Below are 115343 nucleotides of genomic sequence, written 5' to 3' on the forward strand. Positions count from 1 at the left end.
CACGGCGGCGCAGCCTATGATTCCAGCGTCGAAAACACCGCCTACGCCATGCGCGCCGATCAGATGCGCGATGAAAAGCAGCGTATCGGCGAAGCCATTGCCGCTCAGATTCCCGATCACGCCTCGCTGTTCATCAATATCGGTACCACCACCGAATCCATCGCTCGGGCGCTGCTCAACCACAACCACCTGAAGATCATCACCAACAACCTGCACGTCGCTTCGATGCTCAGCGCCAAGGACGACTTCGACGTTTTGCTGACCGGTGGCAACGTGCGGCGTGACGGTGGCGTGGTGGGTCAGGCGAGTGTCGACTTCATTAATCAGTTCAAGGTCGACTTCGCCCTGGTCGGCATCAGCGGCATCGATGAAGACGGCAGTTTGCTGGACTTCGATTATCAGGAAGTGCGGGTGTCCCAGGCGATCATTGCCAATGCCCGACAGGTAATCCTCGCAGCGGACTCCAGCAAATTCGGGCGCAATGCCATGATTCGCCTGGGGCCGATCAGCCTGATCGATTGCCTGGTCACCGATCAGCAGCCCTCGCCAGCCTTGGCGCAGTTGTTGAGCCAGCACAAGATTCGGTTGGAGGTCGTGTAAGCACATCGGCCCCCCTGTGGCGAGGGGGCTTGCCCCGTTGGGCCGCGAAGCGGCCCCAAAACCATTCACCGCCAATCCCTCAGTTAAACATCGCAACCCGCTCTGCGACTGCTGCGCAGTCGAACGGGGGCAAGCCCCCTCGCCACAAAACCGCGTCTAAATGTTCGTAAATTTTCCTTTAACCGCCCTTCGATCAGTATTTTCAATCGAAGTTGACTGGCTGCGGGCGTCTTTATGGGCTAATATTTTCGCAAATGAACATTAATGTTCGAATTCCAATATAGAAAATCAAAAGCCCGAGGCCAGCCGATGCCCACTTCTACCTTGCCTACGCCCCCTCTCGCCGAGGTCTACGATATCGCCGTCATCGGTGGTGGGATCAATGGCGTGGGGATCGCAGCGGATGCCGCCGGTCGCGGTCTTTCGGTATTCCTTTGCGAAAAGGATGACTTGGCCAGCCACACCTCGTCCGCCAGCAGCAAGCTGATCCACGGCGGCCTGCGCTACCTCGAACATTACGAATTCCGCCTGGTGCGCGAAGCCCTCGCCGAACGCGAAGTGCTGCTGGCCAAGGCACCCCACATCGTCAAACAGATGCGCTTCGTGCTGCCGCACCGCCCGCACCTGCGCCCGGCCTGGATGATCCGCGCCGGCCTGTTCCTTTATGATCACCTCGGCAAACGGGAAAAACTCGAAGGCTCGAAAAGCCTGAAGTTTGGCCCGGACAGCCCGCTGAAAAGCGAAATCACCAAAGGCTTCGAATATTCCGATTGCTGGGTCGATGACGCACGCCTGGTCGTACTGAACGCCATGGCCGCCCGCGAGAAAGGCGCTCACGTTCATACCCAAACCCGTTGCGTCAGCGCCCGTCGCACCAAAGGCCTGTGGCACCTGCACCTGGAACGCGCCGATGGCAGCCTGTTTTCGATCCGCGCCAAAGCGCTGGTGAACGCGGCCGGCCCATGGGTTGCCAAGTTCATCCGTGACGACCTGAAGATGGAGTCGCCGTACGGCATCCGTCTGATCCAGGGCAGCCACCTGATCGTGCCGAAGCTGTATGAAGGCGAACACGCGCACATTCTGCAAAACGAAGATCAGCGCATCGTGTTCACCATTCCGTACCTGAATCACTTCACCCTGATCGGCACCACCGACCGCGAATACACCGGCGACCCGGCGAAAGTAGCGATCACTGAAAGCGAAACTGATTACCTGCTGAAAGTGGTCAACGCCCACTTCAAGAAGCAAATCAGCCGCGACGATATCCTGCACAGCTATTCCGGCGTTCGTCCGCTTTGCAACGACGAATCCGACAACCCGTCGGCCGTCACCCGCGACTACACCCTGGCATTGTCGGGCAGTGGCGAAGAGGCGCCGCTGCTATCGGTGTTCGGCGGCAAACTGACGACTTACCGCAAACTCGCCGAGTCGGCGCTGGCGCAACTGGCCCCGTACTTCACGCACATCAAGCCAAGCTGGACCGCCAGCGCCACCCTGCCTGGCGGCGAAGACATGACCACGCCGCAGGCCTTGAGCTCGCGGATCCGCGACCGATTCGATTGGGTGCCCACCGAGATCGCCCGTCGTTGGGCCACCACTTACGGCAGCCGCACCTGGCGCATGCTCGAAGGTGTGGAAAGCCTCAGTGATCTGGGCGAACACATCGGCGGTGGTCTCTACACCCGCGAAGTCGATTACCTGTGCAGCGAAGAATGGGCGACCACCGCCCACGACATTCTGTGGCGCCGCAGCAAGCTTGGGCTGTTCACCACCCCGGCGGAACAGCAAAAGCTCAAGGATTACCTGAACAAGGTCGAACAGAACCGCAGCAAGATCCAAGCGGCCTGATCGGGAAGCCGGTTGAGCCCAAGCCCCTGAATCGAAAGGTTCAGGGGCTTTTTGCATTCTAGAGAACACCATTGATCAACTGTGGGAGCGGGCTTGCTCGCGAAGACTGACTAACATTCAACATATCCGTCGGCTGATAGACCGCTTTCGCGAGCAAGCCCGCTCCCACAGGGTACGTGCAAGTCATGGAATTGCATTCGGTTTTCCGAACGCGACTTGCCAGTCGATTCGGTAAACCGGATCTCCCGATAGAAAACTCAACGCCATAAATATTTAATAACGTTATAAATCAACAACTTGATCTATATCGCCTGGCCTGGCACGAGTCATGCTCTACACTCTTGGACGAATGCCTGTTGTGCCAACACTTCAGGAGCCGTCAGGCATTCGAAGCACCAAAATGCCGATGAACTGGCTCCATAAAAAAAACAATGTCGAGGAAAATTTGATGCGCATCGTTCCCCATATCCTGGGCGCAGCCATTGCTGCCGCTCTGATTAGCACTCCAGTTTTCGCTGCCGAACTCACCGGCACACTGAAGAAGATCAAAGAGTCCGGCACCATCACCCTCGGGCATCGTGACGCTTCCATTCCGTTTTCCTACATCGCGGACGCTTCCGGCAAACCGGTTGGCTACTCCCACGATATCCAGCTGAAAGTCGTTGAAGCCCTGAAAAAAGATCTGGACTTGCCAAACCTGCAGGTCAAATACAACCTGGTGACCTCGCAAACCCGTATTCCGCTGGTACAGAACGGCACCGTGGACCTCGAGTGCGGCTCCACCACCAACAACGTCGAACGCCAGCAGCAAGTTGACTTCTCCGTCGGCATCTTCGAAATCGGCACCAAGCTGCTGTCCAAGAAAGATTCCCCGTACAAAGACTTCGCCGACCTCAAAGGCAAGAACGTCGTGACCACCGCGGGCACCACGTCCGAGCGCATCCTCAAGTCGATGAACGCCGACAAGCAGATGGGCATGAACGTGATCTCCGCCAAAGACCATGGCGAGTCCTTCCAGATGCTGGAAACCGGTCGTGCCGTGGCTTTCATGATGGACGACGCCTTGCTGGCCGGTGAAATGGCCAAGGCCAAGAAACCGACCGATTGGGCCGTGACCGGGACTGCGCAGTCCAACGAAATTTACGGCTGCATGGTTCGCAAGGGCGACGCACCGTTCAAGAAAGCTGTCGACGACGCCATCACCGCGACCTACAAGTCCGGCGAGATCAACAAGATCTACGAAAAATGGTTCATGCAGCCAATTCCGCCAAAAGGCCTGAACCTGATGTTCCCGATGAGCGAAGAGCTCAAGGCCCTGATCGCCAATCCGACCGACAAAGCGGCTGACGAAAAGAAATCCTGATTTCTGACTAACCTTATTTCCTGAGAGGGCCTGCGCCCTTTCAGGGATTTGTCACTCCCTGCTGGCATTTTTGGAAACACTCGAACCGGTGGTTGTCGAGCCGCTCGTGTGTGCCTGACGTCATGGTCGGGCGGGAACGGAGATTCCCCAGGCGGGCATTTGTAAATCGAACGAATCCGAGGGGAGACCCTAATGAATTACAACTGGGACTGGGGCGTGTTCTTCAAGTCCACCGGCGTGGGCAGCGAGATTTATTTCGACTGGTACCTCTCCGGTTTGGGCTGGACCATTGCCATCGCCGTCGCAGCCTGGATCATCGCGCTGCTACTGGGCTCGATTCTGGGCGTCATGCGCACGGTGCCTAACCGCATCGTATCGGGCATCGCGACCTGCTACGTCGAACTCTTCCGTAACGTGCCGCTGCTGGTTCAGCTGTTCATCTGGTACTTCCTGGTACCCGACCTGCTGCCTGCGGACATCCAGGAGTGGTACAAGCAAGATCTCAACCCGACCACCTCGGCCTTCCTCAGCGTCGTCGTGTGCCTGGGCCTGTTCACCACCGCTCGGGTTTGCGAACAAGTGCGCACCGGTATCCAGGCGCTGCCTCGCGGCCAGGAATCCGCTGCCCGTGCCATGGGTTTCAAGCTGCCACAGATCTACTGGAATGTGCTGCTGCCCCAGGCTTACCGCATCATCATTCCGCCGCTTACCTCGGAATTCCTGAACGTATTCAAGAACTCCTCCGTGGCCTCGCTGATCGGCCTGATGGAGCTGCTCGCGCAGACCAAACAGACCGCCGAGTTCTCCGCCAACCTGTTCGAAGCTTTCACCCTGGCCACGTTGATCTACTTCACGCTGAACATGGGCCTGATGCTGGTGATGCGCGCGGTCGAGAAGAAAGTCGCCGTACCGGGCCTGATCTCCGTAGGGGGTAAATGATGGAATTCGACTTCACGGGCATCATTCCGTCCCTGCCGGGTTTGTGGAACGGCATGGTCATGACCCTCAAACTGATGGCTCTGGGCGTCGTCGGCGGGATCATCCTCGGCACGATCCTGGCACTGATGCGCCTGTCCCACAGCAAACTGCTGTCGAACATCGCCGGCGCCTACGTTAACTACTTCCGTTCGATTCCATTGCTGCTGGTCATCACCTGGTTCTACCTGGCGGTGCCGTTCGTACTACGCTGGATCACCGGCGAAGATACTCCGATCGGCGCGTTCGCCTCGTGCATCGTAGCCTTCATGATGTTCGAAGCGGCGTACTTCTGCGAAATCGTCCGGGCCGGCGTGCAGTCGATTCCCAAGGGCCAGATGGCTGCTGCCCAGGCCATGGGCATGACTTACAGCCAGATGATGCGTTTGATCATCCTGCCGCAAGCGTTCCGCAAGATGACCCCGCTGTTGCTGCAACAGAGCATCATCCTGTTTCAGGACACCTCGCTGGTTTACGCGGTGGGTCTGGTGGACTTCCTCAATGCCTCGCGCGCCAGTGGCGACATCATCGGCCGCTCCAATGAGTTCCTGATCTTCGCCGGTTTCACATACTTCATCATCAGCTTTGCCGCCTCGCAGCTGGTCAAGCGTCTGCAAAAAAGGTTTGCCGTATGATCTCTATCAAGAATGTCAACAAGTGGTATGGCGACTTCCAGGTACTGACTGACTGCAGCACCGAGGTCAAAAAAGGCGAAGTGATCGTGGTGTGCGGGCCATCCGGTTCCGGCAAATCCACCCTGATCAAATGCGTCAACGCGCTGGAACCGTTCCAGAAAGGCGACGTGATCGTCGATGGCACGTCCATCGCCGACCCGAAAACCAACCTGCCGAAACTGCGTTCGCGCGTCGGCATGGTGTTCCAGCATTTCGAACTGTTCCCGCACCTGAGCATCATGGATAACCTGACCATCGCGCAAATCAAGGTGCTGGGCCGCAGCAAGGAAGAAGCCAGCAAAAAAGCCCTGCAATTGCTTGAGCGCGTCGGCCTCACCGCCCACGCCAAAAAGCACCCGGGCCAGCTTTCTGGTGGTCAGCAACAGCGTGTGGCGATTGCCCGTGCGCTGGCGATGGACCCGATCGTCATGCTGTTCGACGAACCGACCTCGGCGCTGGACCCGGAAATGGTCAACGAAGTACTCGACGTGATGGTGCAACTGGCCCACGAAGGCATGACCATGATGTGCGTGACCCACGAAATGGGCTTCGCCCGAAAGGTAGCGGACCGGGTGATTTTCATGGACCAGGGCAAGATCATCGAAGACTGCAAGAAAGAAGAGTTCTTCGGCGACATCAACGCCCGTGCCGAGCGTACACAGCACTTCCTCGCGAAAATTTTGCAGCACTAAGCATCGGACGCCGCTCCCCCTGTGGGAGCGGGCTTGTGTGGTGAGGGGGCTTGTCGGAACGCCGCATCGCCCCGTTAGGTCGCGAAGCGGCCCCGGCATTTCGAAGTCAAACCGCATGCAACGGGTTTACGACTGCTTCGCAGCCGAACGGGGGCAAGCCCCCTCGCCACAGAGCCAACTCCCACAAGGATCTGTGGGTATATGGATATTTGTGTTGTGGTTGACCCAAGGCATCTGTGATGAAATGCGACTCCACTCTCTATCGCGCCGCGCCGCCATCACTCGCCGTGAAACCCCGTTTGATTCGCCATCTGTTCCTGCCGCCGCTGGTCATCGCCCTGATGATCGGATTGGGTTACATCGGCTTCTGGGTCAGTGAACACTACGGAATTCGCGGCCTCAGCGAGAATGGCCAGCGTCAGCTGGAACTGCACGCCCGCGCCGTCGAGAGCGAGATCAGCAAGTACACCTACCTGCCCAGCCTGCTGGAACTCGAATCCAGTGTTTCCAAGCTGCTGGCCGACACGTCACCGGAACACCGGCAGACGGTCAACGAATACCTTGAAGGCCTGAACCGGCGCAGCCGCAGTCGGGCCATTTATGTGATGGACACCACCGGTCGCGTACTGGCCACCAGCAACTGGCGCGATGTCGACAGTTATCTGGGTGAAGACCTGTCCTTCCGCGCCTATTTCCAGAATGCCGTGCGCGGTCAGCCGGGGCGTTTCTACGGCATCGGCAGCACCAGCGGCGAACCCGGCTATTACCTGGCGCATGGTCTGGAAGAGCACGGCAAGATCATCGGCGTCGCCGTGGTCAAGGTTCGCCTCGAAGCCATGGAAGAACGCTGGCAGCGTGCGCGCCTGGAAGCCTTCGTCAGCGACGAGAACGGCATCATCATTCTCTCCAGCGATCCGGCGCGGCGGCTTAAATCGGTTGTGCCATTGAGCGAGGAAACCAAGGAAAAACTGGCCCGTAGCCTGCAGTACTACTGGTTTCCACTGAACGAACTGCAACCGCTGGCGCGGGAGAAACTGGCCGAAGGCGAGGAAAAACTGACCTTCCCCGCCAACAGCGAATTGATGTCCGATGAAGAGAACATCAGCTACCTCTCGCAAACCCGGCCGCTGAGCGACACACCATGGAATTTCACCCTCCTCACCCCCCTGCAGGATTTGCGGCGTGAAGCGATCAATCAGGGGATTCTGGTGGCGGTGGCGTTTGCCCTGGTGGCGTTTCTGCTGATCGCCTGGAACGAACGGCGCAAGGTGATCGCCACCCGCCTCGCTGCGCGGGAAGCCTTGCAGGAAGCCAACAATCAACTGGAGCGTCGGATTACCGAACGCACCACTGACCTGCGCGCCAGTAACGAACGGCTCAAGGGTCAGATCCGCGAACGGCGGCAGGCGGAAGAGACGTTGCGCCGTGCCCAGGATGAACTGGTCCAGGCCGGTAAACTGGCGGCCATCGGTCAGATGTCCACCAGCATCGCTCACGAATTGAACCAGCCGCTGGCAGCCTTGCGGACCTTGTCCGGCAATACCGTGCGCTTTTTGGAACGCGGTCAGCTGGATGTGGCCAGCACCAACCTCAAGACCATCAATGAGCTGATCGACCGCATGGGCCGGATCACCGCGAGCCTGCGCTCCTTCGCCCGGCGCGGTGATGACAAGGGCCAGGCCAGCTTTGGCAAAGCCGTAGACGCCGCCCTGCAATTGCTGGGCAGTCGGATGGAAAGCGCGCACCTGCAATTGCACCGCGACTTCAAAGACGTGCAGGTGCAGATCGACCAGACCCGGCTGGAGCAGATTCTGGTCAACCTGATCGGCAACGCGCTCGACGCCATGCAGTCGCAGCCTCAACCGGCATTGTGGCTCGAAGGCGAGGAATTCGACGGCAAGTATCGTCTGCGGGTGCGCGACAACGGTCACGGCATCGATGCCGAAGCGCGCAAGCATCTGTTCGAACCGTTCTTCACCACCAAACCCGGCGAACAAGGCCTGGGCCTCGGCCTGACGCTTTCAGCCAGCCTGGCCGCCGCCACCGGCGGGCATCTGGGTGTCGAACACCCGGCCAGCGGTGGTACCACCTTCGTCCTCAGTTTACCGTTGGTAAGCCCCACTCCCGCCGAGCCAATATGAACAACGACCTTAGTGTGCTGATCGTCGAAGACGACCCCCATGTCCTGCTCGGTTGCCAACAGGCGCTGACCCTGGAAGACATTCCCTGCGTGGGCGTCGGCAGCGCCGAAGAAGCGCTGGAGCGAGTCGGCGACAACTTCGCCGGCATCGTCATCAGCGACATCCGCCTGCCGGGCATCGATGGCCTGGAACTGCTGACCCGGCTCAAGGCCCGTGATCGCAGCCTGCCAGTGGTGCTGATTACCGGTCACGGCGACATCTCCATGGCTGTCGGCGCGATGCAGAAAGGCGCCTACGATTTCATGGAGAAACCCTTCTCCCCGGAACGTCTGGTGGACGTAGCCCGCCGCGCGCTGGAGCAACGCAGCCTGGCGCGGGAAGTGTCGTCGTTACGTCGACAACTGTTCGAGCGGGATTCGCTCGAAGGCCGGATCATCGGACGCTCGCCGGCCATGCAAAACCTGCGGGAATTGATCGCCAACGTCGCTGATACCTCGGCCAACGTGCTGATCGAAGGCGAGACCGGTACCGGTAAAGAACTGGTTGCGCGCTGCCTGCACGACTTCAGCCGTCGGCACACCAAACAGTTCGTCGCGCTGAACTGCGGTGGCCTGCCGGAGAACCTGTTCGAAAGTGAAATCTTCGGCCACGAGGCCAACGCCTTCACCGGGGCCGGCAAGCGGCGGATCGGCAAGATCGAACACGCCGACGGCGGCACGCTGTTCCTCGATGAAGTGGAAAGCATGCCGCTACCGTTGCAGATCAAACTGCTGCGGGTGTTGCAGGAACGCACCCTCGAACGCCTAGGCTCGAACCAGAGCGTGGCGGTGGATTGCCGGGTGATCGCCGCGACCAAGTCCGATCTGGATCAATCGAGCAAGGCCGGCGAGTTTCGCAGCGATCTGTATTACCGCCTGAACGTGGTGACCCTGGAGCTGCCGCCGCTGCGCGAACGCCGCGAAGACATCCTGCAATTGTTCGAACACTTTTTGCAGCAGTCATCCCTGCGCTTCGACCGTGCGGTGCCGGAACTGGATAACCAGACCCTGTCGACCCTGATGAGCCACGACTGGCCGGGCAACGTGCGCGAACTGCGTAACGTCGCCGAGCGTTTCGCATTGGGCCTGCCGGCCTTCAAAAAATCCGGTACCAATGGCAGCAATCAGGGCCTGGCCTTCGCCGAAGCGGTGGAAGCCTTCGAGCGCAACTTGCTCAGCGACGCCTTGCAGCGCAGCGGCGGCAACCTGACCCAGGCCAGCCAGGAACTGGGGATGGCCAAGACCACGCTGTTCGACAAAGTGAAGAAATACGGGCTGAGTCACTGATGGACCTGATTTTCAAAGCAACCCTGGGCGCGGCAGTGGTTGTGATTCTGGCCATGCTGGCCAAGACCAAAAACTATTACATCGCAGGCCTGGTGCCGCTGTTTCCGACCTTTGCGCTGATCGCCCATTACATCGTCGGCAAGGGGCGTTCGCTGGATGATCTGAAGACCACTATCGTGTTTGGCATGTGGTCGATCATTCCGTACTTCGTCTATCTGGCGACCCTGTATGTGATGGTCGACCGGATGCGGCTGGAGGCTTCGTTGGCGGTGGCTGCGGTGGCATGGTTGATGGCGGCGACGGTGTTGGTGACGGTGTGGATGCGCTTTCAATCCTGAACACAATTCCCTGTGGGAGCGAGCCTGCTCGCGATGACGGTGTGTCAGGTCACATCAATACTGACTGTGCCGCCATCATCGCGAGCAGGCTCGCTCCCACAGGGTCGCATTACTGCCCGTAAACCTTCTGCAACTGCGCTTGTGTCAACGCATCCTCAAACGGCACCGGCACCGATTTCACCGCCCCGTAGAGGTTGCGATAACGCCAATAGTTACCGTTGTTGGCCAGTTGATAACCACGCTCGACCACTCGCTGGCCATCAAGGATATAGCGCAAGGTTTCCTGGGCGGCCGCTGGCGGTGTCGGCTGCATCAGGTCGGTGGACAGAACGCGCATCGACTCGTCGACACACTCGTCGAGCACGGCCGTGACCTTTGCCAAATCGAGGCCGCCGTCATCGATGCACTGCTTGCCACAGCGCCGAATCGGCTGGCTGACGACTTCGATCCGCATGCGATACAGCGCCGAACCGGCAATGTCCTGGACTTGCACCTGATTGACCAGCACGAAACTGCCGCGATCGGGGGTAAGCATCAGTTTGGGTTCAATCACCAAGCGCGCGGTGACCTGCCCTTCTCCTTGCTTGAACCCGGCCACTTGCGAAGCCTGTTGATAGCGCTTTTGCAGACGCTCCTGCAACGCAACGCCAGCGAGCAAGTCGGCCATCGGTCGCGCCTCGTTGAGCGCGGTTTTTTCCGCATCGCGCTGCAAGCTGCCGCTGCCCATCTGGGTGTTGATCAGGCTGGCGACCAGCAAACCGGCAAGCCCGGCAGTGTTGCCCGAGCTCGCCACCAGATTATGACTCGACGATGCAGCCTTCAAGGCCGCTTGGGAGTCAATCACGGTGCTCGCACCCACAAAGGATTGCGGCAACTGCACATCGACCTTAAGCCCGTGGGTCTGGACATAAGGCAAGGCACTCTGGTCCTTGAAACCGGCCTCAGGGGCCGGTTTTTGCGCACACCCCGGCAGCATCAGCAGGGCCAGCGCACCAGCCACTATAGGCAGACGCTTCATTGCGCGAACGGGGTGATCATTTGCTGACGGCTATTGTCCACAGCCTGATAGAACGCGTTAGACAGGTTGGTGTAGGTCGGCTCGTCCCACTCGCCCTGGGCGGCTTGTGTCGCGACAAAGGGTTTGAACCATAGCAGTTTGTTGTCTGCCAGATCGATCACCATGCCCTGCCCGCCCACCTGCGCCATCGGCACGCTGGTCGGCACGATGCTGTAGTAGCTGCGGGTAGCGCCGGTGGCGTAGACATTCACCAGCAGCAGACGATCGACGCCGTAGGTGGCCTTGACCGGCGTCATGTCACGGGTCATGTAGCCTTCGCGGAAACTGGTTTCCTTATAAACCTTCAGGTCGACCGGCTCGTTGATCCGCTTGGCTTTGTAACCCTTGGCCTGCAGCTTGGCGACAAGGACATCCGGCAAGGTGTTGAGGTCACCCACTTGCCATTTTTCGACGCTGTCACTGAGATTGTTGTTAACGCCCTTGTTGATGGCGTAATCGAGAAGCCCCTGATTGCCGGTCAACGCCAGCACCGGTTCCGGCACCACAGTCATCGCCACGCCGATAGTCGGCTCTTTGGTATCCCAGAATTGGTGGTCCAGCGGTACTGGAGGTTGCACGTGAGCACAGCCAGTGAGGGTCAGGCAGGCGAGCAACATCAGTGCTGCCCAGGTGCGTAGAGCGTGAAGATTCATGGATCAAGTCCCTATGATTATTAGTGATGCTGCCTATGTCGGCAGCATCGGCAAAAACCATAGTGGCACATTGATATATTTTCGACCAGCAATCGCTAGTTGACCGTACCGCCCTTGGCTTCACTCATGATCTGGCGAATCGCACCGACAAACGTCTCCACCGGCTGCCCGCCACTGACGGCGTACTGCCCGTTGAACACCACCGTCGGCACTGAACTCACGCCGCGCGTTAGCCACAACTGTTCTTCCTCGCGAACCTCTTTGGCGAATTCATCGGACGCCAGGATCGCCTCGGCTCGCTGCCGATTCAGCCCCACGCTTTCGGCGATCTGCGCCAATTGCCCGTGATCGGACGGATTACCGCCCTCGGTGAAATACGCCTTGAACAGTGCGTCTTTCAGGTTGAACTGCAACCCTTTCAGCCCCGCCCAATGCAGCAAGCGATGAGCATCGAAAGTGTTGTAGATACGGCTGTTGCCGTCCGTGCGAAAGGCAAACCCGACCTCGGCGCCACGCGCGCGGATCATTTCGCGATTCTTCTGCGATTGCTCAGGCGTCGAGCCGTATTTTTCGCTGATGTGTTCGGTGATGTTCTGGCCTTCGGGGCCCATCTTCGGGTTCAGTTCGAACGGCTGGAAACGGATCTCGGCCTGCACTTCGTCGCCGAGCATATCCAGGGCACGGGTCAGGCCGTACAGGCCGACGACGCACCAGGGGCAGGACACGTCGCTGACGAAATCTATTTTCAAGGGGGTACTCATCACACACCTCGCAGGCTTGGGTCGCGCCGGAAAGTTTGAACGATACACCTGACAGTCCGAAGTGGCAGCCATTCCACTATTCCACCTGTGGGAGCGGGCTTGCTCGCGAAGGCGTCGTGTCAGTCGATATCTGCTTTGACTGAAGCACCGCATTCGCGAGCAAGCCCGCTCCCACAGGTTTTGGGGTGTTTGGGAGGGCGTGTTTAGTTCCGTTTAGCGTTACTTCCTGAAAGCTACAGCGCCTTGCGACGACGTTTCCCCGTACGAAACCCCAAGCTCCAAAAAGCTCAACGAAGCCGCCGACCGCGCCCTCGATTACTACCTCAAACCGGTCATTCCCAAAGACACCCCACGCAAACCCAGCACCCTTTACTCCGTCGCCCCCGAAGCCGATAACGAAACCCTGCTGGTCAGCGCCTGCGAATCGCTGGCGGCGGCGAGCGTGATGTTGAGTGATTTCGCGGGGCTGCTGAATGGCTCGCAGCGCAACACCGTGCTTGGCATTCAGAACTCGGTCATGCTGGGTGAACTGGCGGTGAACCGGATGCTTGATAACTTCGTTCCAACGTAATTGGCGACCTACTGACCAATGAGGTTCCACTGACACAGAAGATCAAATGTGGGAGCGGGCTTGCTCGCGAAGGCGGTGTGTCAGTCGACATCTGCTTTGACTGATACACCGCCTTCGCGAGCAAGCCCGCTCCCACAGTTTGGATCTGGGGTTACAGAAGATTGCGTTCGGCCACTGGATCGATCTGTGCCCAATGCGAAGTATCCTCGCGATGGGCCTGCAAATACGGCAACACTGCCGCCAACAACGGCGCCTTGAACGCCTCTTGAAAACGATGAGCCAGACCCGGAATCAACTTCAACTGACTGCCGCGAATGTGCGCCGCCAAGTGCACGCCATGCATCACCGGCAACAACGGATCGGCGGTACCGTGCACCACCAGCGTCGGCACCCTCAGTTGGTTGAGCAGCGCCACGCGGCTCCGTTCGGCGAGGATTGCCATGATCTGGCGCTTCACGCCCTCCGGGTTGAACGCCCGGTCATAGGATTGCGCCGCTTGCTGCAACAATGCCTGCCGGTCATCGCTCACCGTCGGGCTGCCCAGCGCCGCGAGCAAATCGGCCTGTTGCTCCAGCGCCACTTCGCGATTCGGTGCACCGCGTCGCGCGAGTAACTGCACCAGCGCCGCACTCGGTGCCGGCAAACCTTCGGCACCCGAGCTGGTCATCAACAACGTCAGGCTCTCGATACGCTGCGGTGCCATCGCCGCCATATGTTGGGCGATCATCCCGCCCATGCTGGCGCCCAGTACGTGGAATTGCTTGACGTGCAAGGCATCCATCAGTCCAAAGGCATCATCGGCCATGTCGGTCAGGGTGTACGGCGCCGATACCGGCAAACCGAGTTTGTAGCGCAGCACTTCGAACGTCAGGTTGGCGTCGACAGGCGTCTGCCGCCAAGTCGAGAGGCCTACATCGCGATTGTCATAGCGGATCACCCGAAACCCCTGCTGACACAGCGCAATCACCACCTCGTCCGGCCAGTGAATCAATTGCCCGCCCAGGCCCATCACCAACAACAATGCCGGGTCTGAGGCACGGCCAATGCTCTGGTACGCCAGGCTCACCTGTTCCAGATCGACCCGCTCGGTCGGAACATTGACATCGCACCGCGAAGCCGCCAGGGACGACAGGCTGAACAATAAAGCGGCCAGAAAAGTGGCCGCCGATAAAAATAAAGCACGCATGAAAAACACCGAAACGCAGAACTCCAGTAGAGCGCGAGTCTGATGAAGTTTGTTCAAGCGCGCTGCCACAGTTACGTGACAGTTTGATGAAGATTGCCGAGCGGTACGGCCGAGCGCGTTCGACCGTCGGTCATCGCTATAAAAATGGGGCGTAGCGTGGACGTAACCAGGCGGTTGATAAACGCACAACCCTATAACTATGTACCACCTGCCCCCCTCACAACTGACCTCTAATGGCCCCGATGCCGGAACACCCGGCCCTCTTGCCCTTTGGAGACCAGTCGCCATGTCCGACGCCACCAAGCCCATACAGGCCGATTTCGGCTTTTCCCACCTGCTTACACCCAGCCCCGATCAGAACCTGTTACTGACAGCTTCGGAACGCTGGCGCGACTGTCACCGACAATGGCTCGAACTCATGGAGCAAAGCCCGCAGGCACGCGCCTCGATTACGCGTTTGCTCAAAGACCATTGGGATCTGGATGGCAACCGGGTCGGTCTGGGCTTCTTCGCCGCCGGCAACCGGCCGGAACATTTTGTCAGCCTGACCCACGCCTGCGCCTTTGTGCTGCAACAGCCTGCGATCGAGGTTTCACTCGACGCACGTTGCGCGGTGACCGGTCTTGCACGGGAACACCGCCTCTTCGGCAAGCCCCCTTCCGAATTGCTCGAACAGCTGAAAAACCTGAACCCGGAGCGCCTGCTCAATCATGACTGGGAACGTTGGTGGAATGGCCGGGCGCCCGGGACGGCGGTATCGCGCAGAGCGCTGGCCATCCAGCTGTATCGCCAGCACTTCGAAGCCTCCAGCCAAGTGGCCCATGCCCAGCGCACTTTGACGGCCGAACAGATGAAGTCCCTGCTGACGCTGATCGATGCCCCCAGCGACAGTACGCTTGTCGACGCCCCTCCCATGACGATCAAGCAACTGGCGCTCAGGTTCGCTGACAGTCGCCGTGTCGAGTTGCCCGGGGTTCTGCTCATCAGCACCGAACCACCGGCCGCGCAATTGCTGTACTTGCCAGAGCAGCAACCGGCATGGAGGCACTTTCGGCACCGTCATGAGGTGGAAAACTGGCTGACCACACACCCGCACAATACTGTCGGAATGCCTCCGCTCGACGGCATCAGTCTCGAATACACCCGCATCGTAACCACACCGCTGGCAGTCGCCGCCGAGCAGCTGATTGCACGTGTATCGGTCGACTGGATGAACAGTATTCGTCAGGGCAACGGCAGTGATATCGCCGAGCACGGCGCCACCGCGCTGGACGCCGCTGACCGACTGGATCGGCAACGCCGGCAAGAAGCTGTTTTTGCCGAGCCTGCCGAATTGCCGGCGGATATCATCAGCGAGGAAGAGACCGGCGACAGCGTTCCGCAGTTCGGCTTGCTCACCCCCGACATTGCGCTGGACACCCGCCAGAGTGCCTTGGCGTATCACTGCGCAGCGCTCGAAACCCTGCTTGGCAAAGACTTCGCGGGTGGTCTGAATGACTCGCGCCTGCAGAACCTGAAAAAACACCTCGACGCCCTGGCGGCAGCAGAACAAGCCAGCCAAACCGCCGCCTCCGCATTGCTGGACACCCGCAACGCGCTGAAGATGCTGGAACTGCGCCATGCATCGAATCCGCATTACACCGCGCTGTATCAGGCACGGCTAGCGGGGTTGCGCAGCGAGGCAGAGATTCAACTGACCCTGAACCAGCTCAGCCCTGAAGAACACCGCTGGGTTCAAGCGCTTCTCGATGCTCCCACTGCGCCGCGCAATGCAGATGTCGCGGTGGCGCGGCTGACTTTGTCGACCACTGAAGGCGACGGCGGCACTCAAAGCGAGGAGCTGGACGGCGTGCTGTTGATCACGCCCCCATCCGTGCTGCGCGGTGTCGCGCGCCACAGTTTGTTGCTGTACTGGCCCGGCCGGTTCGGTGGCTTGCAGCGTTTCGCCTCTCGGCGAGCACTGGAACAAGCACTGTTCAAACTGAGCGCCAACGACGATGTATTGGCCTTGCACCTGAGCGAGTTGAGCGGCGACCCGTTCGAATATGCCCTGCAAAATCAGCTTTACCGCTGTGTACAGCAGGCGACACGACTGATTGCCGACACCCCCGTACCGGCCAAAACCCAGCAACGTACCGTGGCGCTGGAAAAACTGCGCGAACACACCCTCCCCCGTCTGACAGTGCCGATGCCCGCCGCGCGGGAACTGGCCTTCGCGCAACTCCTCGAGCAAAACCACAGTAGCGTCCTGGCTAAAGCACTGCCGCAGTGGCTCGGCACGCTGTCCGATGCTCGGCGCTCGCAGTTCAAGCATCTGTTCAAGACGTACATTGCGGCGATGAAACGCTCCCATGAATTACTCGAGCGGGATCTGCCGCCCCGGGATGATTTCAGCAAAAAACGCATCGACGCTCGCCTGCGTAAGGACTTCGCCCTCAAGCAAAACTTTGAGGTGATGCTGGATCTGCCCGATTCAACCACCTGGCAGAAGGTCGTAACCGATGGCGCCGCGCCGGGAACGCCGCAAAAAAATGTGCTGATAGCCAGTAAAAACCGCAGCAAGCTGTCCCTCGCCGATCTGGCCCAAACCAATATCGATCAGGAATTATGGTGGCGACTGTCGCTCATGCAGGTCGAGATTTCTACGGATGACGAGGCAGAACGCCAGAAGCTGAAAACCGGCATCACACAACCCTATCTGCGCAAACTGATCACCGAGATGGATCTGGCCGGACATTACGAGACACAGATCCGCCACGCTTTTCTGGGCGCCCCCACCGCTTCGGCCTTCGACCTTGAATATCGCCGTGAAAGCCTGACCGAGCCATGGCGCCAGATGCTGAAACTGCAAGGCGAGTTTGCCCTGTTGCAACAACAGATCGACGCCCATGGACGGCAAGTGCTGAATATCGCGATTGACGCCCATACCTCACAAGCCTTTGCTGCCCAAAGCACGCGTATCGTGCTGCTGCCAGCCCATCTGACAGTGGGCGGTGAAGACACGCCGCATCAGGGCCCGAGCACTTTGTCTGGGGTCACCTTCATCGAGGAACAGGTCAGTGGCCTGACGCTGCTCTACCTGCCGGACAGCCCGGACGGTATCCACCTGCGCCAATACGACACCCTTGAGCAGGCACGCCAAAGCCTGTTCAACCTGTGCCTGCACAACAGCATGGTCAACTATTTGGCCGGGCGTGCCTTGCAAGGCGACTTCGCCCTTCACGTCAGTCGGATCAATGAGGCATTGCTGCGAAACTTCAATGCGCTGATCGGCGTCGGCATGGCGTGGCCGGCCACCACGTCGCTGGCGGCGCATCTGCTCAATGTGCATATGGGGCGTTTACTGGAAGCCCATCGAAGTACCTCACGCTCCAATGACGCCTTGTACCTGGAGCATTGCGCACTGAAGTCCGGCGCGATGTTCAACTATCTGAAAATGGCCCTGGGCATGGTGCCATTCGTCGGCTCGGCCATTGCCTTGTATGACGCTTGGGGCAGCGCCAATCTGGCGGTCGCTGCTTTCTTGCGTGGCGATGTCGGTCATGGTCTGGCCGAAGTGGAGGCGGTGTTGTTGTCGTTGATCGACGCTGCCATGGATGTGCTTCCGGGTGCCAACGCGGCTCCGGGTGCTGCCCGTGCAATAACGCGCCATCGTCAGTTACGCACAGTGGCCAGAAAGGCCGGTGCCTTGCAGATGCCCTCGCGTCAACAGGCCCGTCGCGTCCGTGATTACTTCTACGGCTACGAATACGAACACGAAATTTCTCTGGCTGATCTGCGACCTGCTACACACGGCATCTATCGCAATGTCTATCGGCATGCCGAGGGCGACTTCATGATCAGCCAGGGGCGTATCTACCGGATCGAGCTGAGCGATGCTCCTCGTGGCTGGCGCTTGCACGGCACTCGGGCCCGCGCCTATAAACAGCCGATCGCCCTTGATGAGACCGGCAACTGGAACACCCACTATGCGGTGTACGGCACATTGATGGAGGGCGGTGGCGTGGGCGGCGGTGCGGTGCTCGGGCATCTGGCCGACGGCATGGATCCGCTCTGGCCAGCGGTCATCAGGCGTTGGCTGCCCCGCTGGTGGGCTGATCGGACTGCGCGTCGTCTGGGGACATTGAAACACACCATCGACGCGAGTACCCGGCAGCTCACGACGCAGTCCAAAAAAACTAAAATCGACCTCATGGAATACTATGAAGCCGGCACGGAACAACGCATAAAACTGCAACCTTCCGTCGACGCTGCCTGTGCCAAAGACATCGAAATCGCCCAGAACCAATACGCCGATCTGGAAGAACTGCGCAGTTTTGGCGAGCGACGACAAGCCCGGGAGATTGCGGAGGTTAAAAACAAATGCGCCTTTTTAGTGGTTGATCGCACCCTGTGCCGGATCGACCTGGCCAATCAGCGACTACAAGGCTGCCTCGACCGGATCGATGAATTCAATGAACTTTCCAACACCACACCCGCGAGCGATATCCGCAAACACCTGGACTTGATGACGCAACGCACGGCGGTCCGTAAAGCTTTTCTTCAGGACCTGGAATACGCTTACACCGCGACCGAACAGGCCAACCTGTGGAATGGTCGAATCACCCTTAAAAACCAAAAACTGGAAATGGCCGATGATCTGGCGAAGGTAAACAAGGCGTTCAGCGGGACAAGCTACCGTTACCTGAAAGCAGCACACAGCCTCGAAATCATTACCCGATACGACGCCGTCCACGACCAGTCCTGGTTGTATTTTCATGTGCAGTTGAAAAACGCCAGGATCAAAGTGGATCGTGCCATGGTCACCCAGAACAACCTTCCGACCGTGCACGCCAACGTGACACAACGCCACAGAGTGCTGAAAGACTGTCTGGAGACTTACTCCAAATTCCGCCGCGACCTGAATGCCTGGGTACTGGGCTATCCGCAACACCTGGATAAGGAGCAAGTCACCCGGTTTCTGGATAACCTGGCGAATCTCGAGACATCTGCTCAAAAAGTCTTGGGTAACCGCGCCTCCACCTCACCGAATGAAGTCGCATCCGGTAAAAAGTTTTTTGAGACCGAAGACAACCAGTTACTGATCGGCGTCGAAAAAACCGATGCGGTGACTCAGCAGAAGCGGTTCACCATCGAGGGGGTCGATGGACACACGGAAACCTGGCTGCCGCGCTCAAGCGGCAAATATCACCTCAGCGAGCAATCTGTCGCCGTACAACGTCCGCAGCAGACAGATGTTCGGCCGTTACTGGCGGAGTCCCGAACACGGCTTGCTGCCATAGAAAACTACCAGAGCAAGGTCAAAGGATATGCCGATCAGGGCATGCTGCCGGTCGACCTTGAGCACATGATGAACAGCGAAGCTGACGAACTCATCATGCGGGCGCGGGACATCGAAGGACTGTCACCCACCGATCCGATCATCGTGCAATTGAAGGAGAAGGCGCGGGATCTTGCGCGTGCGGGACGCACCCTGCGCATCGAACAGTCCATGAACAGCAAAACCCCCACCGAGGGTTATCTGGACTACCTGCTGGAGCAACGGGTGGTGGACATTCGCAAGGAAGGCGCATTGCGCGATATCGGCAAGCGCCCGGACGGTCGACGGGATTTTCTGCAGGAGTATGAAGTTCGCGATTTGACCCGACAGCCGCCGCAACCGCTGTGGTATGCGCACTTTCATTACACCTCGGCGAAATCACCGTTCAACGAGTTCGTCAAAGGTCATCTGAAATTGCCTGAACAACGCAACCTGGGCCTGCAATGGCAACAGGCTCAAGCCAACAGCGGCGCTCAGGTGGAGTCAATCTGGCGGGGCGACATCGGCAAACCGCTGGCGCTCAAACATTTTCCACAGCTGTGAAGAACGACAACGGAGCGCCCGAAGCGCTCCGTTGCCAGCCAATAACTGGAGATGTCAGGCCAGCTGACTGCGATGAGGATTACCGAGTGGTCAGACATGACCTCAAGCCAGCCGCTGGTCAGAAAACCGTTTGCACCTGTTATTTCTGACAGTAGCACCTTTATGGTTTTTCCCGCTCAATGGGTCTGACGCGCAGTTACCGCACCGGTTCGCGCGCCCTCACGTGAATCGGAGAACGCCATGACTGCCTTTTTCATTTACCCCCCAGAGCAACTCGCGGTCCTGAAGCAAGAAAGCCCGCAACACCGGGTCGACTTGTTTGCCGAGGTCAGGTCGGGTGGCCTGTTCACGGAGAATGGAATACTCAGACTATTCCCCATTCTGATTCCCGGCTGGCATGTGGTTGACTATCCTGCGGCATCGCACGGGATCAATGCCGACAAGACCGCAAATCCTGGGCCGGGATGGTGGGCACTGATCCCTTCCTATTTATTGATGGAGGAAGGCGACACAATTAACCTGTACATGGGTAAGCGACTGGAACCCGGTCAGCTTCCAGACCCGGCAGATCAAGGCACATTGATCAAGACTACGATCGTCCCGCAAAACCACAACAACGAAGATATCTTCAGTTTCATTCATGAACGCTTTATCGAAAGACCGGGTATCCATCTGATGTGGTACACCATCGAGCGCACCAGTGGGAATCTGGAACGTTCGGATGAGATAACCGTGTGGTTCAAGACGACTTACCCGGACAGCCTTGATCCGACCGGAAAATCCGATGAACGCGTTACTTTGCGGGCGCCAGTGTTTCCGGCCATTATCGATGAGGCGATGGTAGAGGCTGGTGTTGATGTCGTTATTCCCGCTTGGCTAATCATGACCGTCGGTGACGTTATTACCCTCTGGTTTGGCAATCAAATCATCGAATACATCCTCAAGAGTGAAGAGGTCGGTCGGGACATCGTGATATTTGTGGCGTCTGCCATCCTCAAGTTGATCGGTCCCGCTGACCCGTTGTTGGCGAAATACCAGATCCGTGACCAAGTACACAACAGCAGCCTTACGTCCAAAACAGGTGAAGGAAAACTGGTTCCGGATGTCACCTACCTTGAAGCACCTTCAGTTCCTGGCTCAGTCAACAATGTGATCAAAATCGACGATCTCAATGGCGAACCCATGAAAGTTGAAGTCTTCGTGGAGCGTGCCGACGCCATCGCTGGAGACAAGGTGGTATTGACCCTTTACGACTCCACCACCGGACTCACTCAGTCCTATGGTCCGATGGATTACCAAAGAGGCATCGTCACGTTCGAGGTGCCTTACGAAACAGTGAAGGCTCTGGCGATAATCAAACTCGACTACGAACGCATAAGAGTATCGGCGGGCATAGAGGAACGAACCCCGTCCTACTCCTGTTTTCTGGAGCTGATCGGCGAAAAGTACCGCGCTCCCGCCCCCACTGCCCCGCAAGCTCACGGAGCAGTCTTATCGTCAGACTTGCCAGAAACCGTTGTCTACGCCGGGCCGGGAATTGAAGGTTTGGTGGTCGGTGACAAGGTGAGACTGACCTGCTTGAGTACAAGCGCCGGCGGCACCACTCGCCTGCAAACCTACGAACGGTTTGTCACCTCGTCAATGGAGATTCCAGGGGTAGGGATCGTGGTGCCATTCGATTGGGAAACCACACATCTTGATACCTTTCAGAACGGTTCGGCCAAGCTGTCCTATACGGTCACCGGCATCGGACATGCCACAGTCCTGGAATCCTACGTCAGTTGGCTGCGCATCGCTCAAGTGACACATACCCTGGGCGTCGTCGATGTCGGCAAGGATGAAAACGGGGTACTCGATCCGAAAGACACTCCCTACGGCACTCCGGCCATTTGCCCGGCGACGGCCCACACGCGGATTGGCCATGAAGCGGAGATCCAGGTCCGAAGAGACGACGGCACCCTCGTATTTATGGACTCATTGTCGGTTACCGCAGACAACGTCGGCAAAGACCTTGAATTTCGGTTCTCGCTGGAACTCATCAAGTCACTGTTCAATCTAGTGATCCGTGTGTACTGGTTTATCAAACGCCCCGGGGAACTGCCGCTGACAGCACCCGAACTGGTGTTGCGAATCGGATCCAAGGCGTTGGTACTGCCGCCACCCAAGCTAGTGCAGGCTTCGCCTGGCAATATCATCAACCCGCAGAACACTCAGAAAAATGCCACGGTTGAAGTCAGCTATACCGGAATGGACCCCAGCCATCGCGTCACCCTCTTCGTCATAGGGCGCGAGGGTTTTGGCAGCCCAATCCTTGCGACACTTCAAGGAAGCGCCAGTGGATTGTTGTTCTTCACGCTGCTTCTTACCGCAATACCCGCCAATATGCGGACATTCATGTCCTTTCGGTATGTCGTGACTCAGGAAGGGATACATGACCAAAGCTCCCCGGTCACCAAGTATGAAGTCACCTCCATTCCCGCTCCCGAAATCAACTACCCGCGCATGAGCATTGCCGAGGCACCGGATCACAAGGTGCTCAATCTCAACAAGTTCACAGGTGACGCTCACTGGACGCTGATCCCTTGGCTGTTCATTGCCGTTGGGACCCTAATGCGCGTAGCCCTGAGCGGCCAGAAACAGGACGGCAGCGAGTACGTGATCATGCTGTTCGACGGCGTCATCAACGCCAATCATGTCAACGCTGGACTAAGCGGTGTCATCGACCGGGCGCAACTCAAACAGTACAAGGACGGTACGCAAGTGTTCGGTTTGTCGGTGGCCAACTTCAGCGACAGGGGTGGTGCCGATACGTTCTTCCCCATGCGGGAACTGACGATCAAAACCGAAATGCCGGCCAAGCCGGTGATAACCCAACTGATCGATGAAGCCCCCCCTATTCTTGGTCAGGTCGTCAACGGCGGCAGCACCGACGATACAAGGCCGCGGTTAATTGGCACAGGTACGCCGGGCAGCAAAGTCATCCTGAAAAAGAACAGCGTTACTCTGGTCACCCTCACAGTTGACCCCAACGGTATCTGGAATGAGAAAGTGAATCTGGGCTTGGGCAAACACACGCTGACCGCCACAGTCGAAGGCAGCAATCCGGCAGAGGTCTCCGCCCCGTGGGTGGTGACAGTGATTCAGGACTATGTTCACTTCACCGGTTTTGAGCATGATACCAACGGATGGGCCATAGGCGAGGCGGGCCGACTATCCGGGCGGGTCCTCCAAAATATGTACGTGGTCAATACTACGCACCCAGGCAATCACGCCGGTGAGTTGCTGTTAAAACACCATCCTTTGATCAAAGGCGCGAGATATCACTTTTCCTGTTACGTGTATAACTTTGCGATCAACAGTTACGACACAGATCCGAAGCTACGCTTACGAGTGGACGCCAACCTGGATATTGGTCCTATTCCAGTGCCTAAGAGAACATGGAAGCTGATAGAGGGTAGCTTTGTCGCCGTCACAAGTGGCATGACGATCTTCAGAATCTTCAACCTTGAAAATCAGAACATCGGCAACGATTTCTACCTCGACCATCTGCAAGTCAAACAGATCGGCAACGGTACACAGGCATGAACCATTCGGGCTCACAAGAGTTATGCCGCACAAAACAAAACCGCCTCTGATGCCAGAGGCGGTTTGTTTGCCAGTTCTCCAATCAAGCCCGTTGACTGCGCAACTGCCGCGCCGCCGCCACCATGTTGACCAACGCCGCCTCAGTCTCCGGCCAGGCACGGGTCTTCAACCCGCAATCGGGATTGACCCACAACCGCTCGGCCGGAATTCGCTTCACCGCTTTGCTCATCAACTTCACCATCTCGGCGGTGTCTGGCACCCGTGGCGAGTGGATGTCATAGACGCCCGGGCCGATGTCGTTCGGGTAGTCAAACGCCTCGAAGGCTTCCAGCAGTTCCATGTCCGAGCGCGAGGTTTCGATGGTGATCACGTCGGCATCCATGGCGGCGATGGACTGGATCACGTCGTTGAATTCGCTGTAGCACATGTGGGTGTGGATCTGGGTTTCGTCGCGCACGCCCGATGCACTCAGACGGAAGGCTTCCACCGCCCAGTCGAGGTATTCCTGCCATTGCGCCCGGCGTAGCGGCAGCCCTTCACGGAACGCGGCTTCGTCGATCTGGACGATTTTGATGCCGGCGTTTTCCAGGTCCACCACTTCATCGCGCAAGGCCAGGGCCAGTTGCTGCGCCTGAATTTTGCGCGAGACGTCTTCGCGCGGGAACGACCACATCAGCATGGTCACGGGACCGGTGAGCATGCCTTTCATGACCTTGTCGGTCAGGCTCTGGGCATAGGAGATCCAGTCGACCGTCATCGGCTTCGGACGGCTCAGGTCGCCATAAATTATCGCCGGTTTGACGCAGCGCGAACCGTAGCTCTGGACCCAGCCGAATCGGGTGAACAAGTAGCCGTCCAGTTGTTCGGCGAAGTACTCGACCATGTCGTTGCGCTCGGCTTCACCGTGTACCAATACGTCCAGGCCCAGGCGTTCCTGGATTTGCACGGCGTGGCGGATTTCGCTGTGCATGGCATCGGTGTAATCGTTGGCCGACAGCTTGCCTTGCTTGAAGGCCTGGCGCGCCAGACGGATCGAACCCGTCTGCGGAAACGAGCCAATGGTGGTGGTCGGGAACGCCGGCAGTTTCAACCGTGCCTGTTGTTGTTCGATGCGTTTGGCAAACGGCGAGTGACGTTGGCTGTCCGCTGCGCCGATGGCGTTGATTCGGGCTTGAACATCCTCTTTGTGGATACGCGAAGATTGGGCGCGACTGGCCGCAATGGCGCGGCTTTCGGCCAGGGCGGTTTGTACTTTGGGCGCTTGCGGGTCGTTGAGGGCATCACGCAGCACGGCGATTTCACCGCACTTCTGCACGGCAAACGCCAGCCAGCTTTTCAGTTCCGGATCGAGTTTGTCTTCACGATCCAGGTCCACCGGGCTGTGCAGCAGCGAGCAGGAACTGCTGACCCACAAGTTATCGCCAAAACGCTCCTGAGCCGGCTGCAGTTGCGCGAGGACTTGCTCCAGCTCGCAGCGCCAGACGTTGCGGCCGTTAACCAGACCTACCGAGAGAATCTTGTAGGTCGGCAGGCGATCCAGCACTTGGCCAAGTTGATCCGGCGCGCGCACCGCGTCGATGTGCAAGCCTTGCACTGGCAGGCTGACAGCCAGGCCAAGGTTGTCTTCCAGGCCACTGAAGTAGGTCGCCACGAGTTTTTTCAGCGGCGAGTATTGGAGGATGTGATAAGCGCGCTCGAAGGCATTTTTCCAGGCCTGTGGCAGGTCGAGGGTCAGGATCGGTTCGTCGATCTGCACCCACTCCACGCCTTGGGCAGCAAGGCGACCGAGGATTTCGCCATAGATCGGCAGCAGGCGCTCCAGCAGGTCGAGTTTGTCGAAGCCATCACCCTTCGCCTTGCCCAGCCACAGGTAAGTCAACGGGCCGATGATCACCGGTTTGACGTTGTGGCCAAGGGCCTTGGCTTCTTCGACTTCGTCGAACAGCTGTTCCCAGCTCAGTTTGAACTGTTGATCAGCGCTGAACTCCGGGACCAGGTAGTGGTAGTTGGTGTCGAACCACTTGGTCAGTTCTTGAGCATATTGCGCCTTGCCATGATCACCGCCGCAGCAAGCCGCGCTAGCGCCACGGGCCATGGCGAACAAGGTGTCGAGTGTCGGCAGGCCACGGGAATCCTTGGCACTGTCGAAACGCTCGGGGATGACACCGAAGGTCAGGGAGTGAGTCAGCACCTGGTCGTACCAGGCGAAGTCGCCCACGGGCAGCAGGTCGATGCCAGCGTCTTTTTGCAATTGCCAGTGGGTGGCACGCAATTGATGGCCGACGCTTTTCAATGCGTCCTGATCGAGGTCACCCTTCCAGTAGGATTCGAGGGCTTTTTTCAGTTCGCGGTCGGCGCCGATGCGCGGAAAACCGAGTGTGTGGGCCAAGGCCATGGTAAGAGTTCTCTCTATAAAGGACGCTATAAAACATGGTGCTATTGTCGACAGCCCACCCAGCATGAGACAAACTCAACCTTTTCGTGTTGATCACAAGTTTTCCTCATGGAGCCCCCGGTGCTTGAAATCCGTCACCTGAAAACCCTGCACGCCCTGCGCGACGCCGATAGCCTGGTGGATGCGGCCGACCGCTTGCACCTGACCCAGTCGGCACTGTCCCACCAGTTCAAGGAGCTGGAAGAGCGAATGGGCATGCAGCTGTTCGTGCGCAAGACCAAACCGGTGCGTTTCACCAGTGCCGGCTTGCGCCTGCTGCAACTGGCCGACGCCACCCTGCCATTGCTGCGCGGCGCCGAGCGTGACATTGCGCGGCTGGCCGGCGGCACTGCGGGGCGTTTACACATGGCGATCGAGTGCCACAGTTGCTTTCAGTGGCTGATGCCGACCATCGACCAGTTCCGCGATGCCTGGCCGGAAGTCGAGCTGGACCTGGCCTCGGGCTTCTCCTTCGCCCCGCTGCCGGCGCTGGCCCGGGGCGACCTGGACCTGGTGGTGACCTCCGACCCGCTGGAACTGGTCGGGATCACTTACGTGCCGTTGTTCACCTACGAAGCCATGCTTGCAGTGGCTAATCAGCATCGTTTGGCGAGCAAACCGTACATCGTGCCCGAAGATTTGCTCACGGAAACCTTGATCACCTACCCGGTGGAGCGTGATCGGCTGGACATCTTCACCCGCTTCCTCGAACCGGCTGACATCGAACCAGCCCAGGTCCGCACCTCGGAACTGACGGTGATGATGATGCAACTGGTGGCCAGCGGTCGCGGTGTCTGCGGCATGCCTCATTGGGCGCTGCATGAATACAGCTCACGGGGTTATGTGAAGGCTAAACGGCTGGGGGAAAAAGGCTTGTTCGCGACGCTCTACGCAGGGATTCGCGCCGACATGCTTGATGCTCCATACATGCGCGACTTTTTGCTGACGGCCAAGGACACGTCGTTTTCGACGCTGGATGGGGTTAGTGCTGTTCGCTGAAACCCTGTCGATTCTGATCAAAGTTGAAGGGTGATTGTTCAGGCCTCATCGCGGGCAAGCCCGCTCCCACAAATATCTACTTTGACCAGAAAATTTGTGAACGACATCGATTACTGTGGGAGCGGGCTTGCCCGCGAAAGCGGTGTGTCAGCCGACATCAATGCTCGATTTGAAACCGTCTTCGCGGGCAAGCCTCGCTCCTACAAGGGATCGGGGTGGTTTTAGAGTTCGCGCCACATATGGATCTTGTCGAAATAGTCTTCGCCGACCCGCACTGCTAGCGGCTCAAGCCCGAACTGCACGAAGCCGCAACGCTGATACAGCTTGAAGGCGGCTTCATTACCGGCGGTGACGGTCAACTGGATCAGCCTCAGGCCCTGATGGGTCTGCGCTTCAGCCAACGCGGCCTGAACCAATCGATAGCCGAGTCCTCGCTGGCGAACCGCACCCGAAACGTACATGCCAAACAGCGTCGCCTTGTGCCTGGCCTTTTCCCGAGGTTCGAACGCCAGGCCGACGATGCCCGCCAACTTGCCCTCCTCGAACGCACCAAGTACCCGGTCCAGCTTGCTGGTCAGGCGCGATTCCCACCAACTCAGCGGCATCACCGCGCGCTCGCGCACGCTGGAAGTAAACGCCTGAGGATGCAAGTCATAGGCCTCAAGCATCAGCGCCCGATAATCCAGGGCATGACTGGCATCAAGCCGTTGAATCCACATCTTCAGGCCGCTCGCCGTTGCTCAAGCATCAAGCGCACCGCCAACCCGGACAGCACGAAGCCCATGAAGTAACGTTGCATCGCCAGCCAGTTCGGGTTGTTGACGAACCAAGACGCGATGCCCGCGGCAAACAGCGCGATCAGCAGGTTGACGCTGAAGCTCACGCTGATCTGGGTCAGGCCGAGGATGATGCTCTGGGTAAACACCGAACCGTGCTCAGGGGTAATGAACTGCGGAAACACCGACAGGTAAAACACCGCGATCTTCGGGTTCAGCGCGCTGGTGAGAAAGCCCATGGTGATCAACTTGCGCGACGAATCCGCCGGCAACTGCTGCGCCTCGAACGGCGAGCGCGCACCGGGCTTGACCGCCTGCCAGGCCAGCCACAGCAAGTACAGCGCGCCGGCCCACTTCAACACTTCATAAGCCATCGGCACTGCCACGAACACCGCGGTCAAACCCGCGGCGGCCGCGAACAGGTGCACTAAAAACCCCGCGACCACGCCGAGCAACGAAGTCACCCCGGCCTTGCGGCCCTGGCAGATTGAACGAGAGATCAGGTAGATCATGTTTGGCCCGGGCGTGAGCACCATCAACAGCGCCGCGGCGGCGAAAATCAGCAAGTCTTGAAGCGGGATCATGGGCATCCTCCGTCCTTGGACGATCAGGCAGTTTCGATCAGTGAGGCTCGATAAAACGGCAAGATCAGGTCCCGTGTCAATGGCGCCAGCGTGACATCGCCGTCGGTGGCCGGATCGATCCAGCGCACCTCTTCGATCTCCGCCGCTGGGGAAACGTGCGAATCGATGATCAGTTGATAGAGTTCGGCCTGTACGACATAACCCGGCTCATTGGCGGCCGGTGCCGAGAATTGCCCCAGGTAGGCAGCGTGCGCCGGATCGATGACCAACCCCAGTTCCTCTTCCAGCTCACGGGCGAGGGCATGGACCGGTTGCTCATGGGCCTCGATCTTGCCCCCCGGCTGCATGAACGCCTGGGTGCCGCGCTTGCGCACCAGCAGGGTGCGACCGTCGGGGCCGATCAGCAGGGCAGCGGCAATGCGGATGAGGCGGGGCGAAGCAGCGGATGAATGCGTCATGAATCAGGATTGGCCTTGGGTAAAAGCAGCAAGGATCACATGCATGCCGGTTCTTCGTCACGCCGAAAAAGCATTTGCCTAGCGCCAAACTGTGGGAGCGGGCTTGCTCGCGAAAGCGGTGTATCAGCCAACATTAATGTTGAATATAAAACCGTCTTCGCGAGCAAGCCCGCTCCCACATTGGATCTGTGCAAAGGCCAGGAAGCTCAACTCGTCTCGAGAAGCGCGCCCTCCACCTCCTCCGGTACTTTCACGAAAATGCTGTACTTGGCACTTTCCATCGCCTCGAAAGCGATCAACTTCTCCACCAGCGGCCCATTCAACACCTTGCCGGCATTGAGCAGCAGCATGCCATTGTCGGCATTGAGATTGCGCGCCAGGATCATGCCCGCCACCAGATCCCGGGTGGTCAGTACCTTGACCGTCGGATCGGCCAGCGTCACGTCGCTCAGATAAGCCGCGCAGACCTGAATGAAATCCTCCACCAGTTCCGGGTCGTAGAGGCGACCGGCGTACTGGCGGATATACACCAGGGCTTCATCGCTGTTCATCTGTCGTTCAAGGATCAACCCGCGCTGCAACTCGATGAAATCCACCGCCAGTTTCAGCAACCGCGAACCGAACGGAATCGCTGCGCCCTTGAGCCGATCAGGAAAACCGCTGCCGTCCCAACGCTCCTGGTGATGCAGGATCAGCCGAGCGGCATCCTTCATGGGGTCGAGCGTCATCAGCAGCGACTCACTCTGCTTTGGATAACCCCGATAGCGCTCGCGGTCATTGTGATGCAGCAAATCCGAAGGCGTGCTCATCATGCTGTCGGTCCAGCTCAATTTACCGATGTTGTAGAGCGCCGCTGCCATGGTCAGGTCACGACTGGTGCCTTCGTCCAGGCCATGGAGTTTGCAGTACACCCGCACCAGTTCGATGATCTGCCGGTTGGTCTGTTTGGCGGGCGGCAGGCGCAGGTTGGCCAGCAACGAAAACACTTCGGTGCCAGTGACATAGCTGCGTTTGAGTTCTTCATAGGCCAGGTCCAGCATGTCGGCGGTCTGTTGCAGCTCGCTGGTGCGGGCCGCGACGTGTTTTTCCAGTGTGGCGTTAAGCTGCTTCAGTTTCTCGTTCTGATCCCACGCCTCCTGCACCAGACGCAAGCGTTCACGCTCGGAATGCTGATAGGCAAGTGATTGTCGCAGGGTCAGCAGCATTTCCTCATCGTGCCAGGGTTTGCTGATGTAACGATGAATCTGCCCTTCATTGATGGCTTTGATAATGGCCGACGGATCGGCATAACCGGTCAGCATGATCCGGGTAGTGTCGGGGTAATGCTGATGGATGTACGCCAGCAGTGTAGCGCCGTCCATATTGGGCATCCGCGCGTCACTCATCACCAGATCGATCGGCTGCTGCGCCATGATCTCCAGAGCCTGGGCACCGCTGGTGGCCAGCAGCACCTCGTAGGGTTGGCCGCGCAACAGGCGGCGCAGGCTGTTGAGAATCGACTCCTCATCGTCGACCAGCAATAACTTGGGTTTATAGGTCATAGTCGTGGGGAGTTGCTCTTCCATGGCATTACCTCAAGAAATCGTGTGTCTTTAATGTCGCGCGCGGGGCGAACGTCCTGACGTTCCCGAGCCTGACCTACAGGCTAGATGATTTTCAGCCCGACCCCGGAAATGATTCGTTTCAGTCAACCGGGCGAAGTGCCGGCCTGGCGACTATGCTCAGATCACTCGGATCCAGAACGATACTCGCTCCATCCAGCGATCAGGGAAGGGATACCCTCTATGAGCTCATTGCACCAACCTGCTGTCAGTACAGGCGCATGTCAGTGAATACGCTACTTGCGCGCATTAATCGTCGGATTCTCATTGTCGATGACACCGCGTCGATCCATGAGGATTTCGCCAAGATTCTCAGCCCGCCATCGATCGAAGACGACAGCCTGATCAGCGCCGAAAACGCCCTGTTCGGTACCACGGCGTCGGTATCGTTGCAAAGTTTCGTCATCGATTCCGCGTTTCAGGGCCGCGAAGCGCTGGACAAGGTCGAGAGCGCGCTGGCGAATGACTCGCCCTACGCGATGGCCTTCATCGACATGCGCATGCCGCCGGGCTGGGACGGCCTGGAAACCATCGAACGTTTGTGGCAAGTCGATCCCAAGTTGCAGGTGGCGCTCTGCACCGCGTATTCCGACTATTCCTGGGAAGACATCGCCGAGCGTCTGGAACTGGGCGATCGCCTGCTTATCCTGAAAAAGCCTTTCGATGCCATCGAAATTCGCCAGATGGCCAGCGCATTGACCGCCAAGTGGCAAATGACCGAAGACGCGGCGCTGAAAATGTCCTTGCTGGAGCTCGCGGTCGAAGAGCGTACCCGGGAGCTGTCCGACGCCAACATCATCGTGCAGAACAGCCCGACCATTCTGTATCGGCTGCGGGGCGAACCGTCGTTTCCGTTGATGTACATCTCCCACAACATCACCAAATACGGCCATATCGCGGCGGCCCTGGTGGCTTCGTCCAACTGGGCGCAGGAGCTGATCCATCCCGACGATCAATCGAAAGTCGATACGGCCATGGCCCGGGTGCTGGACCGCCATGCGGCAGGCGCTTCCATCGAATTCCGGATGCGCACCGGCGACGGTGACTGGCGCTGGGTCGAAAACCGCTATATCCCGGTGCGCGACGATGAAGGCCGCTTGCTGGAAGTCGAAGGCATCATCATCGACGTCACCGAACGCAAACTGGCCGAGGAAAAAATCGCCCTGCTGGCCCGTACCGACGGGCTGACCGGGCTGGCCAACCGCGCGACGCTGATCGAGCGATTGCACCAGGCATTCGCCGCCGCCCGGCGCGGGGCCACACCGTTCGCCATGTTTTACCTGGACCTGGATCACTTCAAACGCATCAACGACACCCTGGGCCACCCAGTGGGTGACCTGCTGTTGCAGGAGGTCGCCAGGCGCATCAAAAACTGCGTGCGCGAAAACGACGTGGTTGCCCGCCTGGGCGGCGATGAGTTCGCGATACTGCAACTGGATGTCGGCGATCCGACCCAATCAGCGGCCCTGGCCGCCAAGGTCCGCGATGCACTGGTGCTGCCCTACTCTCTGGCCGGCAATGATGTACGAGTCTCGGTCAGCATCGGCATCAGCAGCTACGCCCCGGTCAGCCTCAGCGCCGACAGCCTGTTGACCCAGGCCGACATGGCGCTGTATCGCTCCAAGGAAAAGGGCCGCAACCAGTACCACTTTCATTCCGAGGAGATCAATCAGGAAGTGGTCGAGCGCATGACCATCGCCAACGACTTGAAAACCGCCATCGAACACGACGAACTCGAACTGCGTTACTGGCCGGAAGTAGACCTGAGCAGTGGCAAGATCCTTGGCATGGAAGCGCAGGTCAGCTGGAACCATCCTCAGCGTGGGTTGCTGGAAGCCCAGGCGTTTCTGCCCGCGGCGGAAAAAACCGGCACCATCGTCGCCCTCGGTCACTGGGTGCTGGAGCGCGCCTGTCGGCAAATGCGCCAGTGGCGTGACGAAGGCATGGCGCCACCGGTGGTGGCGATAAAACTGTCCCTGGCTCAGCTCAAGAGCGGTCCCGAGCTGATCTATGACGTGTTACGCACCACCGCGCGTTGGGAACTGTGCCCGTGGGACCTGCGCTTCGACGTCACCGAAGCAACCCTGGCCCAGACCAAGTGGACGCACAACGATGTACTGCCGCGCCTGCGTGAACTCGGGGTGAAAATCGCCATCGACGACTTCGGCACCGAATACTCCTCGTTCGATTACCTCAAGACTTATCAGGTCAATCACCTGAAACTCGCCCAGACCTTCATCGACATGGCCGCACGCGACCCGGCCAGTGCGACCACCTTGCGGGCCATCATCAATTTCGCCCGCGAAGTAGGGATCGGCATTATCGCCGAGGGCGTCGAAACCCAGGAGCAACGCAGTTCGCTGATGGCCACCGGCTCACCGATGAACGCCCAGGGTCACTACTTCAGCCAAGCGGTCAGCAGCCAACAGGCCGCCGAGTTGCTGAAGGCCGGGAGCATCGTGCACGCCAACCACGGAACCGGAGCGATACCCGGCGACCCGCGGCGTGCCACGGAGGACAAGGAATGAAAACTCCGTTCGTCCAGGCTAACCGGCGCATTCTGATCATCGACGACACGCCTTCGATCCATCAGGACTTTCGCAAGATTCTCGGCCCGGATACCGACGACGAACAAACCCTCGCCGGCACTGAAGCAGCGCTGTTCGGCAGCCCGCAGTCCTCACGGCTGGTGTTCCAGCTCGACTCCGCCTATCAGGGCGAGGAAGCGCTCGAACTGGTCAAGCGCGCCCAGGCACAAGGTCGCCCTTACGCCATGGCGTTCACCGACATGCGCATGCCCCCGGGCTGGGATGGCCTGGAAACCATCGAACGGCTCTGGAAGGCGGATCCTCACCTGCAAATCGCGCTGTGCACGGCCTTCTCCGATTACACCTGGGAAGCCATGGCCGAACGACTGGAGTTCGGCGATCAGTTGCTGGTGCTGAAAAAGCCCTTCGACAGCCTGGAAATCCGCCAGATGGCCAGCGCCCTGACCTGGAAGTGGCAGATGGCGCAGGACGCGGCCATGAAAGTGCAGACCCTGGAGCAAACCATCGAGGCCCGGGTCCATGAGCTGCTCAAGGTGTCGCACTTGTTGCAGTACGACGTATTGACCGAATTGCCCAACAGCACCTTGCTGGGCGATCGGCTGAACCAGTCACTGGCCCTGTCCAGACGCCATGACAAACAACTGGCCGTGATGTTTCTGGGGCTCGATCGCTTCAAGCGCATCAATAATGCCTTGGGTCACCCGACCGGTGACGAGATGCTCAAACGTGTCGGGCACAACCTGGTGGCCTGCGTGCGCGCGTCCGACTCGGTGTTTCGCTACGGCTCCGATGAGTTTGTGGTGATCCTGGCTGACATCCACCATCCCCAACAGACCAAGGGCATCGCCGAAAAGCTCCTGAACGCCATACGTGCGCCTCAACACATTGCCGGCCACGACCTGAGCGTGACAGCCAGCCTGGGCATCAGCATCTATCCCGAGGACGGTTTCGATGCCATCGCACTGATCAAAAAAGCCGAAACCGCCATGCGCAACGTCAAGGAAAGCGGCCCGAACGATTTCAGCTTTTTCATCGATGAGATGAACCAGCGCGCCCGGGAACAGCAGAGTATCGAATCGGGCATTCGCCTGGCGCTGGAACGCAACGAGTTTGTCCTGCACTACCAGCCCAAACTCGACCTGGGCAGCGGGAAGGTGGTCGGCGCCGAGGCATTGATCCGCTGGCAAAAGCCGGGGCACGGCTGGATTTACCCGACAGATTTCATCGGTGTGGCCGAAGACAGCGGCTTGATCGTACCGTTGAGCAAATGGGTACTTGCCCAGGCCTGCCAACAAGCCCGTGCCTGGCAGGCGAAAGGCCTGCCGAAGCTCTGCATGTCGGTGAACGTATCGGCCATCGATTTCCGCCAGCGGGACTTTGTCGAAGGTGTCGAACAGATACTCAAGCAAACCGGTATGGACCCCACCTTACTGGAGCTGGAAATTACCGAAGGCGTATTGATGCAGAATATCGATGCCACGATGGTCTCGCTGAATCGCCTCAAGGCATTGGGCGTGCGGCTGGCTATTGATGATTTCGGCACCGGCTATTCCAGCCTGAGTTACTTGCAACGGTTTCCCATCGATGTGTTGAAAATCGACCAGTCATTCATTCGTGGCCTGAGCCAGGACAGCAATGACGCGGCCCTGGTCAGCGCTATCATCAGCCTGGGCAAAAGCCTCAAACTGACCATCATTGCCGAAGGGGTGGAAACCCTTGAGCAACTGAATTTTCTCAAGGGCCTGCAGTGCGAGGAAGGCCAGGGTTATTACTTCAGCAAAGCCGTGGAGCCGGACGCCTTCGTGCAATACTTGATGTCTGTGCAGCACGCTCCATCCGCCGCCACATGAACGATAAGCAACGACACCCAGGGCCCTGCGCCAAGGAATCATAAGATGTCGAGCCCCTTCTACTACCTGCTTCTTGCACCTCTACTCGGATGTTGTCTGATAGCCAACGGCGCACCGCTGGACGAACCGCTCAAGCCCTTGCCCACGGTGCCCGAGCTGAATCCCTTGCAAGTCGAACTGGGGCGTCGGTTGTTCAACGAGCCACGCCTGTCGGTCAACAACACCCTGTCGTGCGCCAGTTGCCATCGTCTGGAAGCTGGGGGGGCTGACGCCAAGGCATTTTCCATCGGCTTCAACGGCGCCCCCTTGACGATCAACACCCCCACCGTCTTCAACTCAAGTCTGAATTTTCGCCAATTCTGGAACGGTCGCGCCGACACGCTGGAAACACAAGTTCACGAAGTGGTGCAGAGCCCCAGCGAAATGGGCAGTCATTGGGAGCATGTTGTTAAGACACTCACCTCTGACCCAGCTTACAAAAGCGCTTTCGCCCAGGCCTACCCGGACGGCGTGACCATGAACAATGTGCAAAAAGCCCTGGCCACCTATGAGCGCACGCTGATCAGCGCCAACTCACGTTTCGATCAATACCTGCTGGGCAATACCGAGATTCTGACGACCGAGGAGAAATACGGTTACCAACGCTTCAAGGACTATGGCTGCATCGCCTGCCATCAGGGGGTGAACATCGGCGGCAACATGTTCCAGAAATTCGGAGTCATGGGCGATTACTTCCAGGTGCGGGGCAACCCCACCGAAGCCGATCTGGGCCGCTATCTGGTCACCAAGGCTGAAGAGGACCGCAACGTGTTCAAGGTTCCGAGCCTGCGTAACGTCGCCGTGACCGCGCCATACTTTCATGACGGCTCGGCCAAGACGCTCGAAGACGCGGTAGATGTGATGTTCAAGTTCCAGCTCGGTCGCGTGCCCTCTGACCAGGACAAGACCTTGATTATCAAATTCCTCAAGACCCTGACCGGTGAGTGGGGAGGCAAACCTTTATGAAAACGTACCACCGTCGCAACCTGGCATTGCTCAGTGGCGTGGCCTTGCTATTGGCTTCGACATTGCTGTTTCTGTACCTCAAATCAAGCTCCGAACAGACCTCGACGTACGCCGAGTCCCGGGGACTGATCGGCCAGATCAAACAGTTCAACGCGCAGTGGGAAACCGAGATTCTCAAATCCCGAATTGCCATCAGCCACAATTACGATCCGCTGGTGGCACCGCTGACCGAGATAACACACCTGTGGGAGCGGTTCGAGACCATGGAGTCCACTCATGGCCGCAATGACTCGCCGACCTGGCGTGCCAGCCATGATGCCTACCACGCCGCCATTCAGGAAAAAACCCGGCTGGTGGAGCAGTTCAAATCCCATAACGCGGTGCTGCGCAACTCACTGGCGTTTTTGCCCACTGCCGAAGACGACATTCAGGAACCGCTTACCCGACTGCTCGACGAAGACAAACTGCAACTCCAGAACATTGCCACCGACACCTACGACTTGCTGCTCAGCAGCCTGGAGTTCGCCCAGGTCACCTCCGACGACAAAGCGGCCGATATCCTGGTCGGGCTGAACAAACTGAAGGTGAACAAGGAACGATTACCGGAGCAGTTTCATAGCCCGATCGATGTCTTGAGCAATCACATCGCGCTGATCCTGCGGGAACAACCCGTGGTCAATCGGCTGCTGCAAAACATCGAAGCCGTTCCTGTAGCCGCACGGCTGGACGACATTACTGCTCTGCTGAACAAGGATCAGCAGCAAACCGAGGCGGCCAACCGGCGCTACCACCTCTACATGCTGGTGTTTTCGACGCTGCTGGTACTGGTGCTGGTGTACATGGCAATTCGCCTGATGCGCAGCTTCGGGGAGATCAACCGGGTCAACAAAGAACTGCAAACTGCCAACGACGTACTCGAACAACGGGTCGAAGAGCGCACCCGCGAACTCAAGGATACTCAGAGCGAATTGCTCGACACCGCACGCCAGGCCGGCATGGCTGAAATCGCCACTAACGTGCTGCACAACGTCGGCAATGTGCTCAACAGCGTAAACATCTCGGCTGACCTGGTCACCCGCAAACTGCGGAGCAGCAAGGCCCAAGGATTGGCCAAGGCGATGCATCTGATCAACGAGCATCAAGGCGACCTGGGCACCTTTTTGACTCAGGACGAGAAAGGAAAACTGCTGCCCGGTTACCTGAACCAACTGGTGGACGCCATTGCCCTTGAACAACAGGGCATGACCGACGAACTCGCTCAGTTGAGCAAAAGCGTCGACCACATCAAGGACATCGTCGCCACCCAGCAGTCTTATGCCGGTGCCAACAGCCTGGTGGAACCGCTGTACATCAGCGAACTGCTGGAGGACGCCCTGCGGATGAACGCCGGCGCCCTGACCCGGCATCACGTCACGGTGGTCAAGGAGTACGGCGACGTACCGCAAGTCATGGGCGACAAACACCGGTTGTTGCTGATCCTGATCAACCTGATCAGCAACGCCAAATACGCCATGACCGACCTCAGCAATCGCCCCCGGCAAATGACCCTTGGGGTGAAAGTCGTCGAGGACACGATCCTGCAAATCAGCGTCAAGGATGATGGCGAAGGCATCGACCCGGAAAACATGACACGGATCTTTGCCCACGGTTTTACCACCCGCAAGGAAGGTCACGGCTTCGGCCTGCACAGCTGTGCCCTGGCCGCGATCGAGATGAACGGCCATCTCACCGCCCACAGTGACGGGCCAGGCAAAGGTGCACTGTTCACTTTGCAGATCCCGTTGAAACCCGTCATGGAGAAAGCATGAGCGATCTTTCGAACCGACGCATTCTGCTGATCGACGACACGCCGTCCATCCATGAAGACTTTCGCAAGATCCTCACCCCTGCATCGGAGCAGCATGTAGAACTGGACGAAATGGAGGCCGCGCTGTTCGGCAACGAAGTGAAGTCCGCCAGCGCCTTGTTCGAACTGGACTCTGCCTATGGCGGTCAGGAGGGTCTGGGCAAACTCATCCAGGCATTACAGGAAAACCGCCCCTACGCGCTGGCTTTCGTCGACATGCGCATGCCTGAAGGCTGGGATGGCGCGCAAACTATCGAACACCTTTGGCAGCAAGACCCGCAACTGCAAGTGGTGGTGTGTACCGCCTATTCCGACTATTCCTGGGATGAACTGCTGGAACGCTTGCACGCCCACGACCGCCTGCTGATTCTGAAAAAACCGTTCGACAACATTGAAGTCCAGCAGATGGCCAACACCCTGCTCACCAAATGGGAAATGACCGAACGGGCGTCCATTCAGATGAGCCATCTGGAGCATCTGGTGGATCAACGCACGGCCCAGTTCAAGCAGGCCAGCGAGGCGTTGCAGCGGGAAATCGACGAGCGCAAACAACTGGAAAGCCAATTGGTGCAGTCGGAGAAACTCGCTTCGCTGGGGCAACTGGCGGCGGGCGTCGCCCATGAAATCAATAATCCCATCGGCTTCATTTCCTCCAACCTTGGCGCCCTCGATGGCTACTTCAAGCAACTGCAGGACATGCTCGATGCCTATCGGGAGGCGGAAAACGCCATTGGCTCAAACGAGGTCATCGAACGACTCGGTCAAGTACGTGAACGGGTGGAACTGGACTTTCTGCGCGAAGACATTCCGCTGCTGATCAAGGAATCCAAGGAAGGCATCGGCCGGGTCGGGCAAATCGTCAAAGACCTGAAGGAATTCTCCCGCGTCGACTCCAATCAGGAATGGCAGTGGACCAATCTGCAACAAGGCATCGAGTCAACCCTGAACATCGTCGCCAATGAACTCAAGTACAAGGCCGATGTGGTGAAGGAGTTTCAAAAGCTACCCGATATCGAATGCCTGCCGTCGCAAATCAATCAGGTAATCATGAACCTGATCGTCAATGCCTCTCAGGCGATAGGGCCGGAACGGGGCACCATCACGCTACGCACCGGGCTGGAAGGTGAAACGGTTTCGATCGAGGTCGTGGACACGGGAATAGGCATCGAGCCGGACAACCTGCAAAAAATATTCGACCCGTTCTACACCACCAAACCGGTGGGCCAGGGGACAGGGCTCGGGTTATCCCTGTCCTATGGCATCGTGAAAAAACACCGGGGCGATATTTCGGTACGTAGCGAAGTCGGGGTAGGCAGCACCTTTCGGGTCGAATTGCCGGTGCGGCAATCGAAAGCGGCTGTCTGACCAGCCGAACAAGGGATCAAATCTCAATCCGGGCTGTTTTCGTTTTTTCTCCAGGCGCAGAATGCCTGACATCCTGTTTCTAACACAGGAGATCTCTGTGGCGAGGGGGCTTGCCCCCGTTCGGCTGCGAAGCAGCCGTAAAACCTGCAAATGAGATCTGTCAGGAAGAATGCAGTGAATCGTTTGGGACTGCTGCGCAGTCCAACGGGGGCAAGCGAACGCCAACCTCATCGGATGGTTGGCTTAACACCAAGGAAGGACACGATGCTGAAAGTAATCGCTCAAGATTTCATCAAACCCGAATACATTGAAACCGTTCGCCCGTGGTACGCCGAACTGGTCGAGAAGACTCGATTGGAGCCTGATTGCATTGCTTACGACCTGTTCATCGATCAAAAAGACCCGGGGCACTTTATCTTCGTCGAACAATGGCCGAATAAGGCGGCGCTGGATGCTCATTGCCAGTCTGAGCATTTTCGGCGTCTGGTGCCGCAGATCAACGGTTACCAGGCGAGGGATTGTATTGTTGTGCTGATGGATGCGTTCTGACGCCAGCCTCAAGGGTGGTTGGCGTTACATCAAGAATGAACAAGCGGGCTTCACTGTCCCCTGCCTTTAGCGTCAGCACATGTTTCCAGTGTTTGGGAAACAATGCGTCATGTTCAGGGCGCGCGTAGCCCGTTACCCACCAGATCCGCCTGGTATTGAGTTTCAAGGTTGAAAAATCGTTGAAGAGAATCGAGTGCAGGTGACGGGGGATGAGTGCCCAGCCACCGTATTCGGCGGTTCCCCACAGGGCGCCTGTCGGTGTTTTGAAGGCGTATAGCCTCGGCTGAATACCGGTCGAGTTGTAGTACGTGAACGGCAAGTACCAATACAGGTTATCGACGATGATTTCGTCACCCGGACGGGCTTCGTGGCCAAGACCTTCGACCACCGCGTCCAGCCTTGCGTCTTTGCGAATGCTTGTCCCGTTCATCTCATCCGTTTGTGCATAGACCGCCGAAAGCCCATGGACTTCTGCCAATAAAACCAAAGCCATGCCGACAGCGGCAAGAACGGTGTGGCGTTGGCTCCATGTATCTAGCGCGAGCGCAACGATAAGGGGCAACGCGGCGGCCGCGAACACCAGGTACCTGGCGTTGAATACCGGCACGATCAGCGACACCAGAAAAACGGTCAGCACTGGTACAAAGAAATAGCCCACCAGCAAGACGCTGAAAGGTCGCTCATTGCGTGTTTTGAGCAGCACCGCAGCGGCGCAAACGACGATCAACACCGAGGGCAACGCACGCCATAAGGATGAGTAACTGGCCGAATCCCCCATCATCACCAGTTGCCAAACGAAGGTCAGCGCTGTTTGCCAGGTGAGCGGCGGTATCCATTCGAGCCCGTCCATTCGCAGCAATTGATCGATGAAATGAGGAATCCAGGGCAGGTACAACACAACGATTGCGCTGTTGGCCACGAGCCACGCACGAAACGATATTGCCGTGGGCCGACCGTCCTCCCACTCTCGCCACCAGCAAAGCCAATGCACCAAAACGCACAGCGCCGCGAAGTAATGCGTGTAGAAAGCAGCCGCCATCAGCAGTACGTAAAAAACCGGATAACGTTTTTGACCCGGTGCCTTGATCCAGCACACCAGCGCCACGGTCGCGCCCATCAGCCAAAAACCGAGCAAGGTGTACATTCGCACTTCCTGGCTATAACGCACCGACATCGGCAGCAACGCCAACAACACCGCCGCTATCCAGGTCGCCTTTCGCGTCGTCACCAGGCTCATCAATTTAATGCACAGCAACAGCGTGCCGACATCGGCCAATGCACTCAGGGATCGTGCAGCCAGCACGCCATTGCCGAACAGCAACATCCAGAAATGCAGCAAAACGTAATAAAGCGGCGGATGAACATCCCGCGCTGTCGTAGCCCAGATATACGCAGGCGAGCCCTCTGCCAGCAGCAAGCTGTAGGCCTCGTCATACCAGATGACCGGCACGGTGATGGAATGAAACCTTGCGAACAACGCGAGGACGATCACCACCACCAGACCTGCCCTGTCGGCCATCCGGGATGGAAAACTTTCGTGAGGGATCGAAGAGCTAATCACCAGGCTCACCACTGCAACGTGGTGATCGGGGTCGGTTCTTTCATGACGATGAAACCGTAATCGCCCAGCAGATAGAGACGGTAGAACTTGCTCTCCACCAGTGGCGGATAACCCTGGTAACCCATCAGGGTGGCGTTACGCCGGTCCCTCTCCACCTCCACGTTGGTGATGCCGGCCTTCGGCAGGTTTTCAGCCAGCATGAAGAAGTTGATGTTCAGCAGATAATGCAAAACCGGCATCTGCTTGAACGAGCCCGCGGCGCCCACCAGCCAGTGATCGGAATAACTCACCGACAGGTAAATGCGCTTGGCCTCGTACAGTTGACGCTGGGCCGCAATGTCATGCCCCAGGGAAAACAACGCGCTGGACGCAAAGGTGTTCTGCACCGTCAGCACGCGGCCATAGGCGTAAGACAACGAAAGCATGGCCAACAGAGGCACCGCCAACAGCATCGTCAGCCGCTCATGGATGGGCGCCAGCGCCAGATGACTCAAATAGAACAACAGCACCAACAGGACCGCGAAACCCATCAAGGTTCTGGCGCCTTCATTGAAGTCGCGAAAAAACAGCGCAGCCCCCGACACCAGTAAAGTCACGACCGGCACCGTCAGCGCGCACACCAGGCCCATCACGATTTTTCTCACCCCGGTGTCCTGGCGTTCAATCACGTTGCGGGCTAACTGTGCGCCGCCCACAAGGGCACACAACAGCAGCGCGGCGAACACCCAAGTGAATCCTCCGTGAAACAGCAGCGCGACTTTTTCCAGCACCCGACCGATGTTGATTTCAAGTTGCAGCAAAGGCTCCGTTGCCCAGTTCAGCAATAAGGCGCGATCGTGATTCATGTAGGGATAAGCCGTGACGCTGTAGATCAACCCGCCGAGCCCCACCTGCGCGAGTTTCCAGCCGATCAATTCGTACCATTGCCGCCAGGCCCACTTGTCATTCACGCCCCTGAGCAGTTCCAGGCAACACAGGCCCAAAAACACATTCAGGCTAACCTGATAGAGCCCCAGCGCCAGCGCAATCAGGAAGGCCGGCACCAGCCATTGCAGAATGCGCGAGGGGTGACGAAAAGTGATCGCGTAGATCACCGCCACCAGACTCAAGGCATTGGCCGGCCCGTCGTATTGATAAGACAGGTTCTGCAGGAAGAACGGGTTGTACCAGAGCGGCAACAGCACCAGGCAGCAGGAAATCGTCGGCTGCGGGTAGTAATGGAATGTCAGGCTGGTCAACGCAAAAGCCATGGCCAGCGTGGCGATCAACAGCGGCAACGGAAAGATGTTTGGTGCGCCGTCGCTGAACGTCAGCAGGTTGTAGAACAGCTCGGTGAACAATCGCCCCTGCCCTGCCCAGGCAGTACCCGCCGACAGCGAGCGCCAGTTGTCATCGATGTAGGGATAGTCCGCGAGGATCAGCGGAAAGACATAAACCAGCATCGCGATAAAAAAAAACAACCAGACCCGGCGACGCCCGAGTTCTTTGCTGAAAAAGTCGCCCAGTCTGCCCATGCTAAAGCCCGATCCGGTCTTTGCCGCCAATGACGTCTTTGACCACATAACGGGGCCGGTGCTTGGCTTCGATGTAGATGCGACCGACATACTCACCGAGGATGCCGATGCCGATCAGCTGTACGCCGCCGAGAAACAGAATGGCCGTCATCAGCGACGGATAACCGGGAACACTGTTACCGAAGAAAATCTTGTCCAGCACCATGTACACCGCGTACAGCACCGCGAAGATCGAAATGCCGCCACCGATGTAAGTCCACAATCGCAACGGCACGGTGCTGAACGAGGTAATGCCTTCCAGCGCCAGGTTCCACAGCTTCCAGCCATTGAACTTGCTGCGTCCTGCCACTCGCCGGGCCCGTTCGTATTCCACCACCGCCGTGGTGAACCCGGCCCAGGACAGAACGCCTTTCATGAACAACTGGTGCTCGGGAAGCGCGCGAATCACATTGACCACCTTGCGGTCCATGAGCCGGAAATCCCCGACGTTTTCTTCAATCCGGGTGTAGGAAATTCTGTTCAGCAAATGATAGAAAAGCGATGCGCTGTGGCGTTTCAAATAACTGTCACTGTCACGATTCCGGCGTTTGGCGAGCACCACATCGGCGCCCTTTTGCCACTCGGCAATCAACTGCGGGATGACGCTGATCGGATCCTGCAGGTCCACGTCCATGGGAATCACCGCATCGCCGGTGGCGTATTCCAGCCCGGCAAACAACGCCGGCTCCTTACCGAAGTTGCGCGAGAAGTTGATCAGCAATACTTGTTCATCGACCTGTGCCAGCGCCTTGGCCTGCTCAGCTGTCCGGTCGGTACTGCCATCGTTGATGAACACGATCTCGACCTCACACGGGTCGAGTTTCAATTCGCGACGCACCGCCTGATGGAACAGATTGATCGCCTGCTCTTCGTTGAATACCGGAACAATCAGCGAAACTTTCACGTTTCACACTCCTGAAAAACGAAGTGTAGATGTTCGTCAGGCCGCCATCAGGGGGCGTTCTGGCGCGCGAACTGCCCGGCAGACCAACGGACATGCTGTCCCAATTCGTTCGCTATAGGCAACTGAGACATTCAGTAATATCCGTCTTTTGCAATTGCCCGCGAATCACGCCACCCTGCGCGCCGCCAATGTGCGGCGAATCTTTTGCTCGCCGGCCACTTCTTATCCACAACCCGTTCAAGAGCCACCGTCATGACGTTTGAACGCGATCACCGAATCGACTTTTTTCGTGGCCTGGCCCTGATCTTCATTTTCTGGGATCACGTGCCGCAAAACCCGCTCGCCCAGTTCACGGTGCGCAATTTCGGGTTCAGCGATGCGGCGGAGATTTTCGTGTTTCTGGCCGGGTACGCGGCAGTACTGGCCTACGGAAAGATCGCCCGGCGCGACGGTTTCATGGTCGCCACGGTAAAAATCCTGCGTCGCGCCTGGGTGCTTTATGTGGTGCATATCTTTTTGCTGGCGCTGTTGATGGGCATCGTGTTTTTCGCCAACAGTCACGTGGAAACCCGTGATCTGGTGCAGGAAATGGGCTTGCAGTATTTCCTCAGCAATCCGCAGCAGGCGTTGATGGATGAGTTGTTGCTGCGCTTCAAGCCGAACCTGATGGACCCGTTGCCGCTGTATATTTTGTTGCTGCTTGGCCTGCCGCTGGTGCTGCCGATGCTGCTGCGCAAGGCTAAATATGTGGTGGGGTTGTCGGTGGTTTTGTACCTGCTGGCGCCATGGCTTCAGTGGAACCTGGCGGGCACCGACGGTGGCGTGTGGTTTTTCAATCCTATGGCGTGGCAGCTACTGTTTATTCTCGGTGGCGCGGTGGCGATTCACGGGCAAAGGCCTCTGGTGTCGCAACCTCGAGCGCTGACTCGGCAGCCGGTTTTCATTGCAGCGCTGACCTATCTGATGGTGACAGGGCTGATCGCACTGTCGTGGAAATGGCCGAGCGTACATGACGCCTTCATGCCCCAATGGCTCGGCGAATCGCTCTATCCGATCAGCAAGACCAACCTCTCGCCGGCACGCCTGCTGCATTTCCTCGCCCTCGCCTACGTCACCGCGAGATTGTTGCCGGACACGGGCTGGACGCGACACTGGCTGGCGCAACAAAGCTGTCGCATGGGTCGTTATTCGTTGGAAATATTCTGCTTTGGCGTGTTGCTGGCGCCATTGGCAGACATGCTCAACGCCTTGGGCGGGAACACACTGGCGATACAGATATTCAGTGCACTGCTGGGGGTCGGGTTGATGGCATTGCTGGGGGTCTGGCTGGAGTTCAACAAGCGGTTGAATCGCTCGATTGTGGTGACGGCAGCTTAAGATCAAAAGCCCCGGTCATCTCGACCGGGGCTTTTTGTATTTCTGGCGTTACAGACTCAAGAAGCCGAACGCACCGCACCTTGCGACACATTGGTCGGTTGCAGCTTGAACACGTAGAACAACACCGTCAGCAGCACCAGGAAAGCAGGCCCGACATACAGTGCCACCCGAGTGTCCGGGAAGTACGCCATCAGGCCGACCACCAGCACCAAAAAGGCCAGTGCCAGGTAAGAACTGACCGGGTACAGCCACATGCGGTATTTCAGACCGGCCCGTTCGCTGGCGCTCAGGCCTTTGCGGAACTTGAGCTGGGCCAGCAGGATCATCACCCAGGTCCAGATCGCGCCGAAAGTGGCAATCGCGGTGACCCAGACGAAGACCTTCTCCGGCACCAGATAGTTAAGCAACACGCCCAACAGCAAGGCACCGATCGACAGCAGCAGCGCACGACGCGGCACGCCGTTGTTCGAGGTCTTGGCGAAACCGGCCGGGGCCTGGCCGTTCTGCGCCAGGCTGTAGAGCATGCGCCCGGTGCTGAAGATGCCGCCGTTGCAAGACGACAGCGCAGCGGTGATCACCACGAAGTTGATGATGCCGGCGGCGGTCTTGATGCCCAGACGCTCGAAGGTCATCACAAACGGGCTGCCCTGGGTGCCGATTTCATTCCATGGGTAGATCGACAGGATCACGAACAAGGCGCCAACGTAGAACAGCAGAATCCGCCAGAACACCGAGCCGATCGCATTGGGGATGGTCTTCTGCGGGTTCTTCGCTTCACCGGCAGTGAGGCCGATCATCTCGACGCCGAGGTAGGCGAACATCACCATTTGCAGGGACATCAACACGCCTTGCACGCCATTGGGCATGAAGCCGCCGTGAGCCCAGAGATTGGAAATCCCCAAGGCGACGCCGTCGTTACCGAAGCCAAAAGCGATCACGCCAATGCCGCCGACCACCATCGCAATGATGGTAACGATCTTGATCAGGGCGAACCAGAACTCGAACTCACCGAAGGCTTTCACCGCGATCAGGTTGATCGAGCCCATGCTGATCAACGCCGCCAGAGCCCAGATCCAGCGCGGCACGTCGGGGAACCAGACGCCCATGTACACCGCCACCGCGGTGATTTCCGCGACGCAGGTCACCAGCCACAGGAACCAGTAGTTCCAGCCGGTCAGAAAGCCTGCCAATGGGCCAAGGTAGTCTTGTGCATAACGGCTGAACGAGCCGGCGACCGGGTTGTGCACGGCCATCTCGCCGAGGGCGCGCATGATCACCAGGATCGCCAGACCGCCAATGATGTAGGAGAGCATGATGGCCGGGCCGGCCATTTCAATGGCCTTGGCCGAACCCAGGAACAGGCCGACGCCGATACAGGCACCGAGCGCCATCAAGCGAATATGCCGTTCGCCGAGTTCGCGTTTAAGCGGGCCGCCCTGAGCGGTCTCGCCGTGAGGCAGGTGATTGCCGACTGGCATAGGTACAACCTCGTCTTGTTATTGGATGTGACCACCGAGTGTCGAAGCACCGACCGATAGGCCAGCGCTTCTACGAAACCGGGCCTGCTTCATGGGCAGACACGTCTTGCAGGACCAAACCTGCAAGATCAGCGGGCATGCAGTATAAAAAGCTTCCAGCAGGGTTTTTCACTCTATAAACCACAACATTCAGCCATAACTCTCGGCAAAAGCGGGGTTTACGGAGTGGCATTACCTGACTTATGTAGGATTATTCGCCACTGAAACGGCGCGGAGTATTGCACAGCAATGGTGCATCGTCATGCCCCTACCTAGGCAGCATTTACCTCTTTGATGCGTCTAGCTCGGCTATTTCAGACGACGACCCCCTCTTGGTGAGGGGAGCTGTTGTGGCGAGGGGACTTGCCCCCGTTCGGCTGGGAAGCAGTCGCAAATCCGATACACGCGGCATGCCTGACACAACATCGAGGGTTCAAGTTTCGGGGGACTGCTGCGCAGTCCAACGGGGGCAAGCCCCCTCGCCACAGCAAGCCCCCCCTCACTACAAATATCGGTCCGTCCATGCATCACTTACTACTTCACAATTTTTTCACCAACGCCAACCACCGTCTAAGCTTCAGACAAGTCCGATCAATCTGCGTGAATGGATCAGTCGACTATGGGCGCTTTGTGGCAAACCGATTCGAGTAAAACTGTGGTTCCGACTGAACGAGTGGATGAAGCGCCTTTACCTGAGAAACCCCGTCGTTCCCGACACGGCTGGGGGGCTTTCTGGTTGCTGCTGTTGATTATTCTGATTGTCCTCGGCCTCGCCGCGGCCAAGGAAATGCGCACTTCCAAGTTTCAGGCCCGGGAACTCAGTAAATATGCCGCCTCGCTGAAGTACGAGCTGCAGCCCGGCCCTAGCGATGCGATTCGCTACCCTGGCGCGGGCCCGTTCGATCAGCGTTTGGGTTACAGCACCCTGGATGAATTTCTGCCGCGCCTGCTCAAGCGCAACTACGTGGTGTCGGCACAAACCCGCTTTTCCCCGGCGCTGATGAAGTACAGCGACAGAGGCTTTTTCGTGCCTTATGCAGAAAAAATCCAGGCCGGGCTGTCGATCACCGATTGCCGCGCGGCACCGCTGTACCAGTTCAAATACCCACAACAACTCTATTCGAGCTTTGCGGCGATCCCTCCGGTAGTGGTCAGCAGCTTACTCTTCATCGAAAACCGCTTTTTGCTCGATCCCCGCCAGCCTTTGGCCAACCCGGCCGTTGACTGGCCACGGTTCGGCATGGCGGCGTGGTCCCAGGTGGCCAAGTTGTTGCGCCTGCCAGGCCAGTCGGCGGGCGGCAGCACGCTGGCCACTCAGCTGGAGAAATATCGACACTCGCCCGATGGCTTGACGGTGTCGGGCGCGGAAAAGATCCGGCAAATGATTTCCGCCAGCGTGCGGGCCTACCAAGCGGGCCCGGAGACCCTCCAGGCCCGGCAAAATGTGATTCGCGATTACCTCAACAGTGTTCCGCTGTCGGCGGTGCCAGGCCACGGTGAAGTGCATGGCATGGCTGAAGGCTTGCGCGTCTGGTACGGCGCCGACTTCAACAAGGCCAATGAACGGCTGGCCAGCCCGGACACGGATCCGAAAAGTCTGTCGGAAAAAGGCCTGGCCCTGCGTGAAATGCTGTCACTGATGATCGCTCAACGTCGCCCTTCCCATTACTTGACCAAGGGCCGTGATGAATTGGCCAGTCTCACCGACAGCCATATTCGGCTTCTGGCTCAGAATGGCGTGATCGATGCACCACTCGCGACGGCGGCATTGGCCAGTAAAGTGACTTACCGCGACTGGGCCACCCAGCCCACCATTCAACCCATCGAAACCAACAAGGGCATCAGTGTGGCGCGCAGCCGTCTGGGCGGATTGCTCAACCGTCCGCTGTATGACCTCGACCGCCTCGACCTGTCAGCCACCAGTACGCTGCAAGGCGAGTTGCAAACCCAGGCCACCGCGTACCTCAAGCATTTGGCCGATCCAACCTATGCAGCGGAAATCGGCCTGATTGGCGAACGCCTGCTCACGCCCACCAGTACCGCGCAGGTGCGTTACAGCTTCACCCTGTTCGAACTGACGCCGGACGGCTCGCGGGTGCGGGTGCAGACCGATAGCACCGACCAGCCGTTCGACATCAATGAAGGCAGCAAGCTGGAACTGGGCTCCACGGCAAAAATGCGCGTGCTCACCACATACCTGCAAATCATCGCCGAGCTGCACGATAAGTACGCAGCGATGACCGTCCCTGAATTGAAAAAAGTCGAGGTCCCGGACCAGGACCGTCTAAGCCGCTGGGCCGTCGATTACCTGATGCAGAACAAAGACCGCAATCTGCCGAACATGCTGAATGCCGCGCTGGATCGCAAATACTCCGCCAGCCCTGGCGAGGCTTTTTTCACCGGTGGCGGGCTGCATACCTTTAATAACTTTCGCAAGGAAGACAACGGCCGCCTGCCGACCCTGCGCGATGCCATTCGTGAGTCGATCAACCTGCCGTTCATTCGGCTGATGCGTGACCTGGTGCGCTACACCACCTATTCCGGTCCCAACAACAGCGCCGAATTGCTCAAAGATGATCGCGACCCTCGGCGTCAGGAATACCTGGCCTCATTCGCCGACAAAGAAGGCACCTCGTTCCTGCTGAAGTTCTGGAAGAAATACCGCAACAAGGACACCCAGGCGCGGCTCGAGACCTTTCTCGACGGCATGCGCCCGACGCCGATTCGCATGGCCGCCGTGCATCGTTATCTATTCCCCCAGGCCGACCAGGAAAGCTTCAACACCTTCGTGCGCTCGCACCTCAAAGGCGCCAAGCTCAATGAAAAACTGACTGACGAACGCCTCGAACGCCTCTACCTGAGTTATGGCCCTGGCAGCTATGACCTGCCAGACCAGGGCTTCATCGCCAAGGTTCACCCGCTGGATCTGTGGTTGATCGGCTACTTGCTGAACAACCCCGACGCCAAGTTCAGCCAGATTGTCAAAGCCAGCCAGTTCGAGCGCCAGGAAGTCTACAGCTGGCTGTTCAAGAGTCGGCACAAGGGTGCCCGCGACAGCCGAATCCGCACCATGCTGGAGATCGAGGCGTTCCTCGACATTCACCAGCGCTGGCAGAAGGTCGGTTATCCGTTCGATCATCTGGTGCCCTCGCTGGCCACCGCCATCGGCAGCTCCGGTGACCGTCCGGCGGCATTGGCTGAACTGATCGGCACCATCCTCAACGACGGTGTGCGCATGCCGACACTGCGTATCGACAGCCTGCACTTTGCGGATAATACACCGTACGAAACCAAACTGATCAATGACCCGGATGTCGGCAAACGGGTAATGCCTTCCGAGGTGGCAACGGCCATGCGCGAGGCTTTGTCGCAAGTGGTGGATGCCGGCACGGCCAAACGCGTGGCGGGCAGTTTCAAACTGGCTGACGGTAGCCCGTTGGCCATGGGCGGCAAAACCGGTACTGGCGACAACCGCATTGAGGCCATCGGTTCCGGCGGGCGGATTCTCAGCTCGAAATCGATCAACCGCACAGCGACTTTCGTGTTCTACATTGGCGACCGGCATTTCGGTACCCTCACCGCCTATGTCCCCGGGCGCACGGCCGAGAATTTCAAATTCACTTCGGCGTTACCTACGCAAGTGCTCAAGGGCATGGCGCCGATTCTTTCGCCTTACCTGCAACCCGGCACTCATACGTTGTGCCAGGGCACGGTGACAACGGCTGAACGCTAACGGGGCGTTTCAGCCGCTGTTTCAAGCGTGGTGTTAACTATGTATTTTTCGCTCTTGATTATTGAAAGCATCGCGTCGTAAACGCTGCCCGAATCCTGCTTATATTTGCGCTTTTTTCAGCGCTCCCCCTTGCCTAGTCTGGTCGTCCCATCATGGATGACTGGACGATAAACCCATGCCGATTACCCCGCTTACACCTGAAAGTACTCATCACGAATTAATCCGCAATGCCATCCCCTCGTGGCTCACCGATGCATCATTGCAACGCGTCAGTGCGCTGAAAACTGTCAGGCTGAATCTTCCCGACTGGCACAGATCCGCCTCGGCAGCCGAACACCAGCGCTTGAAGGAAGACATCAAAGATCATTGGGTCGCGCAGAACAGCGTGGACAAGGCACTCAGCGAACTGCAAGACGTTTACGCCTTCGCTGAACCGATTCTGAAAAAAGCCCTGAAAGACCGATTCGGCCTGGAAGAAGATGTGAAGGAAACCTGGCTGCGCCTGTATGCGCCAGTGAAAACGTCTTGGTGGGTGCATGACTTCGCGTCCGGCACTCAAAGCCGCACGGTGTCCCTGCTCGATGCGGCGCTGCACAACTTTTCGAGCAGCGAAATCTTCACCACGGATTCCGAGTTCATTACCCGCCCAGACAACCGGGGGCATTTCAGAACAAAACCCATCAAGCACAAAATGCGCATCGATCAGTTCAAGACACTCTGTCGCGATCTGAACCTCGGTGCTCAATACGAACGACATCTCAAATCATTTCTGCTACCGGCCGACAGGTTGGCCAGCAATGTACTGCGCTACCGGGTCACTCAAAGCCAGAAAAGTGCATTAAAAGCTGCCGCGCGCATGGCACTGATGAAAAAAGACCTCAGCCAACACGCCTACGCCGTTGTACAGGGCATGCTCAATGAGCAAAAAAAACCGACATGGAACGGTAAAGCCGTCAGCTACTACAACCTGGCGATGATGGACGCTGCCCTGACCGGCATCGTGTTGATCACAGCCGATGTGCTCACCAGCAAAGTCCCCGAGCCACTGATTGCCTATGTCCCCAACGACCCCGAACATCCGCTCAAGGAATACCCTTCATCCATCGAATTCATGGCCGAGCTGACTCGCCAGTTACGGGATGATCCAGCCTCGCCAACACCGGGATCAGGACGCTATCAAACATTTTTCAGTCAGTTCATTGCTCACTCGCAGCGCGGTGCTTTTTTCGCCAGGCTGAACGCACGTTTGAGCCAAGTGAAATGGCACCAGGCTGCCCCCGGCCCGAACACGCCGAGCTGGCGAGAGACACCGGTGGACAACCCGAACCTGCAGTTCAGCCTGTCGAAGATCGAGGATGATCGCCAGACCCGCTTCGACGGCGAGCTGTGGAAGTACCTCTACCAGGAGAAGCTGAACAAGATTCTCAATGACGCGCGAGACATCGTGATTTCCACCGACTATGCCGATCGCATGGCGCGCTGGGCCTGGTGGGACAATCTGGAAAAAATGCTCTCGGATATTCTCAATGTCGCGTTGCTGGTGGCGACTCCCTTGGTGCCCGGCCTGGGCGAACTGATGCTGGCGTACACGGCATATCAACTGACGGATGAAGTGGTCGAGGGCATTGTCGACCTGGCCGAAGGCCATTTGGCCGAAGCCGGTGAACAAGCCATCGGCGTGCTTGAAAGCATTGTTCAGCTGGGCGCTTTCGCCGCGGGTGCAGCAGTGGGCAAGCTGGCGAACCAGAAGCTTTCGTCGTTTGTCGAAGGGCTGAAACCGGTGCAACTGGCCGATGGCAAGACCCGCTTGTGGAACCCGGATCTCGCGCCCTATCAACAACCACCCAGCGTGGCTTTGCCCAGCGACACCCGGCCGGATACGCTCGGCCTGTATCAGCACCAGGGCAAGCGCCTGCTACCGCTGGATGGTCAATTGTTTGAGGTGGAAAAAGCCCCGGACAGCGACCAGCACCGCATCAAGCATCCGCAGCGCCCCGATGCTTATGGTCCGGCGCTCACCCACAACGGTGAAGGCGCCTGGATCAGCGAAACGGAAAACCCGCGCAGTTGGGAAGGCACGACATTGATGCGTCGCATCGGTCACCGCGTCGACACGTTTACCGACACGCAGCTGGAACAGATTCGCCAGATCAGCGGCACCGATGAAACCGTGTTGCGCAGGGTACACGTTGAACGCGCCCCGTCCCCCGCACTGCTGACCGATACCTTGCAGCGCCTCGGCGCATCCGCAAAAGTCGCCGAAGTAGTATCCCCCGACGTCACCCTGCTGCTCATCGACTTCCCCGACCTCCCCACACCTGTTGCGGAAAAAATCATCAAGGGCGCCACACTCCAAGAACAACAACAGATGACGCAACAACGACGTCTGCCGTTGCGCCTGAAAACCCGGGCACGGGAGCTTCAGTTCGAGACGCAATCGGTTCGGGCTGCCCAGGGCCTGTACCAGGATGCTTTGATCAACATTGATACCGAACGCCTGCTGCTGGGGACGTTGCGAACCTACACCGACACATTCGGCGACTTGCGCATTGAAATTCGTGAGGGTGCATTTGATGGGGAGCTTCGTTGCAGTGCGGGCCCCGAGGATGCGACGCAGGTTCGGGTATTGATTCGAAACGAGGCAGGAAAGTACCGGGTACGGGATGCCTCGGATCAACCGATCCATGAGGACGAGGGTTTTCTCGAAGCGATCCTGCATGCCATGGGCAGGGATCGACAAAATGCGTTGGGCTATAAACCGGGTGACGCCGAGTCCTTCAGGCAGTGGGTCATTGCCAAGACCGCCCCGCCCAGCGAACGTCGGACGCTGCTCGCCCGCCCCCCCGTTCGCCCCGTTGCCGAGCACGAAACCCTGTTGCTGGTACGCGGCGGCTGGCTGAGCAAGGATGGCGAGACGGTGCATGATCGTATTCGCGATCAGTACCCGCATTTCAGTGAGCGCGAGGTCGATGTGTTCGCCAACGCGCTGATCGAAAAGGGTGAGCCGCTGAAAGCCATGGAGCAGGAAGAAGACGATCTTGATGAACTGCGGGTGATCCTGAACCGTTGGGAATACCAGCAACCACAATACTGGGGCCCGGATCGCCAGGGTTTCATGAACGGTGGCGGGCAGCACATTTCCCGACGCCTCATTGAGTGTTTCGAGCGCAAAAACCTGGAGCTCGGCAACCGCACCGACCCTGCCCACTATGCCCTCGACCTTTCCCGAGAATTGTGGCCGGTGGATCTGGAAACCTGGTGGTCGAAACGCCCGGAACTGAAGAAGTTTCTCAATCGAATCACGGTCCTGAAGCTCGACAACACGCGGTTCGGCAGCGAGCCGAATGGCCTGTTGAAAGACTTCCCCAACCTTCGAGAACTCAGCGCCAAAAACTGTGAACTGACTCAACTGCCCTACGGCATCGGCCAGTTGCGCAGGCTGGAACGTCTGCGACTGAGCAGCAACCGCATCGTGCTGGACGCGCCGGCGGTTGAGCAGCTGAGAAACCTGACCTACCTGGAGATCCTCAGGCTTGAGGATAATCCCCTGGGCAGGCTGCCGGACATCGGGCGCATGCCCAGACTGAAGGTCGTGGCCCTGAAAAATACCGGGCTCAGTACTTGGCCGGAAGGCACATTGGCCAAACCCCGCCCACGCGGTTTCTTTATGGACCTGCGCGAAAACCCGATCGATCAGCTCCCCGACGTGGTATCCGGCTCGCCGGATGCATGGGTGGTGGCGCGTACACGTCTGGATGTCGGCCAATTGAACGAGGTGCATCAGGTAACTTATCAGGCACTGCGCCGATCCGTGCAGTTGCCTGCCGAACCTGTCGAACCCTCAAGCACGCTGGTCCCACCGATGATCAGTTCGACTTACAGCGCCTCGCACTGGAACGACGTGCCAGGCTGGGGGGTGGATCGAGCCACCTTATGGTCTGAGCTGCTCGACGAACCCGATGCCCAACGGTTCATGGCCGTGCTGATCGACACCCAAAACTCGGCCGACTATCGGGCGGGCGGCCAGGCTCAGGCGCAACTGTTGCAGCGCGTATGGCGGATGCTCGACGCCGTGCATATCGATGCCCGGCTCAGGGAGAAGCTGTTCACCATGGCCATCGCCCCGGTCGATTGCGCCGATGCCGGTGCACAGTTGTTCAATCACATGGGCATCAATGTGCTCGCCTCCGAGGCGTATTCGTATTCCACCGATACCCCGCAACTGGAACGATCGCTGGTAACCCTGGCCAAAGGCGCCGCGCGCCTGGAGTGGGTCAACGATATTGCCCGGGCCGATATTGGCGGTCGCGACAGCAACCCTGACGATGTCGAAATCTATCTGGCTTACCAGACGGGTCTGGCACAACGCCTGAGCCTGCCTTGGCAATCCGAAAGGATGCTTTACCGAGATGTGTCAGGCGTCACCGATGCCATGATCGACCAGGCCGGTGACACGGTATTGGAACTGGAGGAAGGCGATGGTCTGGTGAACAAAATGCTTGAACAGGATTTCTGGGAACAGTATCTGCACGAAACCTGGCCAGTGCGGATTGAAACCAACAAGCGCCTGTACCTGAATAAATCCGAACAGTTTGTGTCGTTGCGCAGTGTCCAGCGGGAATGGGCCGACGCCACGCAGTTGAGCGACACCCAGCGTGCCGTGCTGAGAAACCGGCTCAAAGAACGGATGAACGATCTATCGGTGCCAGAGACTGTAGTGTTTGCCGATGAGCCGATAAGCGATGTCATCTTCGACCGGTGGCTGGTCGACATGGGCGATGAGGAAAAAGAACTGTCGAGGCGTCTGACCCGCGAAGCATTGAGAAGAGCCGGGCAGTAAAACGGCCACGCTTCAAGTTGCAAGATGAAGTCTGACGGCGGAACCGCCGTCAGACTGACGTTAACCATCTACCGGCCCCATTCTTCAACGAGCCCCTCATTACCCATCTCGAACAAGGCGAATACGTGTTGGTGTCATTCGTGGGACATATTCGAGATCAGGGCGCGACAGCATTGAAAATCAGCTGGACATTTCCATAGTAAGTGCCCGGTTTGTAGCCACCGGCAGGCACTTTCGGTCGTATCTCCAGGGGAAAGCGGCCGCCCGCCATCGCTTGCGCCGCCGACACCACTTCCCGGGATTGCGGATCGTGGCTCAGCTCATGGCCGTTGAAGCTGACCCGCAAGTAGATGTTCTGATCGTCATGCCCATTGGACAAATAGGGTTCGCTCTCCAGTCGTGCCTCAATGGCACTGGTGTCGTGTTTGACATCGAAGTTTTTGCGCAGCCCGCCCAGGGTTGAAGTGTGGATGTTCCAGGCCAGAATCTGCTCCCGATGAATCCAGTCCGTCTCGGCCGGGATCACGTAAAACCCCAGCGTCGGAATATTCACCGACACTTCGAACGTGTGTTCTTCCCGCGCCGCGAACGCCGACGCACTCATCAGTGCCACGCTGCCCATCCACAGGACGATGGCCGCTTGCTTGATCATGTCAGATACCTGTTGCGTCAAAAAAAGGCCACGAGCGCCAGCGGCTACCCGCGTGGTCGAAGGTCACCGGCCGGCGATGTGCAACGCCTTTTTCGAGCCGCCCTCGATCAGGTTGAAGCGGTACTCACGCCCCGGTTTCTTGTCGAACTCAAACGTCTTGCCCGCCAGCACGTGGTGCTTGGTAGTGGGCTCGCAGTCGGTTTCGTTTTTGCGCGAGCAGTTACGGAACTCATCGATCACCACCACCGTGTTGCCGTTATTGCGCAGCCTGTAACGTTCGGCGCTGTCGTCGACCACACTGTCATAGCGACTGTTCTGCGGCCGGACGAAGAACACCGTGCCGAAACCGGTCATAACGTTAACGCCTGCCGACAGGGTCTTTTTGTAGTCCTCGCGCTCCTCGCTGGACATCGCGAACTCGTCTTCCTTTTCCGGCACCACTGGCACGAAACGCACACGAAAATAGCGCTCGGTTTCCCGCTCTCCCATGGCCAACAGACGCGTGCCCTGCATGCCGGTGGCCGGGATGATCAAACGCGCCGGGCTGGCCATCAGCCCGTCGCGAGCGCTGGCATCGGCCTGAGCCTTGACCGGCACTTCGCGAGGCGTGCCATCCGCGTCGTAGATGATTTCCAGAATATTGACCTTGACGAAGGCCGTGCTGTCGCCGCTGTTGAATACGCGCTTGAGGTACGTGCTCTTATCGCCATCCAGATAGTCGTAAACCGTTCCCACATTGATTTGCGGCCCGGCCTGAATCGCCAGAGAAAATCCGCCCAAACCCAACAGTGCCCACAGACGTTTCATACCCTTGAACCTCATACTATTGAACACAACGCTGGCTCGAATAATCGATGCGCAGCCCATCAGATTTCCGAGTCCCAGATCACCGTCACCCTGCCCGAATAGCTGCCGCCGCTACCGGGCTCCAGCATGAACTCCATCTGGTTTTGCGGAATTTCGAAATGCAGAACTCCGGGTGCTCTATCGACATAGAAGCCGGGTTGAAACTGTTGTGCATTGGCCGCTCCCGCTCTCAGGCGCTGGCGCTTGACGGGTAGTCCGGCAAAATCGGTCAGCCCATTGGGCAGGCTGACACTGACCTGCAACTCAACCGATTTTTTCGAGACCGGGTCTTTAATCATGCAGTCGTAAGAGAACCCCGCAATCTCACACTCCAACTGCATCTTGAAGCGCGAAGACGCCGAGATATTGAAGGTCTGATCGCGGAACAAACGCACGGGCCGGCGCCCGGCTTGCAGCCAGCTTTGCCAGCCACCGGCCGGTACCAGATCGATTTTTTCGCCACCGGGAGGGATATCGACCTTCAGGGTGTGCTGCACGTCGAGATTGAAGTTCAGGGTCAATGCAGAATCATCGGGTTGCATTACATCACCCATGTCGAAATCCTGATTCGGCCCGACGCCAAAGGTAATCGATCCGTTGTAAGACCCACTCTGCATAGTCAGTGGGTTCGGCGTTATCAATTGATAACCGAACACGAAGTACAGGTATCGAAAGGACAGTGGTATCTCGAACAAAGGTTGCTTTGAACACACCCCCGCGCCGAGGGGCACTTTCCAGAAGCTGTTGAAACCAATATTACCCACGGTCGACCACCCGACTCCCTGACAGGGTGGAGGGGCATACATCCAGGATCCGCCGTTCCAAAGCCTGTCCCATCCAGGCCCGCCCGCCACCCCGGTCAATTCGGCGACCGACACCGGTAGCTGCGACTCATGTCCGATTCCCGCAATCCGGACCTTGACGGTCTGGACTTCTCCGGATGAGTGGGTAACCTGCACATCCCGCCAGTCCGAGGGCACTTTGGCCATTCCACCTTGCCGAGGATCGACATGATTGGCACGGATCGGTGCATTAGCAGTAAATGAAATCGGCGCAATCAAACTGAATAGACCCTCCGACTCACAGGCCCTTGGCACCTGAAGACAGAAACCCTGAGACGGCGTTTTATTCACGAATTCATTTTTATGCGGAGCCGCCGAGTCCGGCGAAAACGTAGCGTCAATGTTCAAGACAGCGGCATTCACCGGTAATGAACTCAATCCACACAACGCTGCCAGCGGCATCGCGCGACTGAGGTTTTTTCCAAGCCTGGTCAATATCTTCATGTCAGTCAGCTCGCCGTAGCGTCCTTGAAAGTAGCGTCTGCCAAGGTGTCCGGTGAACAACGCAAATCACCGATCATCAGCACATCGTTTTCACTGCGGTGCTTATCCACATCGAGTCGGAACTGACACAGCAACTGGTCGGCATAACGAACGTCCAGGGTGGGAGAGCCGGCATTCATTTCCATCGAGAAGAACCCATCGACCTCACTGACCCCACGGCTGGCGTGGTTGATCACGTGGTAGCCCTTGAGCGGCTGGCCTTGTGCGTCGAGCAGACGGCCCAGCACGGTGAGGGTTTTCATCACTCGCACCTTGCGGTACTCGACGCCGCCCTTGTTCAGGTGATAGCGGGTACGCGCCGGTTCGATGCTGGCCGCCGGCGCGTGATTGCCTTCGAAGTCGAAGCTCACCGAGCCGTTTCTGTAGGCGGTAATCGGAATGAAGTTGCGCCCTGGGCGCAACGCCGCGCTGCCACCGCTCAAATCATCGGCGCGCAAGGCAATGCCATCGATATCGGACTCGACATCGACGATCATCCCGGCACCACGACCCTGATGCTGGCTGGTCAACGTCATGCGTTGGCCTCCAACGATCAGCGTGCTGTCCAGATTCAGGCCACCGGTGAAGTTGCCGTTATAAGACGAGCGCTGGACGAAGCCGTCGCCATTGACCGCGTCAGTACGAAAGTTCGCCAGGCTCGATAGACCAATGCCGTAAGTGTCGGTGAGCGCCGTCACCGAGACGTTCTGCAAAACGTGGTCCCGCAGGGTCTTGCGGTAACCGATCGAGGCGTTGTTGTCGCGGCTGCCATTCCGGGCAGTGCGGGTGCCGATGCTGCCGGAGACCTGCTGGTCCGGCCCGCCCAGCGCCATGTTGATACTCAGGTCGACCCCGCGATTGCGCGCATCGCCACTGCTGTAACTGCCAGGACGATCAAACAGCGACAGGCGCCAGTTGGCGTCGCTGCCGAACATCACAGTGCGTTGCGACCAGCCCAGATCCACCCCCACGCCTTCGGTGTTGCCGTCACTGTGGGACACCCGGGCATTGAGTGAACTCTTGCGGCTGATGCGATGGTTCAGCGCCAGCGATGAATTGCTGGTCTGGCCGGTGAACACATTGCGCTGACGTACCCGAGTACCATCAGGCAGCGTGTCGTAACTGTTGCGGGTGTCGAGCCAACTGCGGTTGTGGCTGATCACCAGGCTGCCGGAGCCATAGTTGTAGAGCCCCTGCAGATCGGCGCCGGTGCCGTGATCTTCGGTCTGGTAAAGATTGGCATAGAGGCTGGTGCTGTTCGCCAACGTCCAGTCGATGGAACTGCCGTATTGCAGTTTTTCGCGCACCTGACGGGCCGACAGCCCGAGAATCACTCTCGGGTGCAGCAGGTAGTTGAGCGACGCGCCAGCAGTCGAATCGCCGCTGGTCTGTTGATCCCAGTTGCTGAGCAGTTTGGTTTCCTGCCCGGCGAACAGGTTGTAGCGCCAGCGCTCATCAAGGTTGCGCCAGTTGTTCGGTTTGTAGATCAGCTCCTGAGTACTCGAGGTGGTTTGACCGTCCTCGATCAGCCGCACTTCCACCTCGTAAATGCCACCGGGCAACGGGCGAGTGTCGAGGGTTTGCAAACCGGCAGGCACCGATTGGGTATTGATCAACAGGCCATCGCGGAAAATCTCCACGGACGCCTGACGGTTCGCCGTCACATAAACCGGGTACACGCTGGGCCGGGAACTGTCGATCGCCAGGCTGTCGGAACTGCCGTACATCAAGCCGACGGCTGTGTCGGGACTGGTGCCGAACGAACGGGGCTGGCGCGTCAGGCCTTCGGAATTGGGGGTGAAGTAGCCCAGGCGAACGAAACTGCCGGGCAATTCACGCTGGGTGTAGAGCTCGTGAACTGCGTGATAAAGCTTCTCGTCCGGCCCGCCGAGGCGAGCCAGTTGCATATTGAACGTCTGGCTCCAACTGCCCAGGCTGGCGCTGGCTTCGAGGCCGAAACGACCGCCCAGATCCTGATCCTGTCCCCCATTGAGGTTGAGCTGGTTGCGCACCATCAGGCCGCTGCTGCCACCTTCGGGTTGGTCGTAGTAACGCTTGGCCTCCAGATCGCGCTCAGCGTTTTCGGTGACGATCGATACCAATGAATTTTCGAGGTTGTAGTGAACCGCCAGCATTTGCTCCGGGCATTGACCTGTGCAGCTGCCCAGCGCCACACCGGGTTTGAGGATATCGGCCCAGGTCTCGCGCTCACTTGCGCCGAATCGGCTTTCGCTGGTATCGGTGAAATCGAGCAACGTCACGCGGTCATCACGGGACAACACAACCATTGCCTCGCCGAGCGGTTGTTGATCGAGCTCTACCCGAACCGCCAGCGGAACATCAAAGAAATGCTCCTCAAACTCTGCCGGCAAGCCTTTGGCCTGAGCCAGCAAACTTCGCGGCGTATCAACGGAAGTGGGCGCCGCAAATGCACTGCTACATAACAGCAACGCAAGCGCTGCCGCGATGGGCGTCATCGGGAACATGAACAGGTACTCTGATTACGAAGAAGTTGAATCCCGACCGACAGATGGAAGCATGCCGGCCGGTCACGTTACTTAAGCAAGTAAGCGCTTATGACTCCTGATCAAGTTCAAAGAGCAACAGGGGGAACAGCGTCGAACGTCATGGTGACTGCGCCGGTGTAATACCCTGGCGCAATATTGGGGCTAATAGCCTTGATATTGAGTGGGGCACGGAAGTTGACGTTCGACTCGGTCTCGCCAACCACCATTTGCGGAGTCGTGGAGAGGACTACACCATTAACCGCCACTTGCAGATTGATCGCGCTAGAACCAGAGTACAGCTGCGGTACGCTTTCAAGGCTGGCATGCACAGACCCATTATTGTTGATCATGTCAAAGAAGCCGTTGACCTCGCCCATTTTTCCGGTAGTGGGCCTATAGCTCATGTCCTGATCCTTGTTGACCAGGTCCGGATCGGCCGGGACTACATAGAAGCCGTTGCCCGGCACATCAGCCACCAAGCTGATCGAGTGACGGGCTTCACTCGCGGCAAACACGGCGGAAGAACTCAGAGCCAAAACAGCCAGTGGAGCGGCAATCGCGAATTTTTTGAACATCATTCAGTACCTGTCTTCTTGAAAGGATCGATTCATTGAAAATCCACACAACGCACACCGGTAAGGGCTCGTGTTGATTTGAACTTTCAACGCCGAGGCATGATCGGCTGTTCGCTCTGGAAAGTAAGCAAGTAACTTCCGATGATCACGTAGTTAAACACCCTCATGACAAGCAAGAAAAAAGAACAAAAAATCAAAATACAAAACATCGACTGTAAGTTATGCCCTACATACAGTTTTATTAAAAAAACCATACAGCAGTTTTAACTATACAACACGGGACTTCAGGGCTTTTAGAATAGAGGGTACGACACTAATAGAGCGATAACTTTAACTTTCAAGTCCTGTTTCCGGAAGAAAAAGTCAGGTTGCCAACCCATGCACCGCTTGTCGGCCGACTGAACGGCTCCCAAAAAACGTCTTGCTCGCTCCATAAGATATATCTTAAGTTGTATCTAAACACGACGAGAGAAAGCAAAAATGAGAGACCATCATTCCCCCCACCGCGAACACGGCGACGGCCGCGACGGCTTCGAGAAACGTCCGGGACCCGGCCGCGAGCGCGGTGGACGCGGACCACGGGTGTTCGCCCCCGGTGACCTGAAATTGTTGCTGCTGGCGCTGATCGCCGAGCAGCCGTGTCATGGCTATGACCTGATCCGCCAGATCGAAAGCATGTTCGACGGCGCCTACAGCCCCAGCCCCGGCGTGATCTACCCGACCCTGACCTTCCTTGAAGAAAGCGAAATGATCCTGGGCGATGCCGAAGGCGGAAAAAAACGCTACAGCATCACCGACGCCGGACGTCTGTCTTTAAGTGAACAAGCGATTGCCCTGGATGGCGTGCGCATGCGCATCGAGGTCAGCAAGCGCTCGTTGCGCGGCCATGACCGCCCGGCCGAAATTCACGAAGCGGTGCACAACCTGCGCCATGCCTTGCAAATGCACCATGGTCGCTGGAGCCCGGAAGAAATCCTGCGGGTACGCGACCTGCTCAACAACACGGCCAAAGCCATCGTCGACGGCCCCGCCGTTCAACCCGTTCAACCCGTTCAGGAGAACGCCGAATGACCGACGTTATCGTGCCATCCCAATCCATTCACCGTGTCAGCCACGAGATCAAACGCCGTCGTCTGGAAGTACTGCGAGTGGTCGACCTGACCCCGCGTATGCGCAGGATTACCCTGGGTGGCCCAGAGCTGGCTGGCTTCGTCAGCCTCGGAACGGACGACCACGTCAAACTGCTGTTCCCCCAAAACGCAGCGGAACAAGCGGCATTGGAAACGCTGGTTCTTGGGGCTGGCAAAGACAACGGGCCCATGCCCGCAATGCGCGACTACACGCCTCGTCGTTACGATCTGGATACCCTGGAATTGGACATCGACTTCGTGCTGCACGGCGATGGCCCTGCCTCGACCTGGGCCGAGCAGGCCAAACCCGGCCAGTTCCTGCACATCGGCGGGCCTCGGGGCTCGATGATCGTGCCGGACATCTTCGACAGCTACCTGCTGATCGGCGACGAAACCGCCCTGCCCGCCATCGCCCGCCGCCTTGAAGGCCTGGCCGCCAATCGGCGTGCACTGGTGATCGTGGAAGTGGAAAACGGCGCCGAACAACAACGCCTGGAAAGCGCAGCACAGGTCAATGTGATCTGGGTATTGCGAGAAGGTGGCAGGAATAACCTGCTGACCACCGTGCAACAGATCGAGGTGCCCGATGGCAATCTGTATGCGTGGGTGGCGACTGAGTCCAAAGTATCGCGGCAGATCCGCCGGGTATTGCTCGATGAGCATGGCCTGGACGAGCAGTTTGTGAAGGCTGTCGGTTACTGGCGACTGGACGACAGTGACGAGGAGTAACCACAAATCGAAATGTGGCGAGGGGGCTTGTCGGAACGCCGCACCGCCCCGTTCGGCTGCGAAGCAGTCGCAAAATCAGCAAACTCGGTGTGCCGGTTAAAACTCCGTTGCAGGTTTAGCGCCGCTACGCAGCGCAACGGGGCAAGCCCCCTCGCCACAAAGCTCCCTCGCCACAGTCAGTGTTCACTTCCGCCCCGTGCGCCACCGATCCAGCCCAACCACCAGCAGCGCAATCAGCACAAACCCCGCCAACAATCCTCCCGCATTCACAAACACCTGTGGATAACCCAGCTTATCCACATCAATGAATGGATACGGATAAACCGCCAGCAGATGCCCACGCCATAACGCATAGCCGAAGTACACCAACGGATAGATCACCCATAGCGCAATGTGCCGCAGCCGCAACGTGCCTTTGGGCACACAGAGCCACCAATAAACCAGAAACAGCAGCGGCATGACGTCATGCATCAGCTCATCGGCCAGCCATTGCCAGCCTTCGGGATGCCACAAATGGCGTAATAACAGGCTGTACGCCACACCGACCACGGCGATGCTCACCGCAATTCCACTGCTTACCCACGGCTGCAAAAACCAGCGCCGCGCCGCCGATTCGCGGGACGTCAGTTCACAGGTCAGAACCACCGCCACCAGCGTATTGGTCAGCACGGTGAAAAAACTGAAAAAACTCATCAGCCCGCCCAGCAGACTGGCCGCAACACTCCAGCGTAAGTAGAGAATCAGGTACAGCTGAATGGTTAATCCCGCCCAGCCCAGAATCGCCGCCACGGCAACACAACGACGCCTCGCGGCAGAACCTGGCGCCGAGGGTATGACCATGCTCAGACCGGTCGCTTGGTGCGCATCAACTTCACGTACAGGCGTTCGACCTTCTCCCGCGCCCACGGGGTTTTGCGCAAGAAAGTCAGGCTCGACTTGATGCTCGGGTCACTCTTGAAGCAGCGGATATCGATGCGCTCGGCCAGCCCCGACCATTCATAGTGTTCAACCAGCGCGTTGAGGATCTGTTCCAGCGTTACGCCGTGCAGCGGGTTGGTGTTCTGTTCGGTCATGCCGGGCCTTCGAGCGAAGTGGGAATTGGAAGCCGCGCACCTTAGCCGAGGGCTTCGTTGGGGGGAAGCTATCTGTGTGCTCTCTGTTAAATGTAGGTGACCTTGAGAAGATCGCAGCCTTCGGCAGCTCCTACGCAGCGATGTGTTTCTGCACACTATTACCAAATCCGAAATGATCCATGTCAGTAAAAGCCCTTTCTCTATGTGTAACAGATCATTATCCTTACGCCCGTCCAGCTGAAACGCTTCTCCCCTGCTTCATCCCTGCTGCGTTCAGTTCACCCCCTTTAGAAAAAGACCAAGAATTTCTTCTCTATGCCTGATTTTCAAACTCCGCGAGACAGCGCTGTCTTATCCCCTGTGGCCAATCGAAAAGCCCTGAACCTGATCGGCGGTTTCACCGCGTTGAGCCTCGCCACCTGCACCCAGGCTGCGCCGGCCTTCGATAGCGATTCGCCGTGGATGCTCGGTGACTGGAACGGCACGCGCACCGAACTTTCGGAAAAGGGCTACGACTTCAAGGTCGATTACACCGGTGAAATGGGCAGCAACCTGCACGGCGGCTACGACCATGACCGCACCGCTCGCTACAGCGACCAGTTCGGCTTTGGTACCCACCTTGACTTGCAGAAGATTCTCGGCTGGGACGACGCTGAATTTCAGCTGACCATCACCGAGCGCAATGGCAACAACATCAGCAACGACCGGATCAACGATCCGCGTGTTGGCGGTTTCACCTCGGCTCAGGAAGTCTGGGGCCGCGGCCAGACCTGGCGCCTGACGCAGATGTGGTATCAGCAGAAATTCTTCGATCAGAAGCTCGACATCAAAGTCGGCCGCTTCGGCGAGGGCGAAGACTTCAACAGCTTCCCCTGCGACTTCCAGAACCTGGCGTTTTGCGGCTCCCAAGTCGGCAACTGGGTTGGCGACATCTGGTACAACTGGCCGGTCAGCCAGTGGGCGATGCGCGTCAAATATCACCTGACGCCGCAGCTCTACGCGCAAGTCGGGGCTTACGAGCAAAACCCGTCCAACCTTGATCGCGACAACGGCTTCAAACTCAGCGGCAGCGGCACTCAGGGCGCGATCCTGCCGGTGGAACTGGTCTGGAGTCCAAAATTCAATAGCCTTCCGGGTGAATACCGTGCCGGTTATTACTACAGCAATGCCAAGGCCACCGATGTCTACAAGGACAGCAACGGCCAGCCGGCAGCCCTGAGTGGCGAGGCTTATCGCAGCGCATCGAGCAAGCATGGTGTGTGGCTGGGCGTGCAGCAGCAGCTGACCAGCCGCGCCAGCGACCACTCTCGCGGGTTGAGCATGTTCGCCAACGGTACGATGCACGACAAGAAGACCAACGCCATCGACAACTACGTCCAGGCTGGTGTCGTCTACAAAGGCTTGTTCGATGCTCGCGCCAGAGACGATATCGGTTTTGCCCTGGCCCGTGTCCACGTCAACCCGGCCTACCGCAAGAACGCCGAAGCGACCAATCAGGCCCGCGCCGTCTATGACTACAACGACCCGTCGTTCCTGCCGCCACAAGACACCGAATACAGCGCCGAACTCTATTACGGCGTGCACGTCACGAACTGGCTGACCGTGCGCCCGAACCTGCAATACATCCGCCACCCCGGTGGCGTGGACAAGGTCGATGACGCGCTGATTGGCGGGATCAAGATCCAGTCGTCGTTCTGATTAGACGCACAAAAATGTGGGAGCGGGCTTGCTCGCGAAAGCGGTCTTTCAGCCAACCAGGATGTTGAATGTGATGACCTCTTCGCGAGCAAGCCCGCTCCCACAGGGATTGCGGCTCAAAGACTCAACTGAACACTTTTTAACCTGAACCATGCCCGCGCCAGATCGTCATCTACAGTGAACTTGCGCGGGACTACTTAAAACGTCACGGAGAACCACACTATGAGCGCTGATGGTGCTTTCAGTCGAAGCCGTCTGCTGCCGAGCCTGCTCGGTATCGTGCTTCTACTAATGGGCCTGGCCTTGCTGGCCGGGGGGATCAAGCTGAGCATGCTCGGCGGCTCGCTGTATTACCTGCTGGCCGGTATCGGCCTGATGCTGACCGGGGGGCTGCTGCTGGCCGACCGTTATGCGGCGCTGAGCCTGTATGCGGTGGTGCTGTTCGCCAGTACGGTCTGGGCACTGTGGGAAGTCGGCCTGGACTGGTGGCAACTGGTGCCACGTCTGGCGCTGCTCTTTGCCCTTGGTATCGTCATGCTGCTGCCATGGTTTCGTCGCCCATTGCGTACCGGCGAATTCAACCCGATCGGCACCGGTGTACTGAGCGCTGCCGTGGTCATCGCCGGTATCGCCGCGCTGGCCAGCCTGTTCACCAACCCCGGTGAAATCAAAGGCGAACTGGATCGCGACGCCGTACCTGGCATGACCAACACCGCCCCGGCCATGCCCGATGGCGACTGGAACTCCTACGGCCGCAGCGCCCATGGCGATCGTTACTCGCCACTGGCGCAGATCACGCCGCAGAACGTCAGCAAACTGGTTCCCGCCTGGACCTACCGCACCGGCGACCTGCCTGGCCCGAACGATCCGGGCGAAACCACCGCCGAAAACACCCCGCTCAAAGCCAACGGCATGCTCTATGTCTGCACGCCGCACAGCCAGGTGATCGCGCTGGACCCGGACACCGGCAAGGAACTCTGGCGTTTCGATCCGAAGCTCTCCACGCAGAACGCGGCGAACTTCAAGGGTTGGGCGCACATGACCTGCCGTGGCGTGACCTATCACGATGACGCCGCCTACGCGTCCGAGCAGAGCCCGACCGGCACGGCTAACGCGCCAGTGACCAGCGTCTGCCCGCGCCGGATCTTCCTGCCGACCGCCGACACCCGTCTGATCGCCCTGAACGCCGACACCGGCAAAATGTGCGAAGACTTCGGCAACGGTGGCCAGGTTGACCTGACAACCAACATCGGTGAATTCACCGCCGGCGGTTATTACTCGACTTCGCCACCGGCGGTCACCAAAGACCTGGTGGTGATTGGCGGCCACGTGACCGACAACGTTTCGATCGACGAGCCAAGCGGTGTGATCCGCGCGTTCGACGTGCACACCGGCAAACTGGTGTGGAACTGGGACAGCGGCAACCCGGACGACACCACGCCGATTGCCGAAGGCAAGGTCTACACCCGCAACTCGCCGAACATGTGGTCCATCTTCAGCGTCGACGAAAAACTCGGCATGATCTACCTGCCGATGGGCAACCAGACCCCGGATCAGTTCGGTGGCGCGCGCACCCCTGAATCGGAACTGCACGCCGCCGGCCTGACCGCTCTGGACATCGCCACCGGCAAAGTGCGCTGGCACTTCCAGTTCACTCACCATGACCTGTGGGACATGGACGTCGGTGGCCAGCCAACCCTGATGGACCTGAAAACCGCAGACGGTGTGAAACCGGCGGTGCTGGCGTCCACCAAGCAAGGCAGCATTTACGTGCTGGACCGCAGCAATGGTCAGCCGATCGTGCCGATCAAGGAAATCCCGGTGCCGCAAGGCGCGGTGGAAGGCGACCACACTTCGCCGACCCAACCGATGTCCGACCTGAACTTCGTGCCGCCGACCCTCAAGGAACGCGACATGTGGGGCGTGACCCCGTTCGATCAGATGCTGTGCCGGATCGACTTCAAATCCCTGCGTTACGACGGCATGTTCACCCCGCCATCGCTGCAAGGCTCGCTCGTTTATCCCGGTAACTTCGGCGTGTTCGACTGGGGCGGAATTTCGGTTGACCCAGTTCGTCAGATTGCTTTCGTGAACCCGAGCTACATGGCGTTCAAATCGAAACTGATCCCGGCCGCCGAAATCGCCAAACAAGGCCCTCGTGTCAGCGAAACCGAAGGCGTGCAGCCCAACAAAGGCGCGCCTTACGGCGTGATCCTCGAAGCCCTGCTGTCGCCAATGGGCCTGCCGTGCCAGGCACCGGCCTGGGGTTACGTGGCCGCGGTCGATTTGACCACCAACAAAACCATCTGGATGCACAAGAACGGCACCGTGCGCGACAGTTCGCCGGTTCCAATCCCTCTGAGCATGGGCGTACCGAGCCTGGGCGGGGCCTTCACCACTGCCAGTGGCGTGGCCTTCCTGAGCGGCACCCTCGACCAGTACCTGCGCGCCTACGACGTGAAAAACGGCAAGCAACTGTGGGAAGGCCGCCTGCCAGCCGGCGCGCAAACCACACCGATGACCTACACCGGCAAAGACGGCAAGCAATACGTACTCGTTGTTGCTGGCGGTCACGGATCGCTGGGCACCAAGCAAGGTGACTATGTGATTGCGTACAAACTGTCGGAATAAGCGGTAGCGGCAGTTAAAGCAAAGGCGACTCCTGTGAGGGGGTCGCCTTTTTTGTGGGCGTGTCCCGTCCTGAATAAGGTTTACACCTGTTTCAGGACTAGACACTGAAACACCGTACCTGTGGGAGCGGGCTTGCTCGCGAAAGCGGTGTAACAGTCAACATTGATGTTGGATGTTATGGCCTCTTCGCGAGCAAGCCCGCTCCCACAATTGAACTGTGTGCATCTGCGAGGGGTTGGTCCTCTATAAGGCCGCCAAGACCTGTCAAACTCCTGAACACACGCGCTGAAATATCTACGGCCATTGAAACCACCCCCCACCTGCCCCATCTAAGACCCATACCCTATTGCGCAGGTGCCCCATGACCGACCAGCAAGAATTCCCCGAAGACACGAGCGAATACGCCGAAACAGACAACGTCGAACACCACTCCACCGGCAAAGGCCTCGCTCTGCCTGGCCAGAATCTACCGGACAAGGTCTACATCATCCCGATCCACAACCGGCCCTTCTTCCCGGCGCAAGTACTGCCGGTGATCGTCAACGAAGAGCCGTGGGCCGAAACCCTCGAACTGGTCAGCCAATCCGATCATCACTCCCTGGCCCTCTTCTTCATGGACGCTCCCCAGGAAGACCCGCGCCACTTCGATACCAAAGCCCTGCCGGAATACGGCACCCTGGTTAAAGTCCACCACGCCAGTCGCGAAAACGGCAAACTGCAATTCGTCGCCCAAGGCCTGACCCGGGTGCGTATCAAAACCTGGCTCAAACACCATCGCCCGCCGTATCTGGTGGAAGTCGAATACCCGCACCAGCCCACCGAGCCGACCGACGAGGTCAAGGCCTACGGCATGGCGCTGATCAATGCGATCAAGGAACTGCTGCCGCTCAACCCCCTGTACAGCGAAGAGCTGAAGAACTACCTCAACCGCTTCAGCCCCAACGACCCGTCGCCGCTAACCGACTTCGCCGCCGCGCTGACCTCGGCCACGGGCAGCGAGCTGCAAGAAGTGCTCGACTGCGTGCCGATGCTCAAGCGCATGGAAAAAGTCCTGCCGATGCTGCGCAAGGAAGTTGAAGTCGCGCGTCTGCAGAAAGAAATCTCTGCCGAAGTTAACCGCAAAATCGGCGAGCATCAGCGCGAGTTCTTCCTCAAGGAACAGCTAAAGGTTATCCAGCAAGAGCTGGGCCTGACCAAGGATGACCGCAGTGCCGACATCGAGCAGTTCGAGCAACGTCTGACAGGCAAGGTATTGCCGCCCCAGGCGCAGAAACGCATCGAAGAGGAAATGAACAAGCTGTCGATCCTCGAGACCGGCTCACCGGAATACGCGGTGACCCGCAACTACCTCGACTGGGCGACCTCAGTGCCGTGGGGCGTGTACGGCGAGGACAAACTCGACCTCAAACACGCGCGCAAGGTGCTGGACAAACACCATGCTGGCCTCGATGACATCAAGGACCGCATCCTCGAATTCCTCGCGGTCGGCGCTTATAAAGGCGAGATCAGCGGCTCCATCGTGTTGCTGGTGGGCCCGCCGGGCGTGGGCAAGACCAGTGTCGGTAAATCCATCGCCGAAACCCTGGGCCGGCCGTTCTATCGCTTCAGCGTCGGCGGCATGCGCGACGAAGCCGAGATCAAGGGCCATCGCCGCACTTACATCGGCGCGCAACCGGGCAAACTCGTCCACGCGTTGAAAGACGTCGAAGTGATGAACCCGGTGATCATGCTCGACGAGATCGACAAGATGGGCCAGAGCTACCAGGGCGACCCTGCCTCGGCGCTGCTGGAAACCCTCGACCCGGAACAGAACGTCGAATTCCTCGACCATTACCTGGATTTGCGTCTGGACCTGTCGAAAGTGCTGTTCGTCTGCACCGCCAACACCCTGGATTCAATACCCGGCCCGTTACTGGACCGGATGGAAGTGATTCGCCTGTCGGGCTACATCACCGAAGAGAAAGTCGCCATCGCCAAACGTCACTTGTGGCCGAAGCAGCTTGAGAAAGCCGGCGTGTCCAAGGGCAGCCTGAGCATCAGCGACAACGCATTGAAAGCCTTGATCGACGGCTACGCCCGTGAAGCCGGGGTGCGGCAGCTGGAAAAAAACCTCGGCAAACTGGTGCGCAAAGCAGTAATGAAGCTGATCGACGAGCCGAAAGCGGTGATCAAGCTCGGCCCGAAAGACCTGGAAGCCTCACTCGGCCGACCGGTATTCCGCAATGAGCAAGTATTGTCCGGCATCGGTGTGATCACCGGGCTGGCCTGGACCAGCATGGGCGGCGCGACCCTGCCGATCGAAGCAACCCGTATTCACACCCTCAACCGTGGCTTCAAACTCACCGGGCAATTGGGGGAAGTGATGAAGGAGTCGGCAGAAATTGCCTACAGCTACGTCAGCTCCAATCTGAAGCAATTTGGCGGCGATCCGACGTTCTTCGACGAAGCCTTCGTCCACCTCCACGTACCGGAAGGCGCCACGCCGAAAGACGGCCCGAGCGCCGGCGTGACCATGGCCAGCGCCTTGCTGTCTCTGGCCCGCAACCAGTCGCCGAAAAAAGGCGTGGCCATGACCGGTGAACTGACGCTGACCGGCCATGTACTGCCGATTGGTGGCGTGCGCGAGAAGGTGATTGCAGCGCGGCGGCAGAAGATTTTCGAGTTGATTCTGCCGGAACCAAACCGTGGAAGCTTTGAAGAGTTGCCGGATTATCTGAAGGAAGGGATTACCGTGCACTTTGCCAAGCGCTTTGCGGATGTGGCGAAGATTCTCTTCTGATAATGATGTAGTGCTCATGCGGCCGCTTTCGCGAGCAAGCCCCCTCCCACAAGGATTGCGATGAACCTGTGGGAACGGGCTTGCTCGCGAAGGCGTCGGTACTAACGCCTCCAAACCTTCGCCTGCCCCCCGGTTCGACCGTCACACTTTGTCTCATCTTCAGTTATGCTCGCCGTTCGTCGTGAATGCCGGAGCTGCTGATCTTATGTCCCCCACCCGCCTGTTGATCCCCCTCGCCCTCGCCCTGCTGAGCGCTTGCGCCACGCAATCGAAACAGAACGTGACCGTGGAAAAACAAAGCGAATGCCCGGTGCAACTGAACAACGGGCAGAACCTGATCCTGACCCTGCCCAGCAACCCGACCACGGGTTACCGCTGGACGATTCAGGATTCGGCCGGTGGCGTGTTGCGCGGGCTCAGCCCCGAGGTTTACAGCAACCCGGAAGACGCCGGTGTCGTCGGCAGTGCCGGCCTTTCGACCTGGCGCTTCCAAGCCTTTGCCACCGGTACTGGCCGCTTGCGGCTGACTTATTCACAGCCGTGGGCACCGGAAGTACCGGCGGTAAAAACCTTCGACTGCGCCATCGCGGTTAACTGATCGTGGGTTGGCTGATTCTGGCGCTGATGGGCGCGATGACCTTTCTGTATGGCCTGAGCGTGCATGCCGCGTTGCTATGCTTGCTGGTCAAACCGTTGCCAGTGTTGGCCCTGCTCGGCTGGTTGCACGATGCACCGCCCAGTGACTATCGGCGCTGGATCAGCCTGGGTTTGATTTTCTCCCTGATCGGCGACGTGTTGCTGGCATGGCCGGGGGATTTGTTCGTGTTTGGCCTTGGGGCGTTTTTGGTCGCGCATTTGGCGTATCTGAAGGCTTATTTGAGCGATTGTCGGCGTCTGGCGCTGTTGCCGTTGATCATCGCGTTGAGCGTGGGTGCGGGGCTGCTGGGGGTTCTGATTTCCAATGGCTTGGGGCCGCTGCTGATCCCGGTGATCGTCTACGGGCTGGCCATCAGCGCCATGCTCTGGCGCGCCCTGGCCCGACTCGGCACCGACGTGCCCAAACGCTCGGCGCTGCTGGCGGCGGCGGGCGCGGTGGCGTTTGTGTTTTCTGACAGCGTGATTGGCATTAACCGATTTGTGATGCCATTCCATGCCGCGCCTTACGTGATCATTCTTAGCTACTGGCTGGGGCAGTGGGGGATTGCGGCGTCGGCGTTTTCGAAAAAAATGCCACCCGATTAAACCCGATTCTGAAAATTTCGCATCCGCAGCAACATAACCAATACATCCTACATAGCGAAAGGTCATATAAAACTATCAGATCTGACAGTACCCCCCCTTCACTCGCAAACTTATTATTTATGTGGCCTTACACAACCACACATCTAACGCAAGGAAGGACATTATGAGTTTTTTTACAAGCAAAAAACGGGGCGCTGCTGATCCGATTATCACTGTCAGTGCTGAAACACTGGCCACTGTTTCCAAACGTGTGAAACTTGAAAGCCAAATCATTGAGTTCGAAGCCGACCCTAACAGTAGTTCGATCGTATTTGCCACTCGTGCAAACACACAAGACTACTCGCGCACAAATAAAAAGGGCTTGGTACTGAAATTCGATAAAAACATTCAATCCGGCACTTACAACAATCAAGAAATCGTTGCGTACTATTTTGAAACAGCCAGTCGCCCAGGCCGTAGTGAATATATAGAATTTCATGCGACAACTGGATCTTACACCGTAGAAGCAATCGAAAACAGTGATACAAAACTGCATTATCAAATCGGCTTTGAATTTAAAGGCCTAAACGAAAGTAACGAAGAACTCCAGATCAAGGGTCAATCTACCTATATCGTGTTAATGAAAGCACTGTAATCACACTCTAAACCATGAATGGCGAAGTCTCGGCTACCGGGCTTAGCCATTCAATCATTCATCATTTAGTGTCTTCTCTACATCTGCTCCCTTACCTTCGCTGCTCAGAAGCCTTGCTGGACTTTCCCCACGCTTTATCAGACAACCCGCGCATCCCCCCGTCAATTTGGCTAAAATGCCGGCCTTTTCCACCTATGCCGCTGGAACCGCCGTGAGCAAAGAATCCGATCGCCTTTTCGCCCAGCCTTTGACCCAGGTGCCTGACTTCGCCTTTAACGAGGACGTGGTTCGGGTGTTCCCGGACATGATCAAGCGCTCGGTGCCGGGTTATCCGACCATCGTGGAAAACCTCGGCGTGCTCGCCGCGCAGTTCGCCCAGCCCAACAGCGTTCTCTACGACCTCGGTTCGTCCCTGGGCGCCGTGACTCAAGCGTTGCGCCGTCACGTGCGCACCGACGGCTGCCGCGTCATCGCTGTGGATAACTCCGCAGCCATGGTCGAGCGTTGCCGCGAATACCTCAACGGCCAGGACTCAATGTTCCAGGAGTTGCTGCCGGTGGAAGTGATCGAGGGCGACATCCTTGCCCTGGAATTCCAGCCGGCCTCGGTGGTTGCGCTGAACTTCACCCTGCAATTCATTGCCCCGGACCAGCGCACCGCGCTGCTCTCACGCATCCGCCAATCGTTGTTGCCCGGTGGCGCGCTGATCCTCTCGGAGAAGCTGCGCTTCAACGACCCCGAAGAACACGCGCTGCTCACCGACCTGCACGTGGCCTTCAAACGCGCCAACGGCTACAGCGAACTGGAAATCGCCCAGAAGCGCAGCGCCATCGAAAATGTCATGAAGCCCGACAGCCTCGAAGAACACCGCGAGCGCCTGCTGGCCGCCGGGTTCTCGAAAGTCGTGCCGTGGTTCCAGTGTCTTAACTTTGCCTCGTTGATTGCCTTGCCATGATTGATCTGTCTCCCCTCGCCCGCCGTCTGGCTGGCACCCCGCTGGCCGAATGGGCCAACACCCTGCAGCGTCAACTCGACAAGAAAATGGAAAAAGGTCACGGCGACCTGGAACGCTGGCAGAGTGCGCTGGACGCGCTACCGAAGATTCAGCCAAGCGAAGTCGATTTGTTGAATGGCTTGAAACTGGACACCGATTGCGACTTTGAGACCCGCGCGCAAATGCGCAGCGCGCTGATGGGGTTGTCGCCATGGCGCAAAGGCCCGTTCGACCTGTTCGGCGTGCATGTCGACACTGAATGGCGTTCGGACTGGAAGTGGTCCCGGGTGGCTCCGCACCTGGACCTGAAAGGCAAACGCATCCTCGATGTCGGCTGCGGCAACGGTTATTACATGTGGCGCATGCTCGGCGCGGGTGCCGACAGCGTGATCGGCATCGACCCCAACTGGCTGTTCTTCTGCCAGTTCCAGGCCGTGCAGCGTTACCTGTCCGAGCCCAATGCCTGGCACTTGCCGTTTCCCTTTGAGGATCTCCCTCCCAATCTGGAAGGCTTCGACACGGTGTTTTCCATGGGTGTGTTCTATCACCGCCGTTCGCCGATCGAGCATTTGCTGGCGCTGAAGGATTGCCTGGTCAAGGGCGGAGAACTGGTGCTGGAGACGCTGGTGATCGAAGGCGATCAACAGCAGGTGTTGGTGCCGGAAGACCGCTACGCGCAGATGCGTAACGTGTGGTTTTTGCCGTCGGTGCCGGCGCTGGAACTGTGGCTGCGCCGCGCCGGTTTCAGCGATGTGCGTTGCGTGGATGTGAGCGTGACCACGGTCGAGGAACAACGCGGGACGGAGTGGATGAAGTATCAATCGTTGAGCGACTTCCTTGACCCGGAAGATCACAGCAAGACAATTGAAGGGCTGCCGGCGCCGATGCGCGCCGTCATCGTCGCCCGCAAGTAAAACACCGATCTCCCTCCCCAAGGAGATCAAAATGTGGGAGCGGGCTTGCTCGCGAATACGGACTAACATTCAACAGAGATGTTGACTGATCCACCGCTTTCGCGAGCAAGCCCGCTCCCACATTTGATGTGTGTTTTAGTCTGCTGGCTTGGTTCTACGGGCCTTGAAAAACTCAGTCAACACCGCGCTGCATTCTTCCGCCAATACCCCACCCTCATACAACACCCGATGATTCAAAAAGCCCTGGGTAAAGAACTGCCCCTGGCTTTGCACAATCCCGGCCTTGGGCTCCAGCGCGCCATACACCACCCGCGCAATCCGCGAGTGCACGATCAGCCCGGCGCACATGCTGCACGGCTCCAGGGTCACGTAGAGCGTACTGCCCGGCAGGCGATAGTTGCTGGCAGCCTGGGCCGCAGCGCGAATCGCGACCATCTCGGCATGGGCGCTGGGGTCGTTGCCGCTGATTGGGCAGTTGAAACCGCGCCCGATGATTTCACCGTCCTGCACCAGCACCGCACCCACCGGCACTTCGCCAAGGGCCGCGCCTTGAGCGGCCAGGGCCAGGGCTTCGCGCATGAAATCACGATCACGGCTGCGGTCGATAATCGCTGCGGGGCGAATCTGACGCATCACGCCACCTCGATGGCGGCCATCAGGCCGGTTTCCATGTGATCGATCACATGGCAGTGGAACATCCAGACCCCAGGGTTATCCGCCACCAGCGCCACTTGCGCACGCTCGTTCTTGCCCAACAGGTACGTGTCGGTGAAGTACGGGATGACCTTGTGCCGGTTCGAGGCAATGACCTTGAAGCTCATGCCATGCAAATGGATCGGATGTTGATACTGGGTCATGTTCTTCAATTCGAAAATATAGCTTTTGCCCTTTTCGAGCTTGGCAATCGGTCGATCGGCGCAGGTCTTGTCGGTGATGTCCCAGGCCTTGCCGTTGATCTGCCAGAGGCTTGGCGGCTTGCCGTTTTCGACATTGACCGACACCGAGCCCACCCATTCAAAATTGAAGTTGAGTTTCTCGGCATTGGCCAGGTCCGGCTCGGCCACCGGGTTGGCGGGCAGTGCCGGTGGCCACTCAGTTGGCGCATCGGTATTGGCCACTGAGCGAAAGGTGCCCAGGCGTACCGGGCCGTTGCGCAGGGACAGTTCTTCACCAGCCGGCGGTGCCTTGATCGCCAGGCAAATGCGCATGCCAGGACCCAGCCAGTATTCCTTGCCCAATGGGCGCGGTTCAATCGGATTGCCGTCCAACGCGTAGATCTGCGCTTCGACGCCAGGAATGTTCAGGCGGTACGTCAGCGTGTTGTCGAGGTTGAGCAGGCGTACACGAGTGATCTGCCCGGCGGGCAAGTCGATCACCGCTTGTGAGACGCCGTTGATGGTCGACAAGCCCCCCGCCGTGCCGCCACGGGCCGCTTCACGAGGAATGCTGAACGCTACAAAAGCACCCTCTTCATCGACGTGCCAGCTCTTGAGGCTCAAGGTCTTTTCGTATTTGAAACCGGTGGGCTCGCGCTCTTCGATGATCAATGGGCCGACCAATCCGCGACCGAGCTCTTCGCTGCTGTTCACGTGCGGGTGATACCAGTAGCTGCCGGCGTCGGGTACGCGGAATTTATAGTCGAAGTACTCGCCCGGCAGCACCGGCAACTGCGACACGTACGGCACGCCATCCATTTCCAGCGGCAGGCGGATGCCGTGCCAGTGAATGGTGGTCGCCACCGGCAGATGGTTGATGAAGCGCACCCGCAGCCATTCGCCCTGACGCACGCGCAACTCAGTGCCCGGCGCCGATGGGCCGAACGCCCAAGCCTGGGTTGTGTGCCCGGCCACCAGTTCGATGTCCAGCGGTGCGGCGATCAGCTCATAGTCGTGGCCGGCGTCAGCGTCGGCCATTTTGCCCAGCCAGTAACGCGACACGCCACCGGCCCCCACGCCAACCACCACAAGACCGGCCAGACCACCGAGTATTTGTCGACGGGTAAAGGACATGAACTCAACTACCTCACGTATCAGCCACAGGCGCGGAGGCCTGCAAAAGGCGAATACGATACACCTGCGGATGAGAAACAGTAAGGGCAGCGCGGCGGATGGTCACAGGCACGGCTGGCAATGCACCTGTGTTCAACCTCAGCTAATTGATTGAAATGAAACCCTGTGGCGAGGGGGCTTGCCCCCGTTCGGCTGCGCAACAGTCGTAAAACGATAGTCTTTAGTGGTCACTGCAAATGCAGTGGCAGGGTGTAGGAGCCCTCTCTCATGGTGCAACAGCTTTGTCGTTTGATTGCGGCGCTTAATTCGTGTCCGTAAGATCGTTCGCGGCGGCTGTGCGCGGGACACGCTTCGGCGTGGCCGAGGTTCATGAGTGCTCGGTACTCCTACTCCTGCGCATGGCTGCCACCCAAACCTGTAGGAGGGTGCGTTGGCAGCTCATATTCATACTCATGGAAATTACAAATGACGACGCTAACGCCAGACCCACCCTACGAAGAACCAATTCCCCACCCCGACAACCGCTTCATGGCCCTCACCGGCAACTGTAACGACATGCCCACCCTGTTCGTCGATACCCACGCGCCGATCGATGTTTTGTATGACGCTGCCAGCTATCGAATTCGTGCAGTCACCCAAGTGCTCGAAAACATTTCGATGCGCGGTTCGGTCGAGTGCGAATCCTTCATTCTCAGTGACTTCGCTTTGCTCTGCACCATTCCATTGCGCGATGGGTGTGATGTGCTGGATGTGATTGGGCGGCGGTTGCGGGCTCGGTCAGCAGCGGATTAGTTTCAGAGATTTCGGGCTTCTGATCCGGCGTCTTCGCAGGCAAGCCTTAATGCCATCCAGTTAAGCCGCGGAACCTGTGGGAGCGGGCTTGCTCGCGAAAGCGTTGTATCAGGCAACATCAATGTTGACTGTGCCGCCGTCTTCGCGGGCAAGCCACGCTCCCACAGGTTCTGCGTCTTAACTTACCGGCATTAGGGCAAGCCCCTCACCACAAAGCTCCGGTTATGGCTGAAGCCCGGTGATCAGATGAACCACTCCATCCTCCAGCATCATCACTCCCGGCACCCCTGCCACCGTCAACGCCTGTCGATCCATTCGCGTCATATCCCGCAATTCCACCCGCACCCGGGTCAGCGCCACCGGCTGTTGCGACTTGAGGTTATCCACACCGCCCAGCGCGGCCACGACATTCGCGGCCAAACCGAAAACAGGCTGAGCCTCCAGTTTCGGCTCATCCACCACCAAATCCGGCGTCAACGCTTTCCAGAACGCTCGCTGCATTTTCTCGAACATGCTCAGTTCTCCAGAATTAATGAAGTATCGACCGTCGCCTCGTGGTGCAGCAGCAATGCCTCGCGTACCTGCTCGGCACTTTCCAGCCCCAGCACCTGCAGGGCGATGGCCTGGCAGTCCAGCAGATCCACTTCGCGAACCGCCGCTTTGATTGCCGGAATCAACGGCACGCTCACCGACAGTTCATCCACCCCAAGCCCGAGCAACAGCGGCACCGCCAGTTTTTCCGAAGCCATGGCGCCGCACACTCCGACCCATTTGCCATGGGCATGAGCGGCTTTCACAGTGTTGGCGATCAGGCGCAGCACCGAGGGATGAAAACTGTCGGCCTGACTGGCCAGCCGTGGGTGATCGCGATCCATGGCCAGGGTGTACTGGGTCAGATCGTTAGTGCCAATGGAGAAGAAATCCACCTCGGGCGCAAACAGATCAGCCATCAGCGCCGCCGCCGGCACTTCGATCATGATCCCCAGTTTCGGCAATTCAGTGAGGCCCAATGCCAGCGCCTCTTCTTCAAGCAGCTGACGGGCCAGCCGCAACTCCGACAGCTGCGCGACCATCGGCAGCATGATGTGCAGGCGCGCCAGCCCGGCGCTGCTCAAAATCGCCTTGAACTGATCGCGCAACAGCTGCGGACGTTCCAGGCACAAACGAATTCCGCGCATGCCCAGGAATGGGTTGGTTTCACGCTCCATCGGCACATAGGCCAACGGTTTGTCACCGCCGACATCCAGGGTCCGCACCACCAGATTGCGCGCCGGGCCCAAGGCTCGGGCGATGGCGCTGTAAGTGGATGCCTGCTCGTCATGGCTTGGCGCGTGATTGCGATCCAGATAAAGAAACTCCGAACGCAACAGACCGACGCCCTCGCCGCCCAGCGTCATGGCCTGTTCGGCTTCGGTCAGCGACGCGATATTGGCGGTGATTTCAACGTGATGCCCATCTCGGGTACAGGCGGCCAGGCCTGCATTTTCCAGCTCGTATTGTTGGCGTTTCTTTTGTCGCTGACGATTGGCTTGCAACTGCTCAATAGCGGCCAGCTCGGGATCCAGCTGCAACTCACCCTTGTCGGCATCAAGCAAAACCCGGGTGCCATTGATCAATGTCAGCACCTGAACTGGCAAGCCGCAGATCGCCGGCAAACCGAAGGCCCGCGCGAGAATTGCCACGTGGCTGGTGGCGCCACCACCGACCGTGGCGAACCCCAGCACCTTGCGCGTGTCCAGGCCAGCCGTTTGGGAGGGCGTCAGTTGCTCGGCAATCAGAATCGCCCCGTCCGGCAACTCCATCGCACGATCCACTACGCCGAGAATCAGCTTGAGCACTCGGTGACCGACGTCGACCAGGTCTGCGGCGCGTTCGGCCAGCAAGGCATTGCCCAGGCTTTTGAACAAGGCCGCCGTCGACTCGGTGGCCGCACGCCAGGCGAAACCGGCACTTTTGCCAGCATCGATCAGTGCCAGGGCCTGATCCAGCAGGCCTGGGTCTTCGAGCAGTTCCTGATGAGCCTTGAAGATGTCTGCCTGGGCGTCACCCGTGGCCTTGTCTCGCAACTGCTGCAAGGCCAGAACCGCCGCCGCCAACGCCCGGGACAGGTGCTCACGCTCAACCTGAGGACTCACGCCGAACTCACACACCTCGAGAGTCTGCTCGGCAATCTGCACCACTTGGCCAAACGCCGAACCCGGCGAGGCGCAGACGCCGCGCAGCACCTTCAGCGATGAGGTCTCGACCACAACCGTCTCAACTTCTGCCATCACCGTCACGGCTTCCCCGCAACCGGCGGCCAGCAACTCGGCCAGCGTCTTGATCGCCACTTCGGCATCCGCGCCCGCCGCGCTGACCTGCAGGACATCACCATGGGCGGTCTGCAAAGCCATGATCGCCACCAGGGATTTGGCGTTCGCGCTGTCCTGCTGTTTATGCAGGCAAATGCTCGCCGAAAAGCCTTTCGCCGCTTGGGCAAACACTGCCGCAGGGCGAGCGTGCAAGCCGTTGGCATTGGGCAGGGTCACCGGTTTGGAGAACAGCGCTTCGCCCTTCTCCGGCATCGGCTCATCGACCGCCACTTCGGATGGATTCAGACTCAGCAGCGGCTGACCGCTTTCCACTACACCCGTTTCGGGCGTCAGCCAGGTGAATGGCTCGCCGCTGACCACCAGCATCAAGGTCAACAAACTGCGGGCGTTCAAGGCGATGTAATCGGCGTCGAACTCGATCAGCGCCTGCCCCACTACTACCCGCTGACCTTCCTCCACCAACCGGGTGAAACCCTTTCCAGCCAGGTTCACGGTATCGAGGCCGATGTGCATCAGCACCTGCACGCCATTGTCGTCGGTGATGCTGACGGCATGCCCACTGACCTGCACATTACTGATCACCCCGGCCAGCGGTGCGCACAAGGTTTGCGAGGTCGGATCGATGCACAGACCGTCGCCGATCACACGACTGGAAAACACCTGATCGGGCACTTGGTCCAGCGGCATCAGCACGCCGGACACAGGTGCCAGCAGTTGCAATTGTTGGGGTGTGGCCATGACGTCACCTGCTGTTTTGTTCTTTGAAGTGCCGATGGAGCGCGAGGCTCCGACAGCATCGCTTATTTCCACCAATACTCGACCTGCAATCCGACGTTCGCACCGTGTCGCGCTGTGCCGAAGGCGCCGGTGTCGGACAACGCCGAACCCGCCGCCAGTTCATTGGCCGCCCGTTTGGCCGCCTCGTTCCAGCTGGCATAGGTGTAATACAGACGCACCTCGGGGCGCGCCCAGAATTCCGGGCCCTTGGGCGACCACGTCGGGGCGAAGGTGAACTTGCTCAACTTGCGCGTCCCACCCGTGGCTTCAACCTGATCGTGGCCCAGTTCGGTCACCAGTTTGAACTGCTCGGTGATCGCATACGCCGGGCGAATCCCTAGGGAAATCCAGTTCTGGTCGGCACCGTCCTGGCGAATGTCTTTCTGGTAGACCGCTTCGACTTGCCCGCCGAAACGCGGCGTCACTTGCCAGTCGAAAAACTCCACCACTCGGTAGCTTTTGCTGCTGTCATCCAGCTTCACGTTACCGGTATAGCCCAACCCGGTGCCCGGACCTTCGCCGTACTGAAAGGCCAGTTTATTCTTGCCGCCCAGAAAGCCCTTCTGCACATGCTGGGTGGTTATCGCCCAACCGTGGTGAGCGTCGCGGCTGTCGGGTTTGTCGATGTAGCTCAAGCCGAACTCCAGCTCACCGCCAGGGTTGGTGTTGAAGCCAGCAACGTTGAAATCGTGACGGTTGATGTAGTCCTTCTGGTACAGGTTGTCCTTGCGCGAGAAGGCGTAGCTGTACTTCAGATCACCGATCAGCACATCTTCGATACCGCCGCCGGTGGCGCTCTGGTTCCAGTAGTAGAAGTCGGAAATGTGGATATCGTTCCGTTTGTAGTAACGCCGACCGGCCCACAGCGAACCGCCGTTGAGGCTGGGCATGTTCGACCATTGCGCATACAGCTGCGGCAGGCGCACCGAGCCGTTGTCACCGTTGAACGTCAGGTCCTTGTCGTACTGGTTATACAGCGATGCCATGCCGTCGACGCTGAGCACCGAACCATCGTCCAGGGTGTACAGATCCTGGCGCAACTCAAGTTCGGCGTATTGCTCACATTCGTTACCCAAGCGGTATTTAGTCTGCGCTCCCGGTAGCTGGAAACACTGCTGTTTACCGCTATTAACCGAGGTCCCGACGCCGCTGCGCAAGTAACCGGCGAACTCCAGCGCCTGGGCTGACAGTGGTAATGCCAGACATACACCCGCCGCTACAAGGCTGCGATTTATTGTTGTTTTCAAGAACCACCTCATTATTTTTATTGTGTGATGCAGCAAAATCGGCGCGCAAAACTCCCCCGCGCAGCGTTCTGCGTGTTTTTTAAAACGGTGCTTTTATTGGTTAAGGGCTAGTGGTTAGTCAGGTGCAGCACGAACGACTCAAACGGCCGTAAAAACACCTGCTGATTGCGCAGCGGACAGTCCGGATAGTTGCTGATGACCAGACGTTGAGTCATCGCTTCGCTGATCACCTCATCCGGCAGTTCGACTTCGCACGGCGCGCCATAGAAGTTGTTCAGCACCAGCAAACGCTCGCCATGGCCTTCACGCACGTACGCCCAGATTTTCGTGTGCTCAGGCAATAACTGCCGATACACGCCGTCGGACATCAGCGTTTCACTGCGGCGCAGGGCAATCAGCTGACGGTAGTGATGCAGCACCGAATCCGGATCGTCGAGCTGGTGAGCGACGTTGATCTGTGCCGCGTTGGCCGGCACGCCGATCCATGGTTCGGCAGCGCTGAAACCAGCGTTCGGCTCAGCGTTCCAGTGCATCGGCGTGCGACCGTTGTCCCGGGACTTCTGCATGATTGCCGCCATGTTGTCGGCGTCGCTGCTACCGGCTTCGCGCTTGAGCCGGAAGATGTTCAGGGTTTCGACATCGCGGTATTGATCGATGTGATCGAAGCCCGGATTGGTCATGCCCAGCTCTTCACCCTGGTACACGAACGGCGTGCCCTGCAGAAAATGCAGCGCCGTGCCGAGCATCTTCGCCGACACCACCCGATGCTCGCCGTCATGCCCAAAACGCGAGACCACCCGCGGCTGATCATGGTTACACCAGAACAGCGCGTTCCAGCCGCCGCCAGCCTGCATCCCGGTTTGCCAGTCGGAGAGAATGCGCTTGAGTGCGAGGAAGTCGAAATCGGCGCGAACCCACTTTTGCAGGTTCGGGTAATCAACCTTCAGGTGATGAAAGTTGAAGGTCATCGACAGCTCTTTCGACTCTGGCCGTGAATAGCGGATGCAGTGTTCCAGACTGGTGGACGACATCTCGCCGACGTTGATCAGGTCATGGCCTTCGAACACTTCACGGTGCATCTGCTGCAAGTAGTCGTGGACGTGCGGGCCGTCGGTGTAGAAGCGCCGACCATCGGTGTTGTCCTCGGGGAAATCCGCCGGTTTGGAGATTAGGTTGATCACGTCCAGTCGGAAACCGCCCACGCCTTTATCGCGCCAGAAACGCATCATCTTGAAGACTTCGGCGCGCACCTGGGGGTTGTCCCAGTTCAGGTCGGCCTGCGTGTGGTCGAACAAGTGCAGGTAATACTGACCGGTCTGGGCCTCGTACTCCCAGGCTGAACCGCCGAACTTGGATTCCCAGTTGTTCGGCTGATCGCGCCAGATGTAGAAATCGCGGTAAGGGTTGTCGAGGCTGCTGCGGGCCTGCTGAAACCAGGTGTGCTCGATCGAGGTGTGATTGACCACGATGTCGAGCATCAATTTAATCCCGCGCTTGCCGGCTTCGGCGATCAGCAACTCGCAGTCGGCCATGGTTCCGTAGCTCGGGTCGATGGCATAGTAGTCGCTGATGTCGTAACCGTTGTCGCGCTGGGGCGAACGCAGGAACGGCGTAATCCACAGGCAATCGACACCCAGCCAGTGCAGGTAGTCGAGCTTGGCCACGACGCCGAGCAAATCCCCCGTGGGGTTGCCGGCGTGGCTGTGAAAACTCTTCGGGTAGATCTGGTAGATCACCGAACGTTGCCAGTCTTGCATGGCGGGATTCCTTCAATAAATTGGGCGGTGACTGTTCTGGCCCCTTCGCGAGCAAGCCCGCTCCCACATTGGAATGCGGTCAACTGTGGGAGCGGGCTTGCTCGCGAATGGATCTATCAAGCGACCCGATACCCGGGCCGGACAATCCTCATGCTCAACCCGCAGGTCAGAACAAACGGCACGACCATGGCAATCACCATCCCGACCATGAACATCGGAATGAACTGCGGAATGATCGAGATGAAACCGGGCAACCCGCCGACGCCGATTGCCGAGGCCTGGACCTTGTTCAGCGACAGGAAGATGCAGCCCAGCGCCGAGCCGATCAGGGCCGCATAGAACGGAAATTTGTAGCGCAGGTTGACCCCGAACATCGCCGGTTCGGTGATGCCGAAGTAGGCAGAAATCGCCGAGGTCGAGGCCATGCTTTTATCCCGCACACTGCGGGTCATGTAGAACACCGCCAGTGCCGCGCTACCCTGGGCGAGGTTGGACATGACGATCATCGGCCAGATGAAGGTGCCGCCCTGGGTGGAGATCAGTTGCAGGTCGACCGCGAGAAACATGTGGTGCATACCGGTGATCACCAGCGGTGCGTAAAGCAGGCCGAAAATCGCGCCGCCAATCATGGGCGCCAGGTCGAACAGGGTGACCATGCCTTCGGTGATGAGAATCCCCAGATGGCGAGTCACCGGGCCAATCACTGCCAGCGCCAGCACACCGGTGACAACGATGGTGGTGATCGGCACCACCAGCAATTGCACCGCATTAGGCACCCGCGCCCGCAGCCACTTTTCGATGACGCTCATCACATAAGCCGCCAGCAGGATCGGCAGGATTTGCCCCTGATAACCGACCTTCTCGATCTGAAACAAACCGAGGATGTCAAAGTACGGCAGGCTCTGCCCCTCCAGCCCCGCCACCGCTTTGCCGTAGTTCCAGGCGTTGAGCAGATCCGGGTGCACCAGCATCAGGCCGAGCACGATGCCGAGGATTTCGCTGCCGCCAAAGCGCTTCGCCGCCGACCAGCCCACCAACGCCGGGAGAAACACGAACGAGGTATTGGCCATCAGGTTGACCAGGCTCCAGAGCCCGTCAAGCTTGGGGTAGGCGTCCAGCAGGGTCTTGCCCTCAATGAACATGCCCTTGGCGCCGATCAGGTTGTTGATGCCCATCAACAGGCCGGCAATGATCAGCGCCGGCAGGATCGGCATGAACACGTCCGAAAATACCCGCACCAATCGCTGCATCGGGTTGATCTTGTCGGCGCTTTTCTGTTTGACGTCGGCGATGGTCGAGGCGGCGAGACCGGTTTGACGGCGCAGTTCGGCGTAGACCTTTTCCACTTCGCCGGGGCCGATCACCACCTGGAACAGGCCGCCGGTAAAGAATGAACCTTTGACCAGATCGATCTGGTTCAGCGTGGCACTGTTGACCAGTTTCGGGTCTTTGAGGGCCAGGCGCAGCCGTGTGACGCAATGCGCGGCCTGCTCGATGTTGTCGCTGCCACCGAGGCTGTGCAGCAGCTCGGAGGCGATATTCGGATAGTCGTGGCTCATGCTTTTTTCTTCCGCTGTAGTTTTTTGTTATTGGCAGCACGCCGAAGCGAAAAGTACTCGTCTGTACGAGTTATTGCAACAACTCGTACAGACGAGTTTGATTTGGTTTCTCCCAAACCCGACAGGCGGCGACATTTCCTACCTCCGAAGTCAAAGAAACCCAAAGCCGCATGGACAAACCCCTACCCTGCCCTTAAGGTTCAAAACCTTGAGCACAGCGCGGCACAGAGCCATCCCCATGAGTAAATACAACCAGATCTACAGCGATCTGCTTGCCAGCATCACGACCGAACGTCTGGAACGCGGCGCACGACTGCCTTCCGAAACCGAGCTGATGGACAGCTATCAGGCCAGTCGCGGCACTGTGCGCAAGGCCATCGAGCAATTGCAGGAGCGCGGTTTCGCCCAGAAAGTCCACGGCAAAGGCACCTTCGTGCTGTCGACCAACCCGATCGAATTTCAACTCGGCGGCATCGTCAGCTTCCAGGAAACCTACCCACGACTGGGCAATGACGTCAGCACCGAGGTGGTCGAATTCGCACAAATACCCCTCGAAGGCTCGCTGCTTGAACACATCAAGGCCAAAGAAGGCAGCCTGATCACACGAATCAAGCGAGTGCGACGGATCGACGGTAAACGGGTGATCCTCGACATCAACCATTTCGTCAGCGACGTGATTCCCGGCCTGTCCCGCGACATCGCCGAACAATCGATTTACGCCTTCATCGAGCAAACCCTGCAACTGCAAATCGCCTACGCCCAGCGCACCATCGAAGCGGTGCCGCGCAGCAAGGATGACCAACAACACCTGGACCTCGACGGCCAGAGCCATGTGATCGTGGTCAGCAACCAGACCTTCCTGCAGGACGGTCGACAATTCGAGTACACCGAGTCGCGACATACCCTGGACAAGTTCTACTTTTCGGATGTGGCCCGGCGCTGACACTACACGGTACTGAATCGACAATGGGCACAACTATGTAGTGCACATTTCTTGAGCGAACGGGTCATCCTCGATGCCCATTTCTCAAGGATAGAGAGCATGAACCCGATCGAAACCCGCCCACTGCCCAATGCCGCCGACAAGGCAGCGCTCAAGGCAATCGCCACCAGCGTCATCCAGACGTGCCCCAGCCTGCAAGACACGGCGCACGACGTTGCCAGTGACCTGCTGAAAAAATATGACATCGTCGGCCTCGATCCGGATCAGGTGTACTTCCACCGATTCGACGCATCCCAAAGCAGTTCGAAAGCCTTCACCGGTTGGGAACACGTCAAGGCAACGCCCACCAGTTCCATGACCCTGACGCAGCTGGTGATCCATCGCTTCCGCACCGCCGACCAGGACAACGCCGACTCGGAACTGATTTCGACAGCATCCATGACCTGATCAAAGGCGACTGGCGCGTTCAAATGGAAACCCCATGGGCCTACCGGACCCCGCAGGATCTGAGAGCACTGTTGCCGGAGTCGGGAATGTTCACCTTTCAGCGCTTCAGAAGCAGCGTGCTGGTGGTTTATCGCAACGCCGATAACGAAATTGTAGAGAGCGCCATCAGGTCGACACCCGGTGGAAGGCTCAACCTGGATACCCCGCTTCGGCCAGCCTATGAATCCATGACTGTGGATAACCTCGATGAACTCAAAGAGGCATTGATTGCAAAGAAGATGAAGCCCATGGGCTGGCCGGAAGTGGCTGGCGAGGTTGACGGAGCAGCATCGCTGATCGAAAACCCTCCTCGGTCGCTGCCTGAAATCCAGCGATCGGGCATTCCAGACAACTGGCAGGCCAACGAACTGCTGGAGGACAAAACACCCGGCACCGATTCCGGAAAATTCCAGGGCATCTATCAACTCGACGCCAACCCTTCAACTGCCATCATGCTGGATGACACGGCCTATTACGTGCGCTACGAAGCCGACGTCAATGGCGGCGGCACTTGGGCCATCATTGATCCTGAACGACCGAGCGCGTTTTCAGGATCTCTACCGGTACGCCTCAATGCCCAGGGCGAATGGGAACTGGCACCCCGAGCCGAACTCAAGGGCGGCGGCAACACGCAGCCAGGAACGTCCCAGGTCACTGTTCAAAATCCACCGTTGGCCACCCTGAACCGTCCCGCCACTCAGTACGATACATCGGGCGGACTCCGTCTCAGAAAACTGGCTCTGGGCATAAGAGAAACTCACATCAAAATCATGCGCCAGCCCGATGGACATCTGCGCGGGATGTCCACTTACGACGAATACGTCGCAGCCCATCGCGCAAACCTGTCACGGGACGCCCGACAGTTCTTTTCCCGTAGTGAGTTCACCGGTTCATTACCCCCACGCCCGGTGCTTCCTGTCGTGACACCATCGACCACCGCCGCAGAACTGATTCCGGAGATTTTTAACGCCGCACCAGGCTTGGTCATCGGCGAAAGCCAGGATCGCATTGCCAGCATGCGGTTTCTTATCGAGAACATGCCGATCCTGGCCCAAAAGGAGGTCAAGACGCTCTATTTCCATCGCCTGCTCAACGATTTCAGTCAACTGGATCTCAATCAGTTTTTCAGAAGTGGGGAAATGTCCGACGACCTGGAAAAGTCTCTACGACAGCTGCAAAGCGATCCTTCCGGACGGTTCACGCCGCTTGAAGTGGTCAAGGTCGCTCAACACAACCGCATTCGAATACAGGCAACGGACTGTCTGGCGAGTTACCGCTACCCCGCCTCGCCACTTCCCGACATGCATGAACAAGCCATAAAAACCTACCTCACCCACACCATCATGCAGGCCGACAAATCGCTCAACGGGGCTGGAAAATGGGTGGTGCTGACGGATCAGGAAAACTTGAACACGTTTCGCGGCATGCCTGGCATCAGTGAAATGCAGGGTGGTATTGGTTTGCGCATTGAAGAGGTGCTACCGGAAGAAAACTTGCTGATCGAAACGGATCGGGGGATTGAGATAGGACGCGGTTTTGGCTCGCAACACGAATCCATTAGGGGAGATTCCGACACCCTGTTTGCCGACCTGAGTCTGCAGACGCCACTGCCCTTGCTCGAAAGGACACCGGAGGAGCTCGAGCGACTGCTGTTCCGCCAAGGCATGTTCACTTTCGAGAAGTCGGACGGCGGTTGGACGCTGATTCATCGCGGAAGGGATGGCCGAATTGCACGAACACTGGTCGAGCGTACAGTTGACGGCAAGTATCTGATCAATCGCCCCTCATGGACCGAAGTGCACCAGGTGCCTTATGCCGACATCGTCGAACTGTCCTGGGCCCTGAGCCGTATGGGCATGGACCTCGAAGGCCGCTTGCCGCTTTAACTCATCATTCTTTTCTACAAGGTACATATCCCCTGAAACGCAAGAAGCCCCCGATCTCGCGATCGGGGGCTTCTTTTGTCACTATCGTTTTGAGCCTGAGTTCACAGGCTCAAAACGATCACTCCCACTCTATTATCAACTAGACAATTTCACCCTTTAAATAATGGCCCCAAGATAAACAAAATCATCCAAAACCATGGAAAATACCATGATTGATAAACAACCTAAGATTTCTCCGAACAAGTCCCAAAATGTGTTGGCGCTGATCAGATTTTGACCCAGGCGGCAGGAACTCTTTGACCTATCCAAATACTCACTCTACTCCAAGAGACCTGCATGTCTTCATCTCGGCCAGAATTAGGATTTATTGGAAAGAAGGCTTCATCTTCCATAAATGGCAGCGCTTCGAGCTGGGATAGGCTAAGCGGATGGCCCTGTCTTTCTTCGACGCAGGCCGGAATATTCTTCATTAGTTCACAGTATTTAAACCCATCATTACGAGTAAAACCGAGACGTTGCATAAACTGAAATTGAAGCACCTGTTCGTTTATTGGGTAATGGTTTTGTGGCCCTCCCACAGGGTCGCCACATCCTGCCATTGCTGCCCTAACTTAACCTAGAACTACACCGCCAATGCCGACTTCAATGCCGATACCTCCATTGCCAAGGTGTGTTATGACATATGATGAGTAGATACTTTCCCTGTCGTCGGACATTGGCCGGCTTCTATAAAGCCTGGATGGTGATGGTCAGCGCGCTTCTCATCGCCTGCCAATCGCCGCGCGAGGCACTGCAACAACTGGCTGAAGAGCACGGCCGACAATTGGAGGTCCTGCCGGGACACGGCTTCCCCCTCTTCATACTTGCGCCGCAAACTGCAGAAAAGATGACTCGCCTGCGTGTCTACCTGGAAGGCGATGGCCATTCCTGGGCGACGGCCACTCAACCCAGCCTGGATCCGAGCCCGCACAATCTGTTAGTGCCACGGCTGGCGGTCGATGATCCGACACCGAATGCGTACCTGGCACGCCCCTGCCAGTTCGTCATGGTCGCAGCCTGTCAATCAGCACTCTGGACCAATCGACGATTTTCTCAGGAAGTGGTCACCCGCCTCAGCCAGGCGCTGGACCAATTAAAACAGCGATATGGCAATAGGGAGTTCGAACTGGTGGGGTATTCAGGTGGAGCCGCTCTCGCATTATTGTTAGCGGCGCAGCGCAATGATGTTACCCAGGTGCAAACCCTTGCTGGCAATCTCAGTCCACCTCTGTGGGCGACGATGAAAGGATTGTCGCCACTCGACGGTTCACTGGATCCGCTGGACTATCGTAATCGACTCGCCTTAATACCCCAGCGTCATCTCATCGGAGAAGCAGACCTGATTATTCCAGGTAGTTTAGTTGATAGTTACCAACAGGCGCTTGGCTCGCCCCTCTCCCAATGCGTCCATGTACCAGGAGCAAGCCATGACAGGGGGTGGGAAGCGACATGGAGCCGATGGGTTAAAACACCGTTGGTACATGAAAATCCTGAGATTAAGGGTGGGCAGGTCCGTTTAAAAACATCCGAATACTATTCCCCCTAGTGCCGGACCCTGGCCTGACCGCAATAACACCATAAAGTTCCGCTTATTGCTGAATAACTCCGTAAATCCTCAAAAAACAACTGTAGCGTCGCATTTTTTAGCTTTTTTTTTCGTCATTGATTATTTTTATGATGAATTGTCCTACAAGCATCGTGTAGATTTGCACGCGCTTGAATCAGCACTTCACTGACAAGCTGGCAGGGATGCCTAAAACAGACGCTGACGCGCAGGTTGTTCCCTGTCAGTTTCTGCCCTGTAAGGATACTGCCTTGAACATTTCCCACCTGCGCCGCTCGTTGTTGGCGCTGTCCGTCGCGGCTACCACTGCCACGGTCCATGCCGCACCCGCACCCGACCTCAACCACGACCTGAGCACAGGGGCATACAGCAGCTCCGGCGATGTTTTCAATAACGCCACCTTCACCGGGACGTCGCAAAACGCAGGTGTAGAGCTGACCGACGTGACCCTGGCGGGCAACCTGGTCAACCAGGGCAAAATCAACCTGACGGCTGCGAACCCCAGCGACATCCCGGCCGGTATCTCCATGACCCTCAATTCCACCGTCGCTGGCGATCTGGTAAATAATGGCGACATTACGGTGAGCGGCAACGGCGCCATGGGGCTGGACCTGTATCTGGCGAATATCGCTGGTGAAGTGAACAACAACGGCAACATCACTGTGACTGGTGAAGATGCCAATGGCATGATGATCACCTCGACCCAGTCGCGCATCAATAACTCGGGCACTATCACCGCTCGCGGCATCGACTCTGCGGGTATCGAGATCGAGAACGCTCGCTTTACCGGTCAGATGACAGGCGCTCCCTTCAAGAGTGATATCAACAACAGCGGGACTATCTCCGCCGACGGAGTCGGTATCCACTTTCGCAGCCTCGACACCTCCGGCGGTTTCGACACCCTCTCCATCAGGCAGACAGGTGGCCTGATCGAAGGCGGCACCGCAGCAATTCTAGCGGACGACAATGCCTCCCCTTCGTATTTCTACTGGCAAGGTGGTCAGGTCAAGGGTGACCTGCTGGGCCTGAGTGGTGTGCTGGTGCAAGGGGACGCGATGTTCGATGGCTCGACCATCCGCGCCGGCTTCGTCGATATCGACGGTGGCCGCCTGACTCTGCTTCGCCCGCAGACTACGATTGTGGGCGACCTCGACATGGACAGCGACACTGCGCGCTTGCGCTTGCTGCTGGATAACAACACTCTGCCCAACACGCCGATCCTGAAAGTCACCGGCAATACCTTCTTCTCTCCAGGCAGCCAGATCGAACTGCAGGCTCGCTCCGACGACTTCCGCACGTCGGCCCAGGGCACCCGCTACACCCTCATCAACTCTGGCACGTGGGAAGACCCGCAGAACCTGTCCGTGGTTTCCTCCTCGGCGCTGCTTGAGGTGAGGAACTTCGGCATTGAAGGCCAGGACGTGAAAGCACTGGTTGCCACCCGCAGTGATGAGGTGATCACGCAAGACCTGCTGGGTGCCCGTGGTTCGCGCAACGCGGTGAACGCCATCAAGCCGTTCAAGAACACGGTCTTGGGCCAGATGGACGAAAGCGACCCGGTATTCCAGCGTTTCGCCAACGCCGCCACCAGTGAAGATCTGGCCAAACTTTCCGAAACCCTGACCCCTGACGTCAGCCGTGGGGCGATCAACGCCGCCACCAACAGCCAGAACCTGGTCGCAAGTGCCATCAACCGCCGCGCCAGCAAAGCCCGTAGCGGTCTGTCCTCCGGTGACGTCCTGGCAGAACAAGGCGTATGGCTGCAAGCGCTGTCCAGCGATGCCAACCAGGACAGCCGCCACGGTATCGACGGCTACGACGCCAACACCAACGGCATCGCCGTGGGTGCCGACGGCAAGCTCAACGCCGATACTACCGTGGGCCTGGCTTACAGCTACCTGACCAGCGACGTCAAATCCGACTTGGGCAAAAAAACCGACGTCAGCGGCCATGCACTGACCCTGTACGGCAACTGGGCCCGTGACAACTTCTTTGTCGACACCTCGCTGATGTATGGCTGGAACGACAACGAGTCCAAACGCTACATAGCTGGTACCCGCGCCAAGGCCGACTACGACAGTGAGATCTTCGGCGTCAACGCACTGGCAGGCTACACTTTCCAGCTCGACAAGCAGTGGCTGCTGGAACCCCAGGTCGGTGCGCGCTATGCCAACGTATCGATGGATTCGTACCGTGAAAAAGGTAGCTCAGCCGCCCTCAACGTCGGCAGCCAGCGCTATGAAATCGGCGAAATGGGCCTGGGCGCTCGTCTGGCGGCCGCTTTTGACATAGGTGTGGGCAGCCTGGAACCGGAAGCCAAGCTGATGGCCTGGCACGATTTCATCGGCGACAAGGCCGTCACCACCTCCACCTTCGTGCTTGGCGGTACCCCATTCACCACCACAGGGGCGACACCGGCGCGCGACAGCTACGAGCTGGGACTGGGTGCGAACTACCGCGTAGGCGCGTGGAGCGTGGGAGGGACGTACAACTACCTGACCAGCAGTGGTTTCGACGCCGACACCTTCACTGCGAACGTGCGTTACGACTTCTGATCAACGTCTTCGTCTGAAACAACAAAACCCGCCAATGCGGGTTTTGTTGTTTGAGGCTGATGGTAAAGCCCGTAAGCGTCTGGCGTCACTGAATCAAAACCGCCCCAGGCCGTAACTGCCTCTGCGCAGAAAAGCGCTATCGATACCATGTCGGCATTGCTCTACCGAACATGGTGTCGATATTCGTTTCTGATGAGACCGGCACCACGTACCATGAACCAAGCCGTTGATGACGTGAAAGAAATCGCAAATACTCTGATTTTTTACTTATAAAACAGATAGTTGCGGATAAACCTTACTCCCACTCAATGGTCGCTGGCGGCTTGCTCGACACGTCGTAGGTGACGCGGGAGATGCCTTCGATTTCATTGATGATGCGGCCGCTGACGGTTTCCAGCAGTTCGTAAGGCAGGTGTGCCCAACGCGCGGTCATGAAGTCGATGGTTTCCACGGCACGCAGGGCCACGACCCAGGCGTAACGACGGCCATCGCCGACAACGCCAACCGATTTCACCGGCTGGAACACCACGAATGCCTGGCTGACTTTGTGGTACCAGTCGGCCTTGCGCAGCTCTTCGATGAAGATGTGGTCGGCGCGACGCAGCAGGTCGGCGTATTCCTTCTTCACTTCACCGAGGATCCGCACACCCAGGCCCGGGCCCGGGAACGGATGACGGTAGACCATGTCGTACGGCAGGCCGAGCTCCAGGCCCAGACGACGGACTTCGTCCTTGAACAACTCGCGCAGGGGTTCAACCAGCTTGAGGTTCATTTCTTCCGGCAGGCCGCCCACGTTGTGGTGCGACTTGATCACGTGAGCCTTGCCGCTTTTCGCGCCAGCCGACTCGATCACGTCCGGGTAAATGGTGCCTTGGGCGAGGTACTTGATGTTATCCAGTTTGTTGGACTGGGCATCGAAAACGTCGATGAAGGTACGGCCAATGATCTTGCGCTTCTTCTCTGGATCGCTTTCGCCTGCCAGATTGTCGAGGAACTGGTCCTCGGCGTTGGCGCGAATCACCTTGACGCCCATGTTCTCGGCGAACATGGCCATCACTTGCTCGCCTTCGTGCAGGCGCAGCAGGCCGTTGTCGACGAAGACGCAGGTCAACTGGTCGCCGATGGCCTTGTGCAGCAGCGCGGCAACCACCGAGGAGTCAACGCCGCCGGACAGGCCGAGCAATACGTTGTCGGTACCAACCTGGGCGCGGACCTGGGCGATGGCGTCTTCAGCAATCTTCGAAGGTGTCCACAGGGCTTCGCAGCCGCAGATGTCGAGGATGAAGCGCGAGAGGATGCGACCGCCCTGCTTGGTGTGGGTCACTTCCGGGTGGAACTGCACGCCGTAGTAGCCGCGAGCATCGTTGAACATGCCGGCAATCGGGCAGCTCGGGGTGCTGGCCAGGATGTGGAAGTCTTCCGGCATCTTGGTGACCTTGTCACCGTGGCTCATCCATACGTCGAGGCCGAACAGGCCATCGGCGTCGATATGGTCTTCGATGCCATCGAGCAGACGGCTCTTGCCAACCACGTCAACGCGGGCATAACCGAACTCACGCAGCTCGGAACCTTCGACCTTGCCACCCAGCTGTTCAGCCATGGTTTGCATGCCGTAGCAGATACCGAAGACCGGTACGCCCAGGTCAAACACCGCTTGCGGGCAGCGCGGGCTGTCGGCTACGTGCACGGACTCGGGGCCGCCGGCGAGAATGACGCCTTTTGGAGCGAATTCGCGAATCGCTTCGTCGTCCATGTCGAACGGATGCAGTTCGCAGTACACGCCGATTTCACGCACGCGGCGGGCAATCAGCTGGGTGTACTGGGAACCGAAGTCGAGGATCAGGATGCGGTGGGCGTGAATGTCGAGGGCCATGTGGTCAGTCTCGTCTATGCAGTTCGGTGAAGAGAATCAGAAACAACTCGGGGCTGAAAACAGCCCCGGTTACTTAACTTATTGCTGGAAGCCTCAACCTACGCGGTAGTTTGGTGCTTCTTTGGTGATTTGCACGTCATGAACGTGGGACTCGGCCATGCCAGCGCCGGTGATCCGCACGAACTCAGGCTTGGTGCGCATTTCTTCGATATCGGCGCTACCGGTGTAGCCCATGGAAGAACGCAGGCCGCCCATCAGTTGATGGATGATGGCGCTCAGGGTGCCCTTGTACGGAACACGCCCTTCGATGCCTTCCGGAACCAGTTTCTCGGCGCCTGCCGAGGAGTCCTGGAAGTAACGGTCGGAGGAACCTTGAGCCTGGGACATGGCGCCCAGCGAACCCATGCCGCGGTAAGCCTTGTACGAACGGCCCTGGAACAGTTCGATCTCGCCCGGCGCTTCTTCAGTACCGGCGAACATCGAGCCCATCATCACGCAGGAAGCACCGGCAACGATGGCCTTGGACAGGTCACCGGAGAAACGGATGCCGCCGTCGGCGATCAACGGAACGCCTGTGCCTTCAAGGGCAGCGGCGACGTTGGCGATGGCACTGATTTGCGGGACGCCGACACCGGCGACGATACGGGTGGTGCAGATCGAGCCAGGACCGATACCGACCTTGACTGCGTCAGCGCCAGCTTCGGCCAAGGCCTTGGCGGCAGCGCCGGTGGCGATGTTGCCGCCGATGACCTGCACTTCAGGGAAGTTCTGCTTGACCCAGCGAACGCGGTCGATCACGCCTTTGGAGTGACCGTGAGCAGTGTCGACCACTACCACGTCAACACCCGCGTGGACCAGGGCAGCTACGCGGTCACCGGTGTCTTTACCGGTACCGACTGCAGCGCCAACGCGCAGACGACCTTGATCGTCCTTGCTGGCCAGCGGGTAAGCCTTGGCTTTTTCGATGTCGTTGACGGTCATCATGCCTTTGAGGGCGAATTTGTCGTCGACGATCAGCACGCGTTCGATACGGTGCTTGTGCAACAGCTCACGGACGTCGTTCTTGTCGGCGCCTTCCTTGACCGTGACCAGACGCTCTTTAGGCGTCATCACTTCACGGACGCTGGCGTCCATGCGGTTTTCGAAACGCACGTCACGGGAAGTGACGATGCCGACCAGGTCGCCATCGTGCAGTACCGGAACGCCGGAGATGTTGTGCAGGCGGGTGAGTTCGAACAGTTCACGAACCGTGGCGTCAGCCTCGATGGTGATCGGGTCCTTGACCACGCCGGCCTCGTACCGTTTGACCTTACGCACTTCGGCAGCTTGCTGCTCGATGGTCATGTTCTTGTGGATGATACCGATGCCACCTTCCTGAGCCATGGCAATTGCCAAACGGGCTTCAGTAACGGTGTCCATGGCAGCAGAAACCAGTGGAATATTCAGCTCGATGCCACGGGTAAGGCGGGTCTTGAGACTGACTTCGTTAGGAAGAACCTCGGAATAACCGGGCACTAAAAGAATGTCGTCGAAGGTCAGAGCTTCTTGGCTGATACGCAGCATCGCGGGGGCTCCCGAGCGGGAAAATGGAAGCGCGCCATTATAGTCAGACACCCCCTCGGGTTCAATGTAAAACTCTGTCTATTATTGGCATTACTGACATACGGAAAAACGACGTCCCTGTAGGAGCCGCCGAAGGCTGCGATCTTTCGACTTTGATTTTCAAAAACAAGATCAAAAGATCGCAGCCTTCGGCAGCTCCTGCAAAGGCGCCCGCGTTCAGAGTTCGACTTTGACCCAGCTCACGGGTTGATCCAGCCAATCGGCAAATTCGTCGATAAAGCTCTGCTTGAACCCGGCCTCGAGCCAGTTGTTGAAGATGAAGCCCAGGTTGGAAAAGCCGCATTCCTGCAAGAACAGAAACCCGTTGATGTCATCTTCATGCCCGCACTCAGGGCACGTGAAGTTATCGGTGCGTCCCGGCATCCACTCTTCCAGGCTTTCGAACAGCGCTTCGCCGATTTCCTTGCGGCACTCGGCGCAGCCGGCTTCTTCGAGAAACCCCTTGGCCGGTGTATAGATGCAGCGCTTGGTGATGATTTCCAGGCCATTGATCGGCTCGCCGAACGGCAGCGCGTCAGGGTGCAGGACCACGGCGCGGGCACCGTCGGCGAGGGCGTGGGCCATGCGATTGCCGGTGCGGCCACAGGTGGTCAGTTGTTCTTTAATGATGTTCTTGCGCACCAGCCAACGCACGACCGCCCGGGCCCGGGGTTCGTGTACCGGCAGGGTGGAGATTTTCGGGACGATGATGCTTTGGGAATTCATGGTGCAAGCCTACAAATGCTGAATGAGTCCACCCTTGTGGGAGCGAGCCTGCTCGCGATGAGGCCATTGCAGTCAACATTGTTGTTGCCTAACCCACCGCCATCGCGAGCAGGCTCGCTCCCACAGGATTTGCGGCCGGCAGCTTAATCCCTGACGAAATCCGGTCAAGTACTCAAATAGCGCCCGATCAAGGCAATCCCGCTGGCCAGCACCAGCCAGGTCACCAGCCGCACGAATGCCTCGCGGGACAATTTCATGATCAACCGCCGACCGATCCACAACCCCAGCGCCATCGCTGGCAACAAACACAGTGCCAATACCAACAAGGGTAGCTCGGCATACACACCGGCGACGGCAAACAGGCTCAAACGCACCACGGTGCTGCAACTGATCAGCGCACTCTGGGTTGCCCGGGCTGCGTCCTTGGGCAGCCGACTGTTCAAATAGATCGCATATAAAAAGCCGCCACTGCCAAACAGCGCCCCGAACATCCCGCCCACCGTGCCCATCGGCACCGCCCACCCGGCGGACAATTGCGCCGGACGGGTTTTAATCCACAGGCTGTAAATCGCATAGGCGCTGATAAACAGCCCCATCAACAGCAACAAAACATCGGATTTAAGGTTCAGCAGAAAAATCACCCCCAACGTGCAGCCCACCGCCATGCACGGCAGCAGCCGCAGCAATTCGGGCCTCGCCACATCCCGTCGCGAGGGCAGCAGATTGCCGAACGCCGCGACGAAATCCAGCAGCACCAGCAGCGGCACGATTTTCGACAGCGGCATGAACAGGATCAGAATCGGCCCGGCCACCAGCGCGGTGCCAAAACCGGCGATGCCGAACACGATGTAGGCCAGCGCAACGCCCAACCCGATCACCAGCCAATCCACCGCACCCCACGGCCATTGGTTTAACAACTCCAGCACACTCATCGTCACGGCTTCCTTTAATTCCTGTGATGACTTTAGCCAGCGCCGAGCGTTGCGACTAATATCTTCAATGTCGACTACCCATCTCGAAAAGGCATGCCTCGTGCTTTCAACCCGTCAATTGCGCTACTTCGTGGAAATAGCCGAGAGTGGCAGCTTCAGCGCCGCAGCCGAACGACTGTTTATTGCTCAATCGGCCTTGAGCCGGCAGATCAAGGACATGGAAACCCGACTGCAAACGCCGCTGTTCGAACGCACCGCACGCCAACCCCGTTTGACGGCGGCGGGTGAAGCCTTTTTGCCTCGGGCGAGAAACCTGCTGAACGAACTGACCAAGGCCAGCGAAATGGCCACTCAGGTGGGAAACGGTCAACTGGGTGTATTGCGCCTGAGTCACTCCAGCACGGTGCCGATGAGCGGTCGGCTGCTGCGTGGCATCAGCGTTTATCTGGATCAGCACGCTGGCGTGTCGATGGACATCGTCAAGCTGTCCTCCGAGGCGCAACTGGAAGAATTGGCCGAAGGGCGCCTTGATGTGGGGCTGTTGCGCCTGCCGGTGCTGCGTCAGCGTGAAGGGGTGCAGATTGTTCCGCTGTACAGCGAGCGCCTGTTGCTGGCGGTGCCGCCGAATCATCGGCTGGCAGTGGATCAGTCCGCGCAAGGCATCGATCTGGCGCAGTTGAAGCATGAAGCGTTTATTTCCATCCCTCATCCACAGCGGGGCGGCCTGAGCTATTTATCCGCCGAGTTGTGCATGCGCCAGGGGTTCTTTCCCCAGGCGGCTCGGGTGGTGTCGCGCAAAACCACACAATTGCAATTGATCCAGGCCGGGTTCGGCATCGCACTGTTACCGGAATCGATGCAAGACATCGCGCCGCCGGATATCCACTTTCTGCCCTTGGCCGACCCGGATTGCCACAGCACTGTTGCCCTCGCCTATCGGCAGCATCCCGCGGCACTGGTTCAACACTTCATCAATACCTGCACAACCCACTGTGGGAGCGGCGGTGCGGCGATCCGACTTGCTCGCGAAAGCGGTGGGTCATTCAACAATGATGGCGACTGACATGACCTCTTCGCGAGCAAGTCGGATCGCCGCACCGCCGCTCCCACAGGGGATTTGTGTTGATTCATGGAGATTGATGGACGAATGCCTTTATCATGCGCCCCATGATTAAAGATCCCTTTGCAAGACTCGGCCTGGACCGGGAAGTCCTGACTGTCAGCCAGCTCAACGGCCGCGCGCGGGTGTTGCTCGAAGACGTGTTCAGCAACATCTGGGTCGAAGGCGAAATCTCCAACCTCGCCCGCCCGGCGTCCGGCCATGTGTATTTCACCCTCAAGGACAGCGGCGCCCAAGTCCGTTGTGCGCTGTTCCGGCAGAACGCCGCTCGGGTTCGCCAGGCGTTGAAGGATGGCTTGGCGGTCAAGGTTCGCGGCAAGGTTTCGCTGTTTGAAGGCCGTGGCGATTACCAGCTGATTCTCGACACCGTGGAGCCGGCCGGTGACGGCGCCCTGCGCCTGGCCTTCGATGCGCTGAAGGAAAAGCTCAGCGCTGAAGGCCTGTTCAGCGCCGAGCGCAAAGTGCCGCTGCCGGCGCACCCGCAACGCATCGGCATCATCAGCTCGCCCACCGGCGCGGTGATCCGCGACATCATCAGTGTGTTCCGCCGCCGCGCGCCGCAGATCCAACTGACGCTGATCCCCACCGCCGTGCAAGGCCGCGAAGCTACCGCGCAGATTGTCCGTGCGCTGAAAATGGCGGATGCACGCGGTTTCGACGCGTTGATCCTGGCCCGTGGCGGCGGTTCGCTGGAAGACCTCTGGTGTTTCAACGAAGAAGCCGTGGCCCGCGCCGTGGATGCCTGCGTGACGCCGATTGTCAGCGCCGTCGGCCACGAAACCGACGTGTCGATCAGTGACTTCGTCGCCGACGTCCGCGCCCCGACACCGTCCGCCGCGGCCGAACTGCTCGCGCCGGATTCCAGCGATCTGGTTCGACGCGTCGAAAGCCTGCACCGACGCCTGGTGATGCGCATCCGCGACCGTTTGATGCGCGACCGGCTGCGTCTGGAAGGCATGGCCCGGCGCCTGCGTCATCCCGGCGAACGACTGCGTCAGCAAGCACAACGTCTGGATGATCTGGACATGCGCATGCGCCGCGCTTTCGAACGCAGCCTCAATACCCGTCGCGAACGTTTGATCCGTCTGGAAACCCGCCTCGCCGGGCAACATCCGGGGCGGCAACTGGCGATGCTTCGCCAGCGCCTCGACAGCCTCGCCGAGCGCCTGCCCCGAGCCATGCGTGAAGGGCTTAAATCCCGCCGGCTGCAACTGCAAAGTCAGATGCAGACGCTGCATGTGGTCAGCCCTTTGGCGACCCTCGCGCGTGGCTACAGCATTCTGCTGGACGAGCGCGGCAACGCGATTCGTAGCGCCGCGCAGACCCATACCGGCCAGCGCCTGAAAGCCAAACTGGGCGAAGGCGAGCTGCAAGTGCGGGTCGAAGACAATCACCTGACGCCTGTCACCCTTTCTCTACTGGATTGATCCATGCCGCGTTTTTTAGCTCCGCTGCTGTTGCTGTGCCTGACCTTCAACGCCCACGCCGACAGTTACATCACCCGCCTGTTGAACAAACCGGTGCCGGGTGGCGTGGCGGTGGTGGATCTGGGCAGCTCCGCCCAGGCACCCAAAGCCAGCTATCAAGGCAAACCGGTATTGGTGGTCAAGGAACAGAACAACTGGCTGGCCATCGTCGGCGTGCCGCTGACTGTCAAACCGGGTAGCCAGTCGCTTAGCAGTGGTGGTCGCAACCTGAGCTTCACCGTCGGCAGCAAGAAATACCCGGAACAGCACATCACCCTGAAAAACACTCAGCAGGTCAATCCGAACCCGGAGAATCTCAAGCGCATCGAGGGTGAGCTGGCGGAGCAGATCCAGGCTTACCGCAGCTTCAGCCCAAACAGCCCGAGCAACCTGCTGCTGGACAAACCGGTCAACGGACCGCTGTCGAGCAAGTTCGGTGTGCGCCGCTTTTTCAATGGCGAAGAGCGCAATCCCCACGCGGGCCTCGACTTCGCGGTGCCTGCCGGCACGCCAATCAAGACTCCGGCCGCCGGTAAGGTGATCCTGATCGGCAACTACTTCTTCAACGGCAATACGGTATTCGTCGACCACGGCCAGGGCTTTATCAGCATGTTCTGCCACATGTCGAAGATCGATGTGAAGGTTGGCCAGCAATTGGCGCGCGGCGGCGTGGTCGGGAAAGTCGGCTCCACGGGGCGCGCGACCGGGCCGCATATGCACTGGAACATCAGCCTGAATGATGCGCGGGTGGATCCGGCGATTTTTATTGGGGCGTTTCAACCGTAAATAGTTGTTGAGGCTACCGGCCCCTTCGCGAGCAAGCCCGCTCCCACATTAGATTTTCGGCGTGCACAGAATATGTGTTCACGCCGATCAAATGTGGGAGCGGGCTTGCTCGCGAAGGCGGCCTCATTGGCACCACTTATTCCGCCTCCAGATCCTCAATCCCATGGACTTCCCGGTGCGCCAGCCGCTCTTTGATCCATATCTGGGTTTCCTCCGAGAAACCAGCCAATTCTTCAGATGTGATCAGCTCATGAGTACACAGCCCCAGCAAGTGAGCAGGCGCCTCATTGCGTGAGTGACTGAAAACGCCAAACGCCCAATACAGCTCCTGCTGACCGGCCTTCAGCCTTTCTTCACTGGCTTCTATACGCTCATAAGGCGCCAGGCTTTTATCCAGCACCGTGCGCTCGACCTCCTCCATGATCCGGATACACATCCGCTCATGGGCTACCGGACGCAGTGCGCTATAGAGCTTCCAATCCGACTCGTTCATTGCCAACTCCTGCTTTCTGGTCGTCTGGTTGAGGCTTTAAGAATAGCTGCGTCGACCGAACTGCAATCGCCAACCTTCAATTGCGCATCGCTCAAACCTCGCGCAAACATCAATACAATCTCTGCCATTCACCGCAACAAAATCTCAATAAACTCCACTTTTCGAGTATTCCTCTCAATTTTTTTCGACTGCTTGCCATCCTTTCCCCCCGCGGTTAGGGTTGAAGGCATGAAAACCTCTCACACCCTCATTCAGCTTCGCCAGCACCGCAGCCTGTGCCTCGTCAGCGCACGACTGCCGGGCTGAATCGCGGTGCCTCGTCTTACGCTTTACCCCCAGAACATTTGATCCACCGGCAGGCCGCCTTTTTTCGGCCCACACAATAAGGATTTTCCGATGAGCATGCTCAAAGACCCGTCTTCGAAATACCGTGCGTTCCCGACTATCGATATCCCGGACCGCACCTGGCCATCGAAGACCATCACCGCAGCGCCGATCTGGTGCAGCTCGGACCTTCGTGACGGCAACCAGTCGCTGATCGAGCCCATGGACGCGGTCAAGAAGCTGCGTTTCTGGAAAACCCTGGTGCAAGTCGGCGTGAAAGAAATCGAAGCCTCGTTCCCGGCCGCTTCGCAAACCGACTTCGACTTCGTGCGTACCCTGATCGAAGACGGCCACATCCCGGACGACACCACCATTCAGGTGCTGACCCAGGGCCGTGAAGACTTGATCGCACGTACCTTCGAATCCCTGCGCGGTGCCAAGAAAGCCATCGTTCACCTGTACAACGCGACCTCCCCTTCCTTCCGCCGCATTGTCTTCAACCAGGACAAGGACGGGATCAAGGCCATCGCTGTGAACGCCGCCAAGCTGTTCGTCAAATACGCCGCCCAGCAGCCGGAAACCGAGTGGACCTTCGAGTACTCGCCAGAAACCTTCAGCGCCACCGAACTGGAATTCGCCAAGGAAGTCTGTGACGCGGTCATCGAAGTGTGGAACCCGACGCCTGAGCACAAGGTGATCCTCAACCTGCCTGCCACCGTCGAATGCGCCACCCCGAACATCTATGCCGACCAGATCGAATGGTTCGGCCGCCACATCAACCGTCGTGACAGCGTGATCATCAGCCTGCACACCCACAACGACCGTGGCACTGGCGTAGCCGCCACCGAGCTGGGCCTGATGGCCGGCGCCGACCGTGTCGAAGGTTGCCTGTTCGGCAACGGCGAGCGGACCGGTAACGTCGACCTGGTGACCGTGGCATTGAACCTCTACACCCAGGGCATCCACCCTGAACTGGACTTTTCCGATATCGACGGCGTGCGCAAAGTCGTCGAAGAATGCAACCAGATCCAGGTGCACCCACGTCACCCGTATGTCGGCGACCTGGTTCACACCGCGTTCTCCGGTTCCCACCAGGATGCGATCCGCAAGGGCTTCTCCCAGCAAAAACCGGACGCCCTGTGGGAAGTGCCGTACTTGCCGATCGACCCGGCCGACATCGGCCGCAGCTACGAGGCGGTGATCCGCGTCAACAGCCAGTCGGGCAAGGGCGGTATCGCTTACCTGCTGGAACAGGAATACGGCATCAACTTGCCGCGCCGCATGCAGATCGAGTTCAGCCAGGTGGTGCAGCGTGAAACCGATCGTCTGGGCCTGGAGATGACAGCCCAACAGATCCACGCGCTGTTGCACAGCGAGTACTTGCAGGCCAACACTCCGTACGCGCTGGTCAGCCATCGCTTGCAGGAAGAAAACGGTCACAGCGCCGTGGAAGTGGAAGTCTCCAGCAAAGGTCAGGGTGAAACCAACCTGCACTGGCGTGGCAAAGGTAACGGCGCTCTGGAAGCGCTGGTGGCCGGTCTGCCGATCCCGGTGGAAATCATGGACTACAACGAACACGCGATCGGCGCGGGTACCAATGCCAAGGCTGCGGCCTACATTGAACTGCGGGTGAATGGTGAGCGTGCGGTGCACGGCGTCGGTATCGATGAAAACATCACTACCGCCAGCTTCAAGGCCCTGTTCAGCGCGCTGAACCGCTCCCTGAGCCAGCCGGAAGCGAAAGCGGCGTAAGTTTGCGCTGCAACGCAAAAGGCCCCGGGGTGTGAACCTCGGGGCCTTTTTGTTTGCCTGGGATTTTTGTGTTGCCTGTTCTGGCCTCTTCGCGAGCAAGCCCGCTCCCACCGTGGATTTTTGGTGTACACAAAATCTGTGTTCACACCGATCAAGTGTGGGAGCGGGCTTGCTCGCGAAGACGGACGGTCAGGCAGCGAAAGTCTCAGGTGAACTCGAAGGTATCCGCATCCAGATTCGCCGGAAACCGTGCGCGATAAGCCGCCAGCTCCGCCGCGTCCAGAACGACTTTGAAGACCCCATCGGCATCGCCTGCGCTGAGCAACGTCTCACCCTGAAAATCCAGCACCTGACTGTCACCGGTATACGCAAAGCCTTTGCCATCGGTACCGATGCGGTTCACCGCCGCCACATAGCAAAGGTTTTCGATCCCCCGTGCCGGCAGCAAACGGTTCCAGTGTTGGCGCCGGGCGCCCGGCCAATTGGCGGTGTACAGCAATAAGTCGGTGTCTTGAGGGTCGCGGCTCCAGACCGGGAAACGCAGGTCGTAGCAAATCAGCGGCCGCACTCGCCAGCCCTTCAATTCGAACTGCACCTGACGCTCGCCCGGGGTGAAATGGTTGTGCTCGCCCGCCATGCGGAACAGATGACGTTTGTCGTAGTGCCACACCTCCCCATCCGGTCGCGCCCACAACAGACGATTGCGATGACTGCCGTCAGCCACCTGGACGATGATGCTGCCGGTGATCACCGCATCCAGTTTCGCCGCCTGAACCCGCAGCCATTTACTGGTAGGGCCATTTTCCGGCTCGGCGAGGGTTTCCGATTCCATGGAGAAACCGGTGGTGAACATCTCCGGCAGGATAATCAGGTCTGCGCCGCGAGCCTGTTCCAGCAAGGGCTCGAAATGCTGCAGATTGGCCTGACGATCATGCCAGGCCAGGGTGGTCTGGATCAGCGCAACATTCAGATTGGGCAGAGCACTCAGATCACGCATAGTTTTGCCGCTGCTTCACGCAGGGTCTCCTCGCGTTTGGCAAAGCACAGGCGCACCAGGCGCTGGCCGACCGGTGGAGTCTGGTAGAACACCGAGATCGGAATGCTCGCGACGCCATGTTCGCGGGTCATCCACAGCGCCATTTCGACGTCATTGAGGTCCGGGCGAATCTGCGAATAATCGACCAATTGGAAATAAGTACCGGCCACGCGGGTGAAACTGAAGCGTGACGGCGCCAGCAGATCACAGAACAGATCGCGCTTGGCCTGATAGAAATCCGGCAACTCTTCGACGTGTTCCGGGTGCTCGGCCATGTAATCGGCCAACGCGTATTGCAACGGCGTCACGCCGCAGAAACTGACGTATTGGTGAACCTTGCGCAGCTCGGCGGTGAGGGCTGGCGGTGCCACTACATAACCGGTTTTCCAACCGGTGACGTGGTACGTCTTACCGAACGAGCTGACCACAAATGCGCGTTGATAGAGTTCTTCGTGGGCCAATACGCTGACGTGAGGCACGCCGTCGAATACCAGGTGTTCGTAGACTTCGTCGCTGATTACATAGATATCGCGGTCGCGGATCAACGCTGCTAACTGATCCAGCTCGGCACGATTGATCAACGCGCCGCTGGGGTTGTGCGGGGTATTGAGGATAATCATCCGCGTACGCGGCGTAATGGCTTCAGCAAGCTTCTGGAAGTCGATGCTGAAATCGTTAAGGCCCAGTTGCACATGCACGCAACGGCCACCGGCCAGCTCCACCGAAGGTTCATAACTGTCGTAGGCCGGATCAAACACGATGACTTCATCACCGCTGTGGATCACCGCCTGAATGGCGCAGAAGATTGCCTGAGTCGCGCCGGGGGTGACCGTCACTTCATTGTCAGCATCGACATGGGCGCCGTAGCTGCGGGCGATCTTCGCCGCAATCTGCTGACGCAACACCGGCAAGCCAGTCATCGGCGAATACTGGTTGTGACCACTGGCGATATGCCGACCGACTGCATCGCGCAGGGCCTGCGGGCCGTCGAAATCGGGAAACCCTTGAGACAGATTGATCGCCCCGGTTTGCGCCGCGAGCTGAGACATCTGCGTGAAGATAGTGATGCCGACATTCGGCAGCTTACTGGTGATCATCGGTGATTCCCTGCGCTACACCCGGCTCTACGACGGCACGGGAGAGCTCGAGAATAGCCCAAACGGCGCCCATAAAAAAAGGCGCATAAAGCGCCCTTTCTGTAACCCGATCCTGTGGGAGCGTGGCTTGCCCGCGATAGTCACGCCGCGGTGTTACAGGTACACCGCGTTATCGTTCATCGCGGGCAAGCCCGCTCCCACAGGAACCGGGTTAGCCATAAATCAACGCTTGTCGCGGCGCTTCTTGTCGGCTTTCTTGTGGTGCGACATCATCCGACGCTTCTTGTTGACCTGACGGTCGGTCAGCGAGTTCTTGTTGCCTTCATACGGGTTCTCACCGCCCTTGAACTCGATGCGGATCGGAGTACCGACCAGTTTGAGCACGCGACGGTAGGTGTTTTCCAGGTAACGGACGTAAGACTTCGGCACCTTCTCGATCTGGTTACCGTGAATCACGATGATCGGCGGGTTTGCACCACCCAAGTGGGCATAACGCAGCTTGATCCGGCGGTTGTTGACCATCGGTGGCGCGTGCTCGCCAACCGCATCTTCCAGAATCTGGGTCAGGCGGTTGGTCGGCCAGCGGGTGACCGCGGACTTGAACGAGTTCTGTACCGAGGCGTAGAGGTTGCCTACGCCAGTGCCGTGCAGGGCCGAGATGAAGTGGATGTCGGCGAAGTCGACGAAGAACAGTCGACGTTGCAGCTCGACCTTCACGAAGTCGCGCTCGCTCGGCGTCATGCCGTCCCACTTGTTGATCGCGATGACCAACGCACGACCGGCTTCAAGGGCAAAGCCCAGCAGGTTGAGGTCGTGGTCCACCACGCCTTCGCGGGCGTCCATCACGAAGATCACCACGTTGGCGTCTTTGATCGCTTGCAGGGTTTTGACCACGGAGAACTTTTCGACTTCTTCGTGGATCTTGCCGCGCTTGCGCACACCGGCGGTGTCGATCAGCGTGTACTTCTCTTCGTTACGTTCGAACGGGATGTAGATGCTGTCGCGGGTAGTGCCGGGCTGGTCATAAACGATGACCCGGTCTTCACCGAGCATGCGGTTGACCAGGGTCGACTTGCCAACGTTCGGACGGCCGATGATGGCGATCTTGATACCGTCTTTTTCGCTCGGGCCAGGAATGCGCTTGGCTTCCTCACCTTCGGCAACGATCTCCTCTTCGCCTTCTTCCGGTTCTTCGTCGTCTTTCGGGAAGTCGCTCAGGGCGATTTCCAGCATCTGGGTGATGCCACGACCATGAGCACCGGCGATCGGGATCGCGTGGCCCATGCCCAACGGGGCGAATTCGGCGCGGGCCATTTCAGGGTCGATGTTGTCGACCTTGTTGGCAACCACGTAAGAACGCTTGTTACGCTTGCGCAAGTGCTCGGCGATCATCTGGTCGGCCGCGGTGAAACCGGCCTTGGCATCTACCAGGAATAGAACGACATCCGCTTCTTCAATAGCCAGCAGCGACTGCTCGGCCATTTTTTCGTCCATACCGTGCTCGTCACCGGAGATACCGCCGGTGTCGACCAGAATGTAGGAACGCCCTTGCCACTTGGCCTCACCGTACTGGCGATCACGGGTCAGACCGGACAAGTCGCCGACGATGGCGTCACGAGTCCTGGTCAGGCGGTTGAACAAGGTGGACTTGCCGACGTTCGGTCGGCCCACCAGGGCGATTACGGGAACCATGCGGCTCTCCACTTCGTTATTTCAGAAAATACAAAAGCCGCTGCGAGGCAGCGGCTGGTGCTCGGGGCAGCGCCTGTTAGCGCTGCGAGCCCCGCAGAACGGGGCCGCTTGGGGGTTAAACCCCAAGCATAGTCTTTACTTAATGGTCAGGGCTTCCAGTTTGCCACTGTTGCCATACAGATAAATCGTGTCACCCACCACCAGCGGACGGGCACGCAGGCCGTCACTGTCGATGCGCTCGCGGCCGACGAAACGACCATCCACCTGACTCAGCAGGTGCAGGTAACCTTCCATATCACCGACTGCAACATAGCTGGAGAACACTTCCGGAGCCGACAGTTGACGGCGGGCCAGCGAATCGTTGCTCCACAAAGCCGTGGTAGAACGTTCGTCGACGCCTTCAACGGTGCCTGCGGACAGGCTCACGTAGACGCTGCCAAAACCCTGAGCAACGCCGGCATAGCTGGAAGCATCACGCTGCCAGAGCTGACGACCGCTTTCCAGGTCCAGTGCCGCGACACGACCCTGGTAGCTGGCGACATACAGTGTACCGCCGGACAACAGCAAGCCACCGTCGATATCGACCACACGCTCCAGTTCCGAACGACCTTGTGGAATCGCTACGCGTTGTTCCCATACCGGCACGCCGTTGGAAACATCCAGAGCGACCACTTTACCGGTCGACAGGCCAGCCACCGCGAGGCGGTTGGTGACGATCGGTGCGCTGGTGCCGCGCAGGGTCAGAACCGCCGGCGTGCTGTCATACAACCAGCGCTGGTTGCCGGTAGCGGCATCCAGACCGATCAGACGGTCATCCTGGGTCTGAACCACAACAACGTCACCGTTGGTGGCCGGCGGCGCGAGCACTTCACTGGTCACGCGAGCGCGCCATTTCTCTTCACCGCTGCTGGCGTCCAGAGCAACGATTTCGCCCTTGAGCGTGCCGATCATGACCAGACCGTAACCCACGCCAACGGCGCCGGAGACAGGCAGTTCGAGATCTTTCTTCCATTTGACGTCGCCATTGCTGCGATCCATCGCCATCACCACACCGGTGACGTCGGCGGCATAGATGGTATCGCCATCGATCGCCGGAACCAGCATGTTGTAGGTTTCGCCCTGACCGTCACCGATCGAACGACTCCACTGCTTTTGCAGAACCACTTCTTCTTTGAAGTCGGTCAACTCGGCCGGTGGCAATTCTTTTTTGCTGTTGCTGCTGCAACCCGCGGCCAATATGGCCAGAGCCAGCAATGCTGCATGTTTCCAACGGATCACGTCACGCATCCCCTTTGGCCAGGTCGTCCAGCTTGATTTGTAGGCCACCGACCGCCGCTTCATCCGACAGTGCCGCCTTGGCTTTTTGATACGCCGTGTTCGCTTCGTCGGTACGACCCAACTGCACCAGCAGGTCGCCTTTGAGTTCTTCGCGAGTGGCCAGGAAGGCTTTGTCGGCATCGCCTTCGAGCAGTTTCAGGGCTTCATCGACCTTGTTCTGCGCGGCCAGTACCTGCGCCAGGCGCTGACGAGCAATTTCGCCGAGTGCCGGATTGGCCGGTTTAGCGACAATGGCTTTCAGTTCGCTGGCTGCGTCGTCCAGCTTGCCGCTGTCGACCGCGACTTTCGCCACGAACAGGCTGCCGTATTGCGCGTAAGCGGTGCCGCCGAACTCAGCGTTGAGCTTGCCGGCCAGATCCGAAACACGTGCAGCATCAGGCTTGCCATCAGGCGTCAGCGTGGTTTCAAGCAATTGCTGATAGAGAATCGAGGCGCCTTGCGACTGATTGCTCTGATACTTCTGAAAGGCCTGCCAGCCGAACACGATGACCAGCGCCAACAGGCCGCCAGTGACCAGGGGCTTGCCGTTGCGTGTCCACCAGTCCTTCAACTCCGCCAGATGTTCGTCTTCGGTACTCGACACCCCAATACTCCTTAATCGCTAAATCGGCTGTTTGACAGCTTCAACCCTGCACGACGCAGGTGGCCAGGTGTGCAGCAAGCGCATCCCAGGCAATGCTTTGTTGTTCGCCCTGGCCACGCAGGGGTTTGAAACCTACCACTTGCTGGGCCATTTCGTCCTCACCGAGAATCAATGCGTACAGCGCACCGCTCTTGTCGGCTTTCTTGAACTGGCTTTTGAAGCTGCCGGCGCCGGCATTGACTTGCAGGCGCAGGTTGGGCAATTGATCACGAACACGTTCGCTCAGGGCCAGACCGGCCAGCTCGGCGGCTTCACCGAAGGCGCAGAGGTAGACATCGACCTGACGGGAGATTTCTTCAGGAATCTGCTCCAGGGTTTCAAGCAGCAGCACCAGACGCTCGATGCCCATGGCGAAGCCAACGCCCGTGGTCGGCTTGCCGCCCATCTGCTCCACCAGACCGTCGTAACGACCACCGGCACACACAGTGCCTTGGGCGCCCAACTTGTCGGTGACCCATTCGAAAACGGTCTTGCTGTAGTAATCCAGCCCGCGAACCAGCTTCGGGTTGATTACATAAGGAATGCCGGCGGCGTCCAGACGAGCCTTGAGGCCCTCGAAGTGCACGCGGGACTCTTCGTCGAGGTAGTCGGCCATTTTTGGCGCGTCGGCCAACGCCGCTTGAGTGTCAGGATTCTTGGTATCCAGAACCCGCAGCGGGTTGGTCTTCAGACGGCGCTGGCTGTCTTCGTCCAGTTGATCCAGGCGAGCGGACAGGTATTCGACCAGTGCTTCACGATAACGACCACGGGACTCGCTGGTACCCAGGCTGTTGAGTTCGAGCTTGACCGCATCGCGGATACCCAGCTCGCCCCACAGGCGCCAGGTCAGCACGATCAACTCAGCGTCGATGTCCGGACCGTCGAGGTTGAAGACTTCGCAACCGATCTGGTGGAACTGGCGATAACGACCTTTCTGTGGACGTTCGTGACGGAACATCGGGCCGATGTACCAGAGTTTCTGCACCTGACCGCCGCCGGTGATGCCGTGCTCGAGCACCGCACGCACGCAGGCCGCCGTGCCTTCAGGGCGCAGGGTCAGGGAATCGCCGTTGCGGTCATCGAAGGTGTACATCTCTTTTTCGACGATGTCGGTCACTTCACCGATGGAGCGTTTGAACAGCTCGGTGAACTCGACGATCGGCATGCGAATCTGCTTGTAACCGTAGTTATCCAGCAAACGCGAGACGGTGCCCTCGAAATGACGCCACAGGGGAGTCTGTTCGGGCAGGATGTCGTTCATGCCACGAATGGCTTGCAGAGACTTGCTCACTTAAAATCCTTAAATTCGTTCGGCTCTTTAGTCAGGGTCAGCCGCGAGCGATTACAGCTGCGTCGGCTTCGACCTTTTCGGCCGCTTTCTGGCGGATCAAGCGTTCAAGCTCATCCACCAGATTGTCATTAGTCAGTTTCTGCGACGGCTTGCCGTCGATGTAAATCAGGTTTGGCGTGCCGCCGGTCAAGCCGATATGGGCTTCCTTGGCTTCGCCCGGCCCGTTGACCACGCAACCGATCACCGCGACATCCAGCGGCACCAGCAGGTCTTCGAGACGCCCTTCCAGCTCGTTCATGGTTTTGACCACATCGAAGTTCTGCCGCGAGCAGCTCGGGCAGGCGATGAAGTTGATGCCACGGGAACGCAGGTGCAGGGATTTGAGAATGTCGTAGCCGACTTTCACTTCCTCGACCGGGTCGGCCGCCAACGAGATGCGAATAGTATCGCCAATCCCTTCGGCGAGCAGCATACCGAGGCCCACGGCGGATTTCACCGTGCCTGAACGCAAACCACCGGCTTCGGTAATCCCCAAGTGCAGCGGCTGGACGATTTCCTTGGCCAGCAAGCGGTAGGCGGCGACAGCCATGAACACGTCGGAGGCTTTCACGCTGACCTTGAAGTCCTGGAAATTCAGGCGCTCGAGGTGCTCAACGTGACGCAAGGCGGACTCGACCAGCGCAGCTGGAGTCGGCTCGCCATATTTCTTTTGCAGGTCTTTTTCCAGGGAGCCGGCGTTGACGCCGATGCGGATCGGAATCCCGCGATCACGGGCAGCATCGACCACCGCACGCACGCGGTCTTCACGACCGATATTGCCCGGGTTGATCCGCAGGCAATCCACGCCCAGTTCGGCTACGCGCAAAGCGATCTTGTAGTCGAAGTGGATGTCGGCCACCAATGGCACTTTGACCAACTGCTTGATCTTGCCGAAGGCTTCGGCGGCGTCCATGTCCGGCACGGAAACCCGCACGATATCGACGCCAGCGGCTTCCAGACGATTGATCTGGGCCACGGTGGCGGCCACGTCATTGGTGTCGCTGTTGGTCATGCTCTGCACAGCGATAGGCGCATCGCCGCCCACGGGCACGTTGCCGACCCAGATCTTGCGGGATTCGCGACGTTTGATTGGAGATTCGCCGTGCATGACTTATTGACCCAACTTCAGGCGAGCAGTCTCGCCACTGGTGAACGGAGCGACATCGACCACCTGCCCGTTGTAGCTGACCTGCGCACCACGGGCGAAGCCCAGACGCACGGTAAAAGGCGGTTTGCCGCTGACAGTAACATTTTCGCCTTTACGCTTGAGACCACTCAACAGCACCTTACCCGTGCCATCGGTTACTTGCGTCCAGCAATCGGCGGTGAATTGCAGTTGAACCTGGCCTTGGCCGGCCACCGCGGCTGCTGGAGCCGGGGCCGTCGGAGCAATCGGTGCAGTAACAACCGGTGCCGGTACAGCGGGAACAGCGGGGGCTGGTGTCGCCGGCGTCGTCGGTGTCGCGACAACCGGAGCAGTGCTGTGGGTTGCAGCCGCAGCTGTTACTGCTGGAGCCGCTGGCGCTGGAACCGCTGCGCTCGTTTCGACACTGACTGGCTCCTCGGCCGAAGTCTCGGACTGAGGCAGCGCAAGAGGCGTTTCACCTTCAACCTGACCTTGTGCAACGGCCTGGTCTTCCGGCTCGTCCAGTGGATGGATCTGGGTGGTGCCATCGGCGCCTTCGACTTCAACGTGTTCCGGAGCCAGGCCGGTCAGGTCCTTGGTGCGCAATGAGGTTTGATCCTGCCACCAGACAAAACCACCGCCAATCACCGCGAGCAGCAACAGCAGGCTGACAATTCGCAAAATGGTGTGGGAAACCCGAACCGGCTCTTCGATACGCCCCAGGCTATGGACGTTGCTGCCTTGGGAATCGGTACCGGTGGATTGGTCGAACTGCTGGACCAGAATGGTTTGGTCCATGCCGAGCAATTTGGCATACGCGCGAATATAGCCACGGGCAAAGGTGTGCCCAGGCAGCTTGTCGAAAGCGCCGGCTTCCAGATTACTCAGGGAATTGACGGTGAGGTTGAGCTTGAGGGCCACTTCGGCCAGCGACCAGCCATTGCTTTCGCGGGCCTGGCGCAAAGTCTCACCGGGGTTAACGCGATTCGCTGCTACAACTTCGGGATGCGCCGCTTTCATCATTGCTCCGACAGGTATTGCTGATATTCCGGCGTACCGGGATAGAGTCGTTTTAATTGCAGGCCAAAACTGGCGGCCTTGTCGCGATCTTCGAACACTTTTGCCAGCCGAACGCCGAGCAATAGACTACGTGCATTTTGTTCGGTGAGCAGGCTAAAACGGTCGTAATAGTCACGCGCGGGCACATAATGCCTGTCTTCGTAAGACAACTCAGCCATTTCCAGCAATGCACGTGGCTGTTGGCGATTCAAACGCAGGGCTTTTTCCAGTTGCTGACGGGCCAGATCACGCTGGCCAAGCTTTGAAGCGGTCATGCCCAGGTTTTCGAAAACCCGTGAACGCTCAGGATACAGGGTATCGGCGGCGGCCTGTTCGAAGCGTTCGTAAGCCTCTTTGTAACGTTTCTCTTCGAAAAGAAAACTGCCGTAGTTATTCAGGATTCGCGCATCGGCGGGACGAGAAGACAGTGCCTTGCGAAAATGCTGATCGGCCAGTTCAGGCTCCATCTCGGCCTGGAACACCAGCCCCAGAGCCGCGTTGGCGTCAGGATCCGAGCTATCCAGGTCCAAAGCCTTCTTCAACGGGACTTTGGCGCGCTCGGTCATGCCCTGCTGCAGATACCCCAGGCCCAGCTGCACGTAGGCGGCACGCGCTTCATCACGGCCCTTGCTGGTCTTCATCGGGTTGAAATCGCCCGACAGGACACAACCAGCACAGAGGCTGGCCAACAGCACAAGCAGCGCGAAGCGCAGGGACATAGAGATCCTCTCTTAATTATTGTTCGCGGCGTTTGTTGCGATATCGTTTTCGGCGCTCAATTCGCGCACGGCGATATAACGTTCGCTGCGACGGGTGCGATCCAGCACCTGCCCTACCAATTGGCCACACGCGGCATCGATGTCTTCACCGCGGGTGGTGCGTACGGTGACGTTGAAGCCTGCATGGTGAAGCTGATCCTGGAAACGGCGAATCGCGTTGTTGCTCGGGCGCTCGTAACCGGAATGCGGGAACGGGTTGAACGGAATCAGGTTGATCTTGCACGGGATGTTCTTGAGCAACTCGATCATCTCAACGGCATGTTCAACCTTGTCATTGATGTCCTTGAGCAAGGTGTACTCGATGGTCAGCACGCGCTTTTCGCCCAGGGACGACATGTAGCGCTGGCACGACTCGAGCAGCATCTTAAGCGGATATTTCTTGTTGATCGGCACCAATTGGTTACGCAATGCGTCGTTTGGTGCGTGCAGCGACAACGCCAGGGACACATCGATGTGCTTGGACAGCTCATCGATCATCGGCACCACGCCCGAAGTGGACAGGGTTACGCGGCGCTTGGAGATCCCGTAGCCCAGGTCATCCATCATCAGATGCATGGCGGCCACGACGTTGTCGAAGTTCAGCAGCGGCTCACCCATGCCCATCATCACCACGTTGGTGATGGCACGGTCGGCGGTCGCCGGGATGCTGCCGAACGATTTATTGGCAATCCACACCTGACCGATCACTTCGGCGGCGGTGAGGTTGCTGTTGAAACCTTGCTTGCCGGTGGAGCAGAAACTGCAATCCAGGGCACAGCCTGCCTGGGACGAAACGCACAGAGTGCCGCGTTTGCCCTGGGGAATGTACACGGTCTCGACGCAGCTACCGGACGCCACGCGCACCACCCACTTACGGGTGCCATCGGTGGAGATGTCCTCGCTGACCACTTCGGGGCCGCGGACTTCAGCAATGGCCTTGAGCTTGTCGCGCAAGGCCTTGCTGACGTTCGTCATGGCGTCGAAATCATCAACGCCAAGGTGGTGAATCCATTTCATTACCTGACCGGCACGGAAACGCTTCTCCCCGATTGAGTCGAAGAATTTTTCCATTTCCTGTTGAGTCAGACCCAGCAGGTTGGTTTTTACAGTCGATGTAGTCATGGATTCACCTTCACTCTTAAGCCAATGCTTAGCGAGTGGTTACTTCAGTAGCTGCGAAGAAGTACGAGATTTCGCGAGCAGCAGCGGCTTCGGAGTCCGAACCGTGTACAGCGTTGGCGTCGATGGAATCAGCGAAGTCAGCGCGGATGGTGCCGGCAGCAGCTTCTTTAGGGTTGGTAGCGCCCATCAGCTCACGGTTCAGAGCGATAGCGTTTTCGCCTTCCAGAACCTGAACGACAACCGGACCGGAGATCATGAAAGCAACCAGGTCGCCGAAGAAACCACGAGCGCTGTGCTCAGC

At 58.5% G+C, this 115343-nt stretch carries 85 protein-coding genes (2 of these 85 only partly in view); 42 read left to right on the top strand and 43 right to left on the bottom strand.

Translation table 11 applies throughout. From position 1 onward, the window contains the following. The 9 genes from KVG95_RS02125 to KVG95_RS02165 form a co-directional block, all read left to right on the top strand. Positions 1–600, top strand: partial view of a DeoR/GlpR family transcriptional regulator gene (locus KVG95_RS02125; RefSeq protein WP_007898523.1) — the 3' portion only. It extends 156 nt beyond the left edge of the window; 600 of the gene's 756 nt are visible here — the last part of the coding sequence; its start codon lies off the left edge, out of view; the stop codon is at positions 598–600. Positions 601–909: 309 nt separating this feature from the next. After that, positions 910–2448 (top strand): glycerol-3-phosphate dehydrogenase, encoded by a 1539-nt coding sequence (gene glpD / locus KVG95_RS02130; protein ID WP_217854341.1) that lies wholly within the window; start codon positions 910–912, stop codon positions 2446–2448. A gap of 448 nt (positions 2449–2896) precedes the next feature. Further along, on the top strand, positions 2897–3811 hold the full coding sequence (locus KVG95_RS02135) for a glutamate/aspartate ABC transporter substrate-binding protein (protein ID WP_217854342.1): 915 nt from the start codon (positions 2897–2899) through the stop codon (positions 3809–3811). A 192-nt stretch (positions 3812–4003) separates the two neighbouring features. Continuing rightward, positions 4004–4750, top strand: coding sequence for an amino acid ABC transporter permease (locus tag KVG95_RS02140; RefSeq protein WP_217854343.1), 747 nt, complete (start codon positions 4004–4006; stop codon positions 4748–4750). After that, positions 4750–5421 carry an amino acid ABC transporter permease gene (locus KVG95_RS02145; RefSeq protein ID WP_095051339.1) on the top strand — a complete coding sequence of 224 codons (672 nt, stop codon included), beginning with the start codon at positions 4750–4752 and terminating at the stop codon, positions 5419–5421. Before KVG95_RS02140 ends, KVG95_RS02145 begins: the two co-directional genes overlap by 1 nt. Then, positions 5418–6152, top strand: a complete 735-nt coding sequence (locus tag KVG95_RS02150; protein WP_217854344.1) for an amino acid ABC transporter ATP-binding protein — start codon at positions 5418–5420, stop codon at positions 6150–6152. Before KVG95_RS02145 ends, KVG95_RS02150 begins: the two co-directional genes overlap by 4 nt. Positions 6153–6391: 239 nt before the next feature. Further along, positions 6392–8293: a two-component sensor histidine kinase AauS gene (aauS, locus tag KVG95_RS02155; RefSeq protein WP_048395546.1), complete on the top strand. Its 1902-nt coding sequence runs from the start codon at positions 6392–6394 to the stop codon at positions 8291–8293. Next, entirely contained in the window at positions 8290–9618 is a 1329-nt protein-coding gene (gene aauR, locus KVG95_RS02160) for a two-component response regulator AauR (RefSeq protein ID WP_217854345.1), read from the top strand. Before aauS ends, aauR begins: the two co-directional genes overlap by 4 nt. An 8-nt stretch (positions 9619–9626) precedes the next feature. Continuing rightward, positions 9627–9956 carry a GlpM family protein gene (locus tag KVG95_RS02165; RefSeq protein ID WP_195840131.1) on the top strand — a complete coding sequence of 110 codons (330 nt, stop codon included), beginning with the start codon at positions 9627–9629 and terminating at the stop codon, positions 9954–9956. A gap of 109 nt (positions 9957–10065) precedes the next feature. Here the strand turns inward: KVG95_RS02165 and KVG95_RS02170 are convergent, their stop codons facing one another. From KVG95_RS02170 to KVG95_RS02180, 3 genes are all read right to left on the bottom strand, one after another. Then, positions 10066–10974, bottom strand: a complete 909-nt coding sequence (locus tag KVG95_RS02170) for a hypothetical protein (protein ID WP_217854346.1) — start codon at positions 10972–10974, stop codon at positions 10066–10068. Continuing rightward, positions 10971–11666, bottom strand: a complete 696-nt coding sequence (locus KVG95_RS02175; RefSeq protein WP_217854347.1) for a hypothetical protein — start codon at positions 11664–11666, stop codon at positions 10971–10973. Before KVG95_RS02175 ends, KVG95_RS02170 begins: the two co-directional genes overlap by 4 nt. A gap of 95 nt (positions 11667–11761) precedes the next feature. Beyond that, positions 11762–12427: a DsbA family oxidoreductase gene (locus KVG95_RS02180; protein WP_217854348.1), complete on the bottom strand. Its 666-nt coding sequence runs from the start codon at positions 12425–12427 to the stop codon at positions 11762–11764. Between the two features lie 226 nt (positions 12428–12653). On the opposite strand from KVG95_RS02180, the gene KVG95_RS02185 reads away from it, so the two are divergent. Then, complete coding sequence (locus KVG95_RS02185; RefSeq protein ID WP_217854473.1) at positions 12654–12998, top strand: DUF6124 family protein; 345 nt, start codon at positions 12654–12656, stop codon at positions 12996–12998. A gap of 151 nt (positions 12999–13149) precedes the next feature. On the opposite strand, the gene KVG95_RS02190 is transcribed toward KVG95_RS02185, so the two are convergent. Then, positions 13150–14184 carry an alpha/beta fold hydrolase gene (locus tag KVG95_RS02190; protein ID WP_217854349.1) on the bottom strand — a complete coding sequence of 345 codons (1035 nt, stop codon included), beginning with the start codon at positions 14182–14184 and terminating at the stop codon, positions 13150–13152. Between the two features lie 286 nt (positions 14185–14470). Between KVG95_RS02190 and KVG95_RS02195 the strand changes: the two genes are divergently transcribed. Both KVG95_RS02195 and KVG95_RS02200 read left to right on the top strand, forming a co-directional pair. Next, positions 14471–20047 carry a dermonecrotic toxin domain-containing protein gene (locus tag KVG95_RS02195; RefSeq protein WP_217854350.1) on the top strand — a complete coding sequence of 1859 codons (5577 nt, stop codon included), beginning with the start codon at positions 14471–14473 and terminating at the stop codon, positions 20045–20047. A 240-nt stretch (positions 20048–20287) separates the two neighbouring features. Continuing rightward, entirely contained in the window at positions 20288–23632 is a 3345-nt protein-coding gene (locus tag KVG95_RS02200; protein ID WP_217854351.1) for a hypothetical protein, read from the top strand. A gap of 82 nt (positions 23633–23714) precedes the next feature. On the opposite strand, the gene metE is transcribed toward KVG95_RS02200, so the two are convergent. Further along, the gene (gene metE / locus KVG95_RS02205) at positions 23715–26027 is read right to left on the bottom strand and encodes a 5-methyltetrahydropteroyltriglutamate--homocysteine S-methyltransferase (RefSeq protein WP_217854352.1); all 2313 of its coding nucleotides are present in this window, start codon (positions 26025–26027) and stop codon (positions 23715–23717) included. Between the two features lie 120 nt (positions 26028–26147). On the opposite strand from metE, the gene metR reads away from it, so the two are divergent. After that, entirely contained in the window at positions 26148–27065 is a 918-nt protein-coding gene (gene metR, locus KVG95_RS02210) for a transcriptional regulator MetR (protein ID WP_052966183.1), read from the top strand. A 221-nt stretch (positions 27066–27286) separates the two neighbouring features. On the opposite strand, the gene KVG95_RS02215 is transcribed toward metR, so the two are convergent. The 4 genes from KVG95_RS02215 to nosR form a co-directional block, all read right to left on the bottom strand. Next, entirely contained in the window at positions 27287–27784 is a 498-nt protein-coding gene (locus tag KVG95_RS02215; protein WP_217854353.1) for a GNAT family N-acetyltransferase, read from the bottom strand. A 2-nt stretch (positions 27785–27786) separates the two neighbouring features. After that, a complete protein-coding gene (locus KVG95_RS02220; RefSeq protein WP_008012224.1) occupies positions 27787–28425 on the bottom strand; it encodes a LysE family translocator in 639 nt (212 codons plus the stop codon). Between the two features lie 23 nt (positions 28426–28448). Beyond that, positions 28449–28883 carry an NUDIX hydrolase gene (locus KVG95_RS02225; RefSeq protein ID WP_217854354.1) on the bottom strand — a complete coding sequence of 145 codons (435 nt, stop codon included), beginning with the start codon at positions 28881–28883 and terminating at the stop codon, positions 28449–28451. Positions 28884–29089: 206 nt separating this feature from the next. Beyond that, a complete protein-coding gene (gene nosR, locus KVG95_RS02230; RefSeq protein ID WP_217854355.1) occupies positions 29090–30448 on the bottom strand; it encodes a response regulator c-di-GMP phosphodiesterase, NosR family in 1359 nt (452 codons plus the stop codon). Positions 30449–30705: 257 nt separating this feature from the next. Between nosR and KVG95_RS02235 the strand changes: the two genes are divergently transcribed. The 6 genes from KVG95_RS02235 to KVG95_RS02260 all read left to right on the top strand — a co-directional run bounded on the left by KVG95_RS02235 (position 30706) and on the right by KVG95_RS02260 (position 39648). After that, positions 30706–33012, top strand: coding sequence for an EAL domain-containing protein (locus KVG95_RS02235; protein WP_217854356.1), 2307 nt, complete (start codon positions 30706–30708; stop codon positions 33010–33012). Then, on the top strand, positions 33009–34883 hold the full coding sequence (locus KVG95_RS02240; RefSeq protein WP_217854357.1) for a putative bifunctional diguanylate cyclase/phosphodiesterase: 1875 nt from the start codon (positions 33009–33011) through the stop codon (positions 34881–34883). Before KVG95_RS02235 ends, KVG95_RS02240 begins: the two co-directional genes overlap by 4 nt. 45 nt (positions 34884–34928) lie before the next feature. Then, a complete protein-coding gene (locus tag KVG95_RS02245; RefSeq protein ID WP_217854358.1) occupies positions 34929–35888 on the top strand; it encodes a cytochrome-c peroxidase in 960 nt (319 codons plus the stop codon). Beyond that, the gene (locus KVG95_RS02250; RefSeq protein ID WP_217854359.1) at positions 35885–37696 is read left to right on the top strand and encodes a DAHL domain-containing sensor histidine kinase; all 1812 of its coding nucleotides are present in this window, start codon (positions 35885–35887) and stop codon (positions 37694–37696) included. Before KVG95_RS02245 ends, KVG95_RS02250 begins: the two co-directional genes overlap by 4 nt. Then, the gene (locus KVG95_RS02255) at positions 37693–39099 is read left to right on the top strand and encodes an ATP-binding protein (RefSeq protein WP_217854360.1); all 1407 of its coding nucleotides are present in this window, start codon (positions 37693–37695) and stop codon (positions 39097–39099) included. Before KVG95_RS02250 ends, KVG95_RS02255 begins: the two co-directional genes overlap by 4 nt. Positions 39100–39363: 264 nt before the next feature. Beyond that, on the top strand, positions 39364–39648 hold the full coding sequence (locus KVG95_RS02260; protein ID WP_030129588.1) for a putative quinol monooxygenase: 285 nt from the start codon (positions 39364–39366) through the stop codon (positions 39646–39648). Here KVG95_RS02260 and KVG95_RS02265 read toward each other — a convergent pair. The 3 genes from KVG95_RS02265 to KVG95_RS02275 are packed head-to-tail and all read right to left on the bottom strand — an operon-like array spanning position 39596 to position 43666. Further along, positions 39596–41167: a glycosyltransferase family 39 protein gene (locus KVG95_RS02265; RefSeq protein WP_217854474.1), complete on the bottom strand. Its 1572-nt coding sequence runs from the start codon at positions 41165–41167 to the stop codon at positions 39596–39598. The two genes, KVG95_RS02260 and KVG95_RS02265, sit on opposite strands and share 53 nt — an antisense overlap. A gap of 47 nt (positions 41168–41214) precedes the next feature. Beyond that, the gene (locus KVG95_RS02270) at positions 41215–42723 is read right to left on the bottom strand and encodes a glucosyltransferase domain-containing protein (protein WP_217854361.1); all 1509 of its coding nucleotides are present in this window, start codon (positions 42721–42723) and stop codon (positions 41215–41217) included. 1 nt (position 42724) lies between these two features. Then, positions 42725–43666, bottom strand: coding sequence for a glycosyltransferase family 2 protein (locus KVG95_RS02275; protein ID WP_052966194.1), 942 nt, complete (start codon positions 43664–43666; stop codon positions 42725–42727). Between the two features lie 252 nt (positions 43667–43918). On the opposite strand from KVG95_RS02275, the gene KVG95_RS02280 reads away from it, so the two are divergent. Then, positions 43919–45043, top strand: coding sequence for an OpgC family protein (locus tag KVG95_RS02280; RefSeq protein ID WP_217854362.1), 1125 nt, complete (start codon positions 43919–43921; stop codon positions 45041–45043). Between the two features lie 56 nt (positions 45044–45099). Here the strand turns inward: KVG95_RS02280 and KVG95_RS02285 are convergent, their stop codons facing one another. Then, positions 45100–46521: an amino acid permease gene (locus KVG95_RS02285; protein WP_217854363.1), complete on the bottom strand. Its 1422-nt coding sequence runs from the start codon at positions 46519–46521 to the stop codon at positions 45100–45102. Between the two features lie 658 nt (positions 46522–47179). On the opposite strand from KVG95_RS02285, the gene KVG95_RS02290 reads away from it, so the two are divergent. Then, complete coding sequence (locus tag KVG95_RS02290) at positions 47180–50293, top strand: transglycosylase domain-containing protein (protein ID WP_217854364.1); 3114 nt, start codon at positions 47180–47182, stop codon at positions 50291–50293. A 175-nt stretch (positions 50294–50468) separates the two neighbouring features. After that, on the top strand, positions 50469–55133 hold the full coding sequence (locus tag KVG95_RS02295; protein WP_217854365.1) for an NEL-type E3 ubiquitin ligase domain-containing protein: 4665 nt from the start codon (positions 50469–50471) through the stop codon (positions 55131–55133). Positions 55134–55290: 157 nt separating this feature from the next. Here the strand turns inward: KVG95_RS02295 and KVG95_RS02300 are convergent, their stop codons facing one another. The 5 genes from KVG95_RS02300 to KVG95_RS02320 form a co-directional block, all read right to left on the bottom strand. Continuing rightward, positions 55291–55785, bottom strand: coding sequence for a CS1 type fimbrial major subunit (locus tag KVG95_RS02300; RefSeq protein ID WP_217854366.1), 495 nt, complete (start codon positions 55783–55785; stop codon positions 55291–55293). A 63-nt stretch (positions 55786–55848) separates the two neighbouring features. Then, a complete protein-coding gene (locus tag KVG95_RS02305) occupies positions 55849–56592 on the bottom strand; it encodes a molecular chaperone (RefSeq protein ID WP_217854367.1) in 744 nt (247 codons plus the stop codon). A 59-nt stretch (positions 56593–56651) separates the two neighbouring features. Next, positions 56652–57917, bottom strand: a complete 1266-nt coding sequence (locus tag KVG95_RS02310; protein WP_225922860.1) for a hypothetical protein — start codon at positions 57915–57917, stop codon at positions 56652–56654. A 5-nt stretch (positions 57918–57922) separates the two neighbouring features. Then, positions 57923–60442, bottom strand: a complete 2520-nt coding sequence (locus KVG95_RS02315; RefSeq protein ID WP_217854368.1) for a CS1-pili formation C-terminal domain-containing protein — start codon at positions 60440–60442, stop codon at positions 57923–57925. A gap of 107 nt (positions 60443–60549) precedes the next feature. Beyond that, positions 60550–61041, bottom strand: a complete 492-nt coding sequence (locus KVG95_RS02320) for a CS1 type fimbrial major subunit (protein ID WP_217854369.1) — start codon at positions 61039–61041, stop codon at positions 60550–60552. Positions 61042–61518: 477 nt separating this feature from the next. Between KVG95_RS02320 and KVG95_RS02325 the strand changes: the two genes are divergently transcribed. Both KVG95_RS02325 and KVG95_RS02330 read left to right on the top strand, forming a co-directional pair. Further along, positions 61519–62109 (top strand): PadR family transcriptional regulator, encoded by a 591-nt coding sequence (locus KVG95_RS02325; protein ID WP_217854370.1) that lies wholly within the window; start codon positions 61519–61521, stop codon positions 62107–62109. Next, the gene (locus tag KVG95_RS02330) at positions 62106–62897 is read left to right on the top strand and encodes a siderophore-interacting protein (RefSeq protein WP_217854371.1); all 792 of its coding nucleotides are present in this window, start codon (positions 62106–62108) and stop codon (positions 62895–62897) included. Before KVG95_RS02325 ends, KVG95_RS02330 begins: the two co-directional genes overlap by 4 nt. Positions 62898–63080: 183 nt before the next feature. Here the strand turns inward: KVG95_RS02330 and KVG95_RS02335 are convergent, their stop codons facing one another. Together KVG95_RS02335 and KVG95_RS02340 are read right to left on the bottom strand one after the other, a co-directional pair. After that, complete coding sequence (locus tag KVG95_RS02335; RefSeq protein ID WP_217854372.1) at positions 63081–63737, bottom strand: Pr6Pr family membrane protein; 657 nt, start codon at positions 63735–63737, stop codon at positions 63081–63083. Positions 63738–63739: 2 nt separating this feature from the next. Continuing rightward, positions 63740–63970, bottom strand: a complete 231-nt coding sequence (locus KVG95_RS02340; RefSeq protein ID WP_007941719.1) for a VF530 family protein — start codon at positions 63968–63970, stop codon at positions 63740–63742. Positions 63971–64285: 315 nt separating this feature from the next. Here KVG95_RS02340 and KVG95_RS02345 point away from each other — a divergent pair, with 315 nt between their 5' ends. The 8 genes from KVG95_RS02345 to cmoB all read left to right on the top strand — a co-directional run bounded on the left by KVG95_RS02345 (position 64286) and on the right by cmoB (position 74862). After that, complete coding sequence (locus KVG95_RS02345) at positions 64286–65668, top strand: carbohydrate porin (protein ID WP_217854373.1); 1383 nt, start codon at positions 64286–64288, stop codon at positions 65666–65668. A gap of 222 nt (positions 65669–65890) precedes the next feature. After that, complete coding sequence (locus tag KVG95_RS02350) at positions 65891–68299, top strand: glucose/quinate/shikimate family membrane-bound PQQ-dependent dehydrogenase (RefSeq protein WP_217854374.1); 2409 nt, start codon at positions 65891–65893, stop codon at positions 68297–68299. A 361-nt stretch (positions 68300–68660) separates the two neighbouring features. Further along, a complete protein-coding gene (gene lon, locus KVG95_RS02355) occupies positions 68661–71078 on the top strand; it encodes an endopeptidase La (RefSeq protein WP_052966209.1) in 2418 nt (805 codons plus the stop codon). A 205-nt stretch (positions 71079–71283) separates the two neighbouring features. Next, entirely contained in the window at positions 71284–71676 is a 393-nt protein-coding gene (locus KVG95_RS02360) for a protease inhibitor I42 family protein (RefSeq protein ID WP_217854375.1), read from the top strand. A gap of 2 nt (positions 71677–71678) precedes the next feature. Continuing rightward, complete coding sequence (locus KVG95_RS02365) at positions 71679–72320, top strand: lysoplasmalogenase (protein ID WP_217854376.1); 642 nt, start codon at positions 71679–71681, stop codon at positions 72318–72320. Between the two features lie 163 nt (positions 72321–72483). After that, positions 72484–72954 carry a hypothetical protein gene (locus KVG95_RS02370; protein WP_217854377.1) on the top strand — a complete coding sequence of 157 codons (471 nt, stop codon included), beginning with the start codon at positions 72484–72486 and terminating at the stop codon, positions 72952–72954. Positions 72955–73129: 175 nt separating this feature from the next. Continuing rightward, a complete protein-coding gene (gene cmoA / locus KVG95_RS02375; RefSeq protein ID WP_177409423.1) occupies positions 73130–73909 on the top strand; it encodes a carboxy-S-adenosyl-L-methionine synthase CmoA in 780 nt (259 codons plus the stop codon). Then, complete coding sequence (gene cmoB / locus KVG95_RS02380) at positions 73906–74862, top strand: tRNA 5-methoxyuridine(34)/uridine 5-oxyacetic acid(34) synthase CmoB (protein ID WP_217854378.1); 957 nt, start codon at positions 73906–73908, stop codon at positions 74860–74862. The genes cmoA and cmoB overlap by 4 nt, the downstream gene beginning before the upstream one ends. Positions 74863–74997: 135 nt before the next feature. On the opposite strand, the gene tadA is transcribed toward cmoB, so the two are convergent. Then, a complete protein-coding gene (tadA, locus tag KVG95_RS02385) occupies positions 74998–75495 on the bottom strand; it encodes a tRNA adenosine(34) deaminase TadA (RefSeq protein ID WP_217854379.1) in 498 nt (165 codons plus the stop codon). Continuing rightward, positions 75495–76871, bottom strand: coding sequence for a multicopper oxidase family protein (locus tag KVG95_RS02390; protein ID WP_217854380.1), 1377 nt, complete (start codon positions 76869–76871; stop codon positions 75495–75497). The genes tadA and KVG95_RS02390 overlap by 1 nt, the downstream gene beginning before the upstream one ends. A 465-nt stretch (positions 76872–77336) precedes the next feature. Between KVG95_RS02390 and KVG95_RS02395 the strand changes: the two genes are divergently transcribed. Continuing rightward, positions 77337–77663, top strand: coding sequence for a hypothetical protein (locus KVG95_RS02395; RefSeq protein ID WP_217854381.1), 327 nt, complete (start codon positions 77337–77339; stop codon positions 77661–77663). A 222-nt stretch (positions 77664–77885) separates the two neighbouring features. On the opposite strand, the gene KVG95_RS02400 is transcribed toward KVG95_RS02395, so the two are convergent. The 5 genes from KVG95_RS02400 to treP form a co-directional block, all read right to left on the bottom strand. Then, positions 77886–78176, bottom strand: a complete 291-nt coding sequence (locus KVG95_RS02400; protein WP_217854382.1) for a PTS sugar transporter subunit IIB — start codon at positions 78174–78176, stop codon at positions 77886–77888. Positions 78177–78178: 2 nt separating this feature from the next. Next, positions 78179–80713 (bottom strand): phosphoenolpyruvate--protein phosphotransferase, encoded by a 2535-nt coding sequence (gene ptsP, locus KVG95_RS02405; RefSeq protein ID WP_217854383.1) that lies wholly within the window; start codon positions 80711–80713, stop codon positions 78179–78181. 62 nt (positions 80714–80775) lie between these two features. Then, positions 80776–81999, bottom strand: coding sequence for a maltoporin (locus KVG95_RS02410; RefSeq protein ID WP_217854384.1), 1224 nt, complete (start codon positions 81997–81999; stop codon positions 80776–80778). 107 nt (positions 82000–82106) lie between these two features. Next, positions 82107–83756, bottom strand: coding sequence for an alpha,alpha-phosphotrehalase (gene treC / locus KVG95_RS02415; RefSeq protein WP_217854385.1), 1650 nt, complete (start codon positions 83754–83756; stop codon positions 82107–82109). A 116-nt stretch (positions 83757–83872) separates the two neighbouring features. Continuing rightward, positions 83873–85315, bottom strand: coding sequence for a PTS system trehalose-specific EIIBC component (treP, locus tag KVG95_RS02420; protein ID WP_217854386.1), 1443 nt, complete (start codon positions 85313–85315; stop codon positions 83873–83875). 238 nt (positions 85316–85553) lie between these two features. On the opposite strand from treP, the gene treR reads away from it, so the two are divergent. The 5 genes from treR to KVG95_RS02445 all read left to right on the top strand — a co-directional run bounded on the left by treR (position 85554) and on the right by KVG95_RS02445 (position 92788). Beyond that, positions 85554–86258: a trehalose operon repressor gene (gene treR, locus KVG95_RS02425; RefSeq protein ID WP_052966223.1), complete on the top strand. Its 705-nt coding sequence runs from the start codon at positions 85554–85556 to the stop codon at positions 86256–86258. Between the two features lie 99 nt (positions 86259–86357). Then, the gene (locus tag KVG95_RS02430; protein WP_217854387.1) at positions 86358–86705 is read left to right on the top strand and encodes a dermonecrotic toxin domain-containing protein; all 348 of its coding nucleotides are present in this window, start codon (positions 86358–86360) and stop codon (positions 86703–86705) included. 86 nt (positions 86706–86791) lie between these two features. Further along, entirely contained in the window at positions 86792–88630 is a 1839-nt protein-coding gene (locus KVG95_RS02435) for a membrane-targeted effector domain-containing toxin (RefSeq protein WP_217854388.1), read from the top strand. A gap of 685 nt (positions 88631–89315) precedes the next feature. Then, the gene (locus KVG95_RS02440; protein WP_217854476.1) at positions 89316–90215 is read left to right on the top strand and encodes an alpha/beta hydrolase; all 900 of its coding nucleotides are present in this window, start codon (positions 89316–89318) and stop codon (positions 90213–90215) included. 269 nt (positions 90216–90484) lie between these two features. Continuing rightward, a complete protein-coding gene (locus KVG95_RS02445; RefSeq protein WP_217854389.1) occupies positions 90485–92788 on the top strand; it encodes an autotransporter family protein in 2304 nt (767 codons plus the stop codon). A gap of 295 nt (positions 92789–93083) precedes the next feature. Here KVG95_RS02445 and guaA read toward each other — a convergent pair whose 3' ends face one another. The 4 genes from guaA to KVG95_RS02465 all read right to left on the bottom strand — a co-directional run bounded on the left by guaA (position 93084) and on the right by KVG95_RS02465 (position 97921). Continuing rightward, complete coding sequence (guaA, locus tag KVG95_RS02450) at positions 93084–94661, bottom strand: glutamine-hydrolyzing GMP synthase (protein ID WP_007903619.1); 1578 nt, start codon at positions 94659–94661, stop codon at positions 93084–93086. Positions 94662–94754: 93 nt separating this feature from the next. Further along, entirely contained in the window at positions 94755–96224 is a 1470-nt protein-coding gene (guaB, locus tag KVG95_RS02455; protein WP_123358100.1) for an IMP dehydrogenase, read from the bottom strand. Positions 96225–96440: 216 nt separating this feature from the next. Further along, a complete protein-coding gene (locus KVG95_RS02460; protein WP_217854390.1) occupies positions 96441–96989 on the bottom strand; it encodes a sugar ABC transporter ATPase in 549 nt (182 codons plus the stop codon). A gap of 164 nt (positions 96990–97153) precedes the next feature. Further along, positions 97154–97921: a sulfite exporter TauE/SafE family protein gene (locus tag KVG95_RS02465; protein WP_123719414.1), complete on the bottom strand. Its 768-nt coding sequence runs from the start codon at positions 97919–97921 to the stop codon at positions 97154–97156. Between the two features lie 100 nt (positions 97922–98021). Between KVG95_RS02465 and KVG95_RS02470 the strand changes: the two genes are divergently transcribed. The 3 genes from KVG95_RS02470 (at position 98022) to KVG95_RS02480 (ending at position 101293) form a co-directional block, all read left to right on the top strand. Further along, positions 98022–98984 carry a LysR family transcriptional regulator gene (locus tag KVG95_RS02470; protein WP_217854391.1) on the top strand — a complete coding sequence of 321 codons (963 nt, stop codon included), beginning with the start codon at positions 98022–98024 and terminating at the stop codon, positions 98982–98984. 104 nt (positions 98985–99088) lie between these two features. Beyond that, on the top strand, positions 99089–100468 hold the full coding sequence (gene xseA, locus KVG95_RS02475) for an exodeoxyribonuclease VII large subunit (protein WP_217854477.1): 1380 nt from the start codon (positions 99089–99091) through the stop codon (positions 100466–100468). A gap of 3 nt (positions 100469–100471) precedes the next feature. Beyond that, the gene (locus tag KVG95_RS02480; RefSeq protein ID WP_217854392.1) at positions 100472–101293 is read left to right on the top strand and encodes a peptidoglycan DD-metalloendopeptidase family protein; all 822 of its coding nucleotides are present in this window, start codon (positions 100472–100474) and stop codon (positions 101291–101293) included. Positions 101294–101429: 136 nt separating this feature from the next. Here KVG95_RS02480 and KVG95_RS02485 read toward each other — a convergent pair whose 3' ends face one another. Further along, entirely contained in the window at positions 101430–101786 is a 357-nt protein-coding gene (locus KVG95_RS02485) for a hypothetical protein (protein ID WP_217854393.1), read from the bottom strand. A 396-nt stretch (positions 101787–102182) separates the two neighbouring features. On the opposite strand from KVG95_RS02485, the gene leuA reads away from it, so the two are divergent. Next, on the top strand, positions 102183–103862 hold the full coding sequence (gene leuA, locus KVG95_RS02490; protein ID WP_050681792.1) for a 2-isopropylmalate synthase: 1680 nt from the start codon (positions 102183–102185) through the stop codon (positions 103860–103862). 205 nt (positions 103863–104067) lie between these two features. On the opposite strand, the gene KVG95_RS02495 is transcribed toward leuA, so the two are convergent. The 11 genes from KVG95_RS02495 to ndk form a co-directional block, all read right to left on the bottom strand. Further along, positions 104068–104859, bottom strand: a complete 792-nt coding sequence (locus KVG95_RS02495; protein WP_217854394.1) for an amidohydrolase — start codon at positions 104857–104859, stop codon at positions 104068–104070. After that, on the bottom strand, positions 104847–105995 hold the full coding sequence (locus KVG95_RS02500; protein WP_217854395.1) for a pyridoxal phosphate-dependent aminotransferase: 1149 nt from the start codon (positions 105993–105995) through the stop codon (positions 104847–104849). The genes KVG95_RS02495 and KVG95_RS02500 overlap by 13 nt, the downstream gene beginning before the upstream one ends. A 222-nt stretch (positions 105996–106217) precedes the next feature. Further along, entirely contained in the window at positions 106218–107687 is a 1470-nt protein-coding gene (gene der / locus KVG95_RS02505) for a ribosome biogenesis GTPase Der (protein ID WP_217854396.1), read from the bottom strand. 135 nt (positions 107688–107822) lie between these two features. Next, the gene (gene bamB, locus KVG95_RS02510; RefSeq protein WP_032830306.1) at positions 107823–108974 is read right to left on the bottom strand and encodes an outer membrane protein assembly factor BamB; all 1152 of its coding nucleotides are present in this window, start codon (positions 108972–108974) and stop codon (positions 107823–107825) included. After that, a complete protein-coding gene (locus KVG95_RS02515) occupies positions 108967–109608 on the bottom strand; it encodes a tetratricopeptide repeat protein (protein WP_052967495.1) in 642 nt (213 codons plus the stop codon). Before KVG95_RS02515 ends, bamB begins: the two co-directional genes overlap by 8 nt. A gap of 40 nt (positions 109609–109648) precedes the next feature. Beyond that, positions 109649–110938 (bottom strand): histidine--tRNA ligase, encoded by a 1290-nt coding sequence (hisS, locus tag KVG95_RS02520; RefSeq protein ID WP_052967496.1) that lies wholly within the window; start codon positions 110936–110938, stop codon positions 109649–109651. 37 nt (positions 110939–110975) lie between these two features. Next, positions 110976–112085, bottom strand: a complete 1110-nt coding sequence (ispG, locus tag KVG95_RS02525) for a flavodoxin-dependent (E)-4-hydroxy-3-methylbut-2-enyl-diphosphate synthase (protein ID WP_007903603.1) — start codon at positions 112083–112085, stop codon at positions 110976–110978. A 3-nt stretch (positions 112086–112088) separates the two neighbouring features. Then, positions 112089–113123 (bottom strand): RodZ domain-containing protein, encoded by a 1035-nt coding sequence (locus tag KVG95_RS02530; protein ID WP_217854397.1) that lies wholly within the window; start codon positions 113121–113123, stop codon positions 112089–112091. Beyond that, entirely contained in the window at positions 113123–113881 is a 759-nt protein-coding gene (gene pilW / locus KVG95_RS02535; RefSeq protein WP_007903601.1) for a type IV pilus biogenesis/stability protein PilW, read from the bottom strand. Before pilW ends, KVG95_RS02530 begins: the two co-directional genes overlap by 1 nt. A gap of 12 nt (positions 113882–113893) precedes the next feature. Further along, positions 113894–115042 carry a dual-specificity RNA methyltransferase RlmN gene (gene rlmN, locus KVG95_RS02540; protein ID WP_007903600.1) on the bottom strand — a complete coding sequence of 383 codons (1149 nt, stop codon included), beginning with the start codon at positions 115040–115042 and terminating at the stop codon, positions 113894–113896. A 28-nt stretch (positions 115043–115070) separates the two neighbouring features. Next, a protein-coding gene (gene ndk / locus KVG95_RS02545; RefSeq protein WP_007916882.1) for a nucleoside-diphosphate kinase crosses the window boundary here: on the bottom strand, positions 115071–115343 show its 3' portion. It continues 153 nt past the right edge of the window; 273 of the gene's 426 nt are visible here — the last part of the coding sequence; the start codon falls outside the window, past its right edge; it ends in the stop codon at positions 115071–115073.

Source organism: Pseudomonas farris, from assembly GCF_019145235.1.
Taxonomy (GTDB): Bacteria; Pseudomonadota; Gammaproteobacteria; order Pseudomonadales; family Pseudomonadaceae; genus Aquipseudomonas; species Aquipseudomonas farris.

Bases quoted from the DNA above. Each gene is read 5' to 3' on its own strand.
- glpD (WP_217854341.1), top strand. From the start codon at position 910: ATGCCCACTTCTACCTTGCCTACGCCCCCTCTCGCCGAGGTCTACGAT.
- KVG95_RS02430 (WP_217854387.1), top strand. From the start codon at position 86,358: ATGAACCCGATCGAAACCCGCCCACTGCCCAATGCCGCCGACAAGGCA.
- KVG95_RS02305 (WP_217854367.1), bottom strand. From the start codon at position 56,592: ATGAAACGTCTGTGGGCACTGTTGGGTTTGGGCGGATTTTCTCTGGCG.
- nosR (WP_217854355.1), bottom strand. From the start codon at position 30,448: ATGGAAGAGCAACTCCCCACGACTATGACCTATAAACCCAAGTTATTG.
- KVG95_RS02265 (WP_217854474.1), bottom strand. From the start codon at position 41,167: ATGGCCGACAGGGCAGGTCTGGTGGTGGTGATCGTCCTCGCGTTGTTC.
- treP (WP_217854386.1), bottom strand. From the start codon at position 85,315: ATGAGCCACGACTATCCGAATATCGCCTCCGAGCTGCTGCACAGCCTC.
- KVG95_RS02320 (WP_217854369.1), bottom strand. From the start codon at position 61,041: ATGATGTTCAAAAAATTCGCGATTGCCGCTCCACTGGCTGTTTTGGCT.
- KVG95_RS02465 (WP_123719414.1), bottom strand. From the start codon at position 97,921: ATGAGTGTGCTGGAGTTGTTAAACCAATGGCCGTGGGGTGCGGTGGAT.
- KVG95_RS02335 (WP_217854372.1), bottom strand. From the start codon at position 63,737: ATGGTCATACCCTCGGCGCCAGGTTCTGCCGCGAGGCGTCGTTGTGTT.
- cmoB (WP_217854378.1), top strand. From the start codon at position 73,906: ATGATTGATCTGTCTCCCCTCGCCCGCCGTCTGGCTGGCACCCCGCTG.
- KVG95_RS02200 (WP_217854351.1), top strand. From the start codon at position 20,288: ATGACTGCCTTTTTCATTTACCCCCCAGAGCAACTCGCGGTCCTGAAG.
- cmoA (WP_177409423.1), top strand. From the start codon at position 73,130: ATGCCGGCCTTTTCCACCTATGCCGCTGGAACCGCCGTGAGCAAAGAA.
- KVG95_RS02290 (WP_217854364.1), top strand. From the start codon at position 47,180: ATGGGCGCTTTGTGGCAAACCGATTCGAGTAAAACTGTGGTTCCGACT.
- KVG95_RS02260 (WP_030129588.1), top strand. From the start codon at position 39,364: ATGCTGAAAGTAATCGCTCAAGATTTCATCAAACCCGAATACATTGAA.
- KVG95_RS02400 (WP_217854382.1), bottom strand. From the start codon at position 78,176: ATGTTCGAGAAAATGCAGCGAGCGTTCTGGAAAGCGTTGACGCCGGAT.
- KVG95_RS02345 (WP_217854373.1), top strand. From the start codon at position 64,286: ATGCCTGATTTTCAAACTCCGCGAGACAGCGCTGTCTTATCCCCTGTG.
- metE (WP_217854352.1), bottom strand. From the start codon at position 26,027: ATGGCCTTGGCCCACACACTCGGTTTTCCGCGCATCGGCGCCGACCGC.
- KVG95_RS02270 (WP_217854361.1), bottom strand. From the start codon at position 42,723: ATGGGCAGACTGGGCGACTTTTTCAGCAAAGAACTCGGGCGTCGCCGG.
- KVG95_RS02295 (WP_217854365.1), top strand. From the start codon at position 50,469: ATGCCGATTACCCCGCTTACACCTGAAAGTACTCATCACGAATTAATC.
- KVG95_RS02325 (WP_217854370.1), top strand. From the start codon at position 61,519: ATGAGAGACCATCATTCCCCCCACCGCGAACACGGCGACGGCCGCGAC.
- leuA (WP_050681792.1), top strand. From the start codon at position 102,183: ATGAGCATGCTCAAAGACCCGTCTTCGAAATACCGTGCGTTCCCGACT.
- KVG95_RS02145 (WP_095051339.1), top strand. From the start codon at position 4,750: ATGGAATTCGACTTCACGGGCATCATTCCGTCCCTGCCGGGTTTGTGG.
- der (WP_217854396.1), bottom strand. From the start codon at position 107,687: ATGGTTCCCGTAATCGCCCTGGTGGGCCGACCGAACGTCGGCAAGTCC.
- KVG95_RS02180 (WP_217854348.1), bottom strand. From the start codon at position 12,427: ATGAGTACCCCCTTGAAAATAGATTTCGTCAGCGACGTGTCCTGCCCC.
- KVG95_RS02485 (WP_217854393.1), bottom strand. From the start codon at position 101,786: ATGAACGAGTCGGATTGGAAGCTCTATAGCGCACTGCGTCCGGTAGCC.
- KVG95_RS02350 (WP_217854374.1), top strand. From the start codon at position 65,891: ATGAGCGCTGATGGTGCTTTCAGTCGAAGCCGTCTGCTGCCGAGCCTG.
- KVG95_RS02300 (WP_217854366.1), bottom strand. From the start codon at position 55,785: ATGATCAAGCAAGCGGCCATCGTCCTGTGGATGGGCAGCGTGGCACTG.
- KVG95_RS02250 (WP_217854359.1), top strand. From the start codon at position 35,885: ATGAAAACGTACCACCGTCGCAACCTGGCATTGCTCAGTGGCGTGGCC.
- KVG95_RS02500 (WP_217854395.1), bottom strand. From the start codon at position 105,995: ATGATCACCAGTAAGCTGCCGAATGTCGGCATCACTATCTTCACGCAG.
- KVG95_RS02235 (WP_217854356.1), top strand. From the start codon at position 30,706: ATGTCAGTGAATACGCTACTTGCGCGCATTAATCGTCGGATTCTCATT.
- aauS (WP_048395546.1), top strand. From the start codon at position 6,392: ATGAAATGCGACTCCACTCTCTATCGCGCCGCGCCGCCATCACTCGCC.
- ptsP (WP_217854383.1), bottom strand. From the start codon at position 80,713: ATGGCCACACCCCAACAATTGCAACTGCTGGCACCTGTGTCCGGCGTG.
- lon (WP_052966209.1), top strand. From the start codon at position 68,661: ATGACCGACCAGCAAGAATTCCCCGAAGACACGAGCGAATACGCCGAA.
- KVG95_RS02480 (WP_217854392.1), top strand. From the start codon at position 100,472: ATGCCGCGTTTTTTAGCTCCGCTGCTGTTGCTGTGCCTGACCTTCAAC.
- KVG95_RS02285 (WP_217854363.1), bottom strand. From the start codon at position 46,521: ATGCCAGTCGGCAATCACCTGCCTCACGGCGAGACCGCTCAGGGCGGC.
- KVG95_RS02150 (WP_217854344.1), top strand. From the start codon at position 5,418: ATGATCTCTATCAAGAATGTCAACAAGTGGTATGGCGACTTCCAGGTA.
- KVG95_RS02215 (WP_217854353.1), bottom strand. From the start codon at position 27,784: ATGTGGATTCAACGGCTTGATGCCAGTCATGCCCTGGATTATCGGGCG.
- KVG95_RS02240 (WP_217854357.1), top strand. From the start codon at position 33,009: ATGAAAACTCCGTTCGTCCAGGCTAACCGGCGCATTCTGATCATCGAC.
- tadA (WP_217854379.1), bottom strand. From the start codon at position 75,495: ATGCGTCAGATTCGCCCCGCAGCGATTATCGACCGCAGCCGTGATCGT.
- KVG95_RS02280 (WP_217854362.1), top strand. From the start codon at position 43,919: ATGACGTTTGAACGCGATCACCGAATCGACTTTTTTCGTGGCCTGGCC.
- KVG95_RS02360 (WP_217854375.1), top strand. From the start codon at position 71,284: ATGTCCCCCACCCGCCTGTTGATCCCCCTCGCCCTCGCCCTGCTGAGC.
- guaA (WP_007903619.1), bottom strand. From the start codon at position 94,661: ATGGCCCTCGACATTCACGCCCACCGCATCCTGATCCTCGACTTCGGT.
- KVG95_RS02170 (WP_217854346.1), bottom strand. From the start codon at position 10,974: ATGAAGCGTCTGCCTATAGTGGCTGGTGCGCTGGCCCTGCTGATGCTG.
- KVG95_RS02330 (WP_217854371.1), top strand. From the start codon at position 62,106: ATGACCGACGTTATCGTGCCATCCCAATCCATTCACCGTGTCAGCCAC.
- KVG95_RS02530 (WP_217854397.1), bottom strand. From the start codon at position 113,123: ATGAAAGCGGCGCATCCCGAAGTTGTAGCAGCGAATCGCGTTAACCCC.
- ispG (WP_007903603.1), bottom strand. From the start codon at position 112,085: ATGCACGGCGAATCTCCAATCAAACGTCGCGAATCCCGCAAGATCTGG.
- KVG95_RS02370 (WP_217854377.1), top strand. From the start codon at position 72,484: ATGAGTTTTTTTACAAGCAAAAAACGGGGCGCTGCTGATCCGATTATC.
- KVG95_RS02175 (WP_217854347.1), bottom strand. From the start codon at position 11,666: ATGAATCTTCACGCTCTACGCACCTGGGCAGCACTGATGTTGCTCGCC.
- treC (WP_217854385.1), bottom strand. From the start codon at position 83,756: ATGCAAGACTGGCAACGTTCGGTGATCTACCAGATCTACCCGAAGAGT.
- KVG95_RS02245 (WP_217854358.1), top strand. From the start codon at position 34,929: ATGTCGAGCCCCTTCTACTACCTGCTTCTTGCACCTCTACTCGGATGT.
- KVG95_RS02135 (WP_217854342.1), top strand. From the start codon at position 2,897: ATGCGCATCGTTCCCCATATCCTGGGCGCAGCCATTGCTGCCGCTCTG.
- KVG95_RS02340 (WP_007941719.1), bottom strand. From the start codon at position 63,970: ATGACCGAACAGAACACCAACCCGCTGCACGGCGTAACGCTGGAACAG.
- KVG95_RS02195 (WP_217854350.1), top strand. From the start codon at position 14,471: ATGTCCGACGCCACCAAGCCCATACAGGCCGATTTCGGCTTTTCCCAC.
- aauR (WP_217854345.1), top strand. From the start codon at position 8,290: ATGAACAACGACCTTAGTGTGCTGATCGTCGAAGACGACCCCCATGTC.
- KVG95_RS02255 (WP_217854360.1), top strand. From the start codon at position 37,693: ATGAGCGATCTTTCGAACCGACGCATTCTGCTGATCGACGACACGCCG.
- KVG95_RS02460 (WP_217854390.1), bottom strand. From the start codon at position 96,989: ATGAATTCCCAAAGCATCATCGTCCCGAAAATCTCCACCCTGCCGGTA.
- KVG95_RS02495 (WP_217854394.1), bottom strand. From the start codon at position 104,859: ATGCGTGATCTGAGTGCTCTGCCCAATCTGAATGTTGCGCTGATCCAG.
- KVG95_RS02440 (WP_217854476.1), top strand. From the start codon at position 89,316: ATGAGTAGATACTTTCCCTGTCGTCGGACATTGGCCGGCTTCTATAAA.
- KVG95_RS02310 (WP_225922860.1), bottom strand. From the start codon at position 57,917: ATGAAGATATTGACCAGGCTTGGAAAAAACCTCAGTCGCGCGATGCCG.
- KVG95_RS02190 (WP_217854349.1), bottom strand. From the start codon at position 14,184: ATGCGTGCTTTATTTTTATCGGCGGCCACTTTTCTGGCCGCTTTATTG.
- KVG95_RS02225 (WP_217854354.1), bottom strand. From the start codon at position 28,883: ATGACGCATTCATCCGCTGCTTCGCCCCGCCTCATCCGCATTGCCGCT.
- KVG95_RS02315 (WP_217854368.1), bottom strand. From the start codon at position 60,442: ATGTTCCCGATGACGCCCATCGCGGCAGCGCTTGCGTTGCTGTTATGT.
- treR (WP_052966223.1), top strand. From the start codon at position 85,554: ATGAGTAAATACAACCAGATCTACAGCGATCTGCTTGCCAGCATCACG.
- KVG95_RS02395 (WP_217854381.1), top strand. From the start codon at position 77,337: ATGACGACGCTAACGCCAGACCCACCCTACGAAGAACCAATTCCCCAC.
- KVG95_RS02435 (WP_217854388.1), top strand. From the start codon at position 86,792: ATGTTCACCTTTCAGCGCTTCAGAAGCAGCGTGCTGGTGGTTTATCGC.
- KVG95_RS02220 (WP_008012224.1), bottom strand. From the start codon at position 28,425: ATGATCCCGCTTCAAGACTTGCTGATTTTCGCCGCCGCGGCGCTGTTG.
- rlmN (WP_007903600.1), bottom strand. From the start codon at position 115,042: ATGACTACATCGACTGTAAAAACCAACCTGCTGGGTCTGACTCAACAG.
- pilW (WP_007903601.1), bottom strand. From the start codon at position 113,881: ATGTCCCTGCGCTTCGCGCTGCTTGTGCTGTTGGCCAGCCTCTGTGCT.
- KVG95_RS02140 (WP_217854343.1), top strand. From the start codon at position 4,004: ATGAATTACAACTGGGACTGGGGCGTGTTCTTCAAGTCCACCGGCGTG.
- xseA (WP_217854477.1), top strand. From the start codon at position 99,089: ATGATTAAAGATCCCTTTGCAAGACTCGGCCTGGACCGGGAAGTCCTG.
- KVG95_RS02390 (WP_217854380.1), bottom strand. From the start codon at position 76,871: ATGTCCTTTACCCGTCGACAAATACTCGGTGGTCTGGCCGGTCTTGTG.
- guaB (WP_123358100.1), bottom strand. From the start codon at position 96,224: ATGCTGCGTATCAGCCAAGAAGCTCTGACCTTCGACGACATTCTTTTA.
- bamB (WP_032830306.1), bottom strand. From the start codon at position 108,974: ATGCGTGACGTGATCCGTTGGAAACATGCAGCATTGCTGGCTCTGGCC.